This window comes from Streptomyces sp. NPDC006309 (assembly GCF_040613095.1).
Classification (GTDB): Bacteria; Actinomycetota; Actinomycetes; order Streptomycetales; family Streptomycetaceae; genus Streptomyces.
Genome location: NZ_JBEXRO010000002.1, coordinates 450,389 through 533,801 on the forward strand (window position 1 = coordinate 450,389; position 83,413 = coordinate 533,801).

Annotated in this window: 68 protein-coding genes and 1 riboswitch (1 of these 69 only partly in view); of the genes, 20 read left to right on the forward strand and 48 right to left on the reverse strand. The window is 72.0% G+C overall.

Annotated elements, in window-relative coordinates; genetic code table 11:
• On the reverse strand, positions 1 to 984 hold the 5' portion of the coding sequence (locus ABZ117_RS04470) for a class I SAM-dependent RNA methyltransferase (RefSeq protein ID WP_356817268.1). Its footprint begins 345 nt before the window's first position; 984 of the gene's 1,329 nt are visible here — the first part of the coding sequence; the start codon lies at positions 982 to 984; the stop codon falls past the left edge of the window.
• 103 nt (positions 985 to 1,087) lie between these two features.
• The gene (locus ABZ117_RS04475) at positions 1,088 to 3,136 is read right to left on the reverse strand and encodes an APC family permease (protein WP_356817270.1); all 2,049 of its coding nucleotides are present in this window, start codon (positions 3,134 to 3,136) and stop codon (positions 1,088 to 1,090) included.
• Positions 3,137 to 3,507: 371 nt separating this feature from the next.
• On the opposite strand from ABZ117_RS04475, the gene ABZ117_RS04480 reads away from it, so the two are divergent.
• Together ABZ117_RS04480 and ABZ117_RS04485 are read left to right on the forward strand one after the other, a co-directional pair.
• The gene (locus ABZ117_RS04480) at positions 3,508 to 4,179 is read left to right on the forward strand and encodes a TrkA family potassium uptake protein (protein WP_356817272.1); all 672 of its coding nucleotides are present in this window, start codon (positions 3,508 to 3,510) and stop codon (positions 4,177 to 4,179) included.
• Positions 4,179 to 4,850 carry a TrkA family potassium uptake protein gene (locus ABZ117_RS04485; RefSeq protein WP_356817274.1) on the forward strand — a complete coding sequence of 224 codons (672 nt, stop codon included), beginning with the start codon at positions 4,179 to 4,181 and terminating at the stop codon, positions 4,848 to 4,850. The genes ABZ117_RS04480 and ABZ117_RS04485 overlap by 1 nt, the downstream gene beginning before the upstream one ends.
• 843 nt (positions 4,851 to 5,693) lie before the next feature.
• Here ABZ117_RS04485 and ABZ117_RS04490 read toward each other — a convergent pair.
• The 7 genes from ABZ117_RS04490 to ABZ117_RS04520 form a co-directional block, all read right to left on the reverse strand.
• A complete protein-coding gene (locus tag ABZ117_RS04490) occupies positions 5,694 to 6,449 on the reverse strand; it encodes a DUF3159 domain-containing protein (protein WP_356817406.1) in 756 nt (251 codons plus the stop codon).
• A gap of 54 nt (positions 6,450 to 6,503) precedes the next feature.
• Complete coding sequence (locus ABZ117_RS04495; protein ID WP_093474051.1) at positions 6,504 to 6,902, reverse strand: OB-fold nucleic acid binding domain-containing protein; 399 nt, start codon at positions 6,900 to 6,902, stop codon at positions 6,504 to 6,506.
• An 81-nt stretch (positions 6,903 to 6,983) separates the two neighbouring features.
• The gene (locus ABZ117_RS04500; protein ID WP_356817276.1) at positions 6,984 to 7,673 is read right to left on the reverse strand and encodes a response regulator; all 690 of its coding nucleotides are present in this window, start codon (positions 7,671 to 7,673) and stop codon (positions 6,984 to 6,986) included.
• Positions 7,670 to 10,303 carry a sensor histidine kinase KdpD gene (locus ABZ117_RS04505; RefSeq protein ID WP_356817278.1) on the reverse strand — a complete coding sequence of 878 codons (2,634 nt, stop codon included), beginning with the start codon at positions 10,301 to 10,303 and terminating at the stop codon, positions 7,670 to 7,672. Before ABZ117_RS04505 ends, ABZ117_RS04500 begins: the two co-directional genes overlap by 4 nt.
• A 195-nt stretch (positions 10,304 to 10,498) precedes the next feature.
• Positions 10,499 to 11,263: a DUF3710 domain-containing protein gene (locus ABZ117_RS04510; protein ID WP_356817280.1), complete on the reverse strand. Its 765-nt coding sequence runs from the start codon at positions 11,261 to 11,263 to the stop codon at positions 10,499 to 10,501.
• A 1-nt stretch (position 11,264) separates the two neighbouring features.
• Entirely contained in the window at positions 11,265 to 11,834 is a 570-nt protein-coding gene (dut, locus tag ABZ117_RS04515; protein WP_356817282.1) for a dUTP diphosphatase, read from the reverse strand.
• Positions 11,831 to 12,415, reverse strand: a complete 585-nt coding sequence (locus ABZ117_RS04520) for a PaaI family thioesterase (RefSeq protein ID WP_356817284.1) — start codon at positions 12,413 to 12,415, stop codon at positions 11,831 to 11,833. Before ABZ117_RS04520 ends, dut begins: the two co-directional genes overlap by 4 nt.
• 58 nt (positions 12,416 to 12,473) lie before the next feature.
• Between ABZ117_RS04520 and ABZ117_RS04525 the strand changes: the two genes are divergently transcribed.
• A complete protein-coding gene (locus ABZ117_RS04525) occupies positions 12,474 to 12,938 on the forward strand; it encodes a DUF3093 domain-containing protein (RefSeq protein WP_356817286.1) in 465 nt (154 codons plus the stop codon).
• A gap of 91 nt (positions 12,939 to 13,029) precedes the next feature.
• Here ABZ117_RS04525 and ABZ117_RS04530 read toward each other — a convergent pair whose 3' ends face one another.
• From ABZ117_RS04530 to ABZ117_RS04545, 4 genes are all read right to left on the reverse strand, one after another.
• Positions 13,030 to 13,944: a hypothetical protein gene (locus ABZ117_RS04530; RefSeq protein WP_356817288.1), complete on the reverse strand. Its 915-nt coding sequence runs from the start codon at positions 13,942 to 13,944 to the stop codon at positions 13,030 to 13,032.
• Between the two features lie 13 nt (positions 13,945 to 13,957).
• Positions 13,958 to 14,254 carry a DUF4193 domain-containing protein gene (locus ABZ117_RS04535; protein ID WP_003997302.1) on the reverse strand — a complete coding sequence of 99 codons (297 nt, stop codon included), beginning with the start codon at positions 14,252 to 14,254 and terminating at the stop codon, positions 13,958 to 13,960.
• Positions 14,255 to 14,648: 394 nt separating this feature from the next.
• On the reverse strand, positions 14,649 to 15,896 hold the full coding sequence (locus ABZ117_RS04540; RefSeq protein WP_356817289.1) for a HAMP domain-containing sensor histidine kinase: 1,248 nt from the start codon (positions 15,894 to 15,896) through the stop codon (positions 14,649 to 14,651).
• Positions 15,897 to 15,902: 6 nt separating this feature from the next.
• Entirely contained in the window at positions 15,903 to 16,556 is a 654-nt protein-coding gene (locus tag ABZ117_RS04545) for a response regulator transcription factor (RefSeq protein ID WP_356817291.1), read from the reverse strand.
• Positions 16,557 to 16,968: 412 nt separating this feature from the next.
• Here ABZ117_RS04545 and ABZ117_RS04550 point away from each other — a divergent pair, with 412 nt between their 5' ends.
• A complete protein-coding gene (locus ABZ117_RS04550) occupies positions 16,969 to 17,142 on the forward strand; it encodes a hypothetical protein (protein WP_167528465.1) in 174 nt (57 codons plus the stop codon).
• 86 nt (positions 17,143 to 17,228) lie between these two features.
• Here ABZ117_RS04550 and ABZ117_RS04555 read toward each other — a convergent pair whose 3' ends face one another.
• The gene (locus tag ABZ117_RS04555; protein WP_356817293.1) at positions 17,229 to 18,044 is read right to left on the reverse strand and encodes an inositol monophosphatase family protein; all 816 of its coding nucleotides are present in this window, start codon (positions 18,042 to 18,044) and stop codon (positions 17,229 to 17,231) included.
• Positions 18,045 to 18,052: 8 nt separating this feature from the next.
• Entirely contained in the window at positions 18,053 to 19,180 is a 1,128-nt protein-coding gene (locus ABZ117_RS04560) for a ferrochelatase (RefSeq protein ID WP_356817295.1), read from the reverse strand.
• Between the two features lie 171 nt (positions 19,181 to 19,351).
• On the opposite strand from ABZ117_RS04560, the gene ABZ117_RS04565 reads away from it, so the two are divergent.
• The 3 genes from ABZ117_RS04565 to sepH all read left to right on the forward strand — a co-directional run bounded on the left by ABZ117_RS04565 (position 19,352) and on the right by sepH (position 23,368).
• Positions 19,352 to 20,590, forward strand: coding sequence for an MFS transporter (locus ABZ117_RS04565; protein WP_356817297.1), 1,239 nt, complete (start codon positions 19,352 to 19,354; stop codon positions 20,588 to 20,590).
• A complete protein-coding gene (locus ABZ117_RS04570) occupies positions 20,550 to 21,869 on the forward strand; it encodes a D-arabinono-1,4-lactone oxidase (protein WP_356817299.1) in 1,320 nt (439 codons plus the stop codon). Before ABZ117_RS04565 ends, ABZ117_RS04570 begins: the two co-directional genes overlap by 41 nt.
• Positions 21,870 to 22,327: 458 nt before the next feature.
• On the forward strand, positions 22,328 to 23,368 hold the full coding sequence (gene sepH / locus ABZ117_RS04575; RefSeq protein ID WP_356817301.1) for a septation protein SepH: 1,041 nt from the start codon (positions 22,328 to 22,330) through the stop codon (positions 23,366 to 23,368).
• Between the two features lie 53 nt (positions 23,369 to 23,421).
• On the opposite strand, the gene ABZ117_RS04580 is transcribed toward sepH, so the two are convergent.
• Positions 23,422 to 24,273 carry a sulfurtransferase gene (locus ABZ117_RS04580; RefSeq protein WP_356817303.1) on the reverse strand — a complete coding sequence of 284 codons (852 nt, stop codon included), beginning with the start codon at positions 24,271 to 24,273 and terminating at the stop codon, positions 23,422 to 23,424.
• Between the two features lie 318 nt (positions 24,274 to 24,591).
• On the opposite strand from ABZ117_RS04580, the gene ABZ117_RS04585 reads away from it, so the two are divergent.
• On the forward strand, positions 24,592 to 25,383 hold the full coding sequence (locus ABZ117_RS04585; RefSeq protein ID WP_356817305.1) for a VOC family protein: 792 nt from the start codon (positions 24,592 to 24,594) through the stop codon (positions 25,381 to 25,383).
• Between the two features lie 4 nt (positions 25,384 to 25,387).
• On the opposite strand, the gene ABZ117_RS04590 is transcribed toward ABZ117_RS04585, so the two are convergent.
• The 5 genes from ABZ117_RS04590 to ABZ117_RS04610 all read right to left on the reverse strand — a co-directional run bounded on the left by ABZ117_RS04590 (position 25,388) and on the right by ABZ117_RS04610 (position 31,184).
• Entirely contained in the window at positions 25,388 to 26,038 is a 651-nt protein-coding gene (locus ABZ117_RS04590) for a thymidine kinase (protein WP_356817306.1), read from the reverse strand.
• A 41-nt stretch (positions 26,039 to 26,079) separates the two neighbouring features.
• Positions 26,080 to 27,270 (reverse strand): nucleotide pyrophosphatase/phosphodiesterase family protein, encoded by a 1,191-nt coding sequence (locus tag ABZ117_RS04595; RefSeq protein ID WP_356817308.1) that lies wholly within the window; start codon positions 27,268 to 27,270, stop codon positions 26,080 to 26,082.
• Entirely contained in the window at positions 27,270 to 27,866 is a 597-nt protein-coding gene (locus tag ABZ117_RS04600; protein WP_356817310.1) for a DUF5998 family protein, read from the reverse strand. Before ABZ117_RS04600 ends, ABZ117_RS04595 begins: the two co-directional genes overlap by 1 nt.
• 116 nt (positions 27,867 to 27,982) lie before the next feature.
• Entirely contained in the window at positions 27,983 to 28,279 is a 297-nt protein-coding gene (locus ABZ117_RS04605) for a hypothetical protein (protein ID WP_356817312.1), read from the reverse strand.
• Positions 28,280 to 28,289: 10 nt separating this feature from the next.
• Positions 28,290 to 31,184: a GNAT family N-acetyltransferase gene (locus tag ABZ117_RS04610; protein ID WP_356817314.1), complete on the reverse strand. Its 2,895-nt coding sequence runs from the start codon at positions 31,182 to 31,184 to the stop codon at positions 28,290 to 28,292.
• Positions 31,185 to 31,360: 176 nt separating this feature from the next.
• Between ABZ117_RS04610 and ABZ117_RS04615 the strand changes: the two genes are divergently transcribed.
• Positions 31,361 to 31,642 carry an HPr family phosphocarrier protein gene (locus ABZ117_RS04615; RefSeq protein WP_356817316.1) on the forward strand — a complete coding sequence of 94 codons (282 nt, stop codon included), beginning with the start codon at positions 31,361 to 31,363 and terminating at the stop codon, positions 31,640 to 31,642.
• A 223-nt stretch (positions 31,643 to 31,865) separates the two neighbouring features.
• On the opposite strand, the gene ABZ117_RS04620 is transcribed toward ABZ117_RS04615, so the two are convergent.
• The 4 genes from ABZ117_RS04620 to ABZ117_RS04635 all read right to left on the reverse strand — a co-directional run bounded on the left by ABZ117_RS04620 (position 31,866) and on the right by ABZ117_RS04635 (position 36,717).
• Positions 31,866 to 32,552 (reverse strand): GntR family transcriptional regulator, encoded by a 687-nt coding sequence (locus tag ABZ117_RS04620; protein ID WP_356817318.1) that lies wholly within the window; start codon positions 32,550 to 32,552, stop codon positions 31,866 to 31,868.
• A gap of 215 nt (positions 32,553 to 32,767) precedes the next feature.
• Positions 32,768 to 33,523 carry a M23 family metallopeptidase gene (locus ABZ117_RS04625; RefSeq protein ID WP_356817319.1) on the reverse strand — a complete coding sequence of 252 codons (756 nt, stop codon included), beginning with the start codon at positions 33,521 to 33,523 and terminating at the stop codon, positions 32,768 to 32,770.
• Between the two features lie 12 nt (positions 33,524 to 33,535).
• A riboswitch (cyclic di-AMP (ydaO/yuaA leader) is annotated at positions 33,536 to 33,696 on the reverse strand.
• A 232-nt stretch (positions 33,697 to 33,928) separates the two neighbouring features.
• Positions 33,929 to 35,317: a pitrilysin family protein gene (locus tag ABZ117_RS04630; RefSeq protein ID WP_356817321.1), complete on the reverse strand. Its 1,389-nt coding sequence runs from the start codon at positions 35,315 to 35,317 to the stop codon at positions 33,929 to 33,931.
• The gene (locus tag ABZ117_RS04635; protein WP_356817323.1) at positions 35,314 to 36,717 is read right to left on the reverse strand and encodes a pitrilysin family protein; all 1,404 of its coding nucleotides are present in this window, start codon (positions 36,715 to 36,717) and stop codon (positions 35,314 to 35,316) included. Before ABZ117_RS04635 ends, ABZ117_RS04630 begins: the two co-directional genes overlap by 4 nt.
• A 270-nt stretch (positions 36,718 to 36,987) precedes the next feature.
• Here ABZ117_RS04635 and ABZ117_RS04640 point away from each other — a divergent pair, with 270 nt between their 5' ends.
• Positions 36,988 to 39,447 (forward strand): DNA topoisomerase IV subunit A, encoded by a 2,460-nt coding sequence (locus tag ABZ117_RS04640; RefSeq protein WP_356817325.1) that lies wholly within the window; start codon positions 36,988 to 36,990, stop codon positions 39,445 to 39,447.
• A 186-nt stretch (positions 39,448 to 39,633) separates the two neighbouring features.
• On the opposite strand, the gene ABZ117_RS04645 is transcribed toward ABZ117_RS04640, so the two are convergent.
• Both ABZ117_RS04645 and ABZ117_RS04650 read right to left on the reverse strand, forming a co-directional pair.
• Complete coding sequence (locus ABZ117_RS04645; RefSeq protein WP_356817327.1) at positions 39,634 to 40,749, reverse strand: GTP-binding protein; 1,116 nt, start codon at positions 40,747 to 40,749, stop codon at positions 39,634 to 39,636.
• A gap of 270 nt (positions 40,750 to 41,019) precedes the next feature.
• Positions 41,020 to 42,186 carry a citrate synthase/methylcitrate synthase gene (locus ABZ117_RS04650; protein ID WP_356817328.1) on the reverse strand — a complete coding sequence of 389 codons (1,167 nt, stop codon included), beginning with the start codon at positions 42,184 to 42,186 and terminating at the stop codon, positions 41,020 to 41,022.
• Positions 42,187 to 42,325: 139 nt separating this feature from the next.
• On the opposite strand from ABZ117_RS04650, the gene ABZ117_RS04655 reads away from it, so the two are divergent.
• From ABZ117_RS04655 to ABZ117_RS04670, 4 genes are all read left to right on the forward strand, one after another.
• On the forward strand, positions 42,326 to 43,642 hold the full coding sequence (locus ABZ117_RS04655) for a citrate synthase (RefSeq protein WP_356817330.1): 1,317 nt from the start codon (positions 42,326 to 42,328) through the stop codon (positions 43,640 to 43,642).
• Positions 43,639 to 44,580, forward strand: a complete 942-nt coding sequence (locus tag ABZ117_RS04660) for a sucrase ferredoxin (RefSeq protein WP_356817332.1) — start codon at positions 43,639 to 43,641, stop codon at positions 44,578 to 44,580. Before ABZ117_RS04655 ends, ABZ117_RS04660 begins: the two co-directional genes overlap by 4 nt.
• Positions 44,581 to 44,710: 130 nt before the next feature.
• Positions 44,711 to 46,405, forward strand: coding sequence for a sensor histidine kinase (locus ABZ117_RS04665; protein WP_356817334.1), 1,695 nt, complete (start codon positions 44,711 to 44,713; stop codon positions 46,403 to 46,405).
• Positions 46,402 to 47,079: a response regulator gene (locus tag ABZ117_RS04670; RefSeq protein WP_356817336.1), complete on the forward strand. Its 678-nt coding sequence runs from the start codon at positions 46,402 to 46,404 to the stop codon at positions 47,077 to 47,079. The genes ABZ117_RS04665 and ABZ117_RS04670 overlap by 4 nt, the downstream gene beginning before the upstream one ends.
• 17 nt (positions 47,080 to 47,096) lie before the next feature.
• Here ABZ117_RS04670 and ABZ117_RS04675 read toward each other — a convergent pair whose 3' ends face one another.
• The 6 genes from ABZ117_RS04675 to ABZ117_RS04700 all read right to left on the reverse strand — a co-directional run bounded on the left by ABZ117_RS04675 (position 47,097) and on the right by ABZ117_RS04700 (position 54,257).
• Complete coding sequence (locus ABZ117_RS04675; RefSeq protein ID WP_356817338.1) at positions 47,097 to 48,692, reverse strand: cation acetate symporter; 1,596 nt, start codon at positions 48,690 to 48,692, stop codon at positions 47,097 to 47,099.
• Positions 48,689 to 49,237: a DUF485 domain-containing protein gene (locus ABZ117_RS04680; protein WP_356817340.1), complete on the reverse strand. Its 549-nt coding sequence runs from the start codon at positions 49,235 to 49,237 to the stop codon at positions 48,689 to 48,691. Before ABZ117_RS04680 ends, ABZ117_RS04675 begins: the two co-directional genes overlap by 4 nt.
• Positions 49,238 to 49,306: 69 nt before the next feature.
• Positions 49,307 to 49,996 (reverse strand): response regulator transcription factor, encoded by a 690-nt coding sequence (locus ABZ117_RS04685; RefSeq protein ID WP_356817342.1) that lies wholly within the window; start codon positions 49,994 to 49,996, stop codon positions 49,307 to 49,309.
• Positions 49,993 to 51,144, reverse strand: coding sequence for a histidine kinase (locus ABZ117_RS04690; RefSeq protein ID WP_356817343.1), 1,152 nt, complete (start codon positions 51,142 to 51,144; stop codon positions 49,993 to 49,995). Before ABZ117_RS04690 ends, ABZ117_RS04685 begins: the two co-directional genes overlap by 4 nt.
• Positions 51,141 to 51,662, reverse strand: a complete 522-nt coding sequence (locus tag ABZ117_RS04695) for a DUF1453 domain-containing protein (RefSeq protein WP_356817345.1) — start codon at positions 51,660 to 51,662, stop codon at positions 51,141 to 51,143. Before ABZ117_RS04695 ends, ABZ117_RS04690 begins: the two co-directional genes overlap by 4 nt.
• 471 nt (positions 51,663 to 52,133) lie before the next feature.
• The gene (locus tag ABZ117_RS04700; RefSeq protein ID WP_356817347.1) at positions 52,134 to 54,257 is read right to left on the reverse strand and encodes a DNA topoisomerase IV subunit B; all 2,124 of its coding nucleotides are present in this window, start codon (positions 54,255 to 54,257) and stop codon (positions 52,134 to 52,136) included.
• A 440-nt stretch (positions 54,258 to 54,697) separates the two neighbouring features.
• Between ABZ117_RS04700 and ABZ117_RS04705 the strand changes: the two genes are divergently transcribed.
• The gene (locus tag ABZ117_RS04705; RefSeq protein ID WP_356817349.1) at positions 54,698 to 54,928 is read left to right on the forward strand and encodes a hypothetical protein; all 231 of its coding nucleotides are present in this window, start codon (positions 54,698 to 54,700) and stop codon (positions 54,926 to 54,928) included.
• Between the two features lie 143 nt (positions 54,929 to 55,071).
• On the opposite strand, the gene ABZ117_RS04710 is transcribed toward ABZ117_RS04705, so the two are convergent.
• The 7 genes from ABZ117_RS04710 to ABZ117_RS04740 form a co-directional block, all read right to left on the reverse strand.
• Positions 55,072 to 55,890 carry a serine protease gene (locus tag ABZ117_RS04710; protein WP_356817350.1) on the reverse strand — a complete coding sequence of 273 codons (819 nt, stop codon included), beginning with the start codon at positions 55,888 to 55,890 and terminating at the stop codon, positions 55,072 to 55,074.
• A 119-nt stretch (positions 55,891 to 56,009) separates the two neighbouring features.
• A complete protein-coding gene (locus ABZ117_RS04715) occupies positions 56,010 to 57,560 on the reverse strand; it encodes an RNA polymerase sigma factor (RefSeq protein WP_356817352.1) in 1,551 nt (516 codons plus the stop codon).
• Between the two features lie 453 nt (positions 57,561 to 58,013).
• A complete protein-coding gene (locus tag ABZ117_RS04720) occupies positions 58,014 to 58,901 on the reverse strand; it encodes a FadR/GntR family transcriptional regulator (protein WP_356817353.1) in 888 nt (295 codons plus the stop codon).
• A 162-nt stretch (positions 58,902 to 59,063) separates the two neighbouring features.
• A complete protein-coding gene (locus tag ABZ117_RS04725; RefSeq protein WP_356817355.1) occupies positions 59,064 to 61,742 on the reverse strand; it encodes an ATP-binding cassette domain-containing protein in 2,679 nt (892 codons plus the stop codon).
• Positions 61,743 to 61,903: 161 nt separating this feature from the next.
• Positions 61,904 to 62,662: an NUDIX hydrolase gene (locus tag ABZ117_RS04730; RefSeq protein ID WP_356817357.1), complete on the reverse strand. Its 759-nt coding sequence runs from the start codon at positions 62,660 to 62,662 to the stop codon at positions 61,904 to 61,906.
• A 103-nt stretch (positions 62,663 to 62,765) separates the two neighbouring features.
• Complete coding sequence (locus ABZ117_RS04735) at positions 62,766 to 64,715, reverse strand: glycogen debranching N-terminal domain-containing protein (protein ID WP_356817408.1); 1,950 nt, start codon at positions 64,713 to 64,715, stop codon at positions 62,766 to 62,768.
• 980 nt (positions 64,716 to 65,695) lie between these two features.
• On the reverse strand, positions 65,696 to 67,276 hold the full coding sequence (locus tag ABZ117_RS04740; protein ID WP_356817359.1) for a DUF4192 domain-containing protein: 1,581 nt from the start codon (positions 67,274 to 67,276) through the stop codon (positions 65,696 to 65,698).
• A gap of 141 nt (positions 67,277 to 67,417) precedes the next feature.
• Here ABZ117_RS04740 and ABZ117_RS04745 point away from each other — a divergent pair, with 141 nt between their 5' ends.
• Together ABZ117_RS04745 and ABZ117_RS04750 are read left to right on the forward strand one after the other, a co-directional pair.
• The gene (locus ABZ117_RS04745) at positions 67,418 to 69,583 is read left to right on the forward strand and encodes a RecQ family ATP-dependent DNA helicase (protein ID WP_356817361.1); all 2,166 of its coding nucleotides are present in this window, start codon (positions 67,418 to 67,420) and stop codon (positions 69,581 to 69,583) included.
• 265 nt (positions 69,584 to 69,848) lie between these two features.
• A complete protein-coding gene (locus tag ABZ117_RS04750) occupies positions 69,849 to 70,469 on the forward strand; it encodes a hypothetical protein (RefSeq protein ID WP_356817362.1) in 621 nt (206 codons plus the stop codon).
• A 432-nt stretch (positions 70,470 to 70,901) separates the two neighbouring features.
• Here the strand turns inward: ABZ117_RS04750 and ABZ117_RS04755 are convergent, their stop codons facing one another.
• From ABZ117_RS04755 to ABZ117_RS04765, 3 genes are all read right to left on the reverse strand, one after another.
• Complete coding sequence (locus ABZ117_RS04755) at positions 70,902 to 71,531, reverse strand: hypothetical protein (RefSeq protein WP_356817364.1); 630 nt, start codon at positions 71,529 to 71,531, stop codon at positions 70,902 to 70,904.
• 68 nt (positions 71,532 to 71,599) lie between these two features.
• On the reverse strand, positions 71,600 to 72,301 hold the full coding sequence (locus ABZ117_RS04760) for a ribonuclease HII (RefSeq protein ID WP_356817365.1): 702 nt from the start codon (positions 72,299 to 72,301) through the stop codon (positions 71,600 to 71,602).
• An 84-nt stretch (positions 72,302 to 72,385) separates the two neighbouring features.
• Positions 72,386 to 73,009: a TetR/AcrR family transcriptional regulator gene (locus ABZ117_RS04765; RefSeq protein ID WP_356817366.1), complete on the reverse strand. Its 624-nt coding sequence runs from the start codon at positions 73,007 to 73,009 to the stop codon at positions 72,386 to 72,388.
• A gap of 185 nt (positions 73,010 to 73,194) precedes the next feature.
• Here ABZ117_RS04765 and ABZ117_RS04770 point away from each other — a divergent pair, with 185 nt between their 5' ends.
• Positions 73,195 to 74,745 (forward strand): MFS transporter, encoded by a 1,551-nt coding sequence (locus tag ABZ117_RS04770; protein ID WP_356817367.1) that lies wholly within the window; start codon positions 73,195 to 73,197, stop codon positions 74,743 to 74,745.
• A 359-nt stretch (positions 74,746 to 75,104) separates the two neighbouring features.
• Here ABZ117_RS04770 and ABZ117_RS04775 read toward each other — a convergent pair whose 3' ends face one another.
• From ABZ117_RS04775 to ABZ117_RS04785, 3 genes are all read right to left on the reverse strand, one after another.
• Positions 75,105 to 76,010 (reverse strand): ADP-ribosylglycohydrolase family protein, encoded by a 906-nt coding sequence (locus tag ABZ117_RS04775; protein ID WP_356817369.1) that lies wholly within the window; start codon positions 76,008 to 76,010, stop codon positions 75,105 to 75,107.
• A 12-nt stretch (positions 76,011 to 76,022) separates the two neighbouring features.
• The gene (locus ABZ117_RS04780; RefSeq protein ID WP_356817371.1) at positions 76,023 to 76,682 is read right to left on the reverse strand and encodes a histidine phosphatase family protein; all 660 of its coding nucleotides are present in this window, start codon (positions 76,680 to 76,682) and stop codon (positions 76,023 to 76,025) included.
• A gap of 152 nt (positions 76,683 to 76,834) precedes the next feature.
• Positions 76,835 to 77,440 (reverse strand): YdbC family protein, encoded by a 606-nt coding sequence (locus ABZ117_RS04785; protein WP_356817372.1) that lies wholly within the window; start codon positions 77,438 to 77,440, stop codon positions 76,835 to 76,837.
• Between the two features lie 152 nt (positions 77,441 to 77,592).
• On the opposite strand from ABZ117_RS04785, the gene ABZ117_RS04790 reads away from it, so the two are divergent.
• Entirely contained in the window at positions 77,593 to 78,126 is a 534-nt protein-coding gene (locus ABZ117_RS04790; protein WP_356817374.1) for a TerD family protein, read from the forward strand.
• 86 nt (positions 78,127 to 78,212) lie between these two features.
• Here ABZ117_RS04790 and ABZ117_RS04795 read toward each other — a convergent pair whose 3' ends face one another.
• Both ABZ117_RS04795 and nrdR read right to left on the reverse strand, forming a co-directional pair.
• Positions 78,213 to 81,116 carry a vitamin B12-dependent ribonucleotide reductase gene (locus ABZ117_RS04795; RefSeq protein WP_356817375.1) on the reverse strand — a complete coding sequence of 968 codons (2,904 nt, stop codon included), beginning with the start codon at positions 81,114 to 81,116 and terminating at the stop codon, positions 78,213 to 78,215.
• Positions 81,117 to 81,281: 165 nt separating this feature from the next.
• Positions 81,282 to 81,833 carry a transcriptional regulator NrdR gene (gene nrdR / locus ABZ117_RS04800; protein WP_356817377.1) on the reverse strand — a complete coding sequence of 184 codons (552 nt, stop codon included), beginning with the start codon at positions 81,831 to 81,833 and terminating at the stop codon, positions 81,282 to 81,284.
• 563 nt (positions 81,834 to 82,396) lie between these two features.
• On the opposite strand from nrdR, the gene lexA reads away from it, so the two are divergent.
• Positions 82,397 to 83,176, forward strand: coding sequence for a transcriptional repressor LexA (gene lexA, locus ABZ117_RS04805; RefSeq protein WP_121786538.1), 780 nt, complete (start codon positions 82,397 to 82,399; stop codon positions 83,174 to 83,176).
• Positions 83,177 to 83,413 lie beyond the last annotated feature (237 nt).

Genomic DNA, 83,413 nt, shown 5'->3' on the forward strand with positions numbered 1-83,413 from the left:
CCGCTTGCCGGACTCGATGCCGAGGACCGCGCCCTTCTCGCCGAGGCGGTCGGCCAGGGCGCCGGCGAACAGGCCCACGCCGCAGTACAGGTCCAGGGCCGTCTCGCCCTTGCGTGGCATCAGGCCCTGCATGACGGCCTTGACCAGGGTGTCGGCCGCCTTCGGGTGGACCTGCCAGAAGCCGCCGCTGCCGACACGGTAGGTGCGGTCGTCGGCGCGTTCACGCACGAAGGCCCGGCCGTGGACGCGGTGGATGCCGCCGTCGTTCTCCTCGACGCGCATGACGGAGACGGGTCTGTCCAGCTCGACGAGCGGCAGCCGCGCCCCGGGCTGCGGCTCCAGGATGACCATGCGGTCCTGGGATCCCGTGGCGGCGATCGCCTCGACGGAGACCATGCCGGACCAGTCCCGGTCCTCGATGCCGAGCTCGCTGACGCCGGCCGCCGCGATCATGCAGTGGTCGATCGGTTCGACCTCGTGCGAGCGGTGGCGGCGCAGTCCGGCGTTGCCGTCGACGTCCACCGCGTACTGCATCCGCGTCCGCCACTGCGGAACCTGGCCCGCCGGCAGTTTGTCGCCCTCGGCCGGCAGGACGGTGCCGTCCCAGCCCGCCTCCTCGGGGGTGAGGCCGGCGAGCCGCTGGAGCTGTTCGGCGATGACGTCCGCCTTGAGGCGGCGCTGGGCGCCCGGCTTGGCGTGCTGCCAGTCGCAGCCGCCGCAGCGGCCGGGCCCGGCGAAGGGGCAGGGCGCCTCGATGCGGTCCTTGGACGCCTCGACGATGCGCACCGCGTCGGCGCGCAGGTAGCGGGCGCCCTGCTCGCCCTCCGTGACCCGCGCCACGACCCGCTCGCCGGGCAGCGCGTGCCGGACGAACAGCACCTGCCCCTCGGACGTACGGGCGATGCAGTGGCCGCCGTGGGCGACGGGGCCGATCTCGACCTCGTACTCCTCACCCACCAGGGACGTGCTCGGTTCTGCCTGCATGGTGGGGTGACTCCAGATCGGGAAGCGGGGAGGCGGTGCGCGGAAGGCCGCACACCGGTGGGCCGGACAACAGCCCACCAGTCTACGGCCTTCCCGTCGCGCCTCAGTCCTTGCCCGACGGCTCCTTGGGCCGCATCACGGCCGGGCCGCGCCGGACCGCGCCCGGTGCGTTCCACTCCTGCCGCTTGCGGGCCCGCAGCTTGGCCGCCTCCGAGGACTGGAGCTGGTACGGCACCGAGGTCACCATGACGCCCGGGGTGAACAGCAGACGGCCCTTCAGGCGCAGGGCGCTCTGGTTGTGCAGCAGGTGCTCGTACCAGTGGCCGACGACGTACTCGGGGATGATCACGGAGACCGCGTCGCGCGGGGACTCCTTGCGCAGGCTCTTGACGTACTCGATCACCGGGCGGGTGACCTCGCGGTACGGCGAGTCCAGGACCTTCAGCGGTACGTCGATCCCGCGCCGCTCCCACTCCTCGCGCAGCGCCTTGGTCTCGGCCGGGTCCACGTTGACGGTGAGCGCCTCCAGGGTGTCGGAGCGCATCAGCTTGGCGTAGGCCAGGGCGCGGAGCGTCGGGCGGTGGATCTTGGAGATCAGGACGACGGAGTGGACGCGGGAGGGGCGGACCATGTCGTCGCTGGGGCCCTCGGGGGCGGCGATCTCCTCGGCGACGCGGTCGTAGTGCTTCCGGATCGCGGTCATCGTCGCGTAGAAGATGCACATGCCGAGCAGGGCCACCCAGGCGCCGTGCGTGAACTTGGTGACCAGCACGACGACGAGCACCAGGCCGGTGAAGAAGGCGCCGAACGTGTTGATCGCGCGGGAGCGGATCATGTGGCTGCGCTTGGCCGGGTCCTTCTCGACCGCGAGGTGGCGGTTCCAGTGCCGGACCATGCCGGTCTGGCTGAGCGTGAAGGACACGAACACGCCGACGATGTAGAGCTGGATCAGGCGGGTGGAGTCGGCGCCGTAGAGGAACACCAGCAGCATCGCCGCTCCGGAGAGCAGCACGATGCCGTTGGAGAAGGCGAGGCGGTCGCCGCGGGTGTGCAGCTGGCGCGGCAGGTAGCGGTCCTGGGCGAGGATCGAGCCGAGCAGCGGGAAGCCGTTGTAGGCCGTGTTGGCGGCCAGGAACAGCACCAGCGCGGTGGCGGCGGCCAGGACGACGAACAGGAAGCTGCCCTTGCCGAAGACCGCCTCGGCGACCTGGGAGATCACCGGGTTCTGCACGTAGCCCCCGCCGAGCGGGACGCCGTGGTGCAGCAGGTCGGTCGCGGGGTTCTCGGCCATGCGGACCTTGGTGGTCATGGCGAGCGCGATGATGCCGCAGAACATGGTGACGGCCAGCAGGCCCATCATGGCGAGCGTGGTGGCGGCGTTCTTCGACTTCGGCTTGCGGAAGGCGGGAACGCCGTTGGAGATCGCCTCGACGCCGGTGAGGGCCGCACAGCCGGAGGAGAAGGCGCGCAGCAGCAGGAAGACGAGCGCGAAGCCCGCGAGCCCCTGGTGCTCGGCCCTGATGTGGTAGTCGGCGGTCGGGGCGCGCATGGTGTCGCCCAGGAACAGCCCGCGGAAGGCGCCCCAGGCGATCATGATGAAGACGCCGCCCACGAAGACGTACGTCGGGATCGCGAAGAGCTTGCCGGACTCCTTCACGCCGCGCAGGTTCATCAGCGTCAGCAGGATGATCACGGCGGCGGCGCAGAGCACCTTGTGCTGGACGACGAAGGGGACCGCGGAGCCGAGGTTCTCGATGCCGGAGGCGATGGAGACGGCGACGGTCAGCACGTAGTCGACGAGCAGGGCGCTGGCCACGGTCAGGCCGGCCTTGGCGCCGAGGTTGGTGGTGGCGACCTCGTAGTCACCGCCGCCGCTCGGGTAGGCGTGCACGTTCTGCCGGTATGAGGCGACCACGGTGAACATCAGCACCACGACCGCGACGGCGATCCAGGGGCTGAAGTGGTACGCCGACACGCCCGCGATGGACAGGACCAGCAGGACCTCCCCCGGCGCGTAGGCGACGGAGGACAGCGGGTCGGAGGCGAAGACGGGCAGTGCGATGCGCTTCGGCAGGAGCGTCTCGCCCAGCCGGTCACTGCGCAGTGCGCGCCCGATCAGGATCCGTTTGGGCACGTCGGTCAGTTTGGACACGAGAGAGGATCGTAAGCCTTCGAACTGGCACCCGCCCACCCGGCATGCTCGATCTGCCTCACGAGTGAATTCGGGGGCGCACGGAACTGCGGATTCCGTGGTCCGGATGCCCCGCGTGCCTAGATGGCAAACCCCGCCTGTCATCGCACTCCGGAGGTGCCATGCCCGCGACCGCGGAGCTGATCGGGGCGGCGCTCGCCCTCGCCGGCCTCGGAATCCTCACCCTGTGCAGCGTGCGCAGCATCACTCGCCGGCGGCTTCCCCCGGTCCCGGCACAGGGGTGCCGCCCGGGCAGCGCCCGTGTGTAGCTTTGGGCATCGGTCTGAGACCCTGATGCTCAGCAGCAACATTTGGACACCGGAAGGACGGTCGTGCACATCGTCATCATGGGCTGCGGGAGAGTGGGTTCCGCTCTCGCCCAGACCCTGGAGCAACAGGGACACACGGTCGCAGTGATCGACCAGGATCCCACCGCCTTCCGCCGGCTGGGCCCGGGATTCGGCGGCCGCCGGGTCACCGGCGTCGGCTTCGACCAGGACACCCTGCGCGAAGCGGGCATCGAGGAAGCCGGTGCCTTCGCCGCCGTCTCCAGCGGTGACAACTCCAACATCATCTCCGCGCGTGTGGCCCGTGAGATGTTCGGCGTGCAGAACGTCGCCGCCCGCATCTACGACCCCCGTCGCGCCGAGGTCTACCAGCGCCTGGGCATCCCCACCGTGGCCACGGTCCGCTGGACCGCCGACCAGATGCTGCGCCGCCTGCTGCCCTCCGGGGCCGAGCCGCTGTGGCGCGACCCCACCGGCGGAGTGCAGCTCGCCGAGGTGCACGCCTCCCCGAAGTGGGTCGGCCACAAGATCAGCAGGCTCCAGGAGGAGACGGGCGTGCGGGTGGCGTTCCTGACCCGGCTCGGTGAGGCGATCGTGCCCACCTCGCAGACGGTGCTCCAGGAGGGCGACCTCGTGCACGTGATGATGCGGACGGACGACGTGGACAAGGTCGAGGCGGCGTTCGCCGGTGGCCCGGAAGAGGAGAGCGGTCACTGATGAGGGTCGCCATTGCCGGGGCCGGTGCCGTCGGCCGCTCGATCGCGGGTGAACTGCTCGAAAACGGCCACGAGGTCCTGCTGATCGACAAGGCGCCGACCGCCATCTCGGTCGAGCGCGTCCCGCAGGCGGAGTGGCTGCTCGCCGACGCCTGCGAGATCACCTCCCTGGACGAGGCGGCGTTGCAGCGCTGCAACGTCGTGATCGCCGCGACCGGCGACGACAAGGTGAACCTGGTCGTCTCGCTGCTCGCCAAGACGGAGTACGGCGTTCCGCGCGTCGTCGCCCGCGTGAACAACCCGAAGAACGAGTGGCTGTTCACCGAGGCCTGGGGCGTCGACGTCGCCGTCTCCACCCCGCGCCTGATGTCCGCCCTGGTCGAGGAGGCGGTGAGCGTCGGCGACCTGGTCCGTCTGCTCCGCTTCAGCCACGGTGACGCCAACCTGGTGGAGCTGACCCTGCCGGAGGAGTCGGCCCTGGCCGGCACCCAGGTCGGCGACGTGGAGTGGCCGCAGGACACCTCCCTGGTCACGATCATCCGCGGCACCCGTGTGCTGACCCCGTCCTCGGAGGACTCCCTGGAAGCGGGCGACGAACTCCTCTTCGTGGCCGCGCAGGCCCGGGAGGAGCAGCTGGAGGAACTGCTGTCGGTACGCCGGGAAGAGGCCTGACCGTCTCCCGCGGCAGCCGGACCGGCCACCAGCGCCTGTCCGGCAGCAGGCGGTGCGCCCCAGGCGACGGCACGGCCCGCAACGGCGGCAGGCATCGGCGGCAGACGCCCGGCCGCTGGCTGCCGTACGGCCCGGGCGGCAGGCAGCGGCGGTGGGCGGCCGACCGAAGGCGGCCATACGGCAGCCAGCGGCGGTAGGCGGCCGGCCACCGGAGGCAGTACGGCCCGGCAGGCAGCGGCCCTGGCGGTGGTCGGCCCGCCAGCAGGCGGCAGGCAGCAGCGGCAGGCACCCGGCCAGAGTCGGCGATACGGCCTGGCAGGCGGTGGTCGCCGCCCGGCAACAGGCGCAGGCGGCAGGCCACAGGTGGTGATCGGCCCGCCAGCAGGCGACAGGCACCCGCCCAGAGTCGGCGATACGGCCCGGCAGACGGCCGGCCACAGGTAGTGGTCGGCCCGCCAACAGGCGGCAGGCGCCCCGCCACCGGCGGCGGTACAGCCCGCCAACAGCGGCCAGCCGCAGGCGCTGATCGCCCAGCAGCAGGCGCAGGCGGCAGGCCTCCGACCACAGGTGGTGGTCGACCCGGCAGCGACGGCAGGCCAGCGGCAGCGGTACGGCCCGGCAGCAGCCCGCCGCAGGCGCTGGTCACCCCCGTCAACAGGCGCAGGCGGCAGGCCGCCCGGGCTCGGACGGCGGTCGCCGCGGCAGCGGACGCAGGCGGCACGCAGACGCAGGCGGTACGCAGACGCAGGCGGCACGCAGACGCAGGCGGTACGCGGGCGGCAGCGGTACGGCGAAGGGCGCCCCTGGATGGCCAGGGGCGCCCTTCGCCGTCGTAGGACCTCGTCACGCCCCCCGGCGGTGCCGTCCGCCCGTCGGCTCGCCGCTCTCCGCGGCCAGGGCGGCCGCGCGCTCCTTCGCCGCCTTCTCGGCCTTCTCCTCGGCCTCCATCTCGGCGAAGACGTCGATGGGAGCCGGCGCCTTGGCGAGGAAGACCCAGGTCAGCCAGACCGCCAGCAGGAACGGCGGGATCTTCAGGGCGATGAGGATCCAGCCGAGCTGGGTGGTGTCGGCCCACCAATACAGCGGGAAGAGGATCGCGCACTTGGCCAGCAGGATCAGGCCCCAGGCCCAACTGGCCTTGGCGTACGCCTTCTTGCGGCCCGGGTTACGGGTGCGCCAGGAGAGGTTCTCCTTGAAGACCGGGCCGAGGATCAGGCCGATCAGGGGCACACCGGCGAGGGTCGTGACGATGTACGCCACCGCCAGGCCCAGTGTGTAGATCATGCCGGGGAGGTAGAAGTCCTTGGCGTTGCCCGTGAACATCGCGAACACGACGCCGAAGGCCACGCCGAAGACACCGCTGAAGGCGTGCTTGACGGTGTCCTTCATGGCCAGCCGGACCACCACCAGCACCAGCGACACGACCAGCGCGGCGATCGCCGCGAGGTGCAGGTCCTTGTTGATCGTGAAGATCGTGACGAAGAGCAGGCCCGGCACGACCGTCTCGACCATGCCACGGACACCGCCGAACGCCTCGAACAGCGCGGCCTCGGTCACCGCGCGGGCATCGTCCGGCCGGGGGACGCCCGGTTCGGTCACGCCCGACGGGGGCTGGTCGGTGTCTTCGGTCGGCTTGTCGAGGGACGTCACCGGCTACTCCCGTCCGAGGGGTCGCAGTTCGTATTTCGGGTTGAACAGCACCCGGCGGCCCCGGCTCATCGAGATCCGGCCCGATGCGATCAGCTTGCGCCCCGGTTCTATACCCACGATGGAACGCCTGCCGAGCCACACCACATCCAGCGCGGCGGAGCCGTCGAACAGCTCGGCCTCCAGGGCCGGGACGCCGGCGCGCGGGCGCAGGGTGACCGTGCGCAAGGTACCAGTTACGGTGACGATCTGGCGGTCGCGGCAGTCGCCGATCTTCGTGCAGCCCGCCGTCTCGGCGTCCTCGCGCAGCTCCTCGGACTCCAGGTCCTCCTGCGACGAGGAGAGCCGGTCGAGCATGCGCCGGAACCGGCCGGCCGGCTTTTCGGAACGAGGGACAGCACTCATACCTGAAGCGTACCGGGGTGCGCGGACAGGTCCGCAGCGCAGCTCACTTCCCCGCGGCCGCCACGGCGAACGACCGCCGCCTCACTTCTCGAACCGGTAGCCCATGCCCGGCTCGGTGATGAAGTGCTTCGGGTGCGAGGGGTCCGCCTCCAGCTTCCTGCGCAGCTGGGCCATGTACACCCGCAGGTAGTTGGTCTCGGTGCCGTACGACGGCCCCCACACCTCCTGGAGCAGCTGCTTCTGGCCGACCAGGCGGCCGGTGTTGCGGACCAGCACCTCCAGCAGGTGCCACTCGGTGGGGGTGAGCCGGACGTCCCTGCCGCCGCGGTGCACCTTCTTGGCGGCCAGGTCGACGGTGAAGCCCTCGGTCTCCACGGTCGTCAGGTCGTCCTCGCCGGGCCCGGCCGGCTCGGCCCGGCGGACGGCGGCGCGCAGCCGGGCCAGCAGCTCGTCCATGCCGAAGGGCTTGGTGACGTAGTCGTCGGCGCCGGCGTCCAGCGCCTGGACCTTCTCGTCGGAGGAGTGCCGCGCGGAGAGCACCAGGATCGGTACGCGGGTCCAGCCGCGCAGACCCCTGATCACCTCGACACCGTCCATGTCGGGCAGGCCGAGGTCGAGGACGACGACGTCGGGATGGCGGGAGGCGGCGAGTTCGAGCGCGGTCCCGCCGTCGGAGGCGGCGTCGGCCTCGTACCCGCGCGCCTTGAGGTTGATCACGAGGGCCCGCACGATCTGCGGCTCGTCGTCGACCACGAGCACCCGGGTCGTCATAGGACCTGCCTTTCCGGTTCTGTGATGTCCGTGCCCGCCCCTGCCCCGGTGCTGCGGTCCCCGGTGCTGTGGTCCCCGGCGTCCGCGGTGCCCGGACGTGCGCCCTCCGCGCCGCCGTCGCAGGCACCGGAGCGCGGGCCCGCCGCGCGCAGGGTCAGCACCATGGTGAGCCCGCCGCCCGGCGTGTCCTCGGCGTCGAGGGTGCCGCCCATGGCCTCGGCGAAGCCCCGGGCGACGGCGAGGCCGAGTCCGACGCCGGCGCCGCGCGGGGCGTCACCGTAGCGCTGGAACGGCTCGAAGATACGGTCCTTGGCCTCGTCCGGCACGCCCGGCCCGCGGTCCACCACCCGTACCTCCACGCGGTCGGCGAGGGCACTGGCGGCGACCAGGACGCGCCGCCCGCGCGGGCTGTACTTGACGGCGTTCTCCACCAGGTTGGCCACCGACCGCTCCAGCAGCCCGGGGTCGACGGCGACCATGGGCAGCGTCTCGGGCACGTCCAGCCCGACGCTGTCCTCGGGTACGCCCCCGAGCGCCATGGGTACGACCTCGTCGACGTCGATCTCCCGGATCAGCGGGGTGACCGTACCCGTCTGGAGGCGTGACATGTCGAGCAGGTTTCCGACGAGGTGGTCGAGGCGGTCCGCGCCCTCCTCGATGCCCGCCAGCAGCTCCGCCTCGTCCTCCTCGGACCAGGCCACGTCGGCCGAGCGCAAGGAGGACACGGCGGCCTTGATGCCGGCCAGCGGAGTGCGCAGGTCGTGGCTGACGGCGGCCAGCAGCGCGGTGCGGATGCGGTTGCCCTCGGCGAGCGCGCGGGCCCGGTCGGCCTCCTCCCGCAGGCGCCGGCGGTCCAGTACGACGGCTGCCTGGGCGGCGAAGGCGGCCAGTACCCGGCGGTCCTCGGCGGGCAGCACCCGGCCGGTGAGCGCGAGCGCCATGTGGTCGCCGACGGGCATGTCGACGTCGGCGTCCTCCGGGCGCTCCAGCGGGGGCCCGGAGCCGGCGCGCCCCGCGCAGGTCCAGGGCGCGACCTCGCTCTCGCGCTCGAGCAGGGCGGCCGACTCCATGGCGAAGGTCTCGCGGACCCGCTCCAGCAGTTCCTCCAGGCCGCTCTCGCCGCGCAGCACGTTGCCGGCGAGGAAGGAGAGGATCTCCGCCTCGGCGCGCAGCCGGGCGGCCTGGTGGGTGCGCCGGGCGGCGAGGTCGACCACCGAGGCGACCGACATGCCGACCCCGAAGAAGATCGCGATGGCGACGATGTTCCTGGGGTCGGCGACGGTCAGCCGGTGCAGCGGCGGGGTGTAGAAGTAGTTCAGCAGCAGCGAGCCGAGGGCCGCCGAGGCGAGGGCGGGCAGCAGGCCGCCGAGCAGGGCCGCGGCGACGGTGACGGCCAGGAACAGCAGCATGTCGTTGGCGAGGCCGAGGCCGGCGGTGTTCAGCAGCACCGCGAGGACCACCGGGCCGGCCAGGCCGACGGCCCAGCCCCGCACGACCCGGGTCCGCCCGAGTTGCCCGCCGCGCGCGACGGGCAGTCCACGGCCCTTGGCGACCTCCTCGTGGGTGACGATGTGCACGTCCAGGTCGGAGCCGGAGTCCCGGGCGACCGTCGCGCCGACACCGGGCCCGAAGACGTACTGCCAGGGCCTGCGGCGCGAGGAGCCGAGCACGATCTGGGTGGCGTTCACCCCGCGCGCGAAGTCGAGCAGGGCGGCCGGTATGTCGTCGCCGACCACGTGGTGGAAGGTGCCGCCCAGGTCCTCCACGAGGGTGCGCTGGACGGCCAGCTCCTTGGGGGAGGCGGAGGTCAGGCCGTCGCTGCGGGCGATGCAGACGGCGAGGACCTCGCCGCCGGCGCCCTTCTCGGCGAGCCGGACCGCCCGGCGGATGAGGGTGCGCCCCTCGGGGCCGCCGGTCAGGCCCACCACGATCCGCTCCCGCGAGCCCCATATCGCCGACACCCGGTGCTCGCTGCGGTAGGCGGTGAGGTGCTCGTCGACCCGGTCGGCCACCCACAGCAGCGCCAGCTCGCGCAGGGCGGTGAGGTTGCCGGGGCGGAAGTAGTTGGAGAGGGCCGCGTCGACCTTGTCCGGCTGGTGGATGTTGCCGTGGGCCATGCGGCGGCGCAGGGCCTGCGGGGACATGTCGACCAGCTCGATCTGGTCGGCCCGGCGTACCACCTCGTCGGGGACGGTCTCGCGCTGCCGTACCCCGGTGATCGACTCCACGACGTCGCCGAGTGACTCCAGGTGCTGGATGTTGACGGTGGAGACGACGTCGATGCCGGCGGCGAGCAGTTCCTCCACGTCCTGGCGGCGCTCGGCGTTGCGCGAACCCGGGACGTTGGTGTGGGCGAGTTCGTCGACGAGGGCGACGGCGGGCCGGCGGCGCAGCACGGCCTCGACGTCCATCTCGCCGAAGGTGGCACCCCGGTGGTCCAGCTGCCGCCGTGGCACCACTTCCAGGCCGTGCAGCATCATCTCGGTGCGCGGCCGGCCGTGGTGCTCGACGAACGCGACGACGCAGTCGGTGCCCCGCTCGATCCGGCGGTGCGCCTCGGCGAGCATCGCGTAGGTCTTGCCCACGCCGGGTGCCGCGCCCAGGTAGATCCGTAGCTTGCCGCGTGCCATGGCCTCATTGTCTTCCCGTGCCCGATGCCTGCGCAGCGTCGACCCTATGGCCCACCGTCCCGGCCGACCGGACGGAACCGGGGGCGACGGGCAACTTTGACGCAACCCTGACGAGCACACCGCGGCGCACCACGCACACCGGGCCGTACCCCCGCGGGGGCACGGCCCGGTTTCACGGCTGAAGGCGTGGGGCGGCTAGCGGACCTCGGTGATCTCCGGTCCGCGCTGGAGGTGTCCCATACCGCCGGAGAAGCGTGAGCCCTCGTCCTCCTGCTGGACGCCCTCGGGGACCATCTGGGCGTCGTTCGGCAGCTTCAGGACGATGGGGTCGCGCGGGGCCATGGGGCCCTCGCCGCGGACCACGACCGTGTCGCGGAAGATCTGCTCCAGCAGCCCGGCGGCCTGCGGCTGCACGGCGCCCTGGCCGGAGATCACCCCGCGCAGGAACCAGCGGGGGCCGTCCACACCGACGAACCGGACGACCTGGAAGCCGCCGGTGCCGTCGGGCAGCTGCACCGGCACCTGGGCGCGCAGCTCCCAGCCGAGCGGGCCCTCGACCTCGTCGACGATGCCACCCTGCTGGGTGATGCCGCTGCCGATCTCCTCGCGGACCTCGCCCCAGATGCCCTCGCGCTTGGGCGCGGCGAACGCCTGGAGCTGGATGGCGCTGTCGCGCAGCACGACGGTCGCGGCGACGATCGCGTCACCGGCGACCTCGACCCGCAGCTCCATGCCGTCGACGCCCGGTACGAACAGACCGCCGAGGTCGACGCGGCCCTCGGCCGGGTCACGCACCTCGCTGCTGTCCCAGGGCCCGTCGGGCCGGGGCCCGGGCTCCAGCCGGACGCGCTCACGCCCGGCCTCCTCTACGTCCGCCTCGGTGTCGACGCTGTCGACGACCTGCTCGGCCTCGCCGGCCGCTTCCTCGGCGGCACCCTTCGTCTTGCGACGTCCGAACACGTCACTGTCCTTCCCGGTCGGATACGACCGAAGCGTATCGATTCCCACCCGTCGGACCGCCTTCGGCGGCCTGACCGCTTGCGCCGCTCTCGCCGCCCACCGCGGCATGGCCACCGGTGGACCCGAAGCCCCCTTCGGCCCGCGCCGAGCCGGGAAGTTCCGCGACCTCCCGGAAGCGGACCCTCTCGACCTGCTGGACGACCAGTTGGGCAATCCGGTCGAAGCGCTCGAACCGCACGCTCTCGCGCGGGTCGAGATTCACCACGATCACCTTGATCTCTCCACGGTACCCGGCATCGACCGTCCCCGGGGCATTCACGAGGGCGACACCGCAGCGGGCGGCGAGGCCGGAGCGCGGGTGCACGAAGGCCGCGTACCCCTCGGGCAGGGCGATCGACACCCCCGTGGGCAGGACGGCACGTTCGCCTGGTCCGAGCACACACGCCTCGGTGGTGCGCAGATCGGCTCCGGCGTCCCCGGGGTGCTCGTACGCCGGAAGCGGTACGTCCGGATCGACCCGGCGGATCTGCACATCAAGGGGGCCGCGGCCGGCGGGGCCCGGCGCGGTCACGGGTTCACCTCGAAGGCACGGGCACGGCGGATCTGATCGGGGTCCTCCATGGCCGCCCGGATCTCCTCGCCGCGGCCGTGGTCGATGAAGTGGTCGACCTTGACCTCCACGAAGAGGGCGTCGGCGCGGACGGCGACCGGTCCGCCGGGGCCGCCGATGCGTCCGGTGGCGGTGCAGTAGATCTTCCGCCCGGCGACGGCGGTCACCTCGGCCGCCAGGTGCAGCGTGGTGCCGACCGGGACGGGCCGGACGAAGTCCGTCTCCAGTCGTCCCGTCACGGCGATGGTGCGCAGCAGCCAGTTCAGCGAGCCCAGGGTCTCGTCCAGGGCCGTGGCCAGCACTCCCCCGTGCGCGAGGCCGGGGGCGCCCTGGTGGGCGGGCTGGACGGTGAACTCGGCGGTCAGCGTGACGCCCTCGCCGGCGCGGGCCTCCAGGTGCAGTCCGTGCGGCTGCCCGGGACCACAGCCGAAGCAGTGTTCGTAGTGGGCGCCGAGAAGCTCCCCGGGCGCGGGCGCGTCGGGGTGCCGTACCGGTTTCACCGCGTCTGCGGGAGGCTGAAGAGCTGCGGAACTACCACTCACAGCCGCAGACCTTACCCGTGCGTCGGGCCTGTGCGGATCCCGTGCCAAGCTTGGCCTCATGCAGCTCTCCGCCACCCCCTACGAAGAACGCCTCACCGCCCCCCGTTCGTGGTGGCTGATCAGCTTCCTGGTCGGTGTCTCCTTCGCCCTGATCCTGCTCCCCTTCGGCACCCTGCCGCTGCTGGGCGGACTGGTCGGGGGGACGGCCGCCGCGGCGGTGGTGGCCAGTGCCTACGGCTCGCCGCGCATCCGGGTCGTGGGCGACTCCCTGGTCGCGGGGGAGGCGAGGATCCCGGTGTCGGCACTGGGCTCGTCGCAGGTGCTGGACGCGGAGGAGGCGCGCGCCTGGCGCACGTACAAGGCCGACACCCGCGCCTTCCTGCTGCTGCGCGCGTACATCCCGACGGCGTTGCGCGTGGAGGTCACGGATCCGCAGGACCCGACGCCCTACCTCTACCTGTCGACGCGTGAGCCGGAGAAGCTGGCGGCGGCGATCGATGCGGCCCGCACGGCGAACGCCTGACGCGGTACGGGGCGCGTCCGAGAGGGTCCGCTTCGCCTCGGACCCGGCCACCCGGGGCGTCCAGGGTTTCCTGGCGCCGGCTTCGCCGGCCCTACAGCCCCTCGGGAAGCTCGCGCAGCGACAGCGGATCCGCCGGCTTGTCCATCGGCGGCAGCTCCGGCAGCTCGTCCCAGGGCACCTGGATCCGGCGCAGGTCGGCCCGGATCCGGTCCGCGAGCTTTCTGGTGTCCCGGCGGTTCATGACCGCTCCGACGGCGGCTCCCACCATGAACGGCGTCAGGTTGGGCAGGTTGCGGACCATCCGCTTCATGATCTGCCGGCGCAGTTCCCGTTTCATCCGGCCGCCGAGAGCCGTGTCGTACGTCGACGGTTTCGTCACGTCGATGCCGCGCTCCCCCGACCAGGAGGACAGATACGCGGTGCTGCGGGCTCTGAGCCCGCCCGGCGCTCGGACGCCGTAGACCTCGTGCAGTTCGGCGATGAGTTTCAGTTCGATCGCGGCGACGCCGGTGACCTCCGCGGCGAGTTCGGTCGGCATCGCCGGCGGCACCGGCAGCATCGCCGCCGCCCCGATCCCGGCTCCGACCGTCGAGGTGCCGGCCGCCGCGCCCGCGACCAGCTTGTCGGCCAGCTCCTCGGGCCCGAGTCCGGGGAACTGTCTGCGCAGGGTCGTGAGGTCGCGTACGGGCACCCGGGGCGCGATGTCGATGACGCGGTCCGCGACGTACGCCAGCCCCGCGCGGGCGTGGCTGCCGCCCTTGCGGGCCCCTTCCCGGGCCAGGTCCCGGGCCCTCTGGCGCGCGACCACGGCCCGGCGCCGTGCGACGGGCGCGGGCTGCCGCACCGGCACCGGCAGGTCGTCCCTGTCGGCCACCGGTCCGGGCGAGGCCTCCGCCCCGGGTGAGCCCCGCTCGTCGTCACGCGCGCCGTGCGAGCCGTCGGACGGCCCTTGGTCCGCTCTCCGCAAGGAGAAGCGGCGCTTCCGCGGAGGGGTCGAGCCAGACACGGCCGACCCGTCCTCAGTCGCAGTCGCGGCAGATCGGCTGACCGTTCTTCTCCCGGGCCAGCTGGCTGCGGTGGTGCACCAGGAAGCAGCTCATGCAGGTGAACTCGTCCTGCTGCTTGGGCAGCACCCGGACGGCCAGCTCCTCGTTCGAGAGGTCCGCTCCGGGCAGCTCGAGGCCCTCTGCGGCCTCGAACTCGTCGACGTCCACGGACGAGGTGGACTTGTCGTTCCGCCTGGCCTTCAGCTCTTCAAGGCTGTCCGAGTCGACGTCGTCGTCGGTCTTGCGTGGAGTGTCGTAATCGGTTGCCATATCGCTCTCCCCCTCTGGGTGGTCTGCGGTGTCTCCAGCGCACGTAACGCGTGAGAGGCCGGACTTGTGCCCGACCTGAGGCGGAGATTTTGCCTCACATCAAGGTCTGTTACTCAATCGACACCCGATCCGACCCGTCGAGCGTGATCGGCTTGGATGGCGGTGAGGACCGTACACGGTTCGGACGCCGCACCTCAAAGGCGCCTCACCGTGTACTTCCCGTGATCAAGTGCCCTGAAAACCAGGACTTTCCCGGCTTTCCACCTACGGCCATGATCACTCTGCGTGCATGACCGGAATTTCGTCCATGTGATCGATCACACAAGGAGAACCCCGCGCGGTGGTCGAAAAATTCCGCGCGAAGCGAACAACCTCCGGGTGTGTCGGTCGCCCGTCACACCGGCAGGGTGACACGCATCACCAGGCCACCGCCTTCCCGGGGGCTTGCCAGGATGTGCCCGCCGTGCGCGCGGGTCACCGAGCGGACGATCGACAGACCGAGACCCACGCCCTTGTCGCTGCCCGTGCGCTCCGTGCGCAGCCGCCGGAAGGGCTCGAAGAGGTTGTCGATCTCGTACGCGGGCACCACCGGGCCGGTGTTGGAGACGGTGAGCACAGCCTGCCCGTGCTCGACCTCGGTATGCACCTCGACCCAGCCGTGCTCGGCCACGTTGTAGCGCACCGCATTCTGCACGAGATTCAGGGCGATCCGCTCCAGCAGCACGCCGTTGCCCCGCACGACGGCCGGTTTGCGCTCACCGCGGATCTCGACGCCCTTGGCCTCCGCCTCGGCGTGCACCTGGTCGACGGCCTGCGTCGCGACCTCGGCCAGGTCGACGGGCTTGCGCTCGACGATCTGGTTGTCGCTGCGGGCGAGCAGCAGCAGCCCCTCGACCAGCTGTTCGCTGCGCTCGTTGGTGGCGAGCAGGGTCCTGCCGAGCTGCTGGAGCTCGACGGGCGCGTCCGGATCCGACAGGTGCACCTCCAGGAGTGTGCGGTTGATCGCCAGCGGGGTGCGCAGTTCGTGCGAGGCGTTGCCGACGAAGCGCTGCTGGGCGGTGAAGGCCCGTTGCAGTCGTTCCAGCATGTCGTCGAAGGTGTCGGCCAGCTCTTTCAGCTCGTCGTCCGGGCCGTCCAGCTCGATCCGGCGGGACAGGTCCGAACCGGCCACCTGCCGGGCGGTACGGGTGATCCGGCCGAGCGGGGAGAGCACGCGGCCGGCCATCGCGTAGCCGAACGCGAAGGCGATGACGGCGAGCCCGAGCAGGGCCAGCAGCGAGCGGCTGAGCAGGTTGTCCAGGGCCTCCTGGCGCTGGTGGCCCACACACCGGCTGATCGCGTCCTTGAAGTCCTCCAGGGGCAGGCTCGTGGTGTTGATCGCGGGGCAGTTGTCGCTGGAGACCTGGAGCTTCTGGAAGCTGACGATCTTGAAAAGCGGCTGGTTCCCGGTGCTGATCGCCTGGGCGGCCAGCAGATAGATGATCGACAGCAGCAGGATGCCGGCGATCAGGAACATGCCGCCGTACAGCAGCGTGAGCCGTATGCGGATCGTCGGGCGCAGCCAGGGAAAGGGGGGCTGTGCCCTGCTGGGGTCCCAGGTGGGTTTCGGCGGTGCCTGCGGGGGCGGGGGGGTGGCGGCCACGGCCGGTCAGATCCGGTAGCCGGAGCCGGGGACCGTGACGATGACGGGCGGCTCGCCCAGTTTGCGGCGCAGGGTCATGACCGTCACGCGCACCACGTTGGTGAACGGGTCGGTGTTCTCGTCCCACGCCTTCTCCAGCAGTTGCTCGGCGGAGACCACCGCGCCCTCGCTGCGCATCAGCACCTCCAGGACCGCGAACTCCTTGGGCGCGAGCTGGATCTCCCTGCCGTCGCGGAAGATCTCGCGGCGGTTGGGGTCGAGCTTGATGCCGGCGCGCTCCAGGACCGGCGGCAGCGGCACGCTGGTCCGGCGGCCGAGGGCACGCACGCGCGCGATCAGCTCGCTGAACGCGAACGGCTTGGGCAGATAGTCGTCGGCGCCGATCTCCAGACCCTCGACCCGGTCGCTGACGTCACCGGAGGCGGTGAGCATGAGCACGCGCGTGGGCATGCCCAGCTCGACGATCTTGCGGCAGACGTCGTCGCCGTGCACGAGCGGGAGGTCGCGGTCGAGGACGACCACGTCGTAGTCGTTCACTCCGATGCGTTCCAGGGCGGCCGCACCGTCGTACACGACGTCGACGGCCATGGCCTCCCGGCGCAGTCCGGTGGCCACCGCATCGGCGAGCAGCTGCTCGTCCTCGACGACGAGTACGCGCACGTCGCTTGTCCTTCCTGTGTCCACCCGCGCGGCGCGCCGTGGGCGCCCCGCGGGCAGGGGTGTTCGTGGAATGTGGCCCCCATCCTGCCCTTTTCGGCCGTAAGTCGGCTGTAAGACGGGGTCCGGGCCGCAGGAATCCGGGTGCCGCCGGAGAAACGCGGGATTTTCTGCTCCGGCCGAGGTTTCCGGGGAACGGCGTGGGGGGAGGACGGCTTTACACCCCGCGATCACGCTCTGCATGTGCCGCAGCACCATGTGGTACTTCTCGGTCCGCTTCGCAGAGTGGGCGTGGGTGTCCGGCACCGTCGCCGCCCGGCCGGGCAGCGCTGGGCACCCGCGAGAGACGTGATCACCCCTTCCACACGGCACACTCCGTGCCACCGACCCACGACCCATGACGAGGGGGCGCAGCATGGACGCTTTCACCGCGGGACTTCTCCAGCGCATAAGGGCGACGGAGTCCGATCTGTCGCGGGCTCGTGACGAGGGCGACGACTTCCTGGTCGAGGTGGAGCAGGCAGAGCTGGACGACCTGCGACGCCTCGCCGCCGACCACGGCGTGGAGGTCGGCGCGTCACGCGTCTGACCTGCTCGAGAGCGCGACAGCGGGGCCCCCGGCGAATCCAGCGCCGGGGGCCCTCGCTTTCCCCGGACCCTTCTGCGGGCCGGGCGTCAGTCGTGCCAGGCGCCGAAGTCCTCCAGCAGCCGCTGGAGGGGCTCGAAGACCCCTGGCGCACCCGCCACCGTGAGGTTACGTGAGGGGCGCTCTCCGGGGCGTCCACCGGTCAGGGCGCCCGCCTCCCGGGCGATCAGGTCCCCCGCCGCGACGTCCCACGGGTGGAGGCCGCGTTCGTAGTACCCGTCGAGCCGGCCGCAGGCCACGTCGCACAGGTCGACCGCCGCCGAGCCGCTGCGCCGGATGTCCCGCAGCAGCGGGATCAGCCGGCCGGCCACCTCGGCCTGGTGGGCGCGGACCTCGGTGACGTAGTTGAAGCCGGTGGAGACCAGCGCCTGGTCCAGCGGGGGCGCGGGGCGGCAGGCGAGCGCCCGCTCGCCCTGCCACGCGCCGGTGGCCCACGCGCCGCCGCCACGCACGGCGTGGTACGTCTCGCCGCGCATCGGCGCCGCCACCACCCCGGCGACGGTCTCACCGTCCTGCTCGGCCGCGACGGACACCGCCCAGGTCGGCAGCCCGTACAGGTAGTTGACGGTGCCGTCCAGGGGGTCGATCACCCAGCGGATGCCGCTCGTGCCCTCGGCGGAGGCACCCTCCTCGCCGAGGAAGCCGTCGTCGGGGCGCCGCCCGGAGATCAGATCGGTGATCAGTTTCTCCGCCGCGATGTCCATCTCGGTGACGACGTCGATGGGGCTGGACTTGGTCCTGGCCACGGCCAGGTCGGCGGGGCGGCCGTCGCGCAGCAGCTCGCCGGCTCGGCGGGCGGCCTCCTGGGCGAGGGCGAGCAGGTCCCGGTGCAGGGCGTCGGTCACGGGTCTCCTCACGCGTAGGGGCTGTCGGCGCCCGCGGCGGCCGGGCGGGGGGCGCGGGCCGGACAGCAGCCGGCCGGGCACACGTGGTGGCTCGGGCCGAGGGCGCCCAGGGCGCAGGGGGTGACATGGCCGCCGCGTTCCACGGTGGCCCGTTCCAGGACCAGCTCGCGGACGGCCGCCGCGAACCGCGGGTCGGCGCCCACGGTGGCCGAGCGGCGCACCGGCAGGCCCAGCTCCTCGGCTTTGGCCTTCGCCTCGGTGTCGAGGTCGTAGAGGACCTCCATGTGGTCGGAGACGAAGCCGATGGGGGCCATGACGACGGCGGGGACGCCCGCGGCGTGCCGCTCCTCCAGGTGGTCGCAGATGTCGGGTTCCAGCCACGGGATGTGCGGGGCACCGGAGCGGGACTGGTAGACGAGCCGCCAGGGGTGGTCGACGCCGGTGCGCTCGCGGACGGCTTCGGCGATCAGCCGGGCCACGTCAAGGTGCTGCTCGACGTAGGCGCCGCCCTCGCCGTGGGCCTCGGCCGGCCCGGAGGTGTCGGCGGCGGCGGTCGGCACGGAGTGGGTGGTGAAGGCGATGTGGGCGCCCGCGCGGACGTCCTCGGGGAGGTCGGCGAGGGCGCGCAGCACGCCGTCGGTCATGGGCTCGACGAAGCCGGGGTGGTTGAAGTAGTGCCGCAGCTTGTCGACCGCCGGCAGGGGAAGGCCCTCGGCCTCCAGGGTGGCCAGTGCGTCGGCGAGGTTCTCGCGGTACTGGCGGCAGCCCGAGTAGGAGGCGTAGGCGCTGGTGGCGAGGACCAGGACGCGGCGGCGGCCGTCGGCGGCCATCTCGCGCAGGGTGTCGGTCAGATAGGGCGCCCAGTTGCGGTTCCCCCAGTACACCGGCAGGTTCAGGCCGTGTTCGGCGAAGTCCTTGCGCAGGGCGTCCAGCAGGGCGCGGTTCTGGTCGTTGATGGGGCTGACCCCGCCGAAGAGGAAGTAGTGCTGTCCGACTTCCTTCAGGCGTTCCTTCGGGATGCCGCGCCCGCGGGTGACGTTCTCCAGGAAGGGGACCACGTCGTCCGGGCCTTCGGGGCCGCCGAAGGAGAGCAGGAGCAGGGCGTCGTAGGGGCTGGCATCGAGCGCGTCTGGCATGTCTCGATCCTGCCACCCGGCACCGGCGGCGGGGAAACAGCGGGACGTAGAGTCGTGTTGCGGGTGTTTTGATCCGCTTTCCCCGAGCATGACGCGCGGCGCGATCAGGGCACCTGACTTGTAAGCTGTGTCAGCCGTAATGGCGCCTTACCGAGCCGCTCCGGAGACCACGTGCCCAGCCCCTACAGAGCCCTGTTCGCCGAGCCCGGCACCAAGGCCTTCTCCGCCGCGGGATTCCTCGGCCGGATGCCGCTGTCGATGATGGGCATCGGCGTGGTCACGATGGTCTCCCAGCTCACCGGGCGCTACGGCCTCGCCGGCGCGCTGTCGGCCACCATCGCGCTCTCCGCCGCCGTGCTCGGGCCGCGGATCTCACGGCTGGTGGACCGGCACGGACAGCGCCGGGTGCTGCGCCCCGCGACGCTGGTGGCGCTGGCCGCGGCGACCGGGCTGCTGCTCGCCGCGCACCTGCGGTGGCCGGACTGGGTGCTGTTCGTGTGCGCCGCCGGGATCGGCTCGGTGCCCAGCCTGGGCGCGATGATCCGGGCCCGGTGGGCGGCGCTGTACCGGGGCACCCCGAAGCTGCACACCGCCTACTCGTTCGAGTCGGTCGTGGACGAGATCTGCTTCGTCGTCGGGCCGATCCTCTCCATCGGCCTGTGCACGGCCTGGTTCCCGGAGGCGGGCCCCCTGCTGGCCGCCTGTTTCCTGGCGGCCGGCGTCTTCTGGCTCACCGCCCAGCGCGCCACCGAGCCCGAGCCGCACCCGCGTGAGCGGCACGCCGGCGGCAGCGCCCTGCGCTCGGCGGGGCTGCGGGTGCTGGTGGCGACCTTCGTGGCGACCGGCACGATCTTCGGAGCGGTGGACGTGGTCACCGTCGCCTTCGCCGAGGAGCGCGGCCACAAGGCCGCGGCGAGCCTGGTCCTGGCGCTGTACGCGGCCGGTTCCGGTACGGCGGGCGCCGTCTTCGGGCTGCTGCGCTTCACCGGGGCGCCGGAACGCCGCTGGCTGCTGGGCGTCACGGCCATGGCCGTGAGTATGATCCCCCTCCTACTGGTCGGAAACCTGCCGCTTCTGGCCGTGGCGCTGTTCGTTTCGGGGCTGTCCATCGCACCGACGATGATCACGACGATGTCCCTCATCGAAGAGCACGTACCTCGCGCGCAGCTCACCGAGGGCATGACCTGGGTGAGCACCGGTCTCGCGGTCGGTGTCGCGCTCGGCTCCTCCCTGGCCGGCTGGGTGATCGACGCAGCCGGGGCGCGGGCCGGGTACGGGGTCCCGGTGGTGTCCGGGGCCGTCGCGGTCGTGGTGGGTTTCCTCGGGTACCGCCGGCTGCGCAGGCCGGCCTCGGGTCGGGGAGGCACCGTTGGTCAGCACAGCGAGCGGGAAGAACGGCACCTGGCGTAACTGGGGCGGCAACGTCTCCGCCCGGCCCGCCCGGCAGGTCACACCGGCCTCGGTGGAGGAGCTGGCCGCGGCGGTGGGCCGGGCCCGTGAGGACGGCCTGAAGGTGAAGGCGGTGGGAACCGGCCACTCCTTCACGTCGATAGCCGCCACCGACGGTGTGTTGATACGCCCTCAACTGTTGACGGGTATACGTGACATCGACCGTACGTCCATGACCGTCACGGTGGAGGCGGGCACCCCGCTCAAGAGACTCAACGCCGCCCTCGCGCGCGAGGGCCTGTCGCTCACCAACATGGGCGACATCATGGAACAGACCGTCTCCGGGGCCACCAGCACCGGCACGCACGGCACGGGCCGCGAGTCGGGCTCGATCGCCGCGCAGATCAGAGCACTGGAACTCGTCACGGCGGACGGCTCGGTGCTCACCTGTTCCGAGCAGGAGAACCCGGACGTCTTCGCGGCGGCCCGCGTCGGCCTGGGCGCCCTCGGCATCGTCACCGCCCTGACCTTCGCCGTGGAACCGCTCTTCCTGCTCACCGCGCGCGAGGAACCGATGCCCCTCGAACGCGTTCTCGCCGAGTTCGACCAATTGTGGGCCGAGAACGAGCACTTCGAGTTCTACTGGTTCCCGCACACCGGCAGCACCAACACCAAGCGCAACAACCGCAGCGCGGGCCCCGAGCGGCCGGTGGGCCGGCTGGCCGGCTGGTTCGAGGACGAGTTCCTCTCCAACGGCGTCTTCCAGGTGGCCCAGTGGGCCGGCCGCGCCGCTCCCGCCACCGTTCCGGCGATCGCCCGGATCTCCAGCAGGGCGCTGTCCGCGCGGACGTACACGGACATCCCGTACAAGGTCTTCACCTCGCCGCGCCGGGTCCGGTTCGTGGAGATGGAGTACGCCGTCCCGCGGGCGGCCCTGACCGAGACGCTGCGCGAACTGAAGGCCGTGGTCGACCGCTCGGGCCTGCGGGTGAGTTTCCCGGTGGAGGTGCGCACCGCGCCGGCCGACGACATCACCCTGTCGACCGCGTCGGGCCGGGACAGCGCCTACATCGCCGTGCACATGTTCCGGGGCACGCCCTATCAGGCGTACTTCACCGCCGCCGAGCGCGTCCTCACCGCGCACGAGGGACGCCCGCACTGGGGCAAGGTCCACACGCGGGACGCGGATTACCTCGCCCGGGTGTACCCGCGCTTCGGCGAGTTCACCGCGCTGCGGGACCGCCTCGACCCGGAGCGGCTCTTCCAGAACGACTACGTGCGCAGGGTGCTCGGCGCGTAGGGGCCGAACCGGCCCGGCGGCCGTGGCACTTGACTGCCCGGGAACCACGGATGAAACCGTGGAATCGTCTTCAGGCAAGCGCGTGACGTTCGCCACGTACGAGTTCGGGAGAAGCGGTTGCGCGCGGCCAAGTCACAGCCCTCGCGAGAAGTTGGGCGGCGCGCCGATCCACGCACTTGGCCCGAATGGAGTACTGTGACGAGCCCTGGGTCCGGCCTCCCACCAGGGTGCCCGCGGGCTTGCAGGACCGCCGGGAGGAGGCTGGTTGCACAGGGTGACCGCGATTGGTCACTTAGCGTTGCGAACAGGTAACCGTGCCATAACGGCGGCCCCGGGCCCGTGCCCGACACGCCGGGCAACTCGGCAAGGTTGTGGCAGGCTGAACCCGGGCAGGCCACACTCGACTAGCGGAAGCAGCGACGCACGTGACGTCGGCAGGCACCACCCGGGAGGTCCCCATGCCCGAACTGCGTGTCGTGGCCGTCTCGAATGACGGCACACGGCTGGTGCTGAAGGCTGCCGATTCCACGGAGTACACACTTCCGATCGACGAACGGCTGCGCGCCGCCGTGCGCGGCGACCGGCCCCGCCTCGGGCAGATCGAGATCGAGGTCGAGAGCCATCTGCGCCCGCGTGACATCCAGGCGCGTATACGGGCCGGCGCCACCGCCGAGGAGGTCGCGCAGCTCGCCGGCATCCCCGTCGACCGGGTACGGCGATTCGAGGGGCCCGTGCTGGCCGAGCGCGCCTTCATGGCGGAGCGGGCCCGCAAGACCCCGGTCCGCCGCCCCGGTGAGAACTCCGGCCCCCTGCTCGGCGAGACCGTCCAGGAGCGGCTGCTGCTGCGCGGCGCCGAGAAGGACACCGTGCAGTGGGACTCCTGGCGCCGCGACGACGGCACCTGGGAGGTGCTGCTCGTCTACCGGGTCGCGGGCGAACCGCATGCGGCCAGCTGGACGTACGACCCGCCCCGGCGGCTGGTCCAGGCCATGGACGACGAGGCGCGCTCGCTGATCGGTGAGTCGGACGACCTCGCCGTACCCGAGCCGAGCTTCCCGTTCGTCCCGCGCATCGCCCGGTTGCCGCGCGAGCGGTCGATGGACCGCGCGCTCGAGCGGGTCGACCGGGAGCGGCTCAGCCTGCCCTCGCAGGCGTCCGAGCCGACCGAGGAGGGCACGGCCGAACGCGACTCGCTGACCAGCCTGCTGGAGGCCGTGCCGAGCTTCCGGGGCGACCTGGTGGTCCCGGAGAGCGCCGCGGAGCCCGTGGAGGAGACCGACGACGAGCCCGCCGTCGAGGAACCCCCGGCGCCCGCCGCGTCGGCCGGTTCCGCCTACGCGGACGTCCTCATGCCGCGCTCCGTCGGCAGTCACCGCGACCGGCTCGTCGGCGCGACCGACCGGCAGGCCGAGGCCGACGGCGTCCGCCCCGGCCGCCGCGCCGCCGTACCGAGCTGGGACGAGATCGTGTTCGGTACGCGCCGCAAGAAGCAGGAGTAGGTTCTCCGGACCGGGTGAGGGGGCACGCGCGCGTGCCCCCTCACCGGGCTGACCTACTGCGGGTCCGCGCCCACCGCCACCGGGCGGGACGGGTCCGAGGACCACTCGGACCAGGAGCCCACGTACAGGGCCGCCGGAACGCCCGCCACCGCCAGGGCGAGCACCTCGTGGGCGCCCGAGACGCCCGAACCGCAGTACACACCCACCTCGGTGTCCTCCGAGACGCCCAGGGCCTTGAAGCGGTCCTTGAGTTCCGCCGCGGGCAGGAAGCGGCCGTCGGGACCCACGTTCTCCGTCGTGGGCGCCGACACCGCGCCCGGGATGTGTCCGCCGACCCGGTCGACCGGTTCCACCTCACCGCGGTACCGCTCCCCCGCGCGCGCGTCCAGGAGCACGCCCGTGCGGGCCAGGGCCGCGGCCGCGTCCGCGTCCAGCAGCCCCGCGGGCGCGGGCGCGGGCCGGTAGTCGCCCTCGGCCGGGGCGGGCGTCTCGCTGGACAGCTCGCCCTGCCAGGACGGCAACCCGCCGTCGAGCACCCGCACGTCCGGGTGACCCGTCCAGCGCAGCAGCCACCACGCGCGCGCGGCGGCCCAGCCCTGTCCGCCGTCGTACACGACCACCGGCCGGTCCGACGACACGCCCGCGCGGCGCATCGCGGCACCGAACTCCGCGAGGTCGGGCAGCGGATGGCGGCCGGTCGTGCCGGGCGCGGCGGCCAGCTCCCGGTCCAGGTCGACGAAGACGGCGCCGGGGATGTGCCCGGCCGCGTACGCCGCCCGGCCGTCGAAGGCCGGCGCGCCCGCCGCCTTCGCCGGGCTCAGCTGCCAGCGGACGTCCAGCAGCACGGGCGGGTTCGCCCCGGTCAGCTCGTCCGCGAGTCGGGTCGCGGTGATGATGGCTCTCATGGCGTCCATCCATACGCCAGGGGTGGCCGCGGCGTCCAGGTCCGGCTACTCTGCTCCGCCGGACAGGTTCGATCACATGGCGTATGCGATCGGGCACGGGCCGTACAGTCGGCGGACACCGGCCGGCCCTCGTCAGGAAGCAGCGAAAGACGGCAATCGGGCATCCTTCCGGAGGAAACGCCGGGTGGCGCGGTACGGCCCCACGGCACCGCGGAGGATGCCGGTACCGGCACGGGCGTGCGCGCCGGCGGCGCGGACACCCTTCCGGGGAGCGGAAGCGACACGGCCACCGTGAAGGGGCCGGGGAGAGAGTGATCGATGACCGAGGCACGGGAACCGGCCGGTCCGCACGCGCGGCGCGCGCCCGGCACACCCTGCTGGGTGAGCCTGATGGCGCACGGGCTGGACGCCACCGAGGGCTTCTACGGTGAGCTGTTCGGCTGGGAGTTCCTGCCGGGCCCGCAGCAGCTCGGCCCGTACGTGCGGGCGCTGCTCGACGGGCGGGAGGTGGCGGGCATGGGCCATCTGCCGCCGGACCAGCGGCTTCCGGTCGCCTGGACGCCGTACTTCGCCTCGGACGACGTGGACCGGACGGCCGACGCGGTGCGGCTGTGCGGCGGGACGGTGGCCGTCGGCCCGCTGGACGCCGCCGAGGCGGGCCGCATGGTGATCGCCTCCGACCCCTCCGGGGCGGTGTTCGGGATCTGGCAGGGCTCCGCGCATCTCGGCACGGCGATCACCGGCGTGCCCGGCACCCCCGTCTGGAACGAGCTGTGCACCTTCGAGACGGAGAGCGTCGCCAAGTTCTACACGAGCGTGTTCGGTTACGAGGAGGAGCCGGTGGTCTCCCCCGACTTCGACTACGTGACCCTGCGCCTGGGTGACCGGCCGGTGGCCGGGCTGCACGGGGTGGGCCACGCCATGCCCCGGGACCGGGGGCCGCACTGGCGGACGTACTTCGAGGTCGCCGACGTCGACGAGACGCTGCGGCAGGTGACCGCGCTGGGCGGGCGGATCCTCAGGGCGGCCCACGACGGTCCGCACGGGCGGGTGGCGACGGTCGCGGACCCGGAGGGGGCCGAGTTCTCGGTGGTCCGCGACCCGGGCTGATCCCTCAGGCGGACGCGACCGGCAGGACGTCCGGGGACAGGGCCGCCGCGCGGGCCGACGCGGCGGTCATCCGGCGCCGGTGGTGGCGGCGGCACAGCACCTCGTAACCGACCTCGTCCGCGGACTGGTTGACATCGCCGACGACGACCTGGGCGCCCTCGACCACCATCGCGCCCCCGACCGTGCGGGCGTTGTGCGTGGCGCGGGCCCCGCACCAGCACAAGGCCTCCACCTGGAGCACCTCGATGCGGTCGGCCAGCTCCACGAGCCGCTGCGAGCCGGGGAAGAGCTTGGAGCGGAAGTCGGTGGTGATGCCGAAGGCGAACACGTCCAGGCCGAGGTCGTCCACCACGCGCGCGAGCTGGTCGATCTGCCCGGGCGCGAGGAACTGCGCCTCGTCCGCGATCACATAGTCGGCCCGGCCGCCCTGGGAGAGGTGGTCCACGAGGTACGCGTACAGGTCCTGGCCGTCCTCGACCTCCACCGCGTCGGTGACCAGGCCGAGCCGGGAGGACAGCTTGCCCTCGCCCGCGCGGTCGTCCCGGGTGAAGATCATCCCGGCCAGGCCGCGCGCCGAGCGGTTGTGCTCGATCTGGAGAGCCAGCGTCGACTTCCCGCAGTCCATCGTTCCGGAGAAGAAGACCAGCTCGGGCATGAGGGGTGGAACACCTTTCGGTGAGGGGCGGGGCGGGGGCGTCAGGAGCGTACTTCGAGGAGCGGCACCAGCTGCTCGGCGGGGGTCATCGAACCGTGGTTGCCGACCAGCGCCGACTCCTTGGGCTCCCGCTCGGAGGCGATCAGCAGGACGTCGTCGTGCGCGGCGGCGACCACGTCCCCGATCCGCGGGTACACGCGCTCGTCCACCTGCGGTCCGAACCAGCCCGCCGCGACGGCCTCGTCGCGCGAGGCCACCCAGAACTGCTCGCCGAGCACCTCGCGCCAGCAGGTCAGGACGTCGTTCTCGGCGCCCGGCACGGCGTACACGTGCCGGGCCCGGCCCTCGCCGCCCAGCAGGGCGACCCCGGCGCTCAGCTCCCAGTCCTCGTCGAAGTCGATGCGGTGCCGCTCGTCGAACGGGATGTCGACCATGCCGTGGTCGGCGGTCACGTACAGCGCGCTGCGGGGCGGCAGTTGCTCGGCGAGGCGCTGGGCGAGCCGGTCGACGTACATGAGCTGGCCGCGCCAGGTGTCGGAGGCGATGCCGTAACGGTGTCCGGAGCCGTCCAGTTCGGCGTAGTACGTGTACACCAGCGCGCGGTCCCCGGCGGCCAGCTGCGCGGCGGCGAGGTCCATGCGCTCCTCGCCGGTGAGCCGGCCGTGGAAGGTGCCGCCGCTGAGCGCCACCTTGGTGAGCGGGGTGTGCTGGAAGGCGGGCGAGGACACCTGGGCGGCGTGCACCCCCGCCTGCTGGGCCAGCTGGAACACGGTGGGGTACGGCTGCCAGGGGCGCGGCGGGGTGTACGGGTGCCAGCGGAGCTGGTTCATCAGCTCGCCGGTGGCCGGGTTGCGTACGGCGTACCCGGGCAGGCCGTGGGCGCCGGGCGGCAGGCCGGTGCCGACGGAGGCGAGGGAGGTGGCGGTGGTGGCGGGGTAGCCGGCGGTGAGCGGGCGGCCGGTGCCGCCGCGCGAGCTGCCGAGCAGGGAGGTCAGGTACGGGGCCTCGTCCGGGTGCGACCTGAGCTGTTCCCAGCCCAGCCCGTCGATCAGGAAGACGCAGACCCGGTCGGCCGCGGTCAGTTCCGTGATCGTGGCGGTCAGGCCGGGGACGCCCATACCGGCGGCCACGGTGGGCAGCAGGTCGGCGAGTGAACCGGTGCCGTACTCGGGCAGCGGCGCGGTGTCCAGGGCGAGGGGTTCGAAATCGTCCCAGGTCGAGAACTGGGACATCAGCGGGTGAAGTCCGCGGTCGCCTCCGAGATGGCCTGCGCGAAGGCGAGCGCCTGGCGCACCGTCTCCGGGCCGTCCCCGGCCTCGCTGACGCGCAGGCTGAGGTCGTCCGCCGTGGAATTGCCCGTGTAGCCGTGGTCGGCGTCGCACTGGGGGTCGCCGCAGGCGGCGGGCTCCAGGTCGATGCGGCTGACCGCGCCCCAGCCGATGGTGAGCACGACCTCGCGGGGCAGCGTGCCCGGCGTGTACTGCTCGGGGTTGGCCACCACCCGGCTGACCACGACCGACGAGATCCGGCCGAGCTTGACGGACTCGGTGGAGGTGGTGGCGTACGGCGTCGGGGAGGTGGTGTCGGCGGCCTGCTCGTCGGTGTGGCTGACGATGAACCGGTTGCCGGTGAGGACGAGGACCGTCACATGCCGGCGCACCTCGTTCTGGTCGAACGTCGTCTCCTGGTGGACCAGGTACGACCGGATCGGTTCGCCGCCCACGGCGGCCTCCACCGCGTCGGCCACGAGGGCCGGGTAGTAGCCGCTGCGCTCGATCGCCGAGCGCAGCCCCTGGGTCGTCGTACTGGTCTTGGCCATGGCGTCCATCCTAATCCGTGGGCGGAGGCGGTCCGGGCCAGTCGCCCGGACGGCCGGCGGCCGGCACGCCCGCGTGCGGGACCTCGGCACGAGCCCCGGCCGGACCTCCATCCGCTCGGCGGCGCTCAGGCAGGAGCTGGGCTCCGGTCCGCCGGCGTCCGCCTCGAACGCGACGAGGAACGGCGGTTGTCGCCCGGTGTCCGCGCGAGCCCCGCCGTCTCGGCGGTCGTGGGCGGGCGAAAGGCAGTGGCCCGGAAGCTCCGCGGACGGGAGACGAGGACGGGACCGGCGAAGATCAGCTCCGGGCCGTGGTGACGGGTGAGGTCGTACCCGGCCACCGGGCGCAGCCGCCCCGCGTCCCGGGCGACGGCCTCCCGGTCCCACCGGCTGCCCTCGGCCAGCTCCCGTCCGGCGATCTGCACGCGCCTCCGGTCAGTAGGCCGGCAGCGTGCGCGGGCCCAGGTCGTCGCGGGCGGGCGGAGGCGCGAGCCGTACGGTGGCGCCGAGGACGCTCACGCCCTGCGGGGCGACGACGACGGGCTCCAGGGTGACCGCGACCACCTCCGGATGGTCGTCGACCAGCCGGGACACCCGCAGCAGCAGCCGCTCCAGCGCGGGGGTGTCGACGGGGGTCGAGCCGCGCCAGCCGAACAGCAGCGGTGCGGTGCGGATGGACCGCACCAGCGAGGCCGCCTCCCGGTCCGTGACGGGAACCAGGCGGTGCGCCATGTCCCCGAGCAGCTGCGAGGCCGCCCCGGCGAGCCCGAAGGACAGCACGGCCCCGGCCGCCGGATCGATCACGGCCCGTACGACCGTGTCGACCCCGCGCGGCGCCATCCCCTGCACCACCGGCCGCAGCTCCTCCGGCTGCCCGAACAGCTCGGCCAACTCGGCGTACGCCCGGCGCAGTTGCTCCTCGTCCGCGAGGTCCAGGCGTACGCCGCCCAGGTCGGCGCGGTGTCTGAGGTGCGGGGCGGTGGCCTTGAGGGCCACGGGGTAGCCGAGCGCGCGGGCGGCTCCGGCGGCGTCGTCCGCGGTGGGTGCGGGCAGCGCCCGGCGGACGTGCACGCCGTACTTCTCGAGCAGCTCGCAGGTCTCGGCGGCGGGGATCGTCAGCCCCTCCCCGCGCGCGAGCAGCTCGCCGATCAGGCGGGCGGCGCCCTTCTCGTCGATGTCGTCGTACTCCGGCACCTTCCCGGGGTCGGTCGCCTCCCGGCGCCACTGCGCGTACTTCACGGCTTCGGAGAGAGCGCGGACGGCACGCTCGGCGGCGGGGTAGGCGGGGATGAGGCGGGTGCCCTCCGGCGGGACGGGCGGGGTGTCCGCGCCCGTCCCCGCGGGCGCCGGCGCCGTGCGGGCCGCCGTGCCCGCCGTCGGGGCGGGCGGGCGTTCCGCGAGGCGGTGGACGGGGTGCGCGCCGCCCTCGGGGCCGGGCGTCCGGTCGGCGGCCCCGGGCGCGGTGCTCGCCGCCGCCGACAGCGCTTCGGCCAGCCCTCCGAGTTCCACGTGCACCACCAGGACCGGCTTTCCGGGCACGGCGGCCGAGGCCGACCGCAGCGCCGCCGCCAGCTCGGCGTCCGCCGGCGACGCCTCCCCGATGGCGGGGATGGCGGTGACCACGACGGAGTCGCAGGTGTCGTCCGCCAGCGCGGCCGACAGCGCCCGGTGGAAGTCCTCCGCCGTCGCCCCGGTCGTCAGGTCCACCGGCCGCGCCGGCCGCAGCCCCTCGGCCAGGCACCGGTCGTACGTCAGTACGCCCAGCGACTCGGAGTTGCCGAGGATCGCCACGCGCGGCCCGGCGGGCAGCGGCTGCCGGGCGAGCAGCAGGCCGGCGTCGACCAGCTCGGTGATCGTGTCGACCCGGATCACCCCGGCCTGCCGGAGCAGCGCGGAGACGGTCGCGTAGGGCAGCCGTGTGGCCCGTACCGCGTGCCCCTGCGGGGCCGTCCCGGTGCCCTGCACCACCACCAGCGGCTTGGCCGCCGCCGTCCGCCGGGCGAGGCGGGTGAACTTGCGGGGGTTGCCGATGGACTCCAGGTACATGAGGACGACATCGGTCTCGGGGTCGTCGTACCAGTACTGGAGGACGTCGTTGCCCGAGACGTCCGCGCGGTTCCCGGCGGAGACGAAGGTGGACACGCCGGTGACCCCGGTGACCCCTCCGCCGCGCCGGTGCAGCCGGGACAGCAGGGCGATGCCGATGGCCCCGGACTGGGCGAACATCCCGATGCGGCCGGGGCGGGGCATCTCCGGGGCGAGGGAGGCGTTCAGCCGGACGTCCGCGGCGGTGTTGATGATCCCGAAGGCGTTGGGGCCGATGATCCGCATGCCGTACGCGCGCGCGGCCCGCACCAGGGCCCGCTGCCGCTCCCGTCCCCCGGGACCGCTCTCGGCGTATCCGGCGGAGAGCACCACCAGGCCCTGGACGCCGTGTTCCCCGCACTCGGCCACCACGGCGGGCACGTGCTCGGCCGGTACGGCGACGACGGCCAGGTCCACGGGCCCCTCGATGTCCCGCACCGACCGGTACGCGGCCACCCCGTCGACCTCCCCGAGATCTTCGGGGAAGGCCGTGTTCACGGCGTGCAGCCGGCCGGGGAAACCGGCGTCGCGGATGTTGCCGAGGACGCTGCGGCCCACCCCGCCGGGGGCGCGGCCCACGCCGACGACCGCCACGGACCCGGGCGCGAGGAGCCGCCGTACCGAGCGGGCCTCGGCGCGCTGCTCCCGCGCGCGCTGCACGGCCAGCGAGCGGTCGGTGGGTTCGAGGCCGAACTCCAGGCGGACGACGCCGTCCTCGAAGCTGCGCTTCTGGGTGTATCCGGCGTCCGTGAACACCTTGATCATCCTGCTGTTGGCGGGCAGCACCTCGGCGGCGAAGCGGCGGATGCCCCGCTCGCGCGCCACGGCCGCCACGTGCTCCAGCAGGGCGGAGGCGACCCCGCGGCCCTGGTGGGCGTCCTGGACGAGGAAGGCGACCTCGGCCTCGTCGGCGGGCCCGGAGGCGGGCATGCCGTCGGCGCCGATGCGGTCGTAGCGTACGGTGGCGATGAACTCGCCGCCGATGGTGGCCGCGAGTCCCACCCGGTCCACAAAGTCGTGGTGCGTGAAGCGGTGGACGTCCTTGGCGGACAGCCGCGGGTAGGGCGCGAAGAAGCGGTAGTACTTCGACTCGTCCGAGACCTGCTCGTAGAAGCTGACCAGGCGGTCGGCGTCATCGACGGTGATGGGCCGGATGCGCGCGGTACCCCCGTCGCGCAGCACCACGTCCGCCTCCCAGTGGGCGGGGTACTCGTGCCGGTCCTGCCGGTCCGCCGGGGTCTGCATGGGCCCCAGAGTACGGCTCGCGTACGACAACGTCGCGAGGCAGTCTGTGGAGGACGACACGCCGGACCGAGGCCGCGGTCCGACGGCACACGGAGGGGACGAAGGTCCGCTCCGGGCACGCTTCACGATATGGGAAACTGGTCTAGACAACCCTGAGTACTGAAGGGCAGCATCACATGGCTGAGCGCCGCGTCAACGTCGGCTGGGCCGAGGGCCTCCACGCCCGCCCCGCTTCCATCTTCGTCCGAGCCGCCACGGCCACAGGCGTCCCGGTGACGATCGCCAAGGCCGGGGGCGACCCCGTCAACGCGGCCTCCATGCTGGGCGTCCTGGGCCTGGGCGCCCAGGGTGGCGAGGAGATCGTCCTCGCCTCGGACGCCGAGGGCGCGGACGCCGCCCTCGACCGTCTGGCCAAGCTGGTCTCCGAGGGTCTCGAGGAGCTCCCGGAGACCGTCTGAGCCTTACCGCGCAGAGCGCCGGAGCCGCGTTCGCCCCCCGGGGCGGCGCGGCTCCGGCGTTTCCGCGCACGCTCCGCACGGTATTGCGCCGGTTCACGGCCGGCTCGCGCCGGAACTTCCTCGCGAATTCACAGGGAACGGAATTCAGGCAGGGGAAAACATCCGGCCGACAAGCGGGAGACATTCGCCCGACAATTCCCCTCCTTTGTATACGGCGTCCGTGTTAATTCCGCGGGCCCGTCGTGTTTACGGCCCGTTGCGAAGTCCTCACACGCCCCGGGGCACCGGGGAAACGCAGCCGGTGGCCGCTGGTGGCGCGCTCGGTGTGCAGCGCGGTGAGCGCCCGCGCGCGCTCCCCGTCCCCCCGCGCCACCGCGTCCACGATCGCCCCGTGCTCCGCCCACGACTCCACCGGGGCGAGCGGCGTAGCCACCGCGTACATCCAGGCGATCTTGTGCCGCAGCTGGGTGAGCACCGAGGTCAGCGAGGGGCTGCCGGAGGCCTGGGCGAGCGTCTCGTGGAACCAGCCGCCCAGCGCGCGCAGATCCTCGCCGCCACCCCTCCTGGCCCGCTCCTGGCCCAGCCGGACCAGTCCGCGCAGCACCTTCAGATGGGCCTCGGTGCGCCGCTGCGCGGCCCGGGCGGCCCCCAGCGGCTCCAGCAGCAGCCGCATCTCCAGCAGGTCGGCGGCCTCCTGCTCGGTCGGTTCGGCCACGCACGCGCCCGCGTGCCGGCGTGTCACCACGAAACCCTCCGCCTCCAGGGTGCGCAGGGCCTCGCGGACGGGGACACGCGAGACGCCGTAGCGGCGGGCCAGGACTTCCTCGGTGAGGCGGCTGCCGCGTTCGTGGACACCGGCGACGATGTCGTCCCGGACAGCGGTGCACACCGAGTGCGCCGGAATACGCATGACCGACCTCCGCCTTAATACCCGTGAAACGCCGACGATGGACGCGTGTTCCCGTGACTCTATTCCAATGGACCTGAATTTCCGACGGCCGGGCGTCATCCATGGATATATTTTGGTCAGCGGGTCCGGCGGGCACCGGAAGGAAACGACGGAAAAAGGAGAAAGCCCCGGCTCGGTGAGCCGGGGCTTGGCAGGCCGTGCGGGTGTCCGTCCGGTCAGACGTTCACGCCGTGCTTGCGGAGGTAGGCGACGGGGTCGATGTCCGAGCCGTAGTCGGGCGTCGTACGGGCCTCGAAGTGCAGGTGCGGGCCGGTGACGTTGCCGGTCGCGCCCGACACGCCGATCTGCTGCCCCGGGACGACCTTCTGGCCCACCGTGACACCGATGGACGACAGGTGGCCGTACTGGGTGTACATGCCGTCGGCCATCCGGAGCACGATCTGGTTGCCGTACGCGCCGCCCCAGCCCGTGGAGACGACCGTGCCGGAACCCACCGCGTGGACGGAGGTGCCGCTGGCCGCGTGGAAGTCGATGCCGGTGTGCGAACCGGAGGACCACAGGGAGCTGCTGGCCTGGTAGGCCGTGGAGACGTACGAGTGCGCGATCGGGATGACGAAGGCGTTCAGCCGCTTGCGCTCGGCCTCGCGGGCGGCGCGGACCCGCGCCTCGCGGACCTCCTGGGCCCTCTTGGCGGCCGCCTTCTCCGCGGCCGCCTCGGCCGCCTTCTGCTCGGCGGCCTGCTGCTGGGCGGCGGCCTGCGCGTCGATCTGCTCGGCGACGTCGTCGTTCACGGTGAGGACCGGGGTGAGGCCGGTCTCCTCCACGGAGCTGTCCGCGGCGAGCGCCGGGGACGCGGCGAGGGTGCCGATGACGCCGGTGGTGGTGAGGGCCGCGACACCCGCCGCCTGAGCGGTGGTGCGCTTGACCCGGCCGGGCTTGCGGTGCTTCCCGGTGGCGCACATGAACGCCATGAAGTGGCTGGTCCTTTCCTTCCCTCTCGCCTACCGGGTTAGCTGACGGGTTCGGAGCAGGAAGGTCTCCTACGGGCCCCCTCGCTCACGCGCGGGCGCCCGATTCACCCCAGGGACGATGGGTCCCCGGCTCCCCTGGCTCGCGCCGTACGGGGACTCGGCGATGACTGTCCGCTGCCGCGGGTGCGGCGCACTGCCTGACGAACAGCCCGGATGACGGTACGGCGGCCCGCTCCCCCTCCTCAAACAGATCCGGGTTTTTGTAGCGCATCCCACAGGGCAGACAGGCAACCTCCGCCCCAAAACGGGCATCTGAGTGAACGAGTGGAACGGCAGGGGCCCTGACGACCCGTAGGTCGGCAGGGCCCCACGCGCGCGCGTACGCCTTCGCGTCCGCCGGTGCGTCTACTCCGCGGCGACGACGGTGACTTCGCCGATGCCGAGTGCCTCGACCGGCTCCTTGATCCGGGACGCGTCACCGACGAGGACCGTCACCAGGCGGTCCACCGGGAAGGCGTTCACGACGGCAGCGGTGGCCTCCACCGTGCCCGTGGCGGCCAGCCGCTGATACAGCGTCGCCTGGAAGTCGTCGGGCAGGTGCTGCTCGACCTGGTCGGCCAGCGTGCTCGCGACGGCCGCCGCGGTCTCGTACTTCAGCGGCGCCACGCCGACGAGGTTCTGCACGGCGACGTCCCGCTCCGCGTCGGTCAGGCCCTCCGCCGCGAGCGTGCGCAGCACCTTCCACAGGTCGTCCAGCGCGGGGCCGGTGTTCGGCGTGTCCACCGAGCCGCTGATGGCGAGCATCGCCGCGCCCGTGCCGTCCGGCGCCGAGCGCAGGACCTGACCGAAGGCGCGCACGCCGTAGGTGTAGCCCTTCTCCTCGCGCAGGACGCGGTCCAGGCGGGAGGTGAGGGTGCCGCCGAGGCAGTACGTGCCGAGCACCTGGGCGGGCCAGACCCGGTCGTGCCGGTCGGCCCCCACGCGGCCGATGAGCAGTTGCGTCTGGACGGCACCGGGCCGGTCCACGACGATCACGCGCCCGGTGTCGTCGGCGGTCACCGGCGGCACGGGCCGGGGCTCGCCAGGGGTGCCGGTCCAGGCGCCCAGGGTGTCGGCGAGCAGCGCGTCCAGGTCGGCGCCGGTCAGGTCGCCGACGACGACCACGGTGGCCGTGGCGGGCCGCACATGGCGGTCGTAGAAGGCGCGTACGGCCGCCGCGTCGATCTTCGCGACCGTCTCCTCGGTGCCCTGGCGCGGGCGGGACATGCGCGAGTCCGCCGGGAACAGCTCCCTGGAGAGTTCCTTGGCGGCCCGGCGAGCCGGGCTGGCCAGCTCGTGCGGGATCTCGTCCAGGCGGTTGCGGACCAGCCGCTCGACCTCGCTCTCGGCGAAGGCGGGCGCGCGCAGGGCGTCGGCGAGCAGGCCGAGGCCCCTGGCCAGCCGGGAGGCCGGGACCTCCAGGCCGAGCCGGACGCCGGGGTGGTCGGCGTGCGCGTCGAGCGTGGCGCCCGCGCGCTCCAGCTCGGCGGCGAACTCCTCGGCCGAGTGCCGGTCGGTGCCCTCCGAGAAGGCCCGCGCCATGATCGTGGCGACGCCGTCCAGACCGGCGGGCTCGGCGTCCAGCGGCGCGTCCAGCAGCACCTCCACGGCGACGACCTGCTGGCCGGGGCGGTGACAGCGCAGCACGGTCAGGCCGTTGCCGAGGGTGCCGCGCTCGGGGGCCGGGAACGCCCAGGGCCTGGCCTCACCGGGCTGGGGCTGGGGGTGGAACTCCATGGTGGCGAGCTCGGTCACTTGGCCGTCTCCTCGTTCTCGGTCTCGTCGCGGCCCGCCTCTACGGTCGCTTCCTGCTCCGGGTCCCCGGGGACCTCGGTGTCCTCGACGGCCTCCGGGGACTTCGGCTCGTAGACGAGGACCGCGCGGTTGTCGGGGCGCAGACGAGCCGCGGCGACCTCCCGCACCTCCTCGGGGGTCACCTCCAGGACGCGCCGCACCGCGGTGAGGGCGAGCTGCGGGTCGCCGAACAGGACGGCGAAGCGGCACAGTTCGTCGGCGCGGCCCGCGACCGTGCCGAGCCGGTCCAGCCACTCGCGCTCCAGCTGGGCCTGGGCGCGCTCCATCTCCTCGGGCGTGGGGCCCTCCGCGGCGAACCGGGCCAGCTCCTCGTCGATGGCGGCCTCGATGACCGGCACCTCGACGTCACCGGACGTCTTCACGTCCAGCCAGCCCATCGAGGGCGCGCCGGCCAGGCGCAGCAGGCCGAAGCCGGCCGCGACGGCCGTACGGTCGCGGCGCACCAGCCGGTTGTACAGCCGGGAGGACTCGCCGCCGCCGAGGACGGTCAGCGCGAGGTCGGCGGCGTCGCACGCGCGCGTGCCGTCGTGCGGCAGCCGGTAGGCGGCCATCAGGGCACGCGCCGGGACCTCCTCCACGAGGACCTCGCGCAGCTGCTCACCGATGACGTCCGGCAGGGAACCGTCGCGGGGCTCGGGCTTGCCGTCGTGGGCGGCGATGGAACCGAAGTACTTCTCGACCCAGGCGAGGGTCTGCTCGGGGTCGATGTCGCCGACCACGGACAGCACCGCGTTGTTCGGCGCGTAGTAGGTGCGGAAGAACCGGCGCGCGTCCTCCAGGGTGGCCGCGTCCAGGTCCGCCATCGAGCCGATCGGCGTGTGGTGGTAGGGGTGGCCCTCCGGGTAGGACAGGGCGGTCAGCTTCTCGAAGGCGGTGCCGTAGGGCACGTTGTCGTACCGCTGGCGGCGCTCGTTCTTGACGACGTCCCGCTGGTTCTCCATGGACTCGTCGTCCAGGGCGGCCAGCAGGGAGCCCATGCGGTCGGCCTCCAGCCAGAGGGCGAGCTCCAGCTGGTGGGCGGGCATGGTCTCGAAGTAGTTGGTGCGCTCGAAGCTCGTGGTGCCGTTGAGCGAGCCGCCCGCGCCCTGCACCAGCTCGAAGTGGCCGTTGCCCTTGACCTGCCCGGACCCCTGGAACATCAGGTGCTCGAAGAGGTGAGCCAGGCCGGTTCGCCCCTTGACTTCGTGGCGGGAACCGACGTCGTACCAGAGGCAGACCGCCGCCACGGGGGTCAGGTGGTCCTCGGAGAGCACCACGCGCAGACCGTTGGCCAGGCGGTGCTCGGTCGCTGTCAGGCCCCCGGAGCCTGCCTCGGCTGTGGTCGTGTGACCCATGGGCATGTACGTCCCTTCGCGAGCGGAGGCGGTCGTAGAAACCGCGGTTTTCCTGCCGTTCCTGCCACTGTATGCAAAGCGTGCGGGGCCCCGGCGAAGTTCCCGCGGGACGTACGCCCACAGCGGATCGCGTAGCCTGCGTGCGACCCGTCTCCGGAGGGCTCCCCGGCACCGGCCGGGCCGACGGAGACCGGGTCGTGGCCCGGGCTGTCAGTGCGGCGGTCCACAATGGTCCGCGTCAGATCAGTCAGTCGCTTCAGCAAGGAGCCGGCAGCGATGGCCCGCCGCAGCACGAAGACCCCGCCGCCCGACGATTCGTACGAGGAGCGGATCCTCGACATCGACGTCGTGGACGAGATGCGTGGCTCCTACCTCGAGTACGCCTACTCGGTCATCTACTCGCGTGCCCTGCCGGACGCCCGTGACGGCCTCAAGCCGGTGCACCGCCGCATCGTCTACCAGATGAACGAGATGGGCCTGCGCCCCGAGCGCGGCTACGTGAAGTGCGCGCGCGTGGTCGGCGAGGTCATGGGCAAGCTGCACCCGCACGGCGACGCCTCGATCTACGACGCCCTGGTGCGCATGGCACAGCCGTTCTCCATGCGCGTGCCGCTCGTCGACGGCCACGGCAACTTCGGCTCGCTGGGCAACGACGACCCGCCGGCGGCCATGCGGTACACCGAGTGCCGGATGGCCGAGGCGTCGAGCCTGATGACCGAGTCGATCGACGAGGACACGGTCGACTTCGCGCCGAACTACGACGGCCAGGAGCAGGAGCCGGTGGCGCTGCCGGCCGCCTTCCCGAACCTGCTGGTCAACGGCTCCTCGGGCATCGCGGTCGGCATGGCGACGAACATGCCCCCGCACAACCTGCGCGAGGTCATCGCCGCCGCCCGCCATCTGATCCGCTACCCCAACGCCGACCTCGACGCGCTGATGAGGCACGTGCCGGGTCCGGACCTGCCCACCGGCGGCCGGATCGTCGGACTCGGCGGCGTCCGTGACGCCTACGCGACCGGCCGCGGCACGTTCAAGATGCGCGCGACGGTCACCGTCGAGACCGTCACCGCCCGCCGCAAGGGCCTGGTCGTCACCGAACTCCCGTTCACCGTCGGCCCCGAGAAGGTCATCGCGAAGATCAAGGACCTGGTCAACGCGAAGAAGGTCCAGGGCATCGCCGACGTCAAGGACCTCACCGACCGCGAACACGGCCTGCGCCTGGTCATCGAGATCAAGAACGGCTTCGTGCCCGAGGCGATCCTGGAGCAGCTGTACAAGCTGACGCCCATGGAGGAGTCCTTCGGCATCAACAACGTCGCCCTGGTCGACGGCCAGCCGCTCACCCTGGGCCTGAAGGAGCTGCTGGAGGTCTACCTGGACCACCGCTTCGAGGTGGTCCGGCGCCGCAGCGAGTTCCGCCGCGCCAAGAGGCGGGACCGGTTGCACCTGGTCGAGGGTCTGCTGACCGCGCTGGTCGACATCGACGAGGTCATCCGGATCATCCGCTCCAGCGACAACTCTGCGCAGGCCAAGGGCCGCCTGATGGAGCGGTTCTCGCTGAGCGAGGTGCAGACGCAGTACATCCTCGACACGCCGCTGCGCCGGCTCACCAGGTACGACCGGATCGAGCTGGAGTCGGAACAGGACAGGCTCACCACGGAGATCGCGGAGCTGACCCGCATCCTGGAGTCGGACGCGGAGCTGCGCAAACTGGTCTCGGCCGAACTGGCCGCCGTGTCGAAGAAGTTCGGCACCGACCGGCGCACGGTCCTGCTGGAGTCCGCGGGTTCCCCGACGGCCACCGTGCCGTTGCAGGTGGCCGACGACCCGTGCCGGGTGCTGCTGTCCTCGACGGGACTGCTGGCCCGTACGGCGAGCGTCGACACGTCCCCCGAGGGGGCGGACGCCAGGCGCGTCAAGCACGACGTGATCGTCTCGGCGATCTCTACGACCGCGCGCGGGGTGATCGGCGCGGTGACGTCGGCGGGCCGGCTGCTGCGGATCAACGTCGTCGACCTGCCGCAGCTGCCGGAGACTGCCTCCGCGCCCAACCTCTCCGGAGGCGCCCCGCTGGCGGAGTTCGTCTCCCTGGAGGGCGACGAGACGGTGGTCTGCCTGACCACGCTGGACGAGTCGTCCCCGGGGCTGGCGATCGGCACGGAGCAGGGTGTCGTCAAACGCGTGGTGCCCGACTACCCGTCCAACAAGGAGGAGTTGGAGGTCATCACCCTCAAGGACGGCGACCGGATCGTCGGCGCGGTGGAGCTGCGCACCGGCGACGAGGACCTGGTGTTCATCACGGACGACGCGCAGCTGCTGCGCTTCCAGGCCTCCATCGTGCGCCCGCAGGGCCGTCCGGCGGGCGGCATGACCGGCATCAAGCTCACCGAGGGCGCGAAGGTGATCTCTTTCACGGCGGTCGACCCGGCCGTCGACGCGGTGGTGATCACGGTGGCCGGCTCGCGCGGCACACTGGACGACTCGGTGCAGACGACGGCCAAGCTGACCCCGTTCGACCAGTACCCGCGCAAGGGCCGGGCCACGGGCGGCGTGCGCTGCCAGCGGTTCCTGAAGGGCGAGGACTGCCTGTCGCTGGGCTGGGCGGGCCCGGCTCCCGCGCGCGCGGCGCAGAAGAACGGCACCCCGGCGGAGCTGCCGGAACCCGACCCGCGCCGGGACGGCTCGGGCACGTCGCTGCCGAAGACGGTGGCGGTGGTGGCGGGGCCGGTGGTCTAGGCCGGGGGCGGGGCGGTGGTCCCGGCTTCGGTGACGGGGCGGGTGCCGGGGGCCTCGGTTGACGGGGCGGGGGCCCCACCGGCCTCGGTCACGGGGCCGGCGCTCAGGGCTCGGTGGCGGGGCGGGATCCCCGGGGCCTCGGTTGACGGGGCAGCGCCCCACCGGCCTCGGTGACGGGGTCGGGGCTTACGCCTCGGTGGCTGCGCCGGTGTCCCAGGCGGCCTCGTTCGCTTCCGCGGCCGGTTCCTCCTCGGAGCCCGGCACATACCGCAGGACGCCCCAGATGCCGTGCTCGTCGGCGTGCGGGGCGTCGTTCCCGCATGCCTGGAGTGCCTTGTCGAGGGCGTCGGTGTCGATCCCGGAGCCGATCAGCACGAGCTGGGTGAGACGGTCGTCACCGGCCGTCCAGGGCTCGGGGTAGAAGCGCAGGAACCGGCCGACGGCGTGCACGGCGTAGCGGTTGAGCGGGTCGTACGGCCCGAAGTCCACGTACCCCTTGATCCGGTACAGCCCTTCGGGGCGGCTGTCCAGGAACTCCATGAGCCGGCGGGGTTCCAGGGGCACGCCGGAGGTGAAGGACAGGCTGTCGTATCCGGTGTGCAGATGGCCGGCGCCGGCGTGCTCGTCGTCCGCGCCGGGCTCGTGCAGATCGTCGAAGGACAGCTGCCCGACGCGTTCCCCGACGGGCTTGCAGTCGAAGAGGAACTCCGGGTCGATGCGGCCGTAGGTGGCGGGGACGACGGCGGCGCGGTCGGTGAGCGAGTGGACGAGGTCCAGGACCCGGACGCCGTCGTCCGCGCGGTCGAGCTTGTTGACGACGACCAGGTCGGCCAGGGCGAGATGCCGGTCGATCTCGGGGTGCTTCGCGCGCGTGTCGTCGAACTCGGCGGCGTCGACGACCTCGACGAGGCCGCCGTAGACGATGCCCGGGTGCTCGCTGGCCAGGACCATCCGCACGAGTTCCTGCGGCTCGGCGAGCCCGCTGGCCTCGATGACGATCACGTCGATGCCCGCGGCGGGCGCGGCGAGCCGGTCCAGGTAGAGGTCGAGTTCACCGGCGTTGACGGCACAGCACAGGCAGCCGTTGCCGAGCGAGACGGTCGAGTCGCCGAGTGCGCCCGCGACGGCCATCGCATCGATCTGGATGGCCCCGAAGTCGTTGACGATCGCCCCGATCCGGCTGCCTCCGCTGCGGTGCAGCAAGTGGTTGAGGAGCGTGGTCTTCCCGGAGCCCAGGAAACCGGCGAGCACGACGACCGGGATCTGCCGCGCACCGCGGCTGTTCCCTGAACTGTTCCCCAACGGGCGACCTCTCTGACGCACCGGCGCGCACCGGCTCGGGGCCCGGCGCGCGGACGAGCATGGACCGAGCGTCCAGGATACGAGCGGGCGGCAGCGCGGGGAAAAGGCACGTCGGCCCGCCCGGGGCGCGCGGCCGGTCAGATAGCTCACCCGGCGGATGGTGGTCCGCTGACCCGGCAGGCCAGGCCGCTCACCCGGCCGGTGGTCGATCCGCTCACCGGCCGGTGGTCGATCCGCCCACCGGGGGGTGCCGGCCCGCCCGCCCGGCGACTACCCGGCTGCCGGCACCGCGGCCACCGGCTCGGGTCCCACGTACCGCGCCACCGGGCGGATGATCTTCGAGTCGGCTGCCTGTTCCAGGACGTTGGCGCTCCAGCCCACCACTCGTCCCGCGGCGAAGGTGGGCGTGAACATCTCCCGGGGCAGACCGCACAGTTCCATGACCACGCCGGCGTAGAACTCGACGTTCGTGTGCAGTTCACGGCCGGGCTTCAGCTCGGCGAGGATCGCCTCCACCCGGCGCTCGACCTCCACCGCGAAGTCCACCCGGGGACCGCCGAAGCCGAGGGCGATCTCGCGCAGCATCCGCGAACGGGGGTCCTCCGTACGGTAGACGGCGTGCCCGAAGCCCATGATCCGGTCGCCCGCGAGCACCCGCTGCCGTATCCAGGAGTCGATCCGGCCGGGCGCCCCGATCGCGTCCAGCGTGTCCAGAGCCCGGCTGGGCGCGCCTCCGTGCAGCGGCCCGGACAGCGCGCCGACGGCACCGGTGAGGCAGGCCGCGACATCGGCACCTGTGGACGCGATGACACGGGCCGTGAACGTTGACGCGTTGAATCCATGATCAATGGTTGAGATCAGGTACTGCTCGATGGCACGGGCCCGGCGCGCATCGGGTTCGGAACCGGTGAGCATGTACAGGTAGTTGGCCGCGTGGGAGAGATCCGTGCGCGGCTCTACGGGGTCCAGTCCCTGGCCGAGCCGGTACAGAGCGGCCAGCAGGGTGGGTACGGCCGCACAGGCCGCCAGGGTGTCGGCGCGCCGCCGGTCCGCGTCGATGTCGTACACCGGCCGGAAGCCCCGCGTGGCGCCCAGCAGCGACAGGGCGGTGCGCAGACCGGCCAGCGGACCGGACACGCGGCCGGCCCCGGCGATCGCGGGCAGGACCGCGCCGACCTCCTCGGGCAGGCGCCGCAGCGCCGCGGTCTGCGCGGCGAAGGCGGCACCGCTCTCCGCGTCGGGGAGCGTGCCGTGCACGAGGAGGTGCCACACGTCCTCGAAGCCGCGGGTGCGAGCGAGGTCGACGGCAGAGTACTGCCGGTAGTGGTAGAAGCCCTCGCGGCCTCGGACGTCACCGATCTCGGTCTCGGTGACGACGACGCCCGCGAGGCCGCGCGGGGCGTCGATGAGGGGGGTGGCGGGCCTGTCGACGGTCATGGTTTTCCTCCCTGGACTTGCTGGATCCTCCGGGCTCGCTGACTTGATGCGACTATCCACAGTTGATTCAAAATCTGTCAACATTGAGTCAATCAACATAGAGGCGTCAATATGTGCAGAGACCGCTACGGTGGCTTCCATGCGCGATCACGAACCCGCTCCGCCGCACCGGCCCGGGCGCCGGCTGACCACCAAGGAGGCTGCCGAGCTGCTAGGCGTGAAGCCCGAGACGGTCTACGCGTACGTGAGCCGGGGCCTGCTCAGCAGCAGACGCGAACCCGGCGGCCGGGCCAGCACCTTCGAGGCCAAGGAGGTGGAGGCCCTCGCCCGCCGCAACCGACGCGACGCGGCCGGGAGCCCGGGCTCCGGCGGAGACCTCTCCGTGCGCACCCGCATCACGTTGATCGAGCAGGACCGGTACTTCTTCCGGGGCGTGGACGCCGTCGAACTGGCCGTCCGCCACTCCTACGAGGAGGTCGCGGAGTGGTTGTGGACGGGCCGGCTGATCCCGGGGGTGACGTTCTGCGCACCGCCGACCACCGTCGAGATCGCCCGCCGCGCGGTCGACGCCCTGTCCGAGCACGCCTCCCCCACCGACCGGCTGCGGGTGGCGGCGATCGCCGCGGCGGCCGAGGACCCGCTGCGCTTCGACCTGTCGGAGGAGACCGTGCTGAACACGGCGCGGACCCTCATCCCCACCCTCGTCGCCGCGCTGCCGACGGCCCGGCACGACCACAAGGACGACGGCCCGCTCGCCCACCGTCTCTGGGGACGGCTCACCGGCCGTCCCGCCGACGACGCCTCCCTGCACGTCCTGGACACCGCGCTGGGCCTGCTCGCCGACCACGACCTGGCAGCGTCCACGCTCGCGGTCCGGGTCGCGGCCTCCGCCCGGGCGCACGCCTACGCGGCCGTCTCCGCCGGTCTCGGTGTTCTGGAAGGGCCCCTGCACGGCGCCGCCAGCGGTCTGGCACACCGGATGCTGCTCGACGTGCTCGACCAGGGCACGGCGGTCCCGGTGATCGCCGACGAACTCCGCGCAGGCCGCCGCGTGCCCGGGCTCGGCCACCGGCTCTATCCCGGCGAAGACCCCCGCGCGCGCGTGCTGTTCGACCTCCTGGAGAAGGTGCCGCGCGCGGAGTCCGCGCTGCTCGCCGCCCGCGACATCGTCGCCACGACGGCCCGGCACACCCCGCTGCACGCCAACGTCGACCTGGCCCTCGCCGTGTTCACCGCCTCCAGCGGCATGCCTGCCACGGCCGGCGAGACCATCTTCGCCGTCGCGCGGACGGCGGGCTGGATCGCGCACGCCCTGGAGGAGTACGGCGAGCGCCCGTTGCGCATGCGCCCCAGCGGCCACTACGTCGGCGCGCGACCGCCGCAGCCGCTCCCGGACCAGGACACGGCCCGGCCGGAAGTCACCTCGGAGGGACTCAGGTTAGGCTCACCTCTGTGAGTAGGTGTGCGACCGTCTCCCGGAACCTCGACGAGCCGCTTTCCGGCACGGCGGCCACGGCGACGACGTGGCTGCTGCTGGAACAGCCCGGCCCGTGGGGTGCCAAGGCGCTCACTTCGAGTCACCTGGACCCCGCGCTGGGCCGGGCCCTGGAGGCCGCCGCCGACGGAACAGGCGTACGCGTCGCCCTGATCCGGCGGCCCGGGCCCCATGCGGACCACGGCACCTCCCGGGTCCGCCAGGTGTACGCGGCCCACACCGTTCCCGGACGCGTGTGGTTGCACGGCGCCACCACCCGCGATCCTCAGCGGCTCCTCGGACTGGACTTCGCCGCCCTGGGAGCGGGTGACCCCCGCTCCCTCGGCACCGTCCTCGGCGGACGGCCGCACCGCGGCGACCCGCTCGCGCTCGTGTGCACCAACGCCAAGCGCGACCGCTGCTGCGCCCTCCTCGGCCGCCCCCTCGCCGCCGAGCTGGCCGACTCGGGAGTGCGCGAGGTGTGGGAGGTCACTCATCTGGGTGGACATCGTTTCGCGCCGACGGTGCTCGTCCTGCCGTACGGCTACGCCTACGGCCGCGCCGCGGCCCACACCGTCAAGGAGGCCCTCCACGCTGTGCGCGAGGGGCGGGTGGTCGTCGAGGGATGCCGCGGGTGCTCCGCCTGGAGCCGGCCCGGGCAGGCGGCCGAACTGGCCGTCCGGTCGGCCGCGGCCGAGTACCGGGCAGGAGTGCTCAGCGTCGTACGGACCGACGGCGCGGCCCCGCGCTGGGGGGTCACCGTCGTCCACGCCGACGGCCGCCGGTGGCGCGTCAGCGTGGCTCAGGGCGCGTCGCTGCCGCCCCGGCCGGAGAGCTGCGGCGCAGCGGTGCTCGGTGCGCCCGCGCGGATGGACGTGACGGACGTGCGCGCGCTGAGCCGGACGGCACTGGCCAGCTAAGCGGGTGTGCGCGATGGGCAGCAACGGCCGGCTGGCTCTGTCAAGCATTGATCAGCGCGTCAAGAATTGATCAACAGATCCACACCGCACCCGCTGGGGCGCTCATGGCCGTCCCCCGTACCGTCGGGGTATGAGCCCCACTCCCCCCGCCCGTCGTCTGCGCCTCGGTCTGCCCCGGCGGATGTTCTCGCAGGTGCTGCTGATGCAGGTGGCGATCGCCGCGGGAGTCGCGGTGCTCGCGACCGGGCTGTTCCTGGCGCCGCTGAGCAAGCAACTGGACCAGGAGGCGATGCGCCGCGCCCTGGCCATCGCCGAGACCACCGCCCAGGATCCGCAGATCGCCGAGGGCGTCCTCACCGCCCCGCCGGACAGGACCGGGCCCGTGCAGAGGGAGGCCGAGCGGATACGGCGGGCCACGCACGCCGAGTACATCGTGGTGCTGGACCGGGACTGGGTGCGCTGGTCGCACCCGACGGCCTCGGAGATCGGCCGGCGCGTCTCCACCGACCCCACCGACGCCTTGGCCGGCAGGGAGGTCATGGAGATCGACAAGGGCACCCTCGGGCGCTCGGCCCGTGGGAAGGTTCCGCTGTACGACGCCGGTCACCGCGTCGTCGGCGCGGTCTCGGTCGGTATCGCTTACGACAGCGTCCGGGCACGGCTGATCGGTGCGATCCCGGGGCTGTTCGCGTACGCCGGCGGCGCGCTCGCGGTGGGCGCACTGGCCGCCTGGCTGATCTCGCGCCGGGTCCAGCGGCAGACCCGGGACCTGGCGTTCTCCGACATCTCCGCGCTGCTCGCCGAACGCGAGGCGATGCTGCACGGCATCCGGGAGGGCGTCGTCGCACTCGACCGAGCCGGCCGGATCCGCCTGCTCAACGACGAGGCGCGGCGGCTGCTGGGCATCGGCGACGAAGCGGTCGGGCGGGCCCCCGACGAGGCACTCGGCGCGGGCCGCACGACGGACGTGCTCACCGGCCGGGTGACCGGAACCGACCTACTCACCGTGCGCGGCCAGCGGGTCCTGGTCGCCAACCGGATGCCCATCGACGACGGGGGCGCCGTCGCCACCCTGCGCGACCGCACCGAACTGGAGCAACTGGGGCGCGAACTGGACTCCACCCGCGGACTGATCGACGCCCTGCGCGCCCAGGACCACGAGCACGCCAACCGCATGCACACGCTGCTCGGGCTGCTGGAACTGGAGATGTACGACGACGCCGTGGAGTTCGTCGGTGAAGTGGTCGGCGACCACCGGGCCACCGCCGAGCAGATCACCGAGAAGATCCGGGACCCGCTGCTGGCCGCGCTGCTGGTCGGCAAGGCGACCGTGGCGGCCGAGCGCGGGGTCGCCCTGTGGGTGTCGGAGCGCACCCGGCTCCCGGATCGGCTGATCGATCCGCGGGGGCTGGTGACGATCGTGGGCAACCTTGTGGACAACGCCGTGGACGCGGTGGCGGGCACCCCGCACGCCCGCGTGGAGGCGGAGTTGCGCACGCAGGGCCGTACGGTCGTCCTCCGGGTGTGTGACACGGGCCCCGGCATCCCGGCGGAACAGCGGGAGCTGGTCTTCACGGAAGGGTGGTCCACCAAGAAGCCGCCCGCGCACGGGAAGCGGGGCATCGGGCTCTCTCTGGTGCGTCGCCTCGCCGAACGGCAGGGCGGCAGCGCGACCGTGGGCACGGCGGCCGGTGGCGGCGCGGAGTTCACCGTGGTGCTGCCCGAGGCGCTGACCGAGCCGGAACGTGATCCGGCGATACGCGAGGAGCGACCCGGGACCGCCGGCGTCGCCGTCACCGCCGAGGCCGAGGAGGAGGCGCGATGATCGAGGTCCTGGTCGTGGATGACGACATCCGTGTCGCCCGCGTCAACGCCGCCTACGTGCAGAAGGTGCCCGGCTTCCATGTGGCCGGCGAGGCCCACAGCGCGGTGGAGGCGCTGCACCAGGTGGAGGCCCTGCCGCGGCTGGACCTCGTCCTGCTGGATCACTATCTGCCCGACGGCACGGGGCTCGCGGTCGTCCAGGAGATGCGCCGGCGCGGCCACCAGACGGACGTGATCATGGTGACCGCGGCACGGGACGTGTCGACCGTGCAGGCGGCGATGCGGCACGGGGCGCTCCAGTACCTGGTGAAACCGTTCGCCTTCGCGGGGCTGCGGGCGAAGCTGGAGGCATACGCCGAACTGCGGCGGACCCTGGACGGCGGCGGCGAAGCCGAGCAGGCGCAGGTGGACCGCATCTTCGGTGCTCTGTCCACCCCGTCGGAGCCACGGTTGCCCAAGGGCCACTCCCCCACCACGGCCGAGCTGGTGCGCCAGGCGCTGATCAACGCCGAGGGGCCGCTGTCCGCCCAGGAGATCGCCGAGCGGACGGGGGTGAGCCGGCAGACCGCCCAGCGGTACCTGAAGCTTCTGGAACGCACCGGACGGACCCGCCTGACCCTCAAGTACGGCGATGCGGGCCGGCCGGAACACCGGTACGCCTGGGTTGCGCCGTAGCGCCGGGCGCGGCCCGGTCAGACGGCCCCGGCGCCGGTCAGCGAGCGCACCTCCGTCTCCGCGTACTTGGCCTCGTCCGCGACCTCGTCCGAGGTGACCGTGCCCAGCCAGCCGGCGAGGAAGCCGAGCGGAATGGAGACGATGCCCGGGTTCTCCAGCGGGAAGTACTGGAAGTCGATGTCCGGGAACAGGGAACCCGGACTGCCGGACACCACCGGGGAGAGCAGCACGAGCCCGATCGCCGGGAACAGCCCGCCGTACACCGCCCACACAGCGCCGCGTGTGGTGAAGGCCCGCCAGAACAGCGAGTAGAGCAGGGCCGGCAGGTTCGCCGACGCGGCCACCGCGAAGGCGAGGCCCACCAGGAAGGCGACGTTGAGATCGCGGGCCAGCAGACCGAGTCCGATCGCCACGACACCGACACCGACCGCCGCCCACCGGGCCACCGTCACCTCGCTGCGCGGCGCCCCGCGGTGCGGCCGGCGCAATGAGGCGTAGAGGTCATGGGCGACCGAGGCCGAGGAGGCGAGCGTGATGCCGGCGACCACCGCGAGGATGGTGGCGAAGGCGACGGCGGCGACGATCGCGAGCAGGACCGTCCCCCCGGTGGAGCCCGCTCCACCGCCCAGGTCGAGGGCGAGCAGGGGCACCGCCGTGTTCCCCGCCGCGTTCGAACCGCGCACGGCCTGCGGTCCCACCACCGCCGCCGCTCCGAACCCGAGGACGATCGTCATCAGGTAGAAGCTGCCGATCAGGCCGATGGACCACACGACGGAGCGGCGGGCCGCACGCGCCGTCGGCACGGTGTAGAAGCGGGACAGGATGTGCGGCAGGCCCGCCGTGCCCAGCACCAGCGCGATTCCCAGGCTGATGAAGTCGAGACGTGCGGTCCAGTCCCCGCCGTACTTCAGGCCCGGCGCCAGGAACGCCTTCCCGTGCCCGCTGCGCTGAGCGGCCGTGAGCAGCAACTGGTCGACGTCTCCGTGGAACCGTACGAGAACGAGCACGGTCAGCGTGACCGTTCCGCCGAGCAGCAGGACCGCCTTCACGATCTGGATCCAGGTGGTGGCCCGCATCCCTCCCAACGACACATAGATCACCATGAGCGCGCCGACGCCGATGACCGTCCAGGCCTGGGCGGCACCGCTGGTCCGCCCGAGCAGCAGTGCCACCAGGCTGCCGGCGCCCACCATTTGTGCCACCAGGTAGAGAACGGACACCGTGACCGAGGACGTTCCCATGGCGATCCGCACCGGCCGCTCGCTCATCCGCGCGGCCACCACGTCGGCCAGGGTGAACCGACCGCAGTTGCGCACCAGTTCGGCCACCAGGAGCAGCACGACCAACCACGCCACGAGGAATCCCACCCCGTACAGCAGCCCGTCGTACCCGTACAGCGCGATGAGCCCGCTGATCCCGAGGAAGGAGGCTGCCGACATGTAGTCGCCCGCGATGGCGAATCCGTTCTCCATCGGGGAGAACAACCGCCCGCCGACGTAGAACTCCTCCGCCGAACCGTGCCGCTTGCGGCTCACCCAGGTCGTGATCCCGAGGGTGACCGCCACGAAGGCGCTGAACAGCAGCAGTGCCAGAGTCTGATGGTCACCGGTCACAAGGCATTCCTTTGCACTCCGCGGGTCAGCTCCTGGGTGTCCCAGCGCAGCTCCAGCGCGGCCCGGTCCCGGCGCAGCCGCGCGTGCCGGGCGTAGGCCCAGGTCAGCAGGAACGTGGTGAGGAACTGTCCGAGTCCCGCGAGCATGCCCACGTTCACCGCCCCCACCACGGGCCGGGCCATGAGCCGGGGCGCGGTCGTCGCGGCGATCACGTACGCCACGTACCAGGCGAGGAAGGCGGTGGCTCCGGGCACCACGAACCGGCGGTACCTGCCGCGCACCTCCTGGAACGCCTCGCTGCGCTGGACCTCGACGTACACGTCCCGGGCACGGACCGCCGCCGCGTCCGGCTCCCGGCGAGCGGGCGGTACGGCCGGCGCCGACCTGCCGGCGCCGGCCAGTTCACCCCAGCCCGAGTCCGGCACGTCGTACCAGGGGTCTACATACGTCACGTCGCGGGTGGGCGCGCCGTGGTCCTGCTGGTTCCCGGCCGGACTGTCGGGACCGCCCCCGACTCCGCGGGAGCGACCTTTGCTTGACTGCATGCCCAAGCATGGACAGACCGGGAGCATCCGCGACTCTTCTTCCCCGGGCTCTTCACCCCATCAGGTGACTCATCCGATGGGTGGCCGCACCAGCCCCTTACCGTAGGCGTACCGCACCGCCTGCGCCCGGTCCTTGAGGCCCGTCTTGGCGAAGAGGTTGTTGATATGGGTCTTCACGGTCGCGGTCGACACATGCAGGCGGCGCGCGATCTCCTGATTGCTCAGTCCTTCGGCGATCAGCACCAGGACCTCGCACTCACGCGTGGTCAGCCCGTCGGGTGCCCCGGCGGGCGGCGGCGCCGGTGCGGGCTCCGGCTGCGAGAGCCGCTCCAGCAGCCGACGCTGGACACTCGGCGACAGTCCCGCGTCCCCCGACAGCACGCTCTGCACGGCACGCACGATCTCGTCTCCACCGGCGTCCTTGGTCAAGTACCCGCGGGCACCGGCCTGGAGGGCGGGGAACAACGACTCGTCGTCCGCGTACGTGGTGAGCACCACCACCTGGGTGCCGGGGTACTGGGCCCGAATCCGCCGGGTAGCCTCCACGCCGTCGCAGCGGGGCATCCTGAGATCCATCAGGACGACGTCCGGGGAGACCTCCCCGACCAGCCGTACCGCCTCCTCACCGTCCCCCGCGGCGCCGACGACCTCCACACCGGGCAGCAGCCCGAGCAGCATCACGATGCCCTCCCGGACGACGGTCTGGTCGTCGACGACCACCACGCGTGCCGGCTTCTTTTCCCCCTCCGTATCCGTCATACGGGCACCTTCAGCGTCACCATGAACCCCTCTTCGTCCGGTCCTGCGTCCAGCGAACCGCCCAGCAGCTCGGCACGCTCACGCATGCCCAGCAGACCGTACCCACCTCCGGCCGCACCGAGTTCGCCCGGCCGCCCGCCCGAGTTCCGCACGTGGAGCGCCACTTCGTGTTCCCTGTAGTCGAGCCGCACCCGGACCCGGGCGCCGTGGGCGTGCTTGCGGACGTTCGTCAGCGCCTCCTGCGCGACCCGCCGCACCGCCTGGGACGCCTCGGCCGGCAGCGGTCTGCGCTCACCCGTGACAGTGACCTCTGCGCCGTCGGCCGCGCTGACGAGTTCGCTGAGAAAGTCCTCAAGCGGGGTCAGCTCGCCCCGCAGGGCGGACAGCGCCTGCCGGGTCTCGGTAAGGCCGTCGCGGGCCATTCCCCGGGCGGCCACCACCCGCTCCAAAATGCGCTCGCGGTCCGCATCGTTCTCGAGCAGCAGCCGGGCCGCCTCCAGGTGCACCAGCTGCGCCGAGAGGCTGTGGGCCAGCACGTCGTGGATCTCTCGTGCGATGCGGGCCCGCTCGGCCAGCGCGGCGGACTCTGCCTCGGCCGCGCGTACCGCCCGCTCCTGGGCGAGCAGCCGCTGCGCATTGCCTCTCGCTTCGGCGTCCAGCCGCAGGACGTATCCGGCGAGGGCCATGCCCGCCACGGTGGCGGCCGTGGTCAGCCAGACGTCGTTGGTGAACGCGGAGTACGAGGCCAGCGCCACCGAGGCCACCGGGACGGCAGCCCCGAGCGGCAGTCGCTCCAGCGCGGTGACCCCGCAGCCGCACCAGATCACGAGGGCGAGCCCTGTGAACCCGGTGGCCTCGGCAGCGACCGCGACGCACAGGAGTACGGCCATGAGCGCGAGGGACCGCACCAGCCGGTGTTCGTAGGTGGTCGTGAAGAAGGCCCAGGAGACGAGAGCGGCGAGGACGATCGCCCCCGCTGCCGCGAGTGCTTCCCAGACGCCGACGTGTTTCTGGCTGAAAGCCCCCCACAGGAGCATGGCGAGCACGAGCAGTCTGACCGCCCAGGCGAGCAGGCGGCGGGGCACGGTGGTGCCCGCCCGGCCGAGCGCTTCACGCGACGGCCAGCGTGTCCAGGCGTTGTCCGTCACACCCGCTCCTTCCAGGCCGAACGCTTGTCGTCGCCGTACGCCGGGGCCGGACGGCCGGCGGCGCCGGACGACCGGGCCCGCCAGGTCAGGACCCCGCCACGGACCAGCAGGGTGCCGGCGAGGCCGAGCAGCAGCGCGGAGCTGTCCTGGTGCAGGCCGAGCGCGGAGCCCAGGGCGAAGAGCCCGGCGCGCAGCGCTATGCCGACGCCCCACACGGCGACGCTCGCTTTCGTGCTTCTGGACCAGACGACCCCGTCCGGAGCCGTCCGGATGCGCGTGGTCCAGCCCCAGCCGGCGCCGGTGGCCAGGCCGATGAGCAGTTCCACCACGAGCAGGGCGGCGGACTCCACGCGGTGATGGGCGTCCAGGATTCCGGGCTCGCGCAGGGCGACGACGGCCAGAACCAAGGGCAGCAGCCACCAGCGTCGGTCCGTGTCGAGTGTGTGGGCACGGAACTGCCGTGCGATCACTGTGCCGACGACGGCCACGATCACCAGCGCATTGACGAGCCCGGACATCGGTGCCTCCCTGACCGTGAAGGTGGTGCCCGCAGCGAGCGCTGCCGACGCCTTCGAAGTTACGGAAAGGAGCAGGTCACGGGATCGGAGCTGGGGTGGATCACGGGTGGAACCTCCGAGCGTCCTGCCTCCACCCTCGGGTGGAGAAGCCGTCCGGGTCGGCTGGGGTGACCGCTCGGGGCGACCCGAGTGACCGGAGGTGGTGGGGGTGGCGGGGCGGCGGGAGGGGTGCGTCGCGTCGCGACCGGACGGGCCGGCCGACCGGGCAAGAAGCGGCGTCCGGCCGCCGGTGTGGGTAGCGAGGCCGACGGGGCTGGTGATGGCGGCGGTGGAACAAGCGTTCCTCCGTCACCGGCCCCGTACCGCCCTTCCCGGCGCGGCGAGAGGACTCATTCGACAGCCCGTCCGCCGCCTACACACGCAGCCGCCCCGGCCTCGGGAAGCCGGTGGACCCGAGGCCTGGGGCGGCCGTCACGCGTCGATGCGCGACCGGTCGAGCGTCGCCGCCGAGCTGGAGATGAACTCCTTGCGGGGCGCCACGTCATTGCCCATCAGCAGGTCGAAGACCTGTTCGGCGGCGTCCAGATCGGCCAGGTTGATGCGGCGCAGAGTGCGATGGCGCGGGTCCATCGTGGTCTCGGCCAGCTGGTCGGCGTCCATCTCGCCCAGACCCTTGTAGCGCTGGATGGTGTCCTTGTACCGGACGCCCTTCCTCTGGAACTCCATGAGCGTGTCCCGCAGCTCGCGGTCGGAGTACGTGTAGACGTACTTGTCCTGCCCCTTCTTCGGCTGGATCAGCTCGATGCGGTGCAGCGGCGGCACCGCGGCGAAGACCCGTCCCGCCTGGACCATGGGCCGCATGTAGCGCTGGAACAGCGTGAGCAGCAGGCAGCGGATGTGGGAACCGTCCACGTCGGCGTCGGTCATCATGATGATCTTGCCGTAGCGGGCCTGGTCGATGTCGAACGTCCGGCCCGAGCCCGCTCCTATGACCTGGATGATCGCGCCGCACTCGGCGTTCTTGAGCATGTCGGTCACGGACGAGCGCTGCACGTTGAGGATCTTGCCGCGGATCGGCAGCAGCGCCTGGAACTCGGAGTTCCGTGCCAGCTTGGCCGTGCCGAGCGCGGAGTCACCCTCCACGATGAAGAGCTCGCTGCGGTCGACGTCGTCGCTGCGGCAGTCGGCGAGCTTGGCCGGCAGGGACGAGGACTCCAGCGCGGTCTTCCGGCGCTGGGCGTCCTTGTGCTGGCGTGCCGCGACACGGGTGCGGGCGGCGGCGACCACCTTCTCCATGACCACCCGGGCCTGCGCTGCGGCGTCCCGCTTGGTGGAGGTCAGGAACGCCTTCAGTTCCTTGGAGATCACGTTGAACACGATGCGGCGGGCCGCCGAGGTGCCGAGCACCTCCTTGGTCTGGCCCTCGAACTGGGGCTCGGCCAGACGCACGGTGACGACCGCGGTCAGGCCTTCCAGCGCGTCGTCCTTGACGATGTCGTCCTCGGCCACGCGCAGCAGCTTCTTGGCGCGCAGCGTCTCGTTCATCGTCTTGGCGATGGCCTGTTCGAAACCGGCCACATGGGTGCCGCCCTTGGGGGTGGCGATGATGTTGACGAAGGAGCGCAGGGTGGTGTCGTAGCCCGTGCCCCAGCGCAGTGCCACGTCCACGCCCAGCTCGCGGGTGACCTCGGTGGGGGTCATCTGGCCGTGCTCGTCCAGGACCGGGACCGTCTCCTTGAAGCTTCCCTGGCCCGAGAAACGGAGGATGTCGCAGACCGGCTTGTCTTTCGCCAGATATTCGCAGAACTCGCTGATGCCGCCGTCGAAGCGGAAGGACTCCTCGCCCTTGCTCCCGCCCTCGCCCAGGCCGAACTCGTCCCGGACGACGATGGTCAGGCCGGGGACCAGGAACGCGGTCTGCCGGGCGCGCTGGTGGAGATTCTCCAGGGAGAGCTTGGCGTCCCTGAGGAAGATCTGCCGGTCGGCCCAGTAACGCACGCGTGTGCCGTTGCGGGTCCTGGGGATCTTCTTGGTCCTGCGCAGGCCGCTCTTGGCCTCGAACTTCGCGTCGGCGCCGGCGGAGGCGAAGGCACCGGGTACGCCACGCCGGAAGCTGATGGCATGGGTGTGGCCGCTCCGGTCGACCTCGACGTCGAGACGGGCGGAGAGCGCGTTGACCACGGAGGCGCCGACGCCGTGCAGGCCACCGGAGGCGGCGTAGGAGCCGCCGCCGAACTTGCCGCCCGCGTGGAGCTTGGTCATCACGACCTCGACACCGGACAGGCCGGTCTTCGGCTCCACGTCCACGGGAATGCCGCGGCCGTTGTCACGCACCTCCACGGAGCCGTCGTCGTGGAGGATCACCTCGATGTGGTCGCAGTAGCCACCGAGGGCCTCGTCCACGGAGTTGTCGATGATCTCCCAGAGGCAGTGCATCAGACCGCGGCTGTCGGTCGAGCCGATGTACATGCCCGGGCGCTTGCGCACGGCCTCAAGGCCCTCGAGGACGAGCAGGTGCCGCGCGGTGTAGTTGGAACCGTCCCGGTCTGCTCCTGTCAGCAGCGCTGTGGACGGCACGGACGTATCGGCGGTCACGCGGTTCGCTCCTCGCTGAATTTCAGGTGGCCCCCTTTTGGGTAAGGGGGCGGCTTCGGTCGCCGCACAGAGGGTACCGAGGCCTGGTAGAGCCGGTGTAACGCCACCCTCATGGGGAACTCACACTAGACCAGACTCGTAAGCGTGTTCGATCCCTCGATGGGGTGAAGTACACATCACGTTCCCTTGGAGGCATGAACCATTTAGGCTCCGGGCACGTCCTCATGAACAACCGGCAACCCGGCCGGGAGGATCGAGACCGCAAGACAGCGCGAACCCGTACGCACCCAGAGACGCACTACGGCACATTCGCCGCCAACCGGCAGCAGACAGCCTCCCCGGAAAACTTTTTTCGAGGAAAAGCCACGAGCGGGAACGTTTTGGGGCTGGTTGGATGTTGACCCTGGTACGACAGCTCGTCGAGCTAGAGAAGAGGCGACGTGACTACTGTTCTGACCCCCGCGAGCCCGCTGACGGCCGCCGATCGCTGCGACCGCTGCGGCGCCCAGGCATACCTGCGCGTCGTCCTGCTGAGCGGCGGAGAACTGCTCTTCTGCGCCCACCACGGTCGCAAGTTCGAGCCGGAACTCAAGAAGATCGCCACCGAGATACAGGACGAGACGGAGCGGCTGACGTCCGTTCCGGACACCACTCCTGAAGAAGAGCGCTGAATCTCGCAGACACGACGAGCCAGCCCCGGCACAGGCCGGTGAACGGGCGGCCGCTCCTCCCCCGGGAGCGGCCGCCCGTGCTCATGCTCTGCCGCAGACGCTCATGAGCGTCTGTAGTGGTCCTGTACGGCCTCTGGGGCCGGTTACAGCACCCGGGCGACCTCGGAGACCCGCGTGTAGACACCGGGCCTTCCCGGCCGCCCACAGCCACTTCCCCACGACACGAGGCCGATCAGTCGCCCTCCCGCCACCAGGGGCCCGCCACTGTCCCCCTGGCAGCCGTCAGGGCCACCGGCGACCTCGCCGGCGCAGAGCATGGTGGCGGCCCGGTATGTGCCCTCCGGGCCGCCCGGATAAGCCCGGGCGCACGAGGCATCGGGCAGGACATGCACGCGTGCGGCGCGCAGCCGGCGCGCGTAGTCACCCCCGCCGGTCGTGTCGCCCCAGCCGGACACGAAGGCCTCGGTGCCCGCCGCGTAGGCCGGGTCGTCCGCACGGGCCATGCCGATGACCGCGCTCTGCGGCAGTTCTCCGGCGAGGGTGACGAGTGCGAAGTCACCGGAGTTGCTCGTGGCCTCGTACGCGGGATTGACCTGGACCTTCTGTACTGCGATCTCCTCGCCCTCGCCCGACAGCAGGTTCGTGCGACCCGCGATGACTCTGAGATCACGCACCCGGTTCGGTGGCGTCCCGAGGGCCTCCTCGGACAGACAGTGGGCCGCGGTCAGTACGACGGTGCGAGCCACGGCCACACCGCCGCAGAACTGGCCGGCCCGCGTACCTCCGAACCGGTCACGGCTGGCCAGCGCCACCGTCCACGGAGCCTGGGAGACGTCTATCGGAAAGCCCCCGACCACCACGCTGCCGGCTACGGCCGGGACGGCGGTCACCAGGGGTATGCCGGTCATGGCGGCCGCCAGGGCGAGCGGCCGGATCAGTGCCCGGGCAAGGGAACGGCGCATACGGACTCCTCACTCTGGGATCCTGCTGGGACACCCAGAGTCAGCCAACCGCCCGCCGCGCGCAGCACGAAGGCCCGGCCTCCGCGAGGAGGACCGGGCCTTCGCCGTACGACCGCGACCTAGTCGAGGTAGTCGCGCAGCACCTGGGAACGGGACGGGTGGCGCAGCTTCGACATGGTCTTGGACTCGATCTGGCGGATGCGCTCACGCGTCACGCCGTACACCTTGCCGATCTCGTCGAGGGTCTTGGGCTGACCGTCGGTGAGACCGAAGCGCATGGAGACGACGCCGGCCTCGCGCTCGGACAGGGTGTCCAGGACGGAGTGCAGCTGCTCCTGGAGGAGCGTGAAGCTGACCGCGTCGGCCGGGACCACGGCCTCGGAGTCCTCGATGAGGTCACCGAACTCGCTGTCGCCGTCCTCGCCGAGCGGGGTGTGCAGCGAGATGGGCTCACGGCCGTACTTCTGGACCTCGATGACCTTCTCCGGGGTCATGTCGAGTTCCTTGGCCAGCTCCTCCGGGGTGGGCTCGCGGCCCAGGTCCTGGAGCATCTGGCGCTGCACGCGCGCGAGCTTGTTGATGACCTCGACCATGTGCACCGGGATACGGATGGTGCGGGCCTGGTCGGCCATGGCGCGGGTGATCGCCTGACGGATCCACCAGGTGGCGTACGTGGAGAACTTGTAGCCCTTGGTGTAGTCGAACTTCTCGACCGCGCGGATCAGACCGAGGTTGCCCTCCTGGATGAGATCCAGGAAGAGCATGCCGCGGCCGGTGTAGCGCTTGGCCAGGGAGACCACCAGACGGAGGTTGGCCTCCAGGAGGTGGTTCTTGGCGCGGCGGCCGTCCTCGGCGATGATCTCCAGCTCGCGCTTGAGCTTCGGGGCGAGCTTGTCGGCGTTGGCGAGCTTGTCCTCGGCGAACAGGCCCGCCTCGATGCGCTTGGCCAGCTCGACCTCCTGCTCCGCGTTGAGCAGGGGGACCTTGCCGATCTGCTTCAGGTAGTCCTTGACGGGGTCGGCGGTGGCGCCGGCCGCGGCGACCTGCTGCGCGGGCGCGTCGTCCTCGTCCTCATCGGACAGGACGAAGCCGGCACTCTCGGTGCCCTCGGGCTCGTCGGCGACCTTGGTGTCCTCGAGGACCTCCTCTTCGAGGAGCTCGACGTCGTCCTTCTTGGCCGTGGTCTTCTTGGCGGCCGTCTTCTTCGCGACGGCCTTCTTGGCGACCGTCTTCTTCGCGGTCACCTTCTTGGCGGCGGCGGCCTTCTTGGCGGGTGCGGCTTCCTCGGGGGCATCGGCATCGGCCTCTGCCGGAGCGGCGGGCACCGCGGGGGCCGCCGCGGTGGCGGTGGCCTTCCTCGTGGTCACCGTCTTCGCCGCGACCGTCTTGGTGGCGGTGCGCTTGGCCGGACTCTTCGCTGCGACGCTCTTGCGGGTGCGCTTGGGCTCTGCGGCACTGACCATCAGCGTCACACCCTCTTCCTCAAGGATCTGGTTGAGGCTGCGCAGTACGTTCTTCCACTGAGTGGCCGGAATCTGGTCAGCTTCGAAGGCCCGACGCACATCGTCGCCGGCGATCTGCCCCTCAGCCTTTCCCCGCTCAATGAGCGCCATGACAGAGACGGACTCGGCGATCTCCGGCGGGAGCGTACGGGATGTGCTGGCCGACACGAACAACCTCTCGGAACGTTGGAAAACGGCTTCCGGCGCCGTCCACTACAGACGGGAGCCGACCACCGGCCTGGGGATCGGCCGACGGCGCGGGCGGGGGCCGGGGAGATGCACAGCGCCTGCTCTGGCGTCCGTATTCCCTCCGCGGCTGTCACCTCTTAGGTCATCGCGCTGTCTCCGCGAGCGTTACGCCCAATCTGCGTGGCCCGAGTCACATCCCGTAAGCAGTCAAAAGAGGTCAGACATTAACAAGTGATAGTCGGTGATGTAAGGCCGGGCCGCACCCGTGACCGCGGCGGCCCGTCGCACCTCCGGGCCCGCCACGCCCCCGGACCCCGCCGGACTCCAGAGGGTCCGGCAGGGTCCGGCGGCGGCCGACACCCCGGCCAGGCGCCGCCGCGAGCACCACAGGGACGCCGCACACCGGCGACCGCACCGCGTTCGTCGCGGGAGTCAGTGCTCGCGCGGGGCAGGAACCACGCGCTCCACCTCCGGGTGGATCGTGAGCAGCTGGCGCATAGCCGCCTCCGCCGCCGTGCCGTCCCCGGCACCGAGCGCGTCGACGATCCGTGCGTGCTGCGCGAGGGACGCCTCGTTCGGCCGGTCACAGGCGGTGACCGGGCCGCCGGACACCTGGAGGGCCGCCGAGACGATGCCGGAGAGGTGCTCGAGCATGCGGTTGCCCGCGATCTGGATCAGCATCGCGTGGAACTCGGTGTCGGCGCGCGAGTACGTGAGCGCGTCGCCCTGGGCCATGGCGTGGCTCATGATCTCGACCATGTCGCACAGGCGCTGCTGCACCTCCTCGCGGCCGTGCCCGGCGGCGAGGCGGGCGGCGAGCGGCTCGATCGTCCAGCGCAGCTCGTTCAGCTCCCGGCGCTGGTTGTCGCGCTGGGGCCCGAACGCCCGCCACTCGATGATGTCCGGGTCGAGCAGGTTCCAGTCACTGACGGGACGCACGCGCGTGCCGACGTTCGGGCGGGCGCTGACCAGGCCCTTGGCCTCGAGGACGCGGAGGGACTCGCGGACGACGGTACGGGAGACCTCGAACCGCTGGCCGATCTCCTCGGGTACCAGCGGTCGGTCCGCTCCCAGGTCGCCGGAGACGATCATCTGGCCCAGTTGCTGGACCAGTTGGCCGTGCAGTCCGCGTCCGCGGCTGCCCCCGGCCCGCCGGCCGACGCGGCCCAGCTCGGGATCCCCGCCGTCCCAGCTGGGTACGCCGACGCGGTCGGCCATCGGTGCCTCGGCGTAGGAGTAGCGGTCGAATCCGCCCGGGCCGGCCAGACCGGAGTCTGTGGAGCGGGCGGCGGTCATCATGGTGTGCGCAAGGGTACTCACGGATCCTTTGTCGGCGCTCCCTTCAACTCCCTTGAGGTCTTTGGTGAAAAGCACACGAAAGGGTGATCGCTCACCCCGTCGCAATTGACGCCTTATCGGAAAGAAATGGGCGTTCTGCGCGGAGTTGTGGGCACAGTGGGTCCAGAAGTGTGCGAGTGGCCGTCACCGGAACCTGGTCCGCAAGGTCGTGAGCACGTACGCGCACAGCAGAGCCGTGAGGGACAACGTAAGCGCGCCACCGACGGGTTGGGCGACGACCCGCGCGGCCGCGAGCGCATACCGCTCCCCTCCGAAGGGCCACTGCAACAGGAGCACCTGCCGCATCCGCACCGGGAAATCCGCCGCCATCCTGACCGCGGGGTCGCGCAGCACCTCGTGCACGACGGGGACGACAAGGACCGGTACGGCGAGTACGGCGGCCAGGCCGGCCGACGCCGACCGGAACACACCCGCCGCCAGCACCCCGGCCCAGGCACACCCGGTGACGAGCCCGAACCAACTCGCGGTGAGCGAAAGCCAGTCCGCGGGGACTCTCGTCAGCTCCCGTCCGTAGACGATGTAGAGCACTTCGGCGTCGCAGCCCACGGTGAGGAAGGCGAGCAGCGCCGCGGTGGCTCCGGAGACGAGCAGTTTCGCGGTCAGCAGGCCCAGCCGACGGGGCACGGTGCCGCGGTCCGCCGCCAGGGCGGGGTGGCGGAACTCGTCCCCGAATGCCAGGGCGCCGAGCAGTCCGGCCGCGAGCGCCGCGGGCGGCAGCGGCAGCTCCCGCGGCCATGCCGCGAACAGCCGCGCCTGCGGGGTGTGACCGAGCCGCGCCAGGAGTACGGCGGTGAGGGCGGACACCACCAGCGCGACGCCGCAGGTGAGGAAGCCGGTGCCGATTCCGGTGGCACGCCGGACCTCGTACCGCAGGGGGCGCAGGGGGCTGGGGGCGGGGCGGACGGAGATGGGGGGCGGGAGGGGGGACAGGGCCGCGAGCGTGCGGACAGCGTCGGGGCGGGTGGTGCTACCGGGTTGCGGCTGCCGGGCCCCGGGGAGCCGGGTGCGGGTGCCGGTGGTGCCGACCAGCGCGCTGGAGGGGCTGGGCTGCGGTCCGGATGCCGTCGCGACCCCGCCGGGGCCGGCGTCGGACGCGGCCGTAGGGTCGGCGGACCGGTCGCCGGCGGTTCGCGCGTGCACCTCGCAGGCCGCCCCGCCGGACGCCTTCGTCTCATCCGGTGCGGCGGCACCGTGCGTCGCGCCTTCGGCCGAGGAGGAAGCGGCGGTCGGTGACACACTCAGGGCCGTTACGCCCGGGCGGCGCTCCGTGGGGTCCGGCGCGGGCCGTCGGCCGAGTGTCTCACCGGTCGCGGACGGTTCGCCTAGGGCAGCCCGTGCCCGCTCCGGCGCCGGGGAACCGGACGGCCTGCGCGGGCCGTCGGAGGCGCCGAGGCCGGCCCCGGCCTGCTCGGATTCCGGCGTCGACGGGTCGTCCGCGGCGTGCTCCCGCTGCCCCGACAGGTGGCCGGATGATGTCGCGCCCCGACCTCCCGCCGGCAGAGCCGGCATAGCCGGCACCGGGGAGCGTCGCGCCGCCAACCGGTCGGGACAGTATTCGGCCGCTTGCGGGTCGATCGCCGCGGTGCCCGGCTCCGTCGCCGGCTCCGCGAAGCGCGGTTCGGCTGCCCGGGCGTCGGGCGCGGCGGTGTCCGGCTGCGCAGCGGGCGCCGGCGCGGTGGGCGACTCGTCCGCGGCCGGGCCCGGGTCTGCCGGTGAGGCACCGGACGCGGCCGAGGGGGCCCGTCCCGCCGGGGAGCCGGGCTCCGCGCCTCCGCGACCCGCCAGGCAGCGGTCGGCTTCGGCCTGGTCCCGCTCAGGCCGCGGGACGGCCTGCTCCGCGTCGACCCGTGCCTTCGACGGCACGTCCGGTGCGGCCTGCCCGGGCTCGGCGGACGGCGTTGCGTCGTCGCTCCCGGCTCCGGCGCCGGGACCCATGTCGCCTACCTCGTCGGCGAGTTGGTGAACGAGAATGCCGTGGCGGAACGCGATCTCGCCGACGTCGGCGGTCGTACTGCCGTACACCGAGAGGCGGTTGCCGTTCTCACGCACGACCTCGACGGAGCGGCGCGCGGTGCGGGCCTCCTTGGAGAGGAGGGCCGCGAGGCGTGCGGCGTGGGGGCTGCGGACGGCCACGCGCGGGCGCAGCCGGGTGCGGGCGAACTCCCTTGCCTCCTGGTCGGCGACGAGCCTGCCGTCGTCGAGCGTGACGACCCGGTCGGCGGTCCGTGCGGCCTCTTTGGGGTCGGCCGTGGTGAACAGCACCGTGCCGCCCTGGGCGGCGTGGGCCCGCAGCATGCCGTGCAGCCACTCGGCCTCGCGGGTGGCGAGACCGTCGGTGGGTTCGTCCAGGACGAGCGTGTGCGGGTCGGGCAGCAGTGCGCAGGCCAGACCGAGTCTGCGGTCCATGCCGCGGGACAGCGTGCCGAGGCGCTCCTCCCGGAGGCTGACGAGGCCGACCACTTCGAGAACCTCGTCCGCACGCCGTGCGGGAACTCCCGCGGCCGCGCACAGCATGCGCAGATGGCCGCGTACCGAGCGGGCCGGATGGCCCGGTACGTCTCCGAGGAGTACGCCGACCTCCCGCGACGGATGAGCGATCCGGTGCAGGGGGCGCCCCCTGAAGTAGGTGATGCCGCGCCCGTGTTGGAGTTCGAGCATCAGTTTGAGCGCCGTGGTCTTGCCCGCACCGGCGCCGCCGAGGAGCGCGGTGACATGCCCGGCGCGCGCCTCGAAGGAAAGGTCGTCAAGGGCGGGCGGCTGCGCCTTGCGGGAGTTGCTGGTCAGTCCGAAGGCCTGGATCACCTACAGCAAGATAGCGCGAGTTGTCCGTTTTTTGGGTATAAGGCACATTGTGGCAAGCTGCCAGGTGCCGTGACGCCACCGATGTCCGCCGTTTGACGCAGCCATGACCGGGTAGGAACGGCTGATGCGCCGGTCGACCGGCCGGTTCGCCGCCCCGCGTCTCACACCTCTGGGCGCAGCATCGGCGGGTTGAGCAGGGTGGCGCCACCGGCTCGGAAGAGCTGGGCGGGCCTGCCGCCCTGGCGGGTGGTCGTACCTCCCGTGGGGACGAGAAAGCCGGGGGTGCCGGTGACCTTGCGGTGGAAGTTGCGCGGGTCGAGAGCCACGCCCCACACCGCCTCGTACACCCGGCGCAGCTCCCCCACGGTGAACTCGGACGGGCAGAACGCGGTGGCCAGTGAGGAGTACTCGATCTTGGAGCGGGCCCGCTCCACCCCGTCGGCGAGGATCTGCGCGTGGTCGAAGGCGAGTGGTGCAGCGGACTCGCCATCGCGGCCGTAACCGCCCTGCTGGAGCAGTTCCTCGACCGGCGCCCAGCGCGCGTTGCTCGCGTCGCCGCCGGCACGCGGTGCGGGCAGGTCGGGCGCCAGCGCGAGATGCGCCACGCTGACCACGCGCATACGCGGGTCCCGCTTGGGGTCGCCGTACGTGGCGAGCTGCTCGAGATGCGCGCCATGGTCCTGCACCGGGACCGAGGGCTCGTGAGCGCGCAGCCCGGTCTCCTCGGCCAGCTCGCGCGCCGCCGCCTGGGACAGATCCTCGTCGGCCCGTACGAAGCCCCCCGGCAGTGCCCAGCGCCCCTGGAAGGGGGGCTCCCCCCTGCGTACCGCCAGCGCGCACAGGGCATGGCGGCGCACGGTCAGCACGACCAGGTCCACGGTGACAGCGAAAGGCGGAAAGGCTGACGGGTCGTAGGGCATGCCGCGATCATAGTCGTCTTCCTGACGATAAACACTCCCTTCGTCAACCGCATCGAGGGTGGTTCCCGCACGGTTCCGGTACGGCTCGCGGGGGGCCGTGAGATCACGATCCCAGCTGGAGTCCCTCCGCGGCCTCCTCCACCATGGCCAGTCCCAGCCTGCTGATCCGCACGGCGAAGGGTGCGCCCGCGACGCGTAGGCCGGCGAGGCTGAGTTCGCCGAGCGGTGCGCTTCGAACGGGGCGCAGGGTGACCGTCCGGGCGGGGACATCGGGGCGGAGACCCGCGAGGGCGGTGAGTATGAGGACCACGGCGGCCGCGGCGGTGGCCGCCGGCCGGCAGGCCGCGGGATGCGGGAGGGGTGCGCTGCCGGCGGAGCGCTGTTCGCCGGCGAACATCTCGGGCAGCCGGTGGCCGAAGTGTTCCGCCGCTCCCAGCAGTCCTCTCAGCAGGCCGCCGGCTTCCTTCTCGTAGCCGGCCGCAGCCAGTCCCGCGACGGCGAGTGCGGTCTCCTGGACGCGCACGGCCCCGGCCCGGTGGCCGAACGGGTTGTGTCCCGCCTCCTTGGCACCGAGTCCCCGCAGTCCCCAGCCCGCGTCCATCGCGGGGGCGCCGAGCAACCGGGCGAGGTGTTCGGTGCACGCCTTGTCCAGCAGGCCCGGAGCCAACCGGCCGGCACCGAGCAGGCCGGTGTCGAGGAGGTGGACCGTGGTGGCGGCCAGGTGGGGAACGGGCCGGCCGTCGGCTGCCAGGGCCGCGGCCGGGCGTCCGCCTCCGCGGTCCTCGATCCAGAAGTCGTCCCGGAAGGCCGCACGCAGGTTCTGGGCCCATTGGCGTAACTCCGTGGCGCCCGGTCTGCCGAAGGCCTCGAGAAGGTCGGCGCCGAGCAGGGCCGCGCGGTGCGCGTGCGCCTGGGTCTCGCAACGGGCCGGGCCTGCCGGGTACGGATCGGGGAGGTAGGTGCCGTCGCCGGTGGTGGCCCGCAGCCAGGTCAGGCAGTGTTCCGCCGCTGGCAGCAGTTCCCTTGTCTCCTGTTCGGGCAGCCCCCAGCGGCGGGCCTCCGCGAGCAGGACGGGGAAAAGCAGAGTGGCCTCCGTCCCTGTGCAGCTCGGCGGGAGGTGCGGGCCCGCGTCGCGTCGTGGGCCGGGGATCATGCCGGCTCCGGGACCTGGACCCGTGAGCTGCGTACGGGCCAGGGTGCGCAGGGTGCCCGCGGCGAGCCGGGTGCCCAGCGGGAGGGCCATGCGGGCGGCGGCGAGTGCCTCGGCGGGGGCCATTCCGCAGCGCCAGGGGGCGCCCGCCGCGAGGTAGGTGTCGGAGGGGTGTGCGGGGTCGCGCAGCAGCAGGGCGTGGAGGTCGGATACCGCCGTGTGCAGCAGCGGTGCCACCCGGGGGTCGTCGCCTGCCGCCTGTGCGGCGGCGAGGGGGCTGGTCGCCGCATGGCCCGCGGCGCGCAGCGGGCCTCCCCCCTCGGGCCGTACCGTGAGCTCTACGGTCCTCGTCCCACCCGGTGGCAGTTCCACTTCCCAGCGCAGCAGCCCGGCTGACGCCAGGGCGTCCGACGGTGGTGGGTCGGCTGTGACGCAGGCGGCGGCGTCGGCCGTGGCCCAGCGCAGGCCCGAGTCGTGCACGCTGGCCGTCAGTTCTGGTCCTGCCGCGCCGGAGGCGATGGCGCCGAGTTCCGCCAGGTCGGTGCCGAGGGCGACCTCGACGGGCACACGCAGTGGACGCAGACCGGCGTTGCGGAGTGTGATCCGTTCGGTTCCGTCGGCGTGGCGTGTCCGTTCGACCACGATGTCGGGGTCGGGGCCCGCCACCGGGGAAACACGCAGGGTTCCCACGAAGCGGGCGCTGGCGGCTCCCGTCATCCTGGCCTGCACGGGCAGCGGTTCACGTCCGGCCACGCGGAGCCGGCACCGTGAGAGCAGGCGCCTGCCGCCTCGGTAGAAGCCGTCCAGTCCCCGGCCGGCCAGTTGCCCCGGCTCACCGGAGATGGCGAGGCCGGGCAGGGCGACACAGACGAGCACGTCGTGCGTGGACGGCAGTCCGGGCACCGAGCGGCGGCCCGGGGTTGCATTTGCGGGCGGGACCGCGGCGGGCCGGCGGGGCCGGCCAGTGACGGGGGACGGCCGGTTGCCGAGGACGGACGAGGAGTCGGCCAGGGGCATCGGGGCAGGTGGCAGCGGGTGGCCGGCGGGCTCGGGTGCGGCGGGGCCGGTGCCGTGCGTGAGGAACGGCCCGCGGCTGCCCCGGGACGGATCTTCATGGGCGGCGGAGGGCGGAGACGGCTGCGACGGCTGATGGTGCATGCGGTGGCTTCTTCTGCGCTCGGTGCGCCTCGGACGCGCTGGGCGGCGGAAGGGCCGCCCCGGGGGACAGGGAGGGCGCGGCGGCAGGGCCCGTCCAGGCGTTCCGCCACTCAGGTGAACGGACGGGGGCTCGTGCGGGTCACGGCCCTGATGGGAGAAGCCGACCGGATGGCGGCCCGAGCGGGTGGCGGGGGCGCCCGTCTCTGCGGTCCTCGACCGGCATCGCCCAGGGAAGCGGGACCAGGTCGAAGGGCGAGTCGGCGCGCTCCGAGGTGCCCGGCGGAACAGGACGGTGAGGTAGTCGAGCACGGTGAAGACGGCCAGGAGCGTGCCGGCGCGGCAACGGCACCACACGGAAGGCACCGGACGCCCGCGGTGGGCCTGCTCCGACACGCCTGGGGAGCGGTGGCGTGGCGTGAACACCACCGTGAACATCACCGGGTGCCGGTCGGACCGCGTGGACACGGCCGGACGTCGACAGCGCCGTGCGGACGCGTCCTTACGGCCGTAGCGATGCCGTGGTGCCACCCCGCCCGGACGGCGCTGCCCCCGCCACGCCGGCCGCCTGTGACATTCGCCGGGCATCGCTGTTCCTGCGGAGCGCGGGCTCGTCAGGCTCGTCAGCACGATCGGCTCATGTGCGGCGCCTTCCCCGCTCTGTGCCGGTGCGGGACCGCCTCTCCCGACGGAGTCGAGCGCCGGCCCGCCCGCGTACCGGCCGGTCCTCATCCGTCGACCTCGGGCTCGGGGCGCCCGCTTTCCGACGGGGCGCCACTGGTCGCGGCGTCGCCCGTGTCCGTCGCACGCGTGCGTGTGGCGCTCGGGACGCGGGTGCCGGGCCGGGTGGGTTCGGAAGTGAACGAACGGGGACGGGAGTCGGCCGGCCGACGTCGGCCACCGGTCGCCCGGGCTGCGGGACGGCTGTCCTCACCGGACGCGGATCGAACGCGACGCCGGCGATGGGTGCCTGTCCGCGAGCTGGACGCGGCCTCGTCGGTGCCCGCCGGTGCGCTCACCGCGGATGCGGGCGCCGGGGCTTCCGCAGGGGCGGTGGGGGCGGCGTGGGACGCGGGGGCCGCGTGCTCCATGGTTACCGCCGGGGCCGCTTCCCCCTCCGCCGGTGTGCGTCCCGCGCTCTGCGCGCGCAGGCAGCGGCGGATGGACTCGGGGTCGAGTCCTTCGTTGCAGGCCTGGTGCAGCAGGCGGGCGAAGAGATAGTCGGGATCGGCGCCCAGCGCCATGGCCAGCGCCTCCCGCGCCTCCAGTTCGTCGCCCGTCGACCAGGCGACCCAGCCGGCGAGGGTCAATGGAGCTGCGGCGTGCTCGCCGTAGGGCCCGACGCAACGGCGGGCCAGAGCGCGCCAGAGCCGGAGAGCCGGACCGGCCTCCTCCCCCTCCATCCAGGCGGCGGCCTGGTCCCGGGTCGTGCGGTCCTGGAGCCCCAGGATCAGCATCGCCGCCTCGTCGTCCGCGAGGAGGCCGTCGTCGCGCACGTCCGCCGGATGTGTCCCGGAGACCGGCGCTGCGGCGGCGTAGCGGCGGATGATCCGCCCGGCGAGGTCCAGGGTGTCCTGCGCGACGCCCTGGCGGGTCGTCTCGTCCAGGATGCGGGGCACCAGGGTCATGCCCGCCGTGTCCAGCGCGATCTCCTGCTCCAGCGCCGCGGTGGTCTCCCAGGGCTGTAGCCGGACATGCAACTCCCTCAATGAGCCGCGCACTTGAAGGCCCGCGTAGGTGGCGGCGGCGGCCAGCACGGAGGTGCCGGGAAGGCCCATCGGGGAGCCGTCCTCGGGGCAGCAGCCCTCGATCGCGCAGCAGTACGACCAGAAGCGGCCGTCCGAGATGCACAGTGCCTCGATGACCGGCACGTCGAGGCTGCCGCACTCGGTGCGCAGCAGATGGGCCAGCCGGCCGAGTCGTCGTTTGACGTCCCGGCCGGACTCTCCCGGGCCGGGTTCCTGGCAGACGTAGGCCACCATGCGCTCGGGCCGGGTGCCGCGCCGCTCGCTGCCGGTGACCAATCCGCGGGCCAGCTGCCGTGCGGCGGCTTCCCAGTCCTCCTCGTGTGCGGGGATGCCGAGCCGAGCCCGGCCGCCGAACCTGCCCCGGCCCGCGTGATCGTGCAGAGCGACCAGGACCATGCTGTCCTCCGGGCGGTACCCCAGCAGGTAGGGCAAGGCATCGGCCAGTTCCGCCGGGGTGCGCAGAGTGACCTGCGCGGCCTGCTCGGCCGGTCCGGTCTGCGGTTCCTGACGCGGGATTCCGCTGTTTTCGAAGGGTCCGGTGGTTTCGCTGTGATTCGTCATGCGCCGACGATCTCGCGGATCTTGTGATTCCGCTTGAGCCTGTGGATAAGTCGAATCAGGGACACGACAAGATCGCGATCGTTGTCCACAGTCTCGGCCGGGACCGTCCGGTTGTCGGTCCCGTCCTGTTGTATGGGACGCATGGAGCACACGAGCAACGCGGATCTCCGGGCAGAGGCGGACGCCGTCCTCGCCCGGCTCGTCGGGAAGGCCTCGGGCACCGCCCGGCTGCGCGAGGACCAGTGGCGGGCGATCGAGGCGCTGGTCGCCGACAAGCGCCGGGCCCTGGTCGTGCAGCGCACGGGGTGGGGCAAGTCCGCGGTGTACTTCGTGGCCACCTCGCTGCTGCGGGCCAGAGGAAGCGGGCCCACGGTGATCGTCTCGCCCCTGCTCGCGCTCATGCGCAACCAGGTGGAGGCCGCGGCCCGGGCCGGGATCCACGCCCGGACCATCAACTCCGCCAACACCGAGGAGTGGGAGGACGTGCAGGCCGAGATCGCGGCCGGTGGCGTCGACGTGCTGCTCGTCTCGCCGGAGCGGTTGAACAACCCCGACTTCCGTGACCAGGTCCTGCCCAAGCTGTCCGCGGCCACCGGCCTGCTGGTCGTGGACGAGGCCCATTGCATCTCCGACTGGGGTCACGACTTCCGCCCCGACTACCGCCGGCTGCGCACCATGCTCGGCGATCTCCCGCCCGGCGTCCCCGTGCTGGCCACCACCGCCACGGCCAACGCGCGGGTGACCGCGGACGTCGCCGAGCAGCTCGGTACGGGCGGCGCGTCGGACGCGCTGGTGCTGCGCGGGCCGCTGGACCGGGAGAGTCTGCGTCTGGCTGTGCTGCCGCTCCCGGACGCCGCGCACCGGATGGCCTGGCTGGCCGACCATCTCGACGAGCTGCCGGGCTCCGGCATCGTCTACACGCTCACCGTCGCCGCGGCCGAGGAGGTCACCGCCTTCCTGCGGCAGCGCGGGCACACTGTGGCCTCCTACACGGGCAAGACGGAGAACGCCGACCGGCAGCAGGCCGAGGACGATCTGCTGGCCAACCGTGTCAAGGCCCTGGTCGCCACGTCGGCGCTCGGCATGGGATTCGACAAGCCCGATCTCGGTTTCGTCGTCCATCTCGGCTCGCCCTCCTCCCCCATCGCCTACTACCAGCAGGTCGGCCGTGCCGGCCGCGGCGTGGAGAACGCGGAGGTCCTGCTGCTGCCGGGCAAGGAGGACGAGGCGATCTGGGAGTACTTCGCCTCGCTGGCCTTCCCCTCCGAGGAACTGGTCCGGCGCACCCTCGACGTGCTGGCCCGGGCCGGCGGCCCCCTGTCGCTGCCCGCCCTGGAACCACTCGTCGAGCTGCGGCGCTCACGCCTGGAGACCATGCTCAAGGTGCTCGACGTGGACGGAGCGGTGCACCGCGTCAAGGGTGGCTGGATCGCGACCGGTCAGCCGTGGTCGTACGACACGGAGCGCTACGCGTGGGTGGCCCGGCAGCGCGCGGCCGAGCAGCAGGCGATGCGTGAGTACGCGGCCACCACCGAGTGCCGGATGGAGTTCCTCCAGCGCCAGTTGGACGACGAGGGCGCCAAACCCTGTGGCCGTTGCGACAACTGCGCGGGCCCGCGCTTCACCGCCGGTCTGTCCACGACGGCCCTGGACGCCGCACGGAGCGACCTGGGCCGCGCCGGAGTGGAGGTGGAGCCCCGCCGCATGTGGCCGACCGGACTCCCGGCCATCGGCATCAACCTCAAGGGGCGCATCCCGCCCGGTGAGCAGGCTTCGCCGGGGCGGGCTCTGGGACGTCTGTCGGACATCGGCTGGGGCAACCGGCTGCGTCCCCTGCTCGCGCCCCAGACACCGGACGCCGCCGTTCCGGACGATGTGGCGCGAGCCGTGGTCGACGTGCTGGCCGACTGGGCCAGAGGGCCCGGCGGCTGGGCCTCCGGTGCGCCCGACGCCCCGCCCCGGCCGGTGGGCGTGGTCACCGTCGCGTCGCGGACCAGGCCGCGGCTGATCCACTCGCTGGGCGTCCGGATCGCGGAGATCGGCAGGCTCCCCCTGCTCGGCGCCGTGGAGTACGACGGGGACGTGCCCCGGGTGCCGCGCAGCAACAGTGCCCAGCGACTGAAGGCGCTGGACGGGGCGTTGACGGTGCCGCCCGCCCTCGCGACGGCACTCACCGAGGGGCACGGCCCGGTGCTGCTGATCGACGACTTCACGGAGACGGGCTGGACCCTGGCGGTCGCGGCACGCCTGCTCAGGAAGTCCGGCGCGCAGGGGGTGCTGCCGCTCGTCCTCGCCATGCAGGGCTGACCAGCGGGCGCTCGCCGCGGCCCGGCCGGTCGGAGGCGGGCCTCAGGCGTCGGCAGTCTCACCTTGGGGTAGGGATATAAGCCACGCACCAGCAGATAACAGTCGGTGGCCCCAATTGCTCGTTGCCGCATCGTAGTTCGACAGGAAGAATTGAGGTCCGCTCCCCGCGCGGCTCGTCCGTGATCAGGCTGGGCTCCCCTGCGGTGCGCGCTCCCCTTGAATCCGACCTCGCCCGCAGTATGGGCGCGTAGCCGAAGGGAGGAACGTGACCTTCGGATTCGCCTCGTCCTCGGCGGCCTCTTTGTCGACGTCCGCGTCCGCCGCTTCCGCCAGCCGCCTGCTCGAGCCGGCGGAGTGGGCCGCCGCAGGAATTCCTCTGCTGCGCAACCCACGTGAGGTCGTCAGCGGGCTCCACGTCCGCCATCACCCGAAGCCGTCCACGGCGATCGTGGCGGTTCTCGATCCGGACGAGCGGCTGCGGGCCAGCGCCTCGTTCACGCGTCGTCCGGCCCCGGCCGACGGCTGGATGTTCCGCAACGCCCTGCTGGCCCAGCTGCGCCGGGTGATTCCGCACGACCTGCGCCGCCGCACCCCCGTACGCACGGCCGTACTCCTGTACTGCCGTGAAGGGGAAGGGCGTTGGACGGAGGAGGACGGTGCGTGGATGTGGGGACTGCGCGATGCCTGCACCCTGCACGGGCTGCGCTGCGGGGCGTACATCACGCTGACGCATGACGGCTGGCATGTGCTCGGCGAGGGGCGTGGCGGACGCCATCCTCACGCGCACTCGGCACCGGAACCCTTCGCGACGTCGGAGGCTGCGCCGCTCGTGCCACGCACCGGCGGACCGGTCTCCGAGGTCCTGCGCCGCGCCGCGGCCCGTTGAACGGCGCTGGCGCGGGCGGGATCTCGGCGCTACGGCCGGTCTGATCGACAGGGCGGTATCAGCGGCCGGACCTGCCGCTGCCCCGTGCGGAGGAGGCCGGCGAGCAGCGCGGTGAGGCCCCGACGGGCGCGCGCCGACCCGGGCACCGCTGCTGCCACGCAGGCCCGGATCACACTGGCCCCGCTGTGGGGCCCGGCTCACCCTCCGGCCGGCTCACCATCTGGTCGGCTCACCCTCCGGCCGGCGCGCGCGCCGCCCCGGCGACTCGCAGCGCGGTCCGGTGGCTCCGGCCCCACCGCTCGGTCCCCTGGAAGCCGCCCGGCGAGTGGTGTGGCCGTCGCCCGTCACCCGGGCATGCCGAAAGCCGCACGGCGTGTGTTCCGCCGGAGCGGCTGCTCCGGCACCGCGGTTCCCCGTGGTGCCGGAGGCGACTCAGACGCCGGCGCCCAGCACCGAGTTGATCGTCTGCGGGTCGCCGCAGACGATCAGCAGGGCACCGGCCCGGGAGTGGGCGAGCGGCAGAGCTGAGCCGGCGGCGGAGCCGGAGCCTCCGTTGACAGCCACGACGACCACCGGGCGGGTCGCGGCACGGGAGGCGACGGCGGCGTCCGCGTAGAAGACGTCGTCGCCGGCATCGTGCTGCGCCCAGTAGGACGCTTCACCGAAGGACAGCTCGTGCTCGGCCCACGGATGCTGGGCACCCGTGGTGATCACCAGCACGTCACCGGGGGCGCGGCCCGAGTCCAGAAGGAGGTCCACCGCCTCGTCGGCGGCGTCGAGCGCACCCTCGGGCGAGGCCGGGATCAGCTGGATCTGCGGGGCCGCCGCGGCGGCGGGAACGGCCGGAGCGGACGGGCCCGGCTTGGCCGGAGCCCCGTCACGCGGCGCGCGCTGCACCGGCGGCGTGGGCCGCAGAGGGCCGGGACGACCGGGGCGGGACGGAGCCGCTGGACGGGGGCCGGGTACGGGGCGGGGGGTCGGCGCGGTACGGCCGCTGGCCGGAGTGGCGCGGGGACCCTGGGCACTCTCGTGAATCTGAGGCTCCTCGGGAATGAGAGGCATGAGCTGATTTTTATCAAACATTCGTGCGGCGCGGATGACCGGGTGGCACATCAGTGCCAGCGGAACCGTCAGAAATCGAAGCCGAGCTGACCCTCGATTTCCGGAACGCCTCCGTCCGCCCAGCTGCGGGCCTTCTTGAGGTGCCGCCACTGGGGCAACGCATCAAGATACGCCCATGACAAACGGTGGTGCGGGGTGGGCCCCCGCTCCGCCAGTGCGGCCTTGTGCACGGGTGACGGATACCCCGCGTTGTCCGCGAATCCGAAGTCTGCATGGTCGACAGCCAGTTCGGCCATCATTTTGTCGCGCTGAACCTTGGCGATGACCGACGCGGCCGAGACGGCCACGCACGACTGGTCCCCCTTGATCACCGTGCGCACCTTCCAGGGAGCGCCGAGGTAGTCGTGCTTCCCGTCGAGGATGACGGCGTCGGGACGGACCGGCAGAGCGTCCAGGGCGCGGACCGCGGCGAGCCGCAGCGCGGCCGTCATCCCCAGGCCGTCGATCTCCTCGGGGGAAGCGTGCCCCAGCGCATAGGCGGTCACCCATGTCCGGAGGATCTCGGCGAGTTCCGTGCGCCGCCTGATCGTCAGCAGCTTGGAGTCGGTCAGCCCCTCGGGCGGCCTGCGGAGACCGGTGATCGCCGCGCAGACGGTGACGGGGCCGGCCCAGGCGCCGCGTCCCACCTCGTCGACACCGGCTATGACCTTCGCTCCGGTCGTGGCGCGCAGGGAGCGCTCGACAGTGTGTGTAGGTGGTTCGTACGGCATGGCGCCCTTAGCGTACGCCGCAGGGATCGCCGCGCGACACCCCGGTCCGCCCCGTCCCGCGCGGGGACCGCGGCAGGGGGGCGATCAGGTTCCGTAGGGGCGCAGCAGCGGGAGCATCAACTGGTCGACCATCTCCCCGAGGTCCTGATCACTCCATTCACTGCCGCACATCTTCGATCGGTACATCATCATGGCGGGAATGGCGTCGAAGACGTATCCGTTGGCCGCGTCCTTTCGGACCTCTCCTCGCTCTATGCCCCGGGAGATGACCGCACGGAGGAGCTTGACGGTCGGCTCCACCACGCTCCCCACGATCACCTCCTCGAAGCGTTCCGCTTGCAGCTGGTCGCATTCGTGAATGACAGAACGGAGCGCGGCGCCGGGCCGCGAGAACATGATCCGGCGCACCTGCCGGCACAGCGTGAGCAGGTCCTCGCGAACACTTCCGAGGTCGGGTGCCTTCTCCAGCCGGGGCAGCCCGGACACCAGCGCGTCGGCGACCAGGTCCTCCTTGGACGGCCAGCGGCGGTAGACCGCGGCCTTGCCCGTCTGGGCTCCGGCCGCGACGCCCTCCATGGTCAGCCCCTTCCAGCCGACCGTGCTCAGCTGCTCCAGAGCGGCGTCGAGGATCGCGCGTTCCAGTACCGCGCCGCGCCGACGAGGGGAAGCCGTCCGAGCGGGCACGGCCGTCCAGCGCGAGGTAGCCATCTGTATTTCTCCAGCGTGCAAAGGGAAGCGGGGATTCCGGGGCGGTGGGTGCCGCGTCGCAGCGATGGGGGACGCGAAGCGCGGCACGCACTTAAGTGAACGCTTGCGTTCACTGATGGGGACTCACTACCGTGGGCGCGACAGTGAACGCGAGCGTTCACTAACGCCTTGATGGGGGACCCATAGTGACGACCTCTCAGCTGCTCCAGGACGATCGGAAACCGGGCACAGCCCGCCGGGAGGGGCATCCCGGCATCGCGCTCACCGTCATCGCGGCCTGCCAACTCATGGTGGTGCTCGACGCGACGATTGTGAACATCGCCCTCCCGCACATTCAAGACGCTCTCAAGTTCAGCACGACCGACCTCACCTGGGTGGTCAGCGCCTACACGCTCACCTTCGGCGGCCTGCTCCTGCTCGGTGCCCGGGCCGGTGACGTCCTCGGCCGTCGCCGGGTGTTCATGGCCGGCATCCTGCTGTTCACCTTCGCCTCTCTGCTGGGCGGCCTGGCCCAGGAACCCTGGCAGCTGCTGGCCGCACGGGCGTTGCAGGGCGTGGGGGGCGCGATCGCGTCGCCCACGTCGCTGGCGCTGATCACGACGACCTTCCCCGAAGGCCCCGAACGCAACCGGGCCTTCGGCGTGTTCGCAGCCGTGTCCGCCGGCGGTGGTGCCATCGGCCTGCTCGCGGGCGGCATGCTCACCGACTGGCTCGACTGGCGGTGGGTGCTGTTCGTCAACGTGCCCATCGGCGTGCTGATCGCATCGCTCGCGCCGCTGTACATCAACGAATCCCGGCGCCACCCGGGACGCTTCGACCTCACCGGTGCGCTGACCTCCACCACGGGCATGGCCACGCTCGTGTACGGGTTCATCCGTGCCGCGGAGGAGGGCTGGCGGGACAGTCTCACCCTCGGCTCGTTCGCCGTGTCCGTTGTCCTGCTGATCGCCTTCGTCTTCACCGAGATGCGGGCGAAGGAGCCGATCACTCCGCTCAGGATGTTCAGCGACCGGAACCGCTGGGGCACGTACGTGATCATGCTCAGCCTGGCCGCGGCGATGTTCGGCATGTTCTTCTACATCGTGCTGTTCGTGCAGAACGTGCTCGGCTACAGCGCCGTCAAGGCCGGTGTCGCCTTCCTTCCCGTCACCGTGGCGATCGCGGTCGGCGCGGGGCTGTCCCAGCGCTTCCTGCCGACCTTCGGCCCCAGGCCGTTCATGATGAGCGGCACGGCGTTCGTGGTGATCGGACTGACCTGGCAGACGTTCGTCCGGCCCGACAGCACCTACGTCGGCGGAGTGCTGGGCCCCCTGCTGGTCTTCGGCTTCGGCATGGGCCTGAACTTCGTGACGGCCACCGTCACCGCCGTGTCCGGCGTCGCCCAGCACGAGGCGGGTGCGGCGTCCGGGCTGCTCAACGCCATGCAGCAGGTCGGCGGCTCGCTCGGCCTGTCCATCCTGACGACCGTCTTCGGCTCGGCCGCCAAGGACGAGGCGAAGAAGCAGCTGCCCAAGTTCCTCGCCGACGGCTCGCCGGAGCAGAAGGCGCACTTCGCCAGGACGCACCAGCTGCCCGCGCCCTGGGGGCACGAGGTGCTCGCCCACGGCATCTCCGCCGCCTTCGTCCCGGCCGCCGCCATGGCCGTGCTCGCCTTCCTCACCGCGTGGCTGGTGATCAGGGTCCGCAAGAGCGATCTCGACTCCCTCGCGGGCGTGGCGAGCCCGGGCATCGGCTGACCCGGACCACGCGGCGCCAAGCCGCGGCCGGCCGGACCGTCGCCCGCGCACAGCCGACGCGAGCAGCGGACCGGCCGGCCGCACGAGGGACAGCAAGGGCACCGGAGGCACCGGCATCAGGGCCGGCACCGCACACGTGAGGATCACCAGCGGCGCAGCCAGCCCCAGCCCCAGCCCCAGCAGGACATACGCCAACCCGCACCCCCCTCCTCCCTCGTGTCGCTTCCCGCCCTCACCGCTCCGTGCGCGCTTACGCCCGGAAGACGCGGTGCACGGCGGATACGGGAAGAACGAGCGTCGATCACGGAGAGTTCCCGGGTGACACGGAGCGTTTCCGTACCCGCCGGGGAAGGGACCCGTCAGAGCCCTGCGGGCACCCAGTCGGGCAGCGACTCCGTGCGCCGCACCCACTCGGCGGGCGGTGCCCCGGCCTTGCCCGCGGCCAGCACGCCGCCCACGATCGCGCAGGTCGTGTCCACGTCCCCGCCCACCTGGGCGGTCGTCCAGAACGCCGTCTCGTAGTCACCGAGGGCCCGCGCGGCGGACCACAGGGCGAAGGGGACGGTGTCATGCGCGGTCGTGCGGCGTCCGCTGCCCAGCACGGCCGCGACCGTGCCCGGGTCGCGGTAGTCGAGCATGTCCCGGGCGCGGCGGAGTCCCTGGCCGACCGCGCTCTTCGGTACGAGCGCGATGACTCGGTCGAGCAGGGCCTCGCCGCTGGGCGGGCCGTCGGGCGAGCCGGCCAGAGCCGCCGCCGCGGCCACCGCCATGGCCCCGACCACGGCCTCCCGGTGCTGGTGCGTGGTGTAGGCCGAGATTTCCGCCTGGTGGGTCGCCTGCTCGGGATCGTCCGCGTACCAGGCGCCCAGGGGGGCGATCCGCATGGCCGCGCCGTTGCCCCAGGACCCCTGGCCGTTGAAGAGGCCGGCGGCCAGCTCGCGCCAGTCCCCGCCCTCCCGGACCAGACGCAGCAGGCGGTTGACCGCGGGACCGTAGCCCCGGTCGAAGTCGTGGTGCTCGGCGAAGGAGCGGGCGAGCGCATCTTGGTCGATCCGCTGGTGGGCGGCGAGGACGGCCAGCACGGAGCAGGCCATCTCGGTGTCGTCCGTCCACTGCCAGGGGCCCGGAGGCAGTTCCCGGCGCTTCAGCAGGGGGTAGTTCACCGGAACGAAGAACTGGGAGCCCAGCGCGTCTCCCACGGCCAGTCCGCGCAGGCTCGCCGAGGCGCGCTCGAAGCGCTCGAGGGAAGAGGAGTCAGCGGTCATCGCTCTGCCACTCTATCCGCTGACCCAGTACGGCACCGGCTCCCGCCAGCGCGCGAAGGGCCGGTCGAGTGCGTACCTGCCGTCCTCCCCGAGAACGAGCATCCGCATCTCGGCGTTCCCCGGATTGGCCAGCGACTCGAATTCGGCGACCGTCCAGTGGAACCAGCGCATGCAGAACAGCCGCATCGCCAGCCCGTGGGTCACCAGGAGGACGTTCGGAGGATGGTCGGGGGCCTCGAAGCTGCGGAACAGGCTCTCCAGGAAGCCGCCGACCCGGTCGTACACGTCGGCGCCCGACTCTCCCTGCGGGAAGCGGAAGAAGAAGTGGCCGTAGGCGTCGCGGTACGCCTTCTGCAGGCGCACGTCGTCGCGGTCCTGCCAGTTCCCCCAGTCCTGCTCACGGAGCCTGGGCTCCTCCCGGACGCGTATGAGGTCGGCATCGAGGTGGAAGGCGTGGAGCGTCTCGTGCGTGCGCCGGTACGGGGAGACGTACACGCTCACGCGTTCCCTGCCGAAGAGCTCCCGGAGCTGCTCTCCGGTCTCCTCGGCCTGCCGCCGGCCGCGCTCGGTCAGCGCGAGGGCGTGGTCGGGCTCGCGTTCGTACACGGAGTCGTCGATGTTGCCGGTCGACTCGCCGTGCCGGACAAGGACGATGCGCCGTGGTCGTGCCATGTCGAAACCCTAGATCGAACGGCGGAAGGTGGAGCACTCGTACGGGCTCCATACGGCGTAGGTCACATGATTTCCGCGCCGCGGATCCTTCCGTGATGACGATGCGGCACCCTCGGGAAGTACGTCCGGTTCTCCAACCGACCGGTGGGATCTCAGACCGTCCAGGACGGTTCCAGTTCCACGATGTCGCCGGAGAGCGCCGCGACGTCCGCCTCGGTCTGGGCGCGCAGGGCCAGGCGTTCGATGCGTTCGGTGCGGTACTTGCCGTGCTCGGCCGCCGACCGCCACATCGAGAGGATCATGAACTCTTGTTCGGGCGCCTCGGCGAACATGCCACGGATCATGCCGGGCGAACCGGCCATGGCCGGGTTCCAGACCTTCTCCTGCATGAGCATGAAGTGCTCCACGCGCTCCTCGTGGATCCGGCACAGGGCCACCCGGACGAGATCGGCGTCGGTGAAGCGCGGCTCGAAGCCCGTCTTCACATCGAAGCGGTACTCGAACAGCCTGACCTGGGCGTCCTTGAAGGTGCCGGACTGGGCGGCGGCCAGCCGGTCATGGGAACGGGCCATGAAGGAGTCGTAGAAGGCGCGGCTCTCCCAGAAGGCGAAGACGTGCGCCACTCCCGGCCGCTGCCGGCTCCAGCCCCCGCCCTGTCCCCGGAAACCCGGCTCCCCCGGCAGCCCCGCCCATTTCCGCTGCCCGCGCTCGAAACCGCGGCGGTCGACCACGGTGCAGCGAATCCACTTGACCAGCACCGCGCCATCGTAAGGCCAGCGGGCGTGGCGCCGGTCCCGCTCCGGTGGACCAGGCCCGGGCGTGCGCCCCCGTGCACGTGGCACGATGGGCAAAAAGCGTCCGACTCACACGAGTTGGGGGCGAGTGAGCCACAGGGGGAAGGGGCAGCCTGGTGACCGGCTTCAGCAAGGGAATCCGCAAGGCCGAGGTCGCGCTCAAGTGGGATCCCAGTCCGGCGGGACGGCCGCCGACCGATCTCGACATCATCGCCGCGACGTTCGTGTCGGCCGACGCTTACGGGACGCCGGCCTATCTGGTGCACTTCGACAGCCGTTCGCCGGACGGCACGATCTTCCTCAACCGCGACAGCACCGACGGCAGGGGCTTCGGCTGGGACGAGGTCATGGTGCTCGAACTGGAACGGCTCGACAGCCGGTACGCGCGCGTGGTGGTGGGTGTCGTCATCCAGCAGCGGCCCGGGCATAAGACGTTCGCCGATGTGCTGAATCCGGCCGCGCGCGTCCGGGAGGGCTATACGGTCCTCGCTGAGGACGACTTCGGGTCGGTCCTCGGGGCGACGGCGGCGACGATCGCCGAGTTCGTGCGCGACGACTCCGGCGAGTGGACCCTGCGTCCCGGCGTGCACGGCTTCGACGAGGATCCGTCGACGTTCACCCAGGTCATGGGCAGAGCACGCCGCCCCTGACGTGGTGACAGCCGAAGGGGCGCCGGCGTGTGGCCGGCGCCCCTTCTTCACCGGGGACCACGTGTCAGGTCCCTAGCGGCTGCCGGTCAGCTGCAACCGCTGGTCGAGCCGCAGCCCTCGCAGATGTAGCAGGAGCCGGCCCGCTGCATCTTCGTACCGCAGGAGAAGCACAGCGGGGCGTCGGCCTGGATACCCATCTGCATCTCGACCAGCTCGGCGCTGGTGTGGGCCTGCTTCGGGGCAGGCTTGACCGCCTCGGTCTCGGCCTTCGGCGTGGCGACCGCCTTCAGCTCCTGGGCGAGCGGCGCCGACTGGGCCAGACCCTCGACGTCGACCTCGTCGTCATCGAGCGACTGCTCGTACGAACCGGTCTCCAGGTGACGCTGACGCTCCTCGGCGGAGTGGATGCCGAGGGCGGAGCGCGTCTCGAAGGGCAGGAAGTCCAGCGCCAGACGGCGGAAGATGTAGTCGACGATCGACTGCGCCATCCGCACGTCGGGGTCGTCCGTCATGCCGGCCGGCTCGAAGCGCATGTTGGTGAACTTCGAGACGTACGTCTCCAGCGGCACGCCGTACTGGAGGCCGACGGAGACGGCGATGGAGAAGGCGTCCATCATGCCCGCGAGGGTGGAGCCCTGCTTGGACATCTTCAGGAAGACCTCGCCGAGCCCGTCGTCCGGGTAGGAGTTGGCCGTCATGTAACCCTCGGCGCCACCGACCGTGAAGGACGTGGTGATCCCCGGACGGCCCTTGGGGAGGCGCTTGCGGACCGGGCGGTACTCGATGACCTTCTCGACCGTCTCGCGGATGGCCGCCTCGGTCTTCTCCGTGACCTCGGCCTTCTCCTTCTCCTTGGTCTTCGCGGAGAGGGGCTGGCCGACCTTGCAGTTGTCGCGGTAGATCGCGAGCGCCTTGACGCCCAGCTTCCAGGCCTCGAAGTAGATCTCCTCGACCTCCTCCACGGTCGCCGTCTCCGGCATGTTGACCGTCTTGGAGATGGCGCCGGAGATCCACGGCTGGATCGCGGCCATCATGCGGACGTGACCCATCGGGGAGATGGCGCGCTCGCCCATGGCGCAGTCGAACACCTCGTAGTGCTCGTGCGCGAGGCCGGGGGCGTCGATCACGTTGCCGTTCTCGGCGATGTGGGCGACGATCGCCTCGATCTGCTCCTCCTGGTAACCCAGGCGGCGCAGGGCCTGCGGGACGGTGCCGTTGACGATCTGCATCGAGCCGCCGCCGACGAGCTTCTTGAACTTGACCAGGGCGAGGTCGGGCTCGACGCCCGTGGTGTCGCAGGACATCGCGAGACCGATGGTGCCGGTCGGGGCGAGGACGGACGCCTGGGAGTTGCGGAAACCGTTCCTCTCGCCGAGGCGCACCACGTCCTGCCATGCCTCCGTGGCAGCGGCCCACACCGGGGTGTCCAGGTCGTCCATGCGGACGGCCGTGCCGTTGGCGTCGGCGTGCTGCTTCATGACGCGGTTGTGGGCGTCGGCGTTGCGGGCGTAGCCGTCGTAGGTGCCGACGACCGCGGCCAGCTCGGCGGAGCGGCGGTAGGCCGTACCCGTCATCAGGGAGGTGATGGCGCCGGCCAGGGAACGGCCGCCGTCCGAGTCATAGGCGTGGCCGGTGGCCATCAGCAGGGCGCCGAGGTTGGCGTAGCCGATGCCGAGCTGGCGGAACGCGCGCGTGTTCTCACCGATCTTCTGGGTCGGGAAGTCGGCGAAGCAGATCGAGATGTCCATCGCGGTGATGACCAGCTCGACGACCTTCTGGAAGCGCTCGGTCTCGAAGGACTGGTGGCCCTTGCCGTCGTCCTTGAGGAACTTCATCAGGTTCAGCGAGGCCAGGTTGCAGGACGTGTTGTCCAGGTGCATGTACTCGCTGCACGGGTTCGACGCGGTGATCCGGCCGGACTCGGGGCAGGTGTGCCAGTTGTTGATGGTGTCGTCGTACTGGATGCCCGGGTCGGCGCAGGCCCAGGCGGCCTCGGCCATGCGGCGGAAGAGGGACTTGGCGTCGACCTCCTCGATGACCTCACCGGTCATGCGGGCACGCAGGCCGAACTTGCCGCCCTTCTCGACCGCCGTCATGAACTCGTCGTTGACACGGACCGAGTTGTTGGCGTTCTGGTACTGGACGGACGTGATGTCGTCGCCGCCCAGGTCCATGTCGAAGCCCGCGTCGCGCAGGGCGCGGATCTTCTCCTCCTCCTTGACCTTGGTCTCGATGAAGTCCTCGATGTCGGGGTGGTCGACGTCGAGCACGACCATCTTGGCGGCGCGCCGGGTGGCACCACCGGACTTGATGGTGCCGGCGGAGGCGTCGGCGCCACGCATGAAGGAGACCGGGCCGGAGGCGTTGCCGCCGGAGGAGAGCAGCTCCTTGGAGGAGCGGATGCGGGAGAGGTTCAGGCCGGCGCCGGAGCCGCCCTTGAAGATCATGCCCTCTTCCTTGTACCAGTCGAGGATCGACTCCATGGAGTCGTCGACGGACAGGATGAAGCAGGCGGAGACCTGCTGGGGCTGCGGGGTGCCGACGTTGAACCAGACGGGGCTGTTGAAGCTGAAGATCTGGTGCAGGAGGGCGTAGGCCAGCTCGTGCTCGAAGATCTCGGCGTCGGCGGGCGAGGCGAAGTACTTGTAGTCCTCACCGGCCTTCCGGTACGTCTTCACGATGCGGTCGATCAGCTGCCTGAGGCTGACCTCGCGCTGCGGAGTGCCCACGGCACCCCGGAAGTACTTGCTGGTGACGATGTTGACCGCGTTCACCGACCAGAAGTCGGGGAACTCGACGCCACGCTGCTCGAAGTTGACCGAGCCGTCGCGCCAGTTGGTCATGACGACGTCACGGCGCTCCCAGCTCACCTCGTCGTACGGGTGCACGCCGGGGGTGGTGTGGATGCGCTCGATGTGCAGCCCCTTGTTCCCCGCCTTGCCGCTCTTGGCTCGGGAACCTCGTGCCGGACCGCTCGCCGTCTCTGTCATGCCGCCTCCCTGGTACGGGCAAAACGCCCAAAAGTGCCCCGATTGTTCCCGTGGCACGGTGTTCTGTCGTGTGTTGCGGGCACCCTCAGCTGCCGCCCGCAACAGGTCTTTGTCGGCCGCCTCCCGGCCGGAATCCGGATCTCCTCCCGGTTCCCGGCCCGCCGGTCAGTCGGCGGCGTGGGCGGGCACCGGAACCTGGGTGGTCCCGCCGGGCCCGCAGCCTGCTTCCTGGATCCCCGCTCCCGCGTCCTGGTCGTCCGCGGCGGGGCCTCGCGTGGTCTCCCGCAGCTCCGCGATCGCGGCCTCGAAGTCGTCGAGCGAGTCGAACGCCCGATAGACGGAGGCGAACCGCAGATAGGCGACGAGGTCGAGTTCCTGCAAGGGGCCGAGTATGGCCAGGCCCACGTCGTGAGTGGTCAGCTCGGCGCTCCCGGTGGCACGCACCGCCTCCTCGACCCGCTGGCCGAGCTGGGCGAGTGCGTCCTCGGTGACAGGCCGCCCCTGGCACGCCTTGCGCACGCCGTTGATGACCTTCGCGCGGCTGAACGGCTCGGTGACCCCGGACCGCTTGACCACCATGAGCGAGCACGTCTCCACGGTCGTGAAACGACGGGAGCAGTCGGGGCACTGACGGCGCCTGCGGATCGACGTGCCGTCATCGGTCGTACGGCTGTCGACCACGCGGCTGTCGGGATGCCTGCAGAAGGGGCAGTGCATGATCTCCAACCCTCCTCACAGCAGTCTCATTGACCTCACCGGACCCACAGGACCCGCGAAGCAGACCCCAGCATAGGCGATCGCGACGCCGTCCAAGACCCGGGGGACCACAACTTGTGGGCTGCTGTAGCCATCCAACCACTACATGTGGGGATTGCTTCATACGCCCAGGCAGACACGCGTGTCGCGGCGGAACGGTGGATCCGGGCATCGGCGGCGGCCGGCACGGACACGCGCACGCGTACCCGTGCCGCCGTGCCGCATACCGGGATAGCGTGGGCGCCGCACGCGAGGGGGCATGGCACTCCGGCACAGAAGGGCCCCGGATACCGGACCGCGGGGTTCCGGATGGCAGACTGGGGTCGCGGCCCACAAGGTCGGCGACCCCGGCGGTGAAGAGTACAGCAATGGGCACTTTTGTCCGCCAGGTGCAGGCTGAGCCATACACCCAGACACACGATCACGTCACGTGAAACGCACTTTTTCACTCGAACGTGTGTTTGGCGCAACCTTTCGAAAGCAACTACCGTTGTGCAGCAGGGAGACCATCGAGAGGGGCCGCCGTGACCACCACCGCAGACAGTGCCACCATCACCGCCCAGGACCGCTCCCAGGGCCGAGTCGAGCCGGTGCACGTGATGAACGAAGTGACGAATCCCGAGGGGCACAAGCGCTCCCTGCCGGGCCGACCTCCCGGCATCCGGGCGGACAGCTCGGGGCTCACCGACCGGCAGCGCCGGGTGATCGAGGTCATCAGGGACTCGGTGCAGCGGCGGGGCTACCCACCGTCGATGCGGGAGATCGGCCAGGCCGTCGGCCTGTCCAGCACGTCCTCGGTCGCCCACCAGCTGATGGCACTGGAGCGCAAGGGGTTCCTGCGTCGCGACCCGCACCGCCCGCGCGCGTACGAGGTGCGAGGCTCCGACCAGGCCGTGACCGTGCAGCCCACGGACACCGCCGGCAAGCCCGCCGCGTCGTACGTCCCGCTGGTCGGCCGTATCGCGGCCGGTGGCCCGATCCTCGCGGAGGAGTCCGTCGAGGACGTCTTCCCTCTCCCCCGCCAGCTCGTCGGCGACGGCGAACTGTTCGTCCTGAAGGTCGTCGGTGACTCGATGATCGAGGCCGCGATCTGCGACGGCGACTGGGTGACCGTGCGCCGCCAGCCGGTCGCCGAGAACGGCGACATCGTGGCCGCCATGCTCGACGGCGAAGCCACCGTCAAGCGCTTCAAGCGCGAGGACGGCCACGTCTGGCTCCTCCCGCACAACGCCGCCTACGAGCCGATCCCCGGCGACGACGCGACGATCCTGGGCAAGGTCGTCGCGGTGCTGCGCCGCGTGTGACGAACGCGGCAGGCGGGCCCCGACGGCTCGCTCCCTGACCGGGCCCCGGAACCTCTGCGCCGGTTCCGGGGTCCTGCCCGTCCCGGGTAGCCGTACGCACGGCTGCCATCGTGGGGTGGTCCGACCGGCTGACCCGACCTCGAAACCCGCCCAGCAGCCGTACGACGGCGATGTCCGCGCCCTCCACCAGGGCCGGCAGCTCCCCGGCGACGTCGACCCGGGTGGGGTTGCCGATGC

Excerpts from the sequence above, each read along its gene's own strand:
- ABZ117_RS04775 (WP_356817369.1), bottom strand. The coding sequence starts at position 76,010 with ATGACCGCTGACTCCTCTTCCCTCGAGCGCTTCGAGCGCGCCTCGGCG.
- ABZ117_RS04685 (WP_356817342.1), bottom strand. The coding sequence starts at position 49,996 with ATGACGGATACGGAGGGGGAAAAGAAGCCGGCACGCGTGGTGGTCGTC.
- ABZ117_RS04505 (WP_356817278.1), bottom strand. The coding sequence starts at position 10,303 with ATGGCACGCGGCAAGCTACGGATCTACCTGGGCGCGGCACCCGGCGTG.
- ABZ117_RS04755 (WP_356817364.1), bottom strand. The coding sequence starts at position 71,531 with ATGCCTCTCATTCCCGAGGAGCCTCAGATTCACGAGAGTGCCCAGGGT.
- ABZ117_RS04745 (WP_356817361.1), top strand. The coding sequence starts at position 67,418 with ATGGAGCACACGAGCAACGCGGATCTCCGGGCAGAGGCGGACGCCGTC.
- ABZ117_RS04640 (WP_356817325.1), top strand. The coding sequence starts at position 36,988 with ATGGCCCGCCGCAGCACGAAGACCCCGCCGCCCGACGATTCGTACGAG.
- ABZ117_RS04580 (WP_356817303.1), bottom strand. The coding sequence starts at position 24,273 with ATGAGAGCCATCATCACCGCGACCCGACTCGCGGACGAGCTGACCGGG.
- ABZ117_RS04560 (WP_356817295.1), bottom strand. The coding sequence starts at position 19,180 with ATGCCAGACGCGCTCGATGCCAGCCCCTACGACGCCCTGCTCCTGCTC.
- ABZ117_RS04670 (WP_356817336.1), top strand. The coding sequence starts at position 46,402 with ATGATCGAGGTCCTGGTCGTGGATGACGACATCCGTGTCGCCCGCGTC.
- ABZ117_RS04620 (WP_356817318.1), bottom strand. The coding sequence starts at position 32,552 with ATGCGTATTCCGGCGCACTCGGTGTGCACCGCTGTCCGGGACGACATC.
- ABZ117_RS04680 (WP_356817340.1), bottom strand. The coding sequence starts at position 49,237 with ATGCAGTCAAGCAAAGGTCGCTCCCGCGGAGTCGGGGGCGGTCCCGAC.
- ABZ117_RS04655 (WP_356817330.1), top strand. The coding sequence starts at position 42,326 with ATGCGCGATCACGAACCCGCTCCGCCGCACCGGCCCGGGCGCCGGCTG.
- ABZ117_RS04625 (WP_356817319.1), bottom strand. The coding sequence starts at position 33,523 with ATGGCGTTCATGTGCGCCACCGGGAAGCACCGCAAGCCCGGCCGGGTC.
- ABZ117_RS04550 (WP_167528465.1), top strand. The coding sequence starts at position 16,969 with ATGGACGCTTTCACCGCGGGACTTCTCCAGCGCATAAGGGCGACGGAG.
- ABZ117_RS04525 (WP_356817286.1), top strand. The coding sequence starts at position 12,474 with ATGCAGCTCTCCGCCACCCCCTACGAAGAACGCCTCACCGCCCCCCGT.
- ABZ117_RS04695 (WP_356817345.1), bottom strand. The coding sequence starts at position 51,662 with ATGTCCGGGCTCGTCAATGCGCTGGTGATCGTGGCCGTCGTCGGCACA.
- ABZ117_RS04610 (WP_356817314.1), bottom strand. The coding sequence starts at position 31,184 with ATGCAGACCCCGGCGGACCGGCAGGACCGGCACGAGTACCCCGCCCAC.
- sepH (WP_356817301.1), top strand. The coding sequence starts at position 22,328 with ATGCCCGAACTGCGTGTCGTGGCCGTCTCGAATGACGGCACACGGCTG.
- nrdR (WP_356817377.1), bottom strand. The coding sequence starts at position 81,833 with ATGCACTGCCCCTTCTGCAGGCATCCCGACAGCCGCGTGGTCGACAGC.
- ABZ117_RS04635 (WP_356817323.1), bottom strand. The coding sequence starts at position 36,717 with ATGCCCATGGGTCACACGACCACAGCCGAGGCAGGCTCCGGGGGCCTG.
- ABZ117_RS04585 (WP_356817305.1), top strand. The coding sequence starts at position 24,592 with ATGACCGAGGCACGGGAACCGGCCGGTCCGCACGCGCGGCGCGCGCCC.
- ABZ117_RS04760 (WP_356817365.1), bottom strand. The coding sequence starts at position 72,301 with ATGCCGTACGAACCACCTACACACACTGTCGAGCGCTCCCTGCGCGCC.
- ABZ117_RS04730 (WP_356817357.1), bottom strand. The coding sequence starts at position 62,662 with ATGCCCTACGACCCGTCAGCCTTTCCGCCTTTCGCTGTCACCGTGGAC.
- ABZ117_RS04740 (WP_356817359.1), bottom strand. The coding sequence starts at position 67,276 with ATGACGAATCACAGCGAAACCACCGGACCCTTCGAAAACAGCGGAATC.
- ABZ117_RS04500 (WP_356817276.1), bottom strand. The coding sequence starts at position 7,673 with ATGACGACCCGGGTGCTCGTGGTCGACGACGAGCCGCAGATCGTGCGG.
- ABZ117_RS04650 (WP_356817328.1), bottom strand. The coding sequence starts at position 42,186 with ATGACCGTCGACAGGCCCGCCACCCCCCTCATCGACGCCCCGCGCGGC.
- ABZ117_RS04665 (WP_356817334.1), top strand. The coding sequence starts at position 44,711 with ATGAGCCCCACTCCCCCCGCCCGTCGTCTGCGCCTCGGTCTGCCCCGG.
- ABZ117_RS04595 (WP_356817308.1), bottom strand. The coding sequence starts at position 27,270 with ATGTCCCAGTTCTCGACCTGGGACGATTTCGAACCCCTCGCCCTGGAC.
- ABZ117_RS04615 (WP_356817316.1), top strand. The coding sequence starts at position 31,361 with ATGGCTGAGCGCCGCGTCAACGTCGGCTGGGCCGAGGGCCTCCACGCC.
- ABZ117_RS04710 (WP_356817350.1), bottom strand. The coding sequence starts at position 55,890 with ATGCGCCGTTCCCTTGCCCGGGCACTGATCCGGCCGCTCGCCCTGGCG.
- ABZ117_RS04485 (WP_356817274.1), top strand. The coding sequence starts at position 4,179 with ATGAGGGTCGCCATTGCCGGGGCCGGTGCCGTCGGCCGCTCGATCGCG.
- ABZ117_RS04795 (WP_356817375.1), bottom strand. The coding sequence starts at position 81,116 with ATGACAGAGACGGCGAGCGGTCCGGCACGAGGTTCCCGAGCCAAGAGC.
- ABZ117_RS04590 (WP_356817306.1), bottom strand. The coding sequence starts at position 26,038 with ATGCCCGAGCTGGTCTTCTTCTCCGGAACGATGGACTGCGGGAAGTCG.
- ABZ117_RS04600 (WP_356817310.1), bottom strand. The coding sequence starts at position 27,866 with ATGGACGCCATGGCCAAGACCAGTACGACGACCCAGGGGCTGCGCTCG.
- ABZ117_RS04535 (WP_003997302.1), bottom strand. The coding sequence starts at position 14,254 with ATGGCAACCGATTACGACACTCCACGCAAGACCGACGACGACGTCGAC.
- ABZ117_RS04495 (WP_093474051.1), bottom strand. The coding sequence starts at position 6,902 with ATGAGTGCTGTCCCTCGTTCCGAAAAGCCGGCCGGCCGGTTCCGGCGC.
- ABZ117_RS04780 (WP_356817371.1), bottom strand. The coding sequence starts at position 76,682 with ATGGCACGACCACGGCGCATCGTCCTTGTCCGGCACGGCGAGTCGACC.
- ABZ117_RS04765 (WP_356817366.1), bottom strand. The coding sequence starts at position 73,009 with ATGGCTACCTCGCGCTGGACGGCCGTGCCCGCTCGGACGGCTTCCCCT.